This is a genomic window from Dyadobacter sp. HNCC25DJ185, assembly GCF_056895195.1.
This window is the reverse complement of sequence record NZ_JBXHAR010000011.1, coordinates 1-115,343: the sequence shown is the minus strand read 5'-3', so window position 1 is coordinate 115,343 and position 115,343 is coordinate 1. Positions and strand designations below refer to the sequence as shown.

The window sequence follows — 115,343 nt, the reverse complement described above, 5'->3', positions numbered from 1 at the left end:
CACTTACCTGATCGGGAAAGGGTGCGTAGTAATGGGTCGGGCTCTTCGGATCGTTTCGCCAGACCAATACATACGAAAGGCTCATTTTTTCGGATTTCAGTGTTTTTAACAAAGTTTCGGTCCACCAGGTAGGATTAGGGATGGTTTCAAGGCCAGTTTCAGTGAAGGCCGCCAGTTTATTGGCTTTTTGAGCATAATCCGCGACGATTTTCAGCTTTTTAAGCCCGGATGCCAGATTGTACTTCCCGTCGCGCCCGAAATCCCCGTAGTTATCCATGCCTACCATATCAACCCATTCGTCACCCGGATACCTTTCAAGAAATTCGGTTTCTGAGGCGAACTTGTTGTCCGGAGAAAAAGTGTAGATGAACTGATGAACGTTCAGGCTGTCCCTCAGGTAAGACACCGTGAAGCGCCATACTGCAATAAAATCCTCCCGGGAAGTGTGGCCCTTACCCCACCAGAACCAGTCTCCATCAAATTCATGATAGGGCCTGAACAACATAGGCACCAGCGTCCCATCCTTACCTTTGGCGGAATGGGCAAAATCGGCAACTGTTCTCAGAATCTGCTTATATTTTTCATGATGCGACCCGCCTGGTTTGATCAGCGCCATGGCCGCCACAGATACCGAATCCTTCCAATAAAAACCACCGCCCGAGGCAGGATTGGAGAAGTGCCACGCAACAGTCGTAACGCCTCCCCTGTTATAAGTATCGGTCACATTTTTCCGCAAAGCTTCTTTCGTTTTCTCGATTTCGTGGTCCGGCCTTCCCGACAGTCCGCTGAGATCAATGCCGATCACGGCAGGATGCGAGCCTGTAACAGACTTTACATCCGACCGCTCATCGTCCCCTATCCAGCCATGCCCGTACTCCGTGGCATGCTGATGTCCGAAAAGAATATGTTCTTGTGCAAGCACGCGCAGGTTCTTATACAATGCTGCCGTTTCTTTGGTCGCTTTCTGATCAATCTGCGCGAGACCAATCTGTCCCGAAAAAAGTGCGGACAGGATGAGGTAATAAGCCGGTATTTTCATAGAATCTGCGATTGGATATGGTGTCTGCAAATAAGAAAAAAAATTGATTCAGGACACCTGAGGCTCTACATCGTGTACCAAAATAAAAAATTCAGAAAAAAGCGCACAATGGAGAACTATTAACACGTTTGATCTGTAATTACTGAATTATATGCAGAATAGTGCATGCAAAAATGAACAAAATTCGAATAGGATCTGAAAGTTATGCAGGCGAATGAAATCTTACTGGACAAGATAGACCTCAACATTCTGAGGCTGATGCAGGAGAATGCACGTATTTCAAATGCCGACCTGGCCCGCGAGCTGGAAATGGCCCCTTCCGCTGTTCTTGAACGGGTCAAAAAGCTTGAACAAAAGAATGTAATCATGCAATACACAACCCGCATCAACCCGGTTGCATTGCAGCAGAAGCTACTGGCTTTTATTTCAATCAGGTCTTCGGAGGGAATTGGCAGTAATGTCACCACCAAAGAGCTGGCAAAAATTCCCGAAGTTCAAGAAGTCCATCACATTGCCGGGGACGATTGTTACCTCGTAAAGGTCAGGACGGCCGATTCAGCTTCGCTGATGGACTTAATGCGGAACTCATTCAGTAAAATACCCAATATCCTTTCCACCCGTACGACTATCGTTCTGGAAACGGTGAAAGAAGAACAACAATTAGTAATACCAGAAAAATAATCAGTCATGGCAACCGAAAATAAAACTCCGTCTACCCTGTTGGTGGTGCTTGCTTTCGCCACCGTTTATATTGTCTGGGGTTCTACTTATTTCTTTATACAAAAAGCATTGAGTGGCCTGCCTCCTTTCTTTTTAGGGGCTTTTCGCTTCATTGTGGCAGGCCTGCTGATGCTGGGCTGGAGCCTTGCTCAGGGACAGGAAGTCTTCTCGTTCAAAATCGCAAAACCGGCGATCGTGACGGGCTTGCTGCTTTTGTTTGTAGGGAATGGCATCATTATCTGGGTAGAACAATTCCTGCCCAGCGCCATGGTCGCTATCATGGTATCCTCTTCACCACTTTGGTTTGTTATTTTGGACCGGCCAAAATGGTCGGAAAACCTGAGTAACAAATCGGCGATCCTGGGACTTATGATTGGATTTGCGGGTGTAATCCTGTTATTCAGCGAAAAAATCATGGCAACAATGGCATCCCTGAACAGCGGCCGCGATTTGTTTGCGATGGCATTGGTAATTTTGGGTTCTGTGGCCTGGGCGGGCGGATCGCTGTATTCTAAATACAACTCTGGCTCCGATTCGGCGACAGTCAACTCAACATGGCAAATGTTTGCCGCAGGTATCGCATTCATTCCGGGCATCTTCATTTCAGGCGAATCCAATACGCTGGATCTCAAGGCGGTACCGACCGACACCTGGCTTGCCACAGCTTACCTGGTCGTATTTGGCTCAATTGTCGGTTTTAGCGCATATGTCTGGCTTTTGAAAGTGCAACCTGCCACCAAAGTCAGTACTTATGCCTATGTCAACCCCGTCGTTGCGGTCATCTTGGGAATATTCTTCGCCAATGAATCCATCACCCTCATGCAGATTTCAGGACTGGTTGTGATCCTGGTGAGTGTCCTTTTGGTCAACCTGCATCGCTACAAAAAGCCAAAAGCACTGGTAACCAGCGCTGTTTGACCAAAAGACTCGGGTGAATGTGTTTTGTCCCTATTTCAGTAACATAAGGTCGGGTCCGAAACCCTTTCTACTTCAGAAATGTCGCCGTTTCGTCTGATCAAGACGATAATCTGCTCGAAATCTATGATTTGAGAGACTTCGAAGGCAATGATACCCACGAAGGTTTTGCCTCTGTTGATGAAATTCAAATGTTTGATCCGTGCTCCTTTGACGGATTCGACGATCGAGGTGATTTTGTGAAGGCTGATCGCGTTGCGATAAATAATTTTTAAAAGAAAAGTATCTTTCATTGGTTTGCTGATTAAATGGCGAACTGAAATTTCTTGTTTTGAAGGATCGGACCGGACTGGTACAAACCGACCAGTGCATCGAGCATCGCGTCCACTTCGTCGAAGGTGTTGAATTTGCTGAAAGAAAAACGGACATTCTCTTTATCCTCCTGACAGGGTAATGCGCTGATCACATGAGAACCGCCACTGCCAAGATTAGAGCAGGCACTCCCTCCCGAAACCGCAATACCCACAGCATCGAGCCTTTTAACGACGCTGCTTGTGCTCAGACAGGGCAATGAAACATTCAGGATATTAGGGATGCTATTGTCGATTGATTTGCAGTCGCCGTTATAGCAGACATCGGGGATCCCGCTGATAGCAAGTTTAGAGATGAAGTATTGCTTTAACCGGCAAATCTTGCTTTGGTTCGCTTCCAGGTCACGGTATGCCACTTCCAGCGCTTTGGAAAGTCCCACAATCCCGGTTACATTTTCAGTCCCTCCTCTTTGCCCGTGCTCCTGGCCTCCGCCCAGCATTTGTGCTTTGATCCGGTGCTTCTTGTTGATATAAATAAATCCGACACCCTTAGGGCCATGGAATTTATGGGCCGATCCAACCAGGAAGTCAATACCCGCCTGGCCTAGATCAAAGCGAAGTTTTCCGATCGTCTGAGTGGTATCGGTGTGGAAAATGGCATCGTAGCGTTCGGCCAGAATGCCGATTGCATGAATATCGGTGATGTTGCCGATCTCATTATTTGCATGCATCAGAGAGATAAGTGTCCTGGGATTGGCGCGGAGCAGGTTTTCCAGATGATAGAGGTCTACGTGTCCCCTTTCGTCCAGTTTCACAAAGCTGATCTCGATGTCCCCTTCTTTTTCATGCCGGGCAAGCGTTTGCAGGACCGCCTTATGCTCAATTTTGCTGGTGATCACATGGCTGACCTCGTAGGCTTGGATGGCGCCGGTCAATGCAAGGTTATTTGCTTCCGTCGCTCCAGACGTGAAAAAGATTTCACGCGGCGATGCCCCCAATGTTTCGGCAACCGTTTTACGGGCACGGTCTATGGCCTCTTTCACTCTCCTCCCTGCCCAATGGGTAGACGACGGGTTTCCGTAATTTCTTGTCAGAAAAGGCAGGATCGCCTCAACTACCTCAGCATCCAACGCGGTGGTGGCGGCATTGTCACAATAAATTTCCATATCCCTTACATTAAGTTATTGGGTCTATCCCTGTTGATTATCAATATCTTAACCCGAATACATTCCGATTCGCTGTAAAAAAATGCATACAACTGGTCAATCCCTCCGAAAAAGGAAAAGTCAGCTTCGATACAGTTTCAATCCGGTGGTTGGATATTCAGATTTATCGTTAGAATTAGGTTGGGGCACCTTAAAAGTCCCAGGTTGCCAGAAGATCGTAGAGCCTAACCTCTCCCTTCATTCTTTATAAATCTACTAATTCGATAGACAAAGATGAAATAAAGTTTTTAAGTATCAAAAGAGTTTAGCATTTTTTATTTCGCGTCGGTGGAATTCAGGGATTACGAAATCAATCCGTAAGCCCGGTAAATAATTTGGGGAGTCCGATAATTCATTCGTAAATGTTGATCAGAAGAATACTGGCTATCTTATAGAGAATGTCCTGTGTAACCGCAATGCCACGGATAAACAACGAAACGATATGAGATACCTTAGAGGATTTTTTTGCCCGATATCTATTGTAAAATTGACGTTCCTTATTAAGTCGCTTGTTATCTCCCAAGGTGCCGTTGCGCAGAAACAACAAACGCATCAGGATTTTGACTTATACTTTCGAGAAGTTAGAACTGCCACAAAAAATATCGCAAAAACCTGGGGCAGGGACTTGTATGGACCGATCATGCTTGTTGATCCAATTACAAGAGAAATTTTCGCCAACGTATCCGATTCTTCACAAATTCTCAGACGAGAAGGAAAAATCTATATAGGTGCGCTTCCTGAGAATATAAATATTGCCAATACGGCGATAAAATGGAGTGGAAGAGATTAGGCGATGGTTATGCTGCCGCTTCCAAATAGCCGCGAGGAAATGATTACGCTGCTGACTCACGAGCTATTTCATCGGTCACAGGCTAGCCTCGGATTCAAGGTCCATAATGCAGATAACAATCATTTAGATGAAAAAATGGGAAGAATATATCTGCGCTTGGAACTCGAAGCCCTTAAAGCGGCGCTAATGTCTGTCGATAAAAAAAGAGCTAAGAACCATCTGAGAAATGCATTTATATTTAGGAAATATAGAAATTCTATTTACCCGGGATCCGATAGCACTGAAAATATACTTGAATTAAATGAGGGGCTGGCAGAATATACAGGGGTCCTGTCAAGTAACAGAAACTACAAAAAAAAGCGCGGGCACTTCCTACAAGCGCTTAACAGCTTCTCGGGCAATCAAACATATGTCCGCTCCTTCGCATACCAAACAATCCCTATTTATGGCCTCCTTCTGTATTCGACTCAAAAAAATTGGAATGAAGGAATTACCTCTAATAGTAACCTAACCGACATTTTAATAAACGGCTTTAAAATTTTACTACCCGCTGATTTAAAAAAATTTGCCGATTCAGTGAGCGAGGGATATGACCTTAGAACAATTCTCCCGGAAGAGGAGAAGCGCGACTCAACAATTAAAGCATTAAGATCAAATTACATGGAGAATTTTGTGAAAAAACCACACCTTGATGTTGTATTTGAGCATATGAGTGTGTCCTTTGATCCCCGCAATATTATGCCGCTTGATACCCTAGGGACGATTTATCCTACCATGCGGATTACCGACAATTGGGGTATACTTACCGTAACCAAGGGCGGCCTAATGAGTCCTGGCTGGGATCGCCTCACATTGACAAGTCCGATAGCATTTCAAAGCTCTGAAGTAACTGGAGATGGCTGGACCATCCAGTTGGCGGAAAATTATTCAGTACTAATGGACGAAAAAACCGGAAATTACGTGTTGTTGAAACGGTAAAAACTCTTCCGATCTGTACGCGGTAAATTCGTTTCTAGAGATCTTATTCCCAACACTACCAAAACCTCTTGGATCAAAGAACCCGCTAACGGGACCTAGGCCTCGATTCAGGAAAATCTCTAGTAAATTATTGAGTTTGGGTTTACTGTAATTGCATCTATCCGCACTATTTCACCTCCGTCTTGAGCCGGTTATAGCGCTGTTTCATGGCATAAAGCGTCGCACTATAAGCTCTATTCAAAGCCAGGTTCGTCGTTTCATGAGGATCCTTGCGTGTGTCATAAAGTTCTTCGTAGCCGTGTTCTATATACCGCATGTATTTGAATTCGGTACCCACTACCCCTTCCACTTTGGGCAGACCAGGACTGCCCATAAAGGTATGTTCGTAAAAAAAGTCTTTACGGGCCGGGTATTTTTTCTTAAAAGTGCCAAGCAGGTCGCGGCCTTGCATGCGGGAGGGAACGGCCACGCCGGCCAAAGACAGTATCGTAGGCGCAATGTCTATATTTAATGCGATTTGCTCTGTCTTTATCCCAGCCAAACCAGATGGCAGAGCCTTTCCTGAGATGATCAACGGCACTCTGATCGACTCTTCGAAACCAAACCATTTACCTTCCAAACCATGCTCTCCAAGCAAAAACCCGTTGTCGCCCATAAAGATGATAATGGTATTTTCATCCACATGAAGGCCCCTTAATTGCTTCACCAAATTCCCCACAACCTCATCCACTCCTGTGATAAGCCGGTAATAATTGCGCGTGGTTTCCTGCCGGAGTTCCGCCGTTGATAAAAGTGGCTTCCACCGTTTTCGGCCGATGTTTGCGTCGGTGCGGAAAAAGTCGGGAAAACTGTTCCAATATTTTGGATCTGCCGTTTCGGGATCAGGAATTGCTACGTTTTTGTATAAATCTCTATAACGTTCCTGTACAGGGTAGGTAGGCGGATTTCCGTCCAGTTCGTGCGGTGCCTTGAAGCTTACTGACAGGCAAAACGGCTGTTCTCCGGCAAAACGGTCCAAAAACTGCGTGATGTCTTTTGACACGCTGTCTGTGTGGTGGATGATCTTCCCGCTTTTATTCACCAACTCGTACAAAGGCTGGCCTTCCTTTGCACTGGCCCAGTAATCGAAAAGGGAATCGGGTTGATTCTCCATGTCAATTCCGAATTTACCGATAAAACCCAGCTTGTACCCTGCTTTTTTGAGCAAGGCAGGATATGTTTCTGAGAGCGCTTTAACGGTGAAGTCAGTACTGAAATCATTGATCTGATGCCTCGACATATACTGACCGCTCAGCAGGCTTGCCCGGCTCACGCAGCAAATCGCGGTAGTGACATAGGCTTTTTTAAAAAGTATCCCCCTGGTGGCCAAAGCATCCAGGTTCGGGGTATGGATTATTTTGTTTCCCATTGCACCCAAGGCGTCCCAACGGTGATCGTCTGTCAGCAGAAAAATGATATTCGGGCGCTTTCCAGGTTGCGCCGACTGAGAATAAGCCGACAAATTTTGGAAAACCACCAGGACAGGATATAAGAAAAACCGGAGGAATTGGGAATAGGTCATATGCATTGAAAAACGTCACCTCGAAGTTTTCGAGGTGACGTTTTTGGTTAAGGTTGCTACTGATAATTTTGTGGCTAAGAAACCAGCTCTGCTTTCAAGGTGATCTCCGCATTAAGCAATTGTGAAATCGGGCATTCTTTTTTAGCCTTATCAGCGATCTCAGCAAATTGCTCCGATGAAATTTCCGGGACTTTCGCTGTCAAATCGATGGCACTTTTAACCACCTGGCCTTTGGCTGGGTCCATTGAAACAGTTGCGGTGGCATTCAATTCGTCAGCGGTAAACCCTGCGGCGTTCAATTCAAAACTCAGTTTCATAGCAAAACACCCGGCGTGCGCAGCTGCGATGAGCTCTTCCGGGTTTGTTCCTTTGCCGTCTGCAAAACGGGTGTTGAAAGAATACTGGGTATTTTCAAGGACAGTACTCTGTGTACTGATCGTTCCCGTACCCTCTTTTCCCGTACCTTTCCAGACTGCTGTTGCTTTACGATTAATCATATCGGCTTCTTTTTTAAAATTTAATTTATTTATTGAGAATACACTTGTTCCGATGAAAAGTAACATGTATCGGCCATCTACGCAAATTATTATATCATTAAACAAGACAATAAAAGGCTACCCGTCTGTGTTCCAGACTATGCCGCTGCCATTCCCGCGAAAGGCCCGATTTAGTTAATGAAGGTTAACAGCCGATCGGGAATTAAACTTTATAATTGCATTACAATCTAAAACCAAATTTCAATCCAGTTTCCCATTTTAATTAGCGCAATCATGAACAAAAAACTCATCCCCCTGCTCATTCTTCTTGTCGCCCTTTTCCAGGGATGCCGCGGACCGGAAGGACCTCCGGGGCCAGAAGGCGGAAGCATAGATGTCACAGGCACGACTTTTGATCTTGTCAACGTGGACTTCACCAGTGCCAATAATTTTCAGTACTCTTTGTCCTATGCCGATGCAAAAGTGACGGTGCTGGAGTCGGACGCGGTGTTGGTTTATATACATTGGGAAAATGTTACCTCCGGTGGACAGACAGTAGCTGCTTACCGATTACTGCCCCAAACGGCCTTTTTTACCAATGGCGGAATATTAACTTATAATTACGATCAAACCAAGAACGACTTCTCGATATTCCTGGATGGAAACGTTACGTTAAGCACGCTGGCAGATGATTGGACTAAAAAACAAAATTTTAGAATTGTGGTCGTACCTGCTGACTTCGCTGCCCGTACCAACGGTTCGGTTGATTTCAAGGACTACAATGCTGTGGTTAAACATTTTAACATTGATGAATCGAAAATCCGGAAGGTATCAGCCCAATAGCGGTATGACTTTTGAGATTATTTAAAAAATCCGGTAACTTGTTTACCGGATTCCTTTTTTGACATATGAAGAACATTGTAAACACACTGCTTTTATTGATTATCCCGGTCTCCTTTTTATGCGCACAAAATTTCAGCGCTGAAACAGAGGCTTTTCGGGAAAAGTATAAAGAGGAATTCCTGCATTCGACCAATTCCCCGCTCAAAGAAGCGGACCTGCGCTTCCTCCAATTTTTTGAACCCGACTCCTCCTACCGCGTGATTGCCAGGTTCGAGAAAAGCAAGAGCCAGTCGTTCGAAATGCCCACCTACAGTGGGGTAAAAAAAACCTACGTAAAATACGGCACCTTGAAATTCAGGATCAACGGCAGAAGGCAGTCACTCAATGTATACCGGAGTCTGAGCCTGCAAACTGTCGCGAAATACAAGGACTACCTTTTTATCCCTTTCAAAGACAAAACCAATGGGATGGTGTCTTACGGCGGCGGACGCTACATTGACCTCAAAACGACCGATCTGAAAGACAACACCTATGTGCTGGATTTCAACAAAGCATACAATCCTTATTGTGCTTATAGCGACGGATATAATTGTCCGATCCCTCCGATGGCCAATCACCTGGCTGTGGAGATCAATGCCGGGGAGAAAAAGTTTGCCAAACACCACGAGGAGGCCAGCTTAAAATAGGCCTACCGGCGGTAGCTCAAATAAAATGAAATTGCCCTGACTTGAAGGTCCTTTATACTTGGCAAGCCAGCCGTGTTTAAGATAAAACTTCACGGCCCTCTTGTTTTTCGCGAGACATTTTAACGTTAATGTCCCCCCAACTTCCGACCATGCAGCGCGAATCAGCATCTGACCAATCCCCTTCCCTTGAAATTGGCTGCTGACATATAAATGATGGATAAAGCGATCTGGCTCCCAAAGTGAAATAAAACCCACAATTTCGTCGTCTTTCTTTGCTACCAAAATCTTCTCCCCCTGCGTATCCGCCTCAAGTGAACCTGTTTCGAGTTGCTCTTTGGCGAGCCAGGTAAATGTCTGCGCCCTTACTTCGTCGTAAAGAAGTTGTAATACGGTCATATCCCCAACCGCCACGGGCCATATTTCGATTTCTTTCTTTTCCAACATAGCGGCATCAGCTTTATAAAAGGGCACAAAAAAGCCCGATTTGCATTTACAAATCAGGCAATATTATTCTACGTCGATTTTTAACTTTTCAAGAGTTCTTTCTGCTTCATGATACGTTCGAAAACCTTGATATCGTGTTCAGAAGTAAAAATTGTGAACGGCAGGTGAAGAAATTGTCCCTTTGATATCACCAGAACATAAGCATCTTTGTCTTTATACCCCTCCTGGATTTGTTCCCATTTCATCACACTTCCTTCTTTCTGGTTCAACTTCATGAGAATCTGACGATTATCTATTTCATACTGGAATTTCTCAAACATCGGTTTGTACTGCGCCAATTGGGTAATGCCAGTGAACTGTACCAGCCAAAAAAGAACATATAAGATTGCCCCTACAAAAACGGTGATATAAATCCAGAGATTAGGATAAACGCCAGTCAGGTTCAATACCGCGTTAATCAGGATTAATGCAAGCGGAATAAGGCCCCATTTCATCTGCGTTTTAAAAAAATAACGCATGGCCAGCGTGATGTACTTCTTGGTTGGTAAAGCGTATTTTTTGGTACGGACCGCAGCCGGGTTCGTAGGCATTTGATAGACGGGTTGGTGTTTGTTTACCGAAACTTTGGCCATAACTTCATTTAAATTAGCTATTCTGATTTCCCGGATGCAAGCGGCGATTTAAACCTTCCGAAAATGAAGTGCAAAGTTAGAAAAAAGCGGGTGACAATGAGAAAGGCCGGGAAATAAAAAGTAGTTATGAGAATTTAGCGTAATTTGTCTTTGGTAACTGCGTTGAACCTTTGGATGAGCAATCCTCAGTCTGGATCGCCGATGTTCCCTGAAACACGATAATATCAAAAACTAAATGAGTTTTCTTTTTCCGTCTTTTTTGTGGGGTTTGCTGGCCGTATCTGTTCCCATTGCCATCCATATTTTTAATTTCCGACGCACCAAGAAAGTTTATTTTACCAACGTCGCTTTCCTCAGAGCCGTTGAAACAAAAACGCGGTCGATCCGCCAAATCAAGCATTGGCTGGTACTAGCGGCCCGGACGCTCGCGATAGCCTGCCTGGCACTTGCATTTGCCCAGCCATTCATTCCCGCCGAAAACAAGCTGGCCGTCAACAAAAAAGGGATCACCAGCCTGTATCTGGACAATTCAATGAGTATGGAGACAGAGCTGAACAACAAGCGATACCTGGATATCGCAACCAGCCGGCTCAGTGATCTGCTCGGAGTTTTCAGGAATGCAACTTCACTTCAACTGATTACCAACGATTTTTCGGCGCAGGAACAAGGGTTATATCGGGCTGAAAAGATCCGGGACCGCCTCACTACCATTGGACTATCCAACTCGCCTAGGACTTTGGAGGAGATCTATCAGCGGCAGCAAAACCTGATCGAAAGGCATCAAAGCAGTGGCAAAAATCAGCTATTCTGGTTTTCCGACTTTCAGAAAAGTACTGCCGGTAATCTTTCAGCTTTAAAAATCGACACGGCCAGTCAACTTTTTTTGGTGCCGATACAGGCGGCAGCTGAGAAAAACGTATTCGTGGATTCCGCCTGGCTGAACACCCCGTTTATTCGTGAGTTGCAAAACAATATCCTCTTTGTAAAAGTGAGTAACTCAGGTACTCAGGAAGCCAGGAATGTGGTTTTGAAGCTTAGTCTCGACAATACACAGGCCTCTACGGCCTCTGTTAATATACCTTCAAATGGTAGCGCCACTGCAAAATTCAATTTCAACCTGAAAGGCAAAGGTTTCAAGAAAGGCCAGATCACTTTCGACGATTTTCCGGTAACTTTTGACAATGCCTACTATTTTGTCTTGAATTCCTCCCCGCTGATCAATGTCCTCCATATTTATGGCGAAAAGTTCGGCGGTAATTATATCGAAAACGTGTATGACAATGACAGCTTGTTTTCATTGCAAAGCTTTAATGCGCAAAACGTTGACCCCGGCCTGATACGTAATGCAGACCTGGTCATTTTGGAAGGCGTGACCCAGTTATCCGGCACTTTACCACAGGATTTACTGGATTTTGTAAAAAAAGGCGGCAGCCTTGCCATTGTCCCTCCTGCATCGCCGAATCCGGACAGCTATACGCGTTTTTTGGGCGGTTACGGTATTAGTGGATTTCATTTCGCTGGTAACTCCGCTCCTCCTCCAGTGGAATTAGCGGCACCCGACCGGAATAACCCGTTTTTCAGCGATGTTTTTGAAGAATCGGTGCGTCAGGAAGCCAATCTCAGTCTCCCGCTTGCATCACCTGTCTGGAGCTGGGCCAATGCGGGCCAGTTATTATTGTCTTTGCGAAACGGCCAAACTTACCTTAACCAAGTATCTTCTGGCGAGGGCAGGGTCTACCTGTTTGCAGCTCCATTTAACCCGCAGTTTGGAACAATGGCCCAGCATGCGATTTTCGTCCCAATCATGTACAAAATTGCCGCTTCCAGTGTCCGTGCCGAAAGAACATCCTACACTTTCGATGAAAATCCAATCAATCTAACCATAGAAAATGCCGGACCGAACCCGGTTTACAAATTGAGACGTGACAAGGTTGAGATTATACCGGTACAACACGTGACCGGGAATCAGCTCTTGCTGGAAATTCCGGAAGGGGGTCAATTGGGAGAAGGCCTTGACGCAGGCTACTATGAACTGATAAAGGACAATAAGGTTGAGCAAATTATTGCCTTGAATCATGATAATGCCGAATCCAGGCTGCAATACTATGCACCGGCCGAATTAAGAACGCTTTTTTCAGGGCAAAAAAATATTCAGGTTTTCGACAGGATCGACGACGATGCATTCTCTACCGCTTTTGAACAACAAAATGGAGGCACGACACTCTGGAAATATTTCCTGTATGCTGCCTTGTTTTTCCTGCTCACCGAAATCGCCCTGATCAGGCTTATGAAATGATGCGACAGCTTTTGTCGAAATTCTTTACATTTTAGCCAAAACATGCGGATTCAAGTTTTATGTTAGCGGTTTTTAAACCAATTTTGCATATCATTATTTAATTCGTAAATGCTTTCATCCCGAATTGGAATACTTGGCGGCGGGCAACTTGGGTTAATGCTTTTGCAAGCCGCCGTCGACTGGAACCTTGATATCCACGTCCTTGATCCGGATGCCGACGCACCTTGCAGAAAAATCGCCCCCCATTTTCACCAGGGCTCTTTACAAGACTACCAAACCGTTTATGATTTTGGAAAAGACCTTGATGTCATTACCATCGAAATAGAAAAGGTCAATGTCGAGGCACTGGAAGCTCTTGAAAAAGAAGGCAAACAGGTTTATCCTCAACCCGCCGTGATCCGTCAGATCCAGGACAAAAGGATCCAAAAACAATTTTATCTTGATCACAATCTGCCTACCGCGGAATTTATACTAACAGAAAATCAGCAGGATGTAGGCAATTATCTTTCTTTTTTACCTGCGTTCCATAAATTGGGTAAAGACGGCTACGACGGTCGTGGCGTACAACGTCTCACCTCCCAGGCTGATTTGGAAAAGGCGTTCGATAAGCCCGGCTTATTGGAAAAAGCGGTACCGTTTGAAAAGGAATTGGCGGTAATCGTCGCGAGAAATGCGGATGGAGAAGTTGAAACATTCCCAACCGTCGAAATGGTCTTCCATCCGGAGCATAATCTCGTTGAGTACCTTTTCGCCCCTGCGGAAATTGAAGAAACGGTCAATCTGAAAGCGCAAGAAATTGCAAAAAAAACTGCCGAGGCTTTTCAAATTGTTGGTTTGCTGGCTGTTGAGCTCTTCTTGACGGCCGACGGTGAAATATTGATCAACGAAGTGGCGCCACGTCCGCATAACAGTGGGCACCATACCATCCGCGCTAACGCCACCTCCCAATATGAGCAGCACTGGCGCGCGATACTCAATTTACCTTTGGGCAGCACCATTGCTTATGGTCCGTCAGCGATGGTCAATCTATTGGGCGAAAGCGGTTCCGAGGGACCTGCTGTTTATGAAGGAATGGAAAAGCTTCTGGCCACCGAGCAGGTCTTTCCGTTTCTATACTGGAAGGCGATGACAAAACCTTTCCGAAAAATGGGTCATATTACCATTATGGATTCCAATATGACTGCTTTAAGAGAAAAAGTTGATTTTGTAAAAAGGAATATCCGGGTAATTAGTACAAAATCTTAACACTGATTAGATGGTTGGAATTATTATGGGAAGCCTTTCAGACAAAAAGGTCATGCAGCAAGCCGCTGATGCGCTTTCCGAATTGGGTATTGCATTTGAGATGGAGATCGTTTCGGCCCATCGCACCCCTGAGCGGATGTTGGAATATGCATCCTCCGCCCGAAACCGTGGGTTAAAGGTAATCATTGCCGGCGCGGGCGGTGCAGCCCACTTGCCCGGTATGGTGGCATCGCTTACTTCCCTGCCGGTGATTGGTGTACCGGTTTTGTCCAGTAATTCTATTGATGGCTGGGATTCGGTCCTCTCCATTCTGCAGATGCCGTCGGGGGTTCCTGTCGCAACGGTCGCTTTAGACGGGGCGAGGAATGCCGGAATCCTGGCTGCACAGATCATCGGAGCAAGCGATTTGGAGGTTGGAAAACGCCTTGATTTGTTCAAAGAAAGCCTAAAGCAAAAAGTCGCCATGATGAATGACGAATTGAGAAATCAACTTGTAAAGTAATGTGTCTTTAGTATTTTCGTATAAAATTAACTCCACTAAAAAATTGAATCCCGACTAGTTATGGAAGACGAGTTCCCTAAAAAAAGAAATGTCCGTCCTACTGAAAAGTCAAATTTACCCATTGTCACACTATTGGTTTTAGTTGTTTTGGTATTGGCGATGCTTTATGTGGGGTATGAATATATTTCCGACAGTTCGTCCAATTCAGAAGAACTTACTTCGGTTGTGGTGGATTCAACGCTCGAAGAAACAGTAGGAGAACCCATCACCGATGAGCCGGCGCCCGTGGAGAAGGTCAGCGAAGATGAAAAAGAGAAACCCAAAGAGTCTGCAAAAGAGGAAGTTAAAACACCTGCAAAAGAAGAAAAACCAAGCATATCCGCGGCGTCCATTGGAGGAGAGCAGATCACGCACACCGTTCAGAGCGGTGAGACTTTTTCGAGTATTGCGTCCAGATACAATTTAAAAACTGAAACCCTGCAAGGCTTAAATCCTTCTGTTTCCGATGTGAAAGCAGGTGTAACAAAACTAAAAATCCAAGTTAAAGCAGTTCACACAGTTGGCCCCGGCGATGTTTTGAGAGTGGTGGCGGGCAAATATGGCGTTAGCAAGGAAGCAATCATGAAAGCAAACGGCAAAACCCGCGATTTTTCCGAAAGAGGTGAGAAACTGATCATCCCTTTTCCCGATAGAAAATAAAAAGAAGCTATTCTTCAAACAAAGAATCCCGAGGCAATTCTGCTCCGGGATTTTCTTTGCACTTGATATGAGGATTTAGGAATAATCAGTTGCCGCCTGGGCCCGGTCCTCTGCCCCCGCCAAATCCACCAGGACGAAAACCGCCCCCATCTCCTTCGAAATCTCTTCTACGGTTATTGTCATTGGTGGGCATCTTACCAAAATTTTTCAGCGTGTAAGTGAATGTAAGCATCGCGTATTGTGTCAAAACGCGGTTGGTAACATCCTGAACATAAGTTTCCGTCACATTGCGGCTAATGCTGTTGTTTTGTTTCAGTATATCGAAAACCGTCAGCTTCAGTTCCCCCGCATTGTTTTTCAGGAACTTCTTGCCAACACTGGCATTCCATAGCGTAAAGTTCTGATTGTAACCAGCGCCGAGTCCGCGGTAAGATTGGTTATTGATATCCGATTGTATCACAAAACCCTTTCCAAAAATCCAGTTTACCCTACCGGATATTCCCTGTGTGTAATAATTGTTATTGATATTCGGCTGAATGGTGTTGCGCACAATGTTATAGTTACCAGAATAAGAAACCGTAAAATCGAGTTTCTCGCTGATGTTGCTGCTAATCACGAGCCCTTGCGAAACAGCATAGGTATTGGAAAAATTGGCAATGTTGTTGATCATCCCAGGCGATCTTACGTAGTTGAAACCGGTGGTTAAGTTTACATTCAACTTTAACGGCGCGACCGGCTTTCCATAAGCGAGGAATGTTCTTGCATTCCAGCTACCATCGACGTTAACCGGCGTGGTAAGTTTAGAGCCGCGTTCCAATACAATTCCATTTGGCAACGTAGTTGGTTCCTGGGCAATAAATGTGGAATTAACGATTGCGTTATTGGTTTGCGTTACAAACACCATCGCATTCAGACTGTATGGTCGTTTCGCCCCGGTCAGGGAATACCGGACATTAATGTTGTTACGATACTCCTGCTTCAGATTAGGGTTGCCCGCAGTCAATGACAACGGATTGCTGTTGTCGATCACATTCTGCAACTGTGAAATCGAAGGCTGGTTGGTCGAGCTGCGGAAAAACGCCCTGAACTGGGCACCTTCCCGTGAACGATAGTTCACCATAAAATTGGGCAGGAAATTAGTGAATGACTGGTCCACTTTATTATTGGTAGGTGCAAGCTGCTGGCTATACAAGCCAGTGTTCTGAAAATCGAGGCCAAAATTCGCAGACCAGCTGTTTTTACGGTACCGGTAGCCCAGTCCTGCGCGGTTTGTCACATACCGGTTATCAAAGTTATTAGTCAACAAAGTGTCGAGGTCCGAATAGGTGTTAGCATCAAAACTCATGTTGTACGTTTCCCGGCTGGAATTACTGTTACTGAGCGTCAGGCCATAATTGAACTGCAATTGGCCCGTATTGCTGATGGGCTCTGTGTAAATCAGGTTCCCTCCCCACGTGTTACCGCTGGACTTGGTATAACTTACCTGGTCGGTTGTGTCACCTTGTATCGCTGCGATTAACGAGTCCGGTGTAATCAGGTTATTGTAGTAGAGGTTTCTGGAATAAAGATATCTTGTCCCAGTCCTGTTGTTCAGCTGCGTATTGAGGTTTAAACTGATTGTGCGGCCTTTTTTCTCAAAGCTATGGCGGTATAAAACATCGTTCGTGAAGTTATATCCGTTGTTGAGATTGTGCTGTGTATTGTCGACGCCGTTTAGCTTGCTACCGCTCGCCAGCGTTGTCAACCCTGTTTTAGCGCTGTTTGATGTATTGTCCTGAAAACTAAGCCTTGGCGTAACAATCAGAGAATTATTGGGATTGATATTGTATTCAACGCGGAAATTCAGCCGGTGATTGGAGTTGACACTGGAGGTGCGGCTGCTCTCATTGTAAAACTGGTTACCCTGCCCGCCAGATATAAAATATTCCTGTTCGGTGGTCTGCGCATTGGTATTGCCGGTGCGGTTAAAAAAGTAACTTCCCGACACGTCCACCTTTTTGCCAAGCTTATTCGAGTAATTAAGACCGAAAGAATTGGTACCAGTGATCCCACTCTGGTTGCCCACCAGGAAGTTGTTGGCCGCTCCGCCGCCACCCGCATTACCCCTGCCCCCGCCGCCGGTGCTACCCGTTACTCCCAGCAAATCCTGGCTGGAGAAGTTCTGCATATTGATATTATTGCTCAGCCCGATCACCGAAATACGTTGATTACCTTTGAAAAAACTGATATTTCCGCCGGCCTGATAACGGTTATCCAACCCGTATCCCGCAAAAACTTTTCCGAACTGCCCCAATTTACGGTCCGCCTTTGTCACAATATTGATCGTCTTTTGCGCACTGCCATCGTCAAATCCGGTAAACTGGGCCTGATCACTGAGCTTGTCAAAAACTTCAATTTTATCGACGATTTCTGCTGGGAGGGATTTCAACGTAAGTGCGGCATCATCCCCAAAAAAAGGCTTTCCATCCACCAGAACCCGGTTCACAGTTTCTCCGTGCGCTGTCACCGTTCCGTTTGTCACCGTAATTCCGGGCATTTTCTGGATCAGGTCCTCTGTCGTTGCATCGGGGTTGGTTTTAAATGCGGCTGCATTGAATTGGGTGGTATCCCCTTTCTGTTCCATGGCAGTAACCTGCCCTATCACCTTCACCTCTTTCAGGTTGGCGACGGCCTCAGTCAGTTGTATCGTCCCCAGATCCAGGATGTCATTGCTGAGAGTAACTGTTCGGGAAAAGTCTTTGTAGCTGAGATAGGACACTTTTACCAGATAGGAAACCTGTTTGGTAAGGCCAGTAAAGGCAAATTTACCATTTACATCGGTCGTCACATATTCTGGTTTAGCATCCGGCGCATTGCGGCTTACCGCCACATAGGCGCCCACCACAGCGGAGTGATTGACGCTATCCAGAACCGTGCCGGTGATCTGCGCGTTTTGTGCTTCGGCAAAATTGGACAAGGTCAAGCCGACTAGCATCAGGGCGAACGATGTAATTCTGTTCATGATTTCTGTAAAGGTTTGTGCAGTTTAGAGGAGCACGCTTCGGAAAAGTTTAATCAAACTTTACAAGTTACCTTCACAATCGACGGAACAGTATCAGATCATAGATTAAATGATCCTTTTAACCGACGAAAAAAGTCGCATCAAGAATTGGTTGATCATCATTTAAGCCAGTCCTTTAAAAGTTCTTCATAATGCTCCAAAAATTCTGCATAAGCTTCTTTCAATTGAGGGAGGGCTTCGGATAAGGTGCTTGTATCGTTTGACTTAAGGCGCCACTCCGCATCCCTCGCAATCTCAGCAACCCGCGAAACGCCCACGGTCCCACCGCTGCCTTTCAATGTATGCAGGTTACTCTTCACAGTTGGTATATCATTGTGCTCATAAGCCTCCAAGGCACCCGCTACCAGGTCATTGGATTCGCTTACAAAATCTTCAAAAACGGACCACACCAGGTCCGCCCCGCCAATACTATTCAATTGATCGATGATTACTTTATCTAGGATAGGCAATGCAGGTTCTTGAACCGCTTCCCGAACCTTTTGATCGACGCCGCTGCCTAATTTTTGGCCCATTATCTCTTTTACTTTGTGTATCAGCGTCTGTGCCCGGATTGGTTTGGCTATATAGTCGTCCAATCCTTGGTTGATGAAGCGGTCTCGGTCTTCTTTCATGGAATATGCGGTCATGGCAACAATCGGGGGGAGCAGGTTAGGATATCTTTGTTTAAGCTCCTGCGAGGTTTGCACGCCGTCCATGTCCGGCATCTGAATATCCATAAAAATGATGTCATAGCTTTTCGCGCCCGACTGTTGCTGCGCCCCAACGATTTCGATCGCTTTAAATCCACTGTCGGCCAGATCCACCTGGCATCCGGATTTTTTCAGGATTTCATTCGCCACTTTCCTGTTTACCGCATTGTCGTCTACCAGGAGTATTTTAGGGTGGTATTCTGCAAATACATTCTCAATTTGCGTATCCTCAAACTGGGTGATCGTGCTGACTTGCGCAATCGTTGTTTCATGGGTCTCAAAGGTAAACCAGAAAGTACTCCCTTCCCCTACTGTCGACTCCACGCCAATATCACCATGCATCAGTGCCGTGAGCTGCTTGGAAATCACGAGGCCCAGCCCGGTCCCTCCAAACGACTTGCGTGAAGAATTATCCAATTGGGTGAAAGAAGTGAACAAAATCTGCTTATCCATCGCACTGATCCCTATTCCGGAATCCTTCACCTCTACTTTGATCTTATGTACAGGTCCGTTCCTTTCGATCAGCGTCAGGATCACTTTTACCGATCCGTTCTCGGTAAATTTCAATGCATTAGAAGTCAGGTTCGACAAGATCTGAAGGAGCCTGGTCTGATCAGCAATGATGAATTTCGGAATGTCATCGGCGATGTCATAGGTCAGCGTATTGTTTTTGCTTTTGGCTGTTTGCCCAAAAAGCGATACCAGCTTCAATAGCAGCTCTTCTGTTGCGATCGGCGCTTCATGCAGCTCCATTTTCCCGGCCTCAATTTTCGACAGATCCAGGATATCATTTAAAATGTTCAGCAAGGTCTCGGAAGAACGCTTGATGGTCAGCACATAATCCTTTTGCTCCACATTCAGCGGTGTTTCACCTAGCAGGTCAATCATGCCGATCACACCGTTCATTGGTGTTCGGATTTCATGGCTCATATTGGCCAAAAAGCCTTCCTTCACCTTCAGCGAACGCTCTGCATGCTCTTTGGCCTTTAATAACTCAAGTTCATTACGTTTCAATTCCGTAATGTCGCGCGCCAATACCGCCACCTCGGTTGGCTTTCCCTTGTCATTGGTGAACATGAGCATATTGATCATGAACTGGCGCTCCGTTCCATCCTTGCGGAACATGGTGATTTCAAAATTCCGCAGGCTCTTGGTTTTTCTTAGCCGGATCAGTGCTGAGTGTATCTTCTTTCTGTCCTGGAAAAACTCGGTCACTTTGTGTCCGATAACTTCCGCAGGAAGGTAACCAAGCCTTTTCAGCACCGATTGGCTGATCATGGTGATTTCGCCCTCCCGGTTGATCCTGCAATAAATATCCTGCAGGTTTTCAAAAATCCCTCTGAAAAGCTCCTCACTGTGTCTGAGTGAAAGTTCCGCCTCTTTTCTTCTTGTAATATCCCTCGCAATCCCCGAAACCTCCTCAATCATTCCATCCGCATAATGGATTGGATTGAGATAAAATTCGAGCCACATTTCCCCTCCGTCTTTCCGGTCGATCCTGAATTCAAAGTATTGTGGCTCACCCCGCAGCGCCTGACGGTACTTGGTTTCGAGCGTTCTGCGGTTGTTGTTCCCGACCATCCGCCAGCCGAATTTCTCAGCACTGGATTGTAGTGAGGGCCTTACCCCCAGCTGGTTCTGGATCAGATCGGCATAGTTCCTGTTGAAGGATGTTAACTGCAATGATTTGTTTACCGACCAGATCAAATGAGAGCTGCTGTCAAAAATCGCATTAAGCCTAGCGACATATTTGCTTAGTTCCTCTTCACTTTGCTTCCTGGCGATTGCCATGGCTACCTGGCCGGAGATAAATTCAAGCAGTTCCAGATCACGGGTATCGAACATATTAGGATCGTCGTAGGATTTGACTCCGATGATCCCCGTAACCCGGTCTCCGATCCGCAACGGCACACAGAGCAATAGCTTCGGCGTCACCCCATACAGATACAGGCTATTGGTCTTGGCAAGCTGCTCAATGTTTTCATCCGAAAGAAACAGCGGCTTGTTGGATGCAATGGCATATTCTGTAAGTCCATTGCCCAGCTTACGCTTGGTGAAACGTACATTTCCCTGAAAATACTGGTCGACGTAATATGGAAAATAGATGTAACTTTTACTTGGATCGTAAAGTGCAATAAAGAAGTTTTTGACATCGATGATCTTCCCGAGCTCTTCGTGTATACTTTGGTAAAAATCATCCAGGTTCTGCGTGTTAACTGTCCAGTTCGCAATGCTGTAATAAAGATTTTGCGCCTTTTCAGCTCTTATTTTTTCTGTGAAATCATTTAATATACATCTGAACGCTGTGGGTTTTCCGTTGTCGTAGCGGCAATTGACACTTCCAGAGACAAAAACCTTCCGACCCTCCCGGCTCAAAAAGACTGCCTCAAAATTTGGGTTTGCATTTCCCAGCTCGATTAGCCTGAGCTGTTCCAGTGCTCCCTCCTTATACTGAGGATGAAGGATATCCTCCATGCGCATGGAAGCAATCTCGTCGAGCCCGTATCCCAGCACTTCCCGCCAGGCTTTATTCACAAATATGAACTTGCCGTCGATCGCTACCAGCTGGATCAGATCACTGGTATTATCAACAAGGTCCTGCAATTGTGAATTGGATTTGGCAATAGACGACTCCATTCTCCGGCGCCGGGTGATATCATCTCCCACCAATGTTACGCACTCAACGTCGCCCTGCTCCTGATGCATCAGCACCGAGTTGATCGAAAATGTCCGCAATGTCCCTTTTTGAGCAAGAAACGGAATTTCTCTCTGTTCCAATTTACGTTTTCCCTGTATACCTTCTTCCAGCATCTGCCGCACTTCATATTCTTCTTCCTTTGGAATAAGCTTTTCGAATATACTGTGACCAACCAGGTCGGACTCCTGCCACCCTGTTTTCATTAAAGCGTGCGCGCTAATGTTACGGATCGTAAAGTCGGGCGAAAAGGTGATCCCAATCAGGTTTAAATGCTGAAGTGTTGCGTGTATAGTTTGCCAGTCAGCGTGGGATAAAATCATTTCCATGGTATCAGGATAATCTCAAATTTACTTTTGCTCCGATTCTTTATTCGATAAATCTACGAATTAAGCCTTAATTTTGATCCGTGAAAATGAATTATAAAAACAGGGACGAGTCCAGGGTTAGGGCAAAAAAACACCTTGGACAACACTTTTTAAAAGACCTGAATGTTGCTCAACGAATCGTAGACGGGCTAACCGGCCATGGTGGTTACGACCGCGTGCTCGAGATAGGGCCGGGAATGGGAGTCTTAACCCAGTTTCTTCTTGGCAGGGCCGATTTTGCTACATATGTAATCGAAATTGATACCGAGTCGGTGGCCTATCTGCAAAAGAATTATGCGGAGCTTTCACCGCGTATCATCGAAGGCGATTTTCTCAAATTCAATCCCGAGGATTCGTTTCCAGGCATCTTCGCGATCATTGGCAATTTTCCATATAATATCTCTTCGCAGATTTTCTTCCGGGCATTGCAGATCAGGGACAGGATCCCGGAAATTGTGTGTATGTTACAAAAAGAAGTAGCGCAAAGAATCGCTTCGCCGCCGGGCAACAAGGATTATGGGATTCTGAGTGTATTACTCCAAGCTTTTTATGACATTGATTACCTTATCACTGTCCCTCCTGGAGCGTTTGACCCACCACCCAAAGTCCAGTCGGGCGTGATAAGGCTGAGGCGTAACGGAGTGGCGGCATTGGATTGCGACGAGAAATTGTTTTTCAGGGTTGTTAAAACAGCATTTAACCAAAGGAGAAAAACACTAAGGAACGCCTTGAAACCAATAGGCGAATTTCCCGACCATCCATTGCTGACCAAGCGTGCGGAACAGTTAAGTGTCAGCGACTTCGTTTTCCTGACGAAGATTGCGGAAAGTCTGGTCGGATAAGTGCCACATTCCCAAATTTGAAAAGCTGCAAGCCAAACCGCTTAAAACCAACGACTGTAAGCCAGTCGAAAATTGCTAAAAAGCTGTCGAATCATGACTTTTGAATTAACTCAGCTATACGTAGACCACATCGAGGAACTGATTGAGAAACAGGATTCTGAGTCCATCCGATCAGAAATGGAGAACCTTTTCCCCGCTGATATTACCAGTTTGTTATATGAACTTGAAACCGGTAGCGCCAAATTCCTGATCAGTCAGCTGAACGTTGAAACCGGGGCTGCGATCCTGGCGGATATGGACCCCAGTGAGCGGCGTGAATTCCTGAAAGCCTTCACTTCTGAGGAAATATCACATTTCGTGAATCTTTTCGATTCGGATGATGCCGTGGATTTGCTTAATGAACAGCCCATCCGTGTCAGGGAAGAAGTGATCGCTTTGCTGGAAGACCGGGAACAGGCACGGTTTATCCTGGATCTTTTGCATTATGACGAAGATGTCGCGGGTGGTTTGATGCAGAAAGAGCTGGTGAAGGCCAACGTAAACTGGAATGTGAATCAATGCATTGAGGAGCTGCGCAAACAGGCCGAGGATGTCGGGAAAGTTTACGCGGTTTATGTAGTGGACGATTTCGGAAAATTGCATGGCATCCTTTCGCTCAAGAAAATTGTACTCGCGCATAAGAACACTAAAATCGAAAGTCTTTATGATAAGGACGTCATTTTCGTGGAAACCTACCGGCCAGCCGAAGAGGTGGCCGAACTGATGCAGCGGTATGACCTTGATGCACTGCCCGTCGTGAATGTACAGGGCAAGTTGTTGGGAAGGATTACCATTGATGACGTGATTGACGTGATCACCGACCAGGCGAGTTCGGATACCTTGGCGATGGCGGGTATCACTGGTGATGTGGAAGAAGATGACACGATCTGGCAGCAAACGAAAGCACGCCTTCCGTGGCTGCTGGTAGGTATTATGGGAGGTATCCTGGCCGCTAAATTCATCAGTTTTTTTGAAGGTGACCTTAAGATTATTCCGGCTATGGCCGCCTTTATCCCTATTATCGGTTCAACAGGCGGGAACGTGGGAATCCAGACCTCCTCGATTATTCTGCAGAGCCTTGCGGATAAAACAGGATTGGATACTACCGTAGGTCAGAGATTAATCAGGATGTTCGCGGTCGCATCTATCAACGGCATCATTATCAGCTGTGTTGTTTTTGGATTTAACTTACTGATAGGAAATGATTTACAGCTAGCCTTGGTGGTATCTACCGCACTGATGTCCGTCGTTTTCCTGGCTTCGTTCATGGGTACGATCACGCCGATCTTCCTTGAAAAAATCGGTATCAACCCCGCCGTCGCCTCGGGTCCATTCATCACAACGGCCAATGACCTGATCGGTTACGGGGTTTACTTCGGGCTCGCCCATGTGTTGCTGAAACTCTAAACAACTGGCATCAACACTCACTAAGGCTGATGGGGATATTGACTGCGAGGCCCCCTTCGGAAGTTTCCTTGTAACGGTGGTTCATATCCAATGCCGTTTGCCACATCGTCTGCACCACATTGTCCAGAGAAACTTTCGCATCCTGCGGGTTGCTTTGCAAGGCAAGTTGCGACGCCGTTATGGCCTTGATCGCGCCCATTGTATTTCTCTCGATACATGGGATCTGGACCAGTCCGGCTACGGGGTCACAGGTCAGGCCCAGGTGATGCTCCATAGCGATTTCTGCAGCCATCAGGCATTGTTCCACCGTCCCGCCCGAGACTTGGGTAAGTCCGGCAGCGGCCATGGCAGACGAAACCCCGATCTCTGCCTGGCAACCACCCATTGCTGCCGATATCGTGGCGCCTTTTTTGAATATGCTGCCTATTTCACCGGCGGTGAGCAAAAATCTGAAAATATCCTCACTGGTTCCGCCACAAAAAGTTAAGTGAAATTGCAGAACGGCGGGAATCACCCCGGCAGCCCCGTTCGTTGGGGCGGTGACAACCCTGCTGTACGATGCATTTTCCTCATTAACTGCCAATGCGAAGCAGCTAACCCAGTCCAATGTGTAATTGAACCCCGCGCCCCCTTTCCGAATTGATTCAACCCATTCGTCGCATCCAACGCACATCACGCCTCTCAGCAACTTTTGATTTAAGGCAGCAGCGCGGCGCTGAACGTGCAGCCCGCCCGGAAGTATACCCTTATTCTGGCAACCATGGAAGATACTTTCCTGCATCACATGCCAGATATTCATCAGCTCTTTTCGTACGGTTTGCTCGTCCCGCCATACTTTTTCGTTTTCCAAAACCAGTTCCCAAATCTCCTTTCCGGATATCCGGTGCCATTGGAGAAGATCCGAGGCATAGTCAACGGGATAAGGTAAGGTTATCGGTTTGGTAATCGCATCGTCGCTTTCACCTTCCTGGATTACAAAGCCGCCGCCGATGGAGTAATAGGTTTCCTGAAAATTGCCACATGGGCCGCAATCCGCAACAAATGTGAGACCATTAGGATGAAAGGGCAGAGATTCCGATTTGTGAAAAATCACGTCTTGCTTGGGAGAAAAGCCAATTTTCATTTTCCCGTGAAGAAGGGTACTTTCAGTGGCCGCAATATCAGAAAGGATCTTATCAATGGCGCCCGTCTCGACAGTTACCGGATCATAGCCGCTCAGGCCCAGAATAACCGCTATGTCGGTACCGTGCCCCTTTCCTGTTTTTGCCAAAGATCCATACAGGTGCACCTGAACCGAATGCACTTTGGGCAGCCCTACCGAAAGGGCTAGCTTTTGTAAAAAGAGCTGTGCAGCCCGCCAAGGCCCAAGCGTATGAGAACTGGAAGGCCCAATCCCAATTTTAAAGATATCAAAAACGGATATGCGTTCTTCTTTCATGATGCTGTTGTAACCGGTGCCAGGCAAACAATTACCTTCCGACATTCTCGCTATTCATCGCTACAATGTACAACCCTTCCTTTAACCTTGCCACATTTATTTTCTGCTCCTGCTTTTCACAATTTCAAGAGCAGTTGTTTGGCCATGACTTAGGATTTGTATCCCACTTTTGATCTTTAGCATGCATAAGTTTCGTAGCTTATCAATCCTTTTTTAGCCCGCGAGACGTTGCAAATGGCCAAATAGAGTTATTTTGGCATTCAGGTTATATTTTGTCACAAGCTATTTTCTATGATTGCAGTAATTCAGCGGGTTAGCAGCGCATCAGTAACTATTGAAGAAAAAATTCATGGAACGATTGAAAATGGCTTTCTGATCCTACTGGGAATAACCCATCTGGATAATACGGACGATATTGAGTGGTTAGGCAAGAAAATTGTCGGACTGCGCGTATTTGGGGACAGCGAGGGGAAAATGAATCTCGATTTAAAGATGACAAATGGAAACATCCTTTTGATAAGCCAGTTTACACTTCATGCGAGTACAAAAAAAGGAAACCGCCCATCTTTTATTGAAGCTGCGAGGCCGGAAGTCGCCCTACCTTTATATGAAAAAATGATCCGGTTTTTGGAACAAGAACTCGGAAAACCTATCCAATGCGGCCGATTCGGGGCTGATATGAAGGTTGCTTTGCTCAATGATGGCCCTGTCACGATCATCATCGATTCAAAAAACCGAATTTAACTTCTGCTCATATATTAAATTACTCAGTAACTAAATCTCAGTCAAAATGTCATTAGATGAAGCCCAGAAACAGGTCGATAGTTGGATTAAAACCTATGGGGTCCGCTACTTTTCGGAATTGACCAACATGGCTATCCTCACGGAAGAAGTCGGAGAATTGGCGAGGATCATGGCGCGAACATATGGCGACCAATCATTTAAGAAATCTGATCTCGGTAAGGACCTGGGAGACGAAATGGCCGATGTGCTATGGGTGTTGATATGTCTCGCCAATCAAACAGGCATCAACCTGACTGAGGCATTTGAAAAGAATCTTGAGAAAAAAACCGCCCGGGACAAAGACAGGCACAAGGAAAATCCCAGATTGGGCTAGGCAAAAAAAACAGGGCCCGATTTCTCTGGCCCTGTTTTAGACGTATTTCCTTATCAGGATTACATATCAAGTAACAACCGCATGGGATCCTCCAAAAGCTGCTTAACCCTAACCAGGAAGCTAACCGAATCTTTTCCGTCTATCGTGCGGTGATCATAGGAAAGCGCCACGTACATAATCGGACGAATTACGATCTGACCTTCCACAACTACGGGGCGTTCCACAATGTTATGCATACCCAGAATGGCCGATTGAGGCGCATTGATGATCGGGGTCGACATCATGGAACCGAAAGTTCCGCCATTGGTGATGGTGAAAGTTCCGCCGGTCATTTCATCAAGTCCCAGCTTTCCGTCACGTGCGCGCACCGCCAGGCGAACGATTTCTTTCTCTATTGCTGCAAATGACAATGTCTCCGCATTACGAATCACAGGAACAACCAATCCGCGCGGTGTCGATACTGCCACTGAAATATCGCTGAAATCATTGTAAACCAATTCATCTCCATCAATGCTGGCGTTCACAACCGGGAAATCCTTCAGCGCAACGGTAACCGCTTTTACAAAGAAAGACATAAAGCCCAGACCCACTTCATGTTTCTCTTTGAATTTGTCCTTGAATTTAGAGCGCAGATCCATGACAGGCTTCATATCCACTTCATTAAAAGTGGTGAGCATTGCCGTTTCGTTCTTCACAGCCACCAATCGGCGGGCGATCGTTTTACGAAGTGAAGACATCTTTTCGCGACGCTGATTTCTGGAACCGGGTACCACAGGTGCCAGGGCCGTCTTAGCAGGTGCGCTGGCAGTTTGAGGAGCAGCCGCCGGAGCAGCTGGTTTACTTCCCGCTTTCAGAGCATCGTCCTTCATGATTTTGCCACCCGAACCGGACCCGTTTACATCTTTCGGGTCTATTCCTTTTTCTGCCAGGATTTTAGCGGCAACTGGTGATGCATGTTTCTCTGTAAAACTCTTATCTGTCGAAGCTGGCGCCGAAGTGGGTGCCGCCGCAGCAGCAGGTTGAGATGTAGCGCCTTGGACTACCGCCCCCTGCTCGATCGTGCAGATTACGGCACCGATCGCCAGTGTTTCTCCTTCCTTACCAATGATTTTCAAAGTACCGGCTGCCTCAGCGGGTAATTCGAATGTCGCTTTATCCGACTCTAGCTCGCAAAGAATTTCGTCCACTTCTACGTGGTCACCATCTTTTTTGCTCCATGAAGCAATGGTAACCTCGGTAATAGACTCTCCTACCGCCGGAACTTTCATTTCATATTTTTTGCCAGAAGTTGTAACCGGGGCTACCGATACAGGCTCAGCAGCCTTATCCTCGATCTTTTCTGCGGCAGGTTCAACTGGTTCTGTTTCTTCTGGAGTGGCCGTTTCCTGTTTGGGAGTGCTGGGCTGAGAAACGCCGTTTGATGATTCAATGGTTGCAATCATATCGCCAATGTTCAGTGTGTCGCCTTCCTGAGCCTTGATATGCAAAATACCTTCTGCTTCCGCGGTCAACTCAAATGTTGCTTTATCTGAATCAAGCCCGCAAATGACCTCATCCATTTTTACAAAATCGCCATCATTTTTGAACCAGTTTCCAATGGTAACTTCGGTAATTGACTCGCCAACAGGCGGTACTTTTATTTCAATTTCAGCCATTTTATGTGCAATCTTGTTTTCGAATTTGTCTAAAATTTATAGGAAAATCATTCAAAAGCTCTGTTAATAATCTCAGCCTGTTCCTTAGCGTGGATTTTGGAAAATCCGGTTGACGGTGACGCGCTGGACTGCCTGGCAATCACTTCCAATGGTTTCGTTCCTTTGTACATTCTGAGCATAAATGTCCAGCCACCCATATTGAATGGCTCTTCCTGTACCCAATACACTTTTGCGTTCGGGTACTTGCTGAGATGTGCATCAACCTGGCTCTGCGGGAAGGGATGCATTTGTTCAAGACGAATAATCGCGACATCGTCCCTTTTATCTGTCTGCTGTTTTTCGAAAAGTTCGTAATAAAGCTTGCCGGTGCACAACAACACCTTTTTAACCTTTTCAGGATTTGCGAACGTATCCCCTATTGTTTCTTGGAATGAGCCATGTACCAGACTTTCCATCGGCGAAACACATAACGGATGTCTCAGCATTGATTTCGGCGACATCACGATCAGCGGTTTCCTGAACGGGAATTTCAACTGCCTGCGGAGCAGGTGGAAGAAGTTAGCCGGGGTAGTGACGTTAGCCACGATAATGTTATAATTGGCCGAAAGCTGCAGATAACGCTCCGGGCGGGCATTGGAGTGTTCCGGCCCCTGACCTTCGTATCCGTGCGGTAGTAACATGACCAGGCCAGTCCAGCGATCCCATTTGGTTTCGCTTGAAGTGACAAACTGATCGATGATTACCTGCGTGCCATTCGCGAAGTCACCAAACTGCGCCTCCCAGATTACCAACGCGTTAGGGTTAGCCATGGAATACCCAAATTCAAACCCCAGGACACCATATTCGGAAAGTAACGAGTTATAGATCATGAAAGGCCCCTGTCCTTCCTGAATGTGCTGAAGATTACTGTAAGGAGCGTTGGTCTCCACGTCCCGAAGCACTGCGTGGCGGTGTGAAAAAGTACCACGCTGTACATCCTGGCCGCTCAACCTTACGATGTTCCCTTCAACGAGGATTGAACCGTAAGCCAGTAACTCGGCGGTAGCCCAGTTTACCTCCTTTTTATCAAAAATCATCTGCTCACGATCTTTGAGCAGCTTGTCAATTTGTTTCAACCTGTTGAAATTCTCAGGAGTTGAAATCAATGCCTTACCTATTTTTTCAAGCGTTTCGAGGGGTACGCCTGTCTCGGGGGACTTCTCAAAATCCTCAGGCTTTGATTTGCGCAGGCTATGCCATTCCTGTTCTAGTTTGGGAAGCGTATAGGGCAGCGCTTTTTGCTTCACCATGTCCAAACGTTCTTGCAGGAGTTGCTTGAACTCCTTATCCATGTTAGCCGCCAGTTGGGCGTCCACATCACCGCGTTCTGCCAAAGTCTTTTGATAGATTTCGCGGGGATTTTGATGATTTTCAATGGATTTATATAAAACCGGCTGTGTGAATTTGGGTTCGTCCGCCTCATTATGACCGTGACGACGGTAGCAAACCATATCAATGAAGATATCCTTATTGAATTTCTGACGGTATTCTACAGCCAGACGCATACAAAACACAACAGCCTCCGGATCATCACCGTTCACATGCAAAACCGGCGCGTCAACAATCTTAGCAATATCGGTACAGTAGATGCTCGATCTCGCATCGATAAAATCCGTAGTGAAACCAACCTGGTTGTTAATTACAAAGTGGATGGTACCACCGGTATAATAACCATTCAATGCAGACATTTGTGTAACCTCGTACACAATCCCCTGGCCTGCAACGGCGGCGTCACCGTGTATCAGCACTGGCAGAACGCGGTCGTAGTCACTATCGTACATGCCGTCGGCCCTTGCCCGGATATATCCCTCTACAACAGGGTTAACGGCCTCCAAGTGTGATGGGTTAGGAGCCAGTTTAAGATGTACTTTGTTCCCTTCTTTGGTGGTGATCTGGCTGGCAAAGCCCATGTGGTATTTCACATCACCGTCGCCCCAAACCTGGTCAGGTAAGTTGCCTTCGAATTCGTTAAAGATCTGCCCGTAGGTTTTTTGCATGACATTCGCGAGAACGTTCAGACGTCCGCGGTGTGCCATCCCGATCATCACTTCCACCACACCCATTTCTGCAGCTTTGTTGATCATCGCATCCAGGGCAGGAATGGTCGTTTCCCCCCCTTCCAGCGAGAAGCGTTTCTGACCAAGGTATTTGGTATGAAGAAAGTTTTCAAAAACAACCGCCTCATTGAGTTTAGAAAGAATATGCTTTTTCTCATCGATGGAGAATGTCATATTCAAAGCTTCCTTCTCAATTTTCTTGCGAAGCCAGCTTTTCTGTTCACGGTCCCGGATATACAGATATTCGAACCCGATGTTTCTGGTATAGATCGTTTTGAGTGAATCGACGATCTCGCGTAGTGTTGCGGGACGTCCAAAAACTTCAACCCCAGCCTCGAAAACTGTTTCCAGATCCTCCTGACCTAAGTTAAAATCTGCGATATCCAATTGCGGCTGGCGGTCTTTTCGCTTTTGTATCGGATTCGTCGTGGCCATTAAGTGACCCCTGGAACGGTATCCACGAATCAGGTGCACGACTTCCATTTCCTTGCGGATACGGGAAGGATCTACTTTTGAAATTGTGGCTGCTTCTTTGCCATTTGCAGCACCGTTTGTATGGCCGTTACCGTTAACGGGGTACTTTTGAAAAAAGTCGTAACCTTCAAAAAATTTCTGCCAGCCTTCATCAACTGAAGCTGGATCTTGCTTATAGGAATTATATAATTCGTCAATATAAGCGGCGTCGGAATTTGCTATATAAGTGTATTTATCCATCACAAAAGTGAATATTTCATTTACCGCACAAAGGTACGAGAGTTATGTAAACATTACGAATAAAATCGTCTTTTAACTTAGGTCAAAACGCGATTTACGGCGGTTTGATTCGCCTAGTATTTCTGGAATCCTTTCGGGTTGGGGATAAATTTCAGCATCAGTTCATGAATACCTTTTGGCCCTGAATAAGACGTATTAATCTGTTCCACTTGCCTCGTACTATAAAAATATCCCAGCCTGACATTCTTTCCCACCTGGACTTCGGCCGTTAACTGCAGGTAGTTCACTTTCGCCGAAAAAGCGTTGTAGCCACCTCCGACCCGGTAGGAAGCCCCTATCCCCACTCTTTCGTTAAACCAGAAACGCGAACCAAAATCGACACGCAGTTTGTGGTCCTTTTCCTGAATAACCAGTATATGCGGAAGCATCATTACGTCTTCGCTGAGATCGTGGCTTCCACCCGCCATGATATATAAAGGTCGTCGGTAGAAATTGTTGATGGCTTGGTTGCCAAACGATTGTGAAAGAAGTTCTGGTTTTGAGATACCCAGATAAAGCTGGTCCGAACGCAGCCAGGCGCCCAGCCCGAAGCTACCCAACGCGCGGTTTGTACTATTATACGACAGGTCCGAAACGGGCAAAACATTAATCCCTCCTTGCGCGCCTAAGCCCAATTTCCAGTCATCAGAAATCCCCAGGTGAAAAGCAAAGCTCGCCGAAAGGCCCGTGGTGGTGAAATAGCTGGTCTGGTCATTCAGCGCCTGAAAGCCAACACCGTATCTGCCAGAGCCGAAAGTTCCGTCTGCCGCGAATGTCTGGCTGGACGGAGAATTGGGGATATTAAACCACTTTCTGCGAAACATGGCAGTCATATTGAAATCTTCCCTCGCCCCTGTGAATCCAGGATTAATGGCCATCGGGTTTTGGACATACTGCTCATAGAGGACTTCCCGTTGCGCAAACGCGGTTAACCCCGAAATCCCCATCATCACGACCAACCATAACCTGATCAATATGCAATGTGTGTTCATCATACATGATTTTTGAAAACTGTAAAAACTAAAAATGGCAGGAGAATGATCCCTTGCCATCTTAAGAACTCGCACATTAAGTATTTATACTCCCTATTTGGATCAAAAATCGTAACCCAATGTGACGTAAGGAATTGGTTTATTCGTAAAACCATTATCGACACCCCAGGCGTAATCGAACTTGGCATAGAACCCAAACAATGTGGTCCTGACACCCGCTCCATAACCCATCAGGTAAGGATTTTTAAAGTTTGTAACCGTTGCCCGAAAGGGATCATCTTCACTACCAATGATCTGGGTGTTAAGGCTGTTGTTTTCGCTAAACGGCCCCTTTCCCGTCCAAGCAGTACCAATATCGCCAAACCCAACGATCTGAAAATTACGCAGGAAGCTGGAAGTAATTGCGCCGCGGTAAAGGTATTTAACCAAAGGAATACGCAACTCCGCATTCAGCAGCATATAACTTGTACCAGATAGACGATTCAGATTGAATCCGCGGAGGTTCGTTGCAAAATCGGCAAAGAAAATGTCCCTGTTGTCCTTCTGAAAATTGAGCGGGTTATCACCGGTACGGGTCTCTTTTTTATTGCCTAACCAGTTTTCCATCCCTCCCAGGATATTTTGTTTCGGCGCTCTTCCTCCCGAATGGCTTGCGGAGGCGCGAACCGCAAGGATCAGGTCGCGGTGTATCTTTTGATAGTGACGAAAATCGAGACTGATGCGGTTAAAGCTCTCATTCCCATTGGTTAACCCCTGATACAGATCGTAACGGATTTTGAAACGGGTCCCTTCCATCATATTCATGCCGTTCACACGTGTATTGTCAAATACATACTCACTTCGCAAACCTCCGTAGCTTGAGGCCAGATCAGGATTTGGCAGGATATAAACATCGATCATGCGGGTCGATGTGAACATAGGCGATACGGAAAAACGGCTTGTCGTCGAGAACGGATAGGAAGCTGTAAACATCAATTGATTGAAGCGGTATTTCTGCGGCGCTCCCTCTGTTTCCACGTATAAAGCCCTGCGGTCAATCCTCATACCAAAATCAATTCGATAGGTGTTGTTCGAATATTCGGCAAATAAGTCGCTATTCCGAAAATTAGACGAAATAAAAAGGCCCGCCTTGATGATATGGTTTTCCAGAAGATCGTTCATCGAAATGGACTGAGCGTAACCAAATCCACGTATCGGATCAATGCGCCAGTCTGAGTTCGCATCATTTGTAATAAATAGCCCTTTGTACGCATATGGGCCTTTAATTGAGATATTTTCCCTGGTGGTTTTTACGCGGGAAAGTGCACTTGGCGTAGTTGGAAAAGAACCCCGATTTCTTTTGGATTCAAAGCTTTTAAGGATGTCCTCGTCAAACTGGTAATTTTCAGTATCAACCTCGCCGTCCTTCAAAACGAGTTTGGGTGCCTCCGCCGGTTTCGTAACATTAACCGAATCCGTTTTCAATACCGCGCCCTTACCATCACCCGAAGTACTAGAAGCAATTGCACTCAGCGAAGGCGTATTCACTGTCGTGTTGATATCGAAACCATTTTTGAAAGCTGCCGTGTAATAGCCGTCATTCAGATAAGTGTACGCCAGCCCCCCACCCGACTTAGTTGTCAAATCTGCATTCCTGATATTCTGGATGTAGTTGGTGATTTGTGAATTGGTGGAAGTAGCACGGTTGTACCTGAAAAGATTATTAACCCCTTTGCTATTGGAAAGATAAACCAGATCATTCCCATCAGCATACACCGGCAATATTTTGGTTTTGCCATCGGCTTGTACAAGCTTCACTATATTTTCGGATCGGGGCGCTCCATCGTGTTCAAAAATAGTGAACGGAGAAGTAATGGATTTGTAACTGCCTTTATCGCCGGTCCCCAGAGAATCCAATGGCCTGTTGGACGAAAACACCAACCTGCGTGACGATCCCTGAACGAACCTCGGTGATAAATCATCATAAAGGTCATTAGTCAATGGTATGGCAGAAGCCCTTGCCACGCTAATCAGGAACAAATCGTTCTGCCCCCCCTTGTCAGCGCTCACTGCCAGCATGGTACCGTCATTGGATACATCCATATCCACAATTTGATCCAGCCCGCGGATGTTACGTTTTAGCTTGATTCTGACCTTTTTAGTGCCCAGATTTTCATACATGTAAAAATTCTTGCGATCATTTTCAGATGCCAGGATAGATAGTGTATTGTTCCTCGACCAGCCCAAAAGTGGCGGCTGTGTTTTTGCACGTCCACCAATAAAATCAAGCTTACCCTGGCGGATTACTTTTTTCGAACCGCTTTCGCTGTCGAACAAATACACTTTGTACCTGCCGTTTTTTATTTCGCTTACGGCTGTAAACTTCTTGTCAGGCGACACTTTAATCACGGCGCTTGCATCGGAAACGCTGAACTCGTTCAGCTTATATTTCCAGGTTGGATTGGGATCGGTGTAAAATTGCTCCGCGTTTTTATTCTGGTTCAGATAATAAGCCCTCCAGTCGCGAAGGAAACGGTTGTAGGATTGGACACCCAAAGTACTCGTGATACTGGTCTGCTCCGTCCTGATGATACGGGTGAGATTGAGAATATCAGAAATTTTATCTTTTCCGTAGCGTTCAGCAATGTAATTCCAGATCGAATGACCAATCAGGGTTGCGTCATTTCCAGTCATCAATGTGGGTTTCCTGACGTTTCTGTTTTTGAAAAAATCACGCATGTAATCATTCAACTCAGGCGACCAGCCTTCCGAAATGTAAGCCGCTGTCCCTGACATGAACCACTCCGGAAGCGTAAGCAGCAATGAGCTCTGCAAAGCTTCTTTCATATTTCCCCCATAAAGCATATCGTAGACAAAAAGGAGGCTGATATCTTTCACCAGTTTCTTCCGGAAGCCGATCTGGTCACCAGTATAGGCGACTTCGACGCGAGATTGGGACAGGTCCAGTTTCTGCTCGTTCAGGTTGTCGAGCGTAGACAACCCCATATTGCTTTGTTCCAATTCGGCAGGGGAATTGTAGAGGAATATCTTTACCCGGCTATATGGCGTCCAACCAAGTATATCCGTGATCTTATCAAATTCACTCTCAGCATATTGAGCAGTTAGTTTCGCTAACGCGGTACCGCCTTGGTAATGATAGATTTCAAAATTGGTGGTTTTGAAAATCTTCCAGCTGAAAGTTTTGTATTGTACCCGGTTTTTTCCAAATGTTTCCTGGGAAGGATAGCGTTGTGCTATTGATTCGGTACATAATCCCAAAACCGCTAAAAGACTGACCGATAAGGTCAACTTGATTATAAATCTATTGCTCATATTACTAAGGCTGACTTCAACGGAAATATAACGAAAAATACCTCTTAATATTAACTAGCGAATCCAATTCTTTGCCCGTTTCCAGATGCTCTGCCAGCTGCTTTGCAAAGAAAGGGGCCAAAGTGACGCCCTTCGTGCCTAAGCCATTAAAGATACCAACGTTATCATATTCAGGGTGCATACCGATCAGCGGCCGCCGGTCTTTCACCGAGGGCCTGATCCCTGCTATTGCCGATCTGACAGAATAAGGCACTTTGATCAATGCTTCCAGCTTGCCGACAAGCTCAGTAGTTGCCTCCTGAGTTGGCTCCCAATCCAAAGGGTCCCAGGAATAAGTTGCCCCCACTTTCATGACATTTGCAGAAAGTGGCAGCATAAAGATCCCCTGGTTAATAATATACGGCTTTACGGGCCTCTCTGTGGCAATTTCCACAATTTGCCCCTTCACAGGGGCAAAAGGAAGCCAGCTGAAAAAGTGGTTTTCCAATGCCATAAAACCCTGGCAGAAAATCACTTTCCGAAATCTGCGCCCGTTCCAAACAATCTGCCCATTTTCCGATTGCAGTTGGCTACTGTCAAACTTTTCGTCTGCAAACTGCTTCTTCTGAGCAAAATATTCTTTACTTTTTTCCAATAAAGCCGGGAGGTCAACCCATCCGGAACGGATAACTTCCAATCCGCCATATGATGCCCTGATGTAAGCCGAAACATCGACTCCGCTTGTCTTATCCGAAACATAGTGTACAACTCCAGGGTCGGCCGTCTGGGCTAGATACGTATTTTGTTCCTCTATGGACCTAAACGGGCGATAAACAGGCAATTCATGAAAAAATTCGGCCTGCAGCCTTTCTTCAAGGCCCTCATAAAATTTTTTCGCATAGGGGAAAAGATCGTCGGCAAGCCAGGTTTTGACCAGCTTTTTACCCGTTAAAGGATTGAAGATGCCCGCCGCTACTTTCGAAGAAGATGGTGCAGAAGAGTCACCTACGATAAAAACCTGCTTGCCTAGATCTTGCAGATGAAAAGCAAGAGAAGTACCTGCAATGCCTTGACCTACAATGAGATAATCAAAATCTATTTCAGTCATAGCTACCTATTGTGAATTTCACCCAGCATATTCATTCCATTCGATCTTTGTTGACTGGATTTCCGATTTCGGGAACAAATAAAGTCAAGCCAGCCTGACAAACAAATGTTCATCCAATATTACACCGTTTTTAACAATCGCTTTTCGGTGAATTGCTTCGAGGTGGTAACCCGATTTTTCGAGCACACGCATGGACGCCGGGTTTGTTTCGAATACGCCTGCATACAAGCGCCTGATGTTCGTATTTTCAAAAATCCAGGATGTCATTTGGGATACTGCCCGCGTCATAATATTGTTTCCCCAGTAAGGTTCGCCCAGCCAATATCCGATTTCGGCATTATAACGATGGATATCTTCCTGTCTTAAAACGCCAATGCCGCCCACAAACGCACCATTCCAGAAAATCGCCCGATGAAAATGATCGAGACCCTGGTTTTTCTTGCAAAAATCTATCCAGTAATGTGCGTCCGATATGGTGTAGGGATATGGGAAATTATCCCTGACTTGCGCTACGATGTGAATATTATTAGCGAGCTCAGCAAGCCTGGCCGCCACTTCCCGCTCGAAAGGCCTTAATGTAACTATCTCATGCATAGTCAAATTCAAACTCCTTCATTCTCAACAAGAAATATCACCATGCTCCGGGCACCGTGCGCTCCGATCACCAGCGATTGTTCAATGTCCGCCGTTTTAGACGGCCCGGCAATGAAACATCCCCAGCCGGTGGTATCCAAAAGGTGGTCATAAGCTTCGTGCATATTGTTAACAATTGCCTTCCTGGGAATCGCGAAGGCGAGATTTTGGGTTATAAACGGCAGCACACGATGCGGAAGGTACGAATCTGAAATCCAGACAGCGCCATTTTCTGCCACCCCAAACTCCGCCTGCAGAATAGCAATTTCAATGGTTTCCAATTCGTGGGGATCAAAAACGTTAAGACTGAAATCGGCCCAGTTGCCCAATGCAGGGATGGTGGTTGCCCTGTTAACGACTTTACCATACAATTCTTCGGCCTTCATTGCCAGTTCGGCAAGGTCTCTGACCACGATTACCTCCGTGTAAATCGCATTCAGAGTCTCGACAAATTTATTTTCCGTATCCTCAAAATGGCTTTTGAAGTGCGTCACGGGGGGTAATGCCGTCTCGGCAGGCTTGTTTTGCCTGATTTTCTGGAGTATGTTATCTCGGGAGCTCATCGTTATTCTTTTCTGTTACGGACATACCAATCTCTGAAACTTTCTTTCGGCGGGTCAGGCATATCCCTTTGCTTATACCAGGGATTCAAGTTGTTATTCACCACAAAAGGCATGGTCCTCATCACCGCCCTTCCAAGTCTGCCCGACCATTGGTAAAACCGGGGTTGGGACAATACAACAGACATCGCCTTTACACCTATTCCTTTGGCCTGTGGCACGTGTCCGCCTTTGGCCAGCACCTGTCTCCATTTATAGAGTTGTTCGTGAATGTCGATTTTAACCGGGCAAACATTGGAACAGCTTCCGCACAACGTACTGGCAAAAGGCAGGTCGGCATATTTGGTCATATCCAGGTTTGGCGCAAGAATTGAACCGATCGGACCTGCCACGGCATTATGGTAACTATGCCCGCCGCTCCTCCGATACACCGGGCAGGTGTTCATGCAGGCACCGCAGCGGATACATTTCAGTGAATTTCTGAAATCTGCCCTTCCCAACTGAGTTGTTCGGCCATTATCTACAATGATAATGTGCATCTCCTGCCCCTCTCTTGGCTTTTTGAAGTGGCTGCTGTAAGTAGTCACTGGCTGTCCGGTAGCGCTTCTCGCAAGCAATCTCAGGAAAACGCCCAGATGCTCCTGTTTAGGGATGATTTTTTCAAAACCCATACAAGCGATATGGATATCAGCCAAATGCGCTCCCATATCCGCATTTCCCTCATTGGTCGCAACTACAAATCCGCCCGTCTCGGCAATCGCAAAATTGACTCCCGTCAAAGCCGCCCGTCTGGTCAGAAACTTATCTCTCAAATGCTGACGGGCTGCCTCTGTAAGATATTGCGGGTCAGTGGCCCCTGCTTCGGTACCTAAATGTTCATGAAAAAGATCGCCGATATCCTTCTTCTTTAAATGGATGGCCGGAAGTACAATGTGGCTGGGCGGCTCGTTTCTCAACTGCACAATCCTTTCGCCCAGATCGGTATCTATTACATCAATGCCGTTCCGTATCAGGAATTCGTTCATGTGACATTCCTCGGTGAGCATAGACTTGCTTTTCACCATTTTGTCAATATGATGCTGCCTGAGCAGTCCCAATACAATTTCGTTGTGTTCGGCAGCATCGGCTGCCCAATGTACATGCACACCATTCTCCCTCGCCTTTTGTTCAAAACTGATCAACAGTTCGTCCAAATGAGATAAAACATACTCCTTTATTCCGGAAGCAGCTTCCCTGAGCTGCTCCCACTCCGGCAGCAGCTTGGACGATTTGTCACGTTTCTGGCGCACAAACCACAACGTCTCGTCATGCCAGTTCACATAAGGCTCGTCTTTGTTGAAAACCTCGGATGCCGCGGCGTGCTCTATTATTGCTTTAGACATAGTTATCTTAACAATTTAGTAATAGTATTTTTTAAAGAATAAGAATTGTACATTTCACATTCATTGTACTATTCCATGTTTGCAATTTGTTTAATAAACAACTTTTTAAAATCCTTTAAAAAGCTATTTTATTGTATTGCAATATGTTATACTTTTGAATCACAAAGTTTTTCGATCGGTGTATCGGAGTCTGGATTAAGTTTATTTTAACTTTTTTTAGACAACATTAAATTAAAACTCCTATGAAAACCAAAAACACGCTTATTATCACTGCCTTAACTGGCTTGTTTCTGTCAGCTGCAGCATTCACATCCAATGCTCAGGCCAACATCGCTACCGCAGATAAAACCGAATCAGCTTCCACTAAACTGAGCGTTCTGCAGGTTAAACCCATGCAATTCCGCGTTTCATATCATAACTCAGCATCCAAAAATGTAATCGTTCGTATTCTGGATACCGACAAGAATGTCCTTTTTTCAGAGAACAAACGTGTTGATACAAACTATTTGAAATATTTCGATTTGTCGACCCTGGTAGATGGTACTTATACCTTTGAAATCACGGATGGCAAAGAGAAAGCTTCACAATCGTTTGATATCTTGACTACAACCAGCCGCGTTGTTTCTTCAATTAACTAAACGACAGGCTCTTCTCAGATTCTGAACCGTAAACTTTGTAAAATGCCGGTGCTCAATGAATGGGTACCGGTATTTGTTTTTTTACGGCACTGTTCAAAATCTCCGCAATATGTTTGACCTGCACCTGGGAGTTGCCTCGTTTCAAAATACCTCCCAAATGCATCAGACAGCTCATATCGGATCCCGTAATGTATTCGGCATGGTGTCTGATGTGATCGGAAACGCGGTCTTTGCCCATTTTAACAGAAACAGCCTCTTCGCTCACACAAAAAGTACCGCCAAACCCGCAGCATTCATCTGTCCGGTCCAGATCTACCAGTTCCAATCCTTTTACTTTTTTCAATAAAGTGAGCGGCTTTGAAAATGGCGCAGCATTAAGCTCCGACATTTGTGCGAGATGGAGCCCACGCTGTCCGTGACAACCCTGATGTAATCCGACACGGTACGGAAATTCGGCTTCAATAGAATCGATTTTCAAAACATCTGTGATAAACTCCACGAGTTCATACACCTTCTTTCGCAGGACTTTGGATTCGTCCGCACGGTTTTCAGCTTTTAAATGATCCTTGATATGCAGCACACAGCTTCCCGATGGAGATACCACGTAATCGCAATCCACAAAAAGATCGAAGAAGAGGTTGTCGCAGGAAGTAGTTAAGTGTTCGAATCCCGAGTTAGCCATGGGTTGTCCGCAGCAGGTCTGGCTGATTGGGAACGTGACCGTACACCCCAGCTTTTCCAGCAATTCCAATGTAGCGATACCTACCTGGGGATAAAACTGGTCCACATAACAGGGGATAAACAATCCGATTTTCAAGTTGGAGTAATTCATTTTACCAAAATTCAATGGTGGCAAGTATAGGATAGTGGTCCGAAACGTGAGGGTAACTCCTGACTACCTTGTAGTTTTTGATACGCACTTTATTGTTGAGTAAAGCAAATATGTAATCCAGCCTGTCGCCCGGCAGTCCTTCGTTCCAGGTCTGTAATTGGGACCCTTGCGCTGCATCTTCCCAGTTCTTCCTAAAAGAAAAATAAGGTTGCTCGTTTGGCCTGGCTCCCATATCCATGCCCAGTAACACAGGCTGGATACTGTTTACAAGCATTTGATTGATGTATGCGGCCTGTAAAGCGCGGTCCATTACCGACGCGTACTCAAGTCTTGAATTACAAAATCTGAACGTCGGCCCCTTTCCTGCTTTTACCAATCCGCATAGCAGCACTTTGGGGTCGGAGCCAGCAGTTCTCGGCAAATCGATCAACTGTGTTTTTTCAAACGGCCACGTGGATAAGATCCCCACACCCTGGGTACCATTTTCAGACCGATCCGCAACCCCGTATACATAGTACATTCCCGTTTGCGCTGCAATTTGCCTCAACTGAAACTGCACCTTACCGTTATCTACCAGGCTATCAACAGCCTGCAATGCAATCAGGTCCGGCTTGTTTTCGCTGATGATCCTTAATATGTCCCGCAGGTTTGGCTCATCAGAAGTATCAAGCCCGTGACGGACGTTAAAGCTCATTACTTTCACTTCCACGGCGCGCCTTGGCTGTGATGCCATCAAGGTGAACGAGATAAAAAAAATGAGTAATAGATAAATTGCTCTGACCAAATCCTTCCAACGCTAATTAAGAATCTTCTTTATTCTTTAAGGGCAAATATCCTGTTCATGAGTACCCATTTTTCTCCTGGTTTTGCGGAGGGTAACGCTTTCTGGTATTTCCACATCAACTGCTCCCATTCCTGCACTTTTGGATTGGAAGCATCCATTTCTGCTTTTGTAGTAAAACTAAAATCGTCCTCTGTCTCCATGATCATGAAGAGACGATCTCCGAGCCGGTATATCTCCATTTGAATGATACCGGCTTCCTTAATACTTTTTTCAATTTCGGGCCTGATCTGTTTGTGATATCCTTCGTATTCCTCAATCATTTGGGGATCGTCCACCAGGTCCACGGCAAGGCAGTATTTTTTCATAACTCAGGAACTATATATCCAGATTGTAAAAGTTGGCTGCATTCCTGCCCATCACATTCTGCATTTCAGAATCTGAAAACATGCTCAGGTAATCGGTTACAATGCCTTTTACGCCTTCATATTGGGCAGCCACCAAACATACAGGCCAGTCCGAACCAAACATCAGGCGATCTGTTCCAAATACTTCGAAAACAACATCCAGATAGGGCCTGAAATCCGCTCTTTCCCAATCCTGCCAGTCAGCCTCAGTTACCATTCCTGACACCTTGCACTGGACATTGGGTAGTTCGGCCAGTAATCGCATATCGTTGGTCCAGGTAACTATCTCGCTCTTTTTAATAAGTGGTTTTGCAATGTGATCCAGTACAAAATGAACATTGGGGAGCCTCACGGCAAAATTGAACGCTTCTTTGAGCTGATTGGGGTAGATGAGGATATCATAAGTAAAACCGAATGCGACCAACTGCCCTACCCCTTTCATAAAGTCCGGCTGCAATAAAAAGCCCTCGGGTTGACCCTGTGCTACGTGCCGAAAGCCTTTCAGTTTCTCAAACTGGGAATATCGCTCAAGCTTTGCATATAAATCCGGCGAACGGAGGTCTACCCAGCCAACAACGCCCTTTATAAAATCATTTGCCTCAGCCAGTTGCAGCAAAAATTCAGTTTCCGAGTCAGATTGGTCGGCCTGTACGGCAACGCAACCGTCGATACCATTGGATTTCAACACCGGTTTTAAATCTTCCGGCAGAAAATTTTTCCTGATCGCCGACATTTCCGGCGTTATCCACGAATCGCGCTCCTCGTCGAATATCCAAAAGTGTTGATGGCTGTCGATCGTCATAGTGGTTTCCAGGCTATAGCTTCTTGTTTTTGCGAACCTAATTTCTCAATCCCCAATTCGACCACATCACCTGGCTTCAGGTAAACAGGCGGCTTCATCCCAAGCCCCACACCGGCGGGTGTACCGGTAGTGATCACGTCCCCCGGAAGCAAAGTCATAAACTGGCTCAGGTAACTTACCAGAAAGGGCACCTGGAAAATCATATCGGACGTATTGCTATCCTGTATTTTTGCCCCATTCAGTATGAGCCACAAGTTGAGGTTATTAGCATTGCCAACTTCATCGGGTGTTACCAGATAAGGCCCCAGCGGAGCAAACGTATCATTGCTTTTGCCCTTGACCCATTGCCCGCCCCGCTCCATTTGATAGGCTCGCTCCGAGTAATCATTATGTACTGCATATCCCGCCACGTAATCCAATGCATCCGCTTCTTCCACGTAGCTTGTTTTCTTACCAATGATCACCGCCAGCTCCACTTCCCAATCTGTCTTCTCGGAGCCTCTTGGGATAATGACCTGATCAAACGGCCCGCACAAAGCCGAAGTCGACTTGAAGAAAATAATAGGCTCCTTCGGTAATTCGGTAGCACCCGATTCATATGCGTGCTTTGCATAGTTCATACCAATGCATACGATCTTGGAAGGACGGGCAATGCAGGATCCATATCGGAACCCTTCCGTCACCTGGGGACAAGAAGCAGAATTTGAATCGAGCCATTCGCTCAAACGGGTTAAACCGTCGGTTACGAAGAACTTTTCATTAAAATCTTCACCAAAAGCAGACACATCCAGTTTTGTACCGTCGGGAAGTTCAACACCAGGTTTTTCCTGTTCAAATGCACCAAATCGAAAAAGTTTCATAGGGTAATAGCTGTAAGCTTTTAGCGGTTAGCTTTTTGTATATATAAATTGTTTCAATTGTTCAGTTTCTCAAATCCACCGTCAATCAGGTAATCGCAGCCTGTAATGAAGCCTGCTTCGTCAGAGCACAAGTAAAGTGCCAATGCACCAATTTCTTCCGGTTTCGCCATTCTTCCGATGGGTTGGGTTTTAGAAAGCTTTTCAAACATTTCTTCTTCCCTGCCCGGATAGGTTTTTGAAATAAAACCATCCACAAATGGCGTATGTACCCTTGCCGGAGAAATGCTGTTACAGCGGATACCTTCAGCCAGGTAATCCCTTGCTACCGAAAGGGTCATCGCGTAAACTGCCCCTTTTGTAGTTGAATAAGCGAAGCGGTCAGGTATTCCTACTGTCGCGGCAATAGATGCCATATTTAAAATAACACCGCCGCCATTGGTTTTGAGGTGCGGGATAGTCGCCATCAGGCAATTGTAAACACCCTTCACATTAATGTTGATCACGCGGTCGAAATCAATTTCTGCGGTGGTATCTGCCTTTCCAATATGTGCCACGCCTGCGTTGTTGACCAAAATGTTGATCGGATGGGCAGTTGCGATTGCGTTTACAATATTTACGACGTCTGCCTGCTTGGATATATCCAGCGCGTGCGCCTCGGCCTGACCGCCCTCGGCCACAATTTCGCCAACAACCTGATTGGCAAGATCAATATTCAGTTCGAGAATATGTACGTATGCTCCCTGCTTTGCAAAGGTTTTGGAAATGGCCAACCCAATTCCACTTGCTCCGCCTGTTACAAGCGCGGTTTTACCAGTTAAATCAAACATCTACTATATCAATATGATTGTCTAAAATCTTTCAGTTCTGAAGTCCGGGGCAAATGATCGCAGCGCCTCCGGCCTACAAGGAAACTCCTCTTTTCCAGGGGATGAAATCATCTTGTCCCAGTTGCTGCGCCTTGGTAAGTTCGCCGCTGGCCACTCTGATTACATATTCGAGCAGTGCCTCCGCATTTTGTTCTATACTTTGCGTCCCGTCCACAACCGGCCCGCAATCGAAATCGATTACATCAGGCATTCTTTTGGCAAGTGTTGTATTGGTCGCCACTTTTGCGACCGGGCAAATCGGGTTTCCCGTTGGCGTTCCCAAACCAGTAGTAAAAAGGATCACATTTGCTCCTGCGGCTGTCTGTCCGGTAGTTGCCTCCACATCGTTGCCGGGCGTGCACACCAATTGCAAACCAGAATCCGTCGCTCTTTCAGTATAGTTCAAAACGTCGGAAATGTAGGCATTACCTCCCTTTTTGGCAGCTCCGGCCGATTTTATTGCGTCTGTGATAAGACCATCTTTGATATTTCCCGGAGAAGGATTGAATGCAAATGCAGAACCCACTGCCTCTGCCTTACCGGCATAATCCCGCATCAGTTTTTCGAATTTTGCGGCTTTTTCTTCGGTCACACAACGGTTCAGCAGCTCTTGCTCAACACCATTCAGCTCCGGAAATTCGGCAAGCAGTGTCTGCCCGCCTAAGCCTACGACCAGATCAGACAAATGCCCCAAAACAGGATTGGCAGAAATCCCCGAAAATCCATCCGAGCCACCGCATTTCAAGCCTACCGACAATTTGGATAATGGCGCATCCGACCTTTCAAATTCATTGATCTTAGTCAGACCCATAAATGTTTCTTTGATTGCCCCGGACATCAGCGAGTACTCAGTTCCTTTTTGATGCTCAAAAGCAAAAAAGGGCTTATTAAAATGCGGGTCTCTTTTTTTGATTTCGTCCTCTAGTGTTTTCAACTCTGAATTCTGGCAACCAAGACTCAGGACAGTGATCCCAGCTACATTCGGATGGACCGCGTAAGCTGCAAAAAGCGCGCACAATGTATTGGCGTCATTTCGGGTACCGCCACATCCGCCCTCATGCGTCAAAAACTTGATTCCGTCCACATTAGCAAACGGACGTTTAGGCTTCCTGACCTCTACCGGCGATTCAGTAAACGGTTCCAGGCTTTTGATCCTACGCATATCGCCCGCCTGGTATAAATGCAAAAACTCTCTGACCTGCTCGCGGTACATATCCGTCTGCGCGTAGCCCAGTTCCCGCTCAAAAGCGTCCTTCATGATCAGCACATTGCGGTTTTCACAAAAGACAAGCGGAAGTACCAGCCAGTAATTGTAAGTTCCTACCCGACCATCTTCACGATGATATCCTTTAAATGTCCTGTTTGCCCATTTTGTGACATCCGGCTGGACATAGGTATACGGCTGACGATTTGCTGTACTGTATTCGTGCGCGTCGTGTTTAAGATTGAAAGTAGTAATGGGCTCTCCTTTTTTGATCGGCTGCGTAGCCCGGCCCACCAAGACACCATACATAATGATCGCGCCGCCGGTTTCAATATCTTCGGTAACAAACTTATGCTTTGCTGAAACCCCATATTGCAGGCCGTAGTGAGCCCCATCCAGGGAAGCTTCCGCTCCGGCCGGTATATCCCGGAGGGCAACAATCACATTGTCAGAAGGGTGTACTTTTAAAAGCTGTGAAGCCATAATTTAACGCAATTAATACAGTGCTATCGTGGTGAATCGGATTGTAACTTATTAACAAAACAACATAAATATTTCAATACCTCGGATCATTATTGTAGCAAATTTTTCAACTATATTGGCATATATTTCCGTTTAATAGTTCAAAAGTGTAATTATTTGTGAAACCCCAACTCCTCAAAGTCCCTAAAGGCTTACAAAAATCTTTCAGCATCCGGCGGGACGTGGTACTTTATTTTTACAATCGCTGGCATTATCACCCTGAGTTAGAGCTCATTCATATCGAGCAGGGCTCAGGGACACAGTTTGTCGGGGACAATATCCAGAACTTTCAAAGCGGCGACCTCCTTCTGATAGGGCCAAACCTTCCCCACTACTGGCGTTGCGACGAAAAATACTTTCACAGGGAAAGTAATCTGTATGCCCAGGCTACTGTTGTTCATTTTTCGGAAGATTTGCTTGGGAAAACATTTCTGGACCTCCCCGAGAACAAGGCGATCAGCGAACTGCTTCTTAAAGCGAGACTGGGTATGAAAATCTCGGGTAAAGGAACTGAAGACGTTAAAACACTTCTGAAAGATTTATTGAATCAGACCAGTGGCAACAAGATCATTTCTTTATTGCAGATACTGGAATCACTGGCGCATTGTACGGATATCAAACTGCTATCTAATACGCATTACCTGCACGAATTTGACCAGTTTGACACCGACCGGCTAAACCATATTTACCAATATTCGGTCAGCCACTTTCAAAAGAAGATATCCATTGAGGAAATTTCGGAAGTAGCAAACATCAGTCCGCATTCCTTTTGCCGGTATTTCAAAAGCCGCAGCCGCAAGACTTATTCCCAGTTTCTGCTGGAACTCCGCATTGGGCATGCCTGCAAATTGTTGTCGGAAAGCCACTTACCTGTAGCCCAGGTTTGTTATGAAAGTGGTTTCAATAATTTTGCCAATTTCAATAAATATTTCAAAATACATACCGGAAAAAGTCCGCTACAGTACCAAAAAGAGTTCCGTAAAATACCCATAACCAACCACTTGTCTACAATTCAATCTGCAATATGAGAGCTAACATCGTCGATGTTTTTAATAAGACCATCCGGGAAGCAGCGCTTCATATTTCGGGAAAAATAATCAGTCAGGTGGAGGACTTCGGACCTGAAAACCCCACTCTGTCTTATATCCTGCCGGGATTTGTCGACGCGCATGTTCATATTGAAAGTTCAATGCTGACGCCATCCCAGTTTGCCCGGATCGCGGTGGCGCATGGAACAGTGGCGACGGTCTCCGATCCACATGAGATTGCAAACGTGTTAGGAGTTGACGGGGTCAGATTCATGATCGAAGACGGCAAGCGGGTGCCCTTTAAATTTTGCTTCGGCGCTCCTTCCTGTGTGCCGGCCACTGTTTTCGAAACAGCCGGTGCCGTTATTGATGCCGAACAGGTGGGTCGCCTGCTCGCAATGGAGGATGTTGGCTACCTTGCCGAGGTGATGAATTTTCCGGGCGTATTGCAAGGCGATCCTGATATGATGGCCAAGATCGATTGGGCAAAGCACTATAATAAGGTTATTGACGGCCACGCACCCGGTCTTCGTGGGGAGGCTGCCAAACAATATGCAGGGAACGGGATTTCGACAGACCACGAGTGTTTCACATACGACGAAGCCAGGGAAAAAATAGGATATGGTGTCAAAATTCTGATCCGCGAGGGAAGCGCAGCACGCAACTTCGATGCTTTAATTCCTTTGATCTCCGAATTTCCGGGACAAATCATGTTTTGCTCGGACGACAAACACCCCGACAGCTTGATTAAAGGGCATATAAATGTTTTGGCAAAACGTGCATTGACGCTGGGATACGATATCTGGAACATTTTGCTGGCTGCCTGTATCAATCCGGTGCTCCATTACAAACTGCCGGTGGGGTTGCTTCGGGAAAATGACGCCGCCGATTTTATTTGTGTCGATAACCTATTGGAGCTTAACATCCTGCAAACCTGGCTTAATGGAGAATTGGTTTCAGAAAATGGCATTTCAAGGCTCCCCGATTTGCATAGCCCCCATCCCAATCAGTTTGATTGTAAAGCAAAAACAGCCGCTGACTTTGAATGCGCCGGCAAAAAAGATTCGACTGAAATAAGGGTGATCGAAGCTTTGGAAGGTCAATTAGTCACCCGGCAACTGAGCTGGAAGGCAAAGAAAGAAGGACAGGTACTGGTTTCCGATGTTGACAATGATATCCTCAAGATTGTCGTCCTCAGTCGCTACGCGGACACCGCCCCATCCATTGCATTCATAAAAAACTTTGGCTTAAAAGAGGGTGCCATCGCTTCGTCGGTTGCACATGACTCTCACAATATAATATGCGTTGGCTGTGACGATGCAAGTATAGCGAAGGCTGTCAATTTGATTATCGGTGCGAAAGGCGGAGTTTCTGCCGTGGGCCCGGTTGAAAGCCATTTGTTACCACTTCCCATTGCGGGATTAATGAGCGATTTGGACGGATATCAGGTAGCTGATCGGTATACAACCATCGACAGATTTGTGAAAGATCAATTAAAATCCACGTTGCAGTCACCATTTATGACTTTGTCGTTCATGGCATTACTGGTGATACCATCCTTAAAACTGAGCGACAAGGGCCTTTTTGATGGAGAAAAGTTTCAATTTATCCCATTAAGTATTTAATTAGTTACATAATTTTACGAATAGCATCATTAAACTTTGAAATATAATTTTCTAATGAAAATATTTTTTTAATATGTTTTTTTATAAATATATTTACAAGTGTTATAATGACCCTTATTAATATCAATTTCCTAACCCCAATCAAAATCCTTTCCAAACAATGGCTCACCTACGCTACAAGCAAGAAGAAGAACTCTGTTTTTGGGATCAGTTCAGAAAAGGCGATGAAAATGCCTATGCATGCCTTTACCGCTCTTACGTTCACATTCTTTACCAGTACTGTTCGCAATTCACGATTGACAAACCATTGATTAAGGACTGCATCCACGACTTATTTGTGGAACTCTGGAGAAACCGAATGACGCTGGGTGACACCACTTCCGTTCGGTTTTATCTTATGGCCTCAATCAAGAGAAAACTGGTTCGCCATTTGAATGCGCAGCAAAAGCACACTAGTAATGAAGATATACCGGTCGAATACTGGCACATCAACACCCCTTCCCACGAAAATCACCTGATTTCGGAAGAAGAATTCGAATCAACTAACCAGCATCTGAACGTAGCGATCAACGGACTTCCGCGCCGTCAGCGCGAAGCCATTTTCTTGAAATTTTACATGAACCTGAACAATCATGAAATCGCTGATCTCATGAAAATCAACATTCAGTCGGTTTACAACCTTGTTTTTGGCGCATTAGGTAACCTGAAAAAGCAAATGACCCTGGACAGACTTACTTTCTGAAAATCTGTCTGTTTTAAAATACGAGTGCAAGCGTGGCGAACTATGCCGCGCTTTTTTTGTGTTAAAAAAATAATCACAACAAACTAAATGGAATGACACTGATAACAACTCCCCTGGCTGAACGTCTTCGTCCCAAAACACTAGACGATTTTGTAGGTCAGGAAAAGTTATTGGGGCCTAAAGGCCCGCTTCGCAGAGCCATCCTGCAAAATACAATTCCCTCCATGATCTTATGGGGGCCGCCGGGCGTTGGAAAAACCACCCTCGCTTTATTGATCGCCGAAACTACTAAGAGGCAATTCTACAACCTGAGCGCCATAAGCTCCGGCGTGAAAGACTTGCGCGAAGTGCTGTCCCGGCCTTCCGGATTATTTCCGGCAATATTGTTCATTGATGAAATTCACCGGTATAACAAAAGTCAGCAGGATTCTCTTCTGGGTGCTGTGGAAAAAGGCCAGGTAACGCTCATTGGCGCGACTACGGAAAACCCTTCCTTTGAAGTCAATTCGGCCCTTTTGTCGCGCTGCCAGGTCTATATTCTGGAAGCTTTTGGTGAAAAGGAGCTCAAAGACCTGATTGCCCGTGCCGTTGAAAAAGACCAGTGGCTAAAAGAAAAGAACATCAAATTCAAATCCTATGATGCGCTGATGCGGCTCTCGGGTGGCGATGGCCGCAAGCTGCTTAACCTTCTGGAATTGGCAGTTTTGGGGAAAGGAGAAGCAAAAAAGATCGAGATTACTGATGAATGGGTTACCGAAGTTGCGCAGCAAAATATTGCACGGTATGATAAGTCTGGAGAGCAGCACTACGACATTATCTCGGCTTTCATCAAATCGTTAAGAGGAAGCGACCCCAATGCTGCAGTGTATTGGATGGCACGTATGATTGTAGCCGGAGAAGATCCGGCTTTCATTGCCCGTCGCATGCTGATTATGGCTTCAGAAGATATCGGCAATGCTAATCCAACTGCCATGATCATGGCCAATGCCTGTATGCAGGCTGTCAACGTAATCGGCTATCCCGAATGCAGGATCATTCTGTCACAAGTAGCCATTTACCTGGCCACTTCGCCTAAAAGCAACGCAAGCTATATGGCAATCAGTAATGCCATGGAAGCCGCCAAAAATACTGCTCACCTTCCGGTGCCGCTGCACCTGCGGAACGCGCCCACAAAGCTGATGAAGCAGATCGGATACGGCAAAGACTATAAATATTCACACGATTTTGAAGGAAATTTCGCTAAGCAGAATTTTATGCCGGACGAAATCAGGGGAAGCAGGTTTTTCGAACCGGGGCTGAATGCCAGAGAGGAAGAAATCCGAAAAAAACTACAGTCCTGGTGGGGCGACTGGTATGGCTATTGATCGCCCTGCTCCTTTAGCTTCTTCTGGAACTGCGCATACGAAAGATCTGGCTTACCCGACTTCTTCCTTGGTTGCTTCTGCCACTCAGCAGACAGCCTCCCAGCCAGTTTTTCGATATTTTTCGCCGTTTCCTTCTCCCCTATCATTTGGGAAAGTGCTTTCTCACGGGCATCCTGGTCTTCAGGCAAGGATGCATCCTGCCCCTGCTCTTTCCCTTTTTCATTTTTGATGGCTCCTTTCATAACTTATCTAAGGCAATAATAAAGGATTTTTTGAGTCTGTTATCTTTGCAAAGATGCATCCAAAAGCTTAATTTTTCCCGGTATTGACCATTGAAATATTGGCGAAGACCGGAATCACGACTACAAATATAGACCGTTTATAACATTCGAAAGTAAACCGTTTATAACATTCGAAAGTAAAAAGATGATCCCTGAAAGTATCCCGCTGCTTGAAAGGCAATTGCTTATCAACCAATGCAAAATCCTGGCTTTACTAAGTGACGAAAAAGAAAAAGAACTTAACGAAAAAAGAATAGAAATTCTCGAAAAGGGCTACACGGGCCTTTACCCCAAAGTATTCAATACGCTGTATGAAGAAGTACCGATCAGCGTTTATAATGAGATTTCGGATATTATGAAGATGTACAGCCGCATCAACGACTCGGTCAGGCTGTTGACGGATGGTGATAAAGAATTGTTGGACCTAGCCTCTCTGGAATTTGAAGGGTTTGACCAAGGCAGCGGCATGCACTACTATATGATGTCTTATCTGGTCGATCGGATGGATGAGCATGGCGAATATAAAGGACGCCAGTTAAAAGCGCATAACAACTTGTGTCTGGTCAAATACAACCGCATGTTAGCAGTATTCAATGACTATGAGACCCAGAAAAAAACACAATACACCACGGCGGATATTCAAAAATTTATCGACGCCGTTGGCCCAGTCCATAAGACTGTCTTGTGATCAGGTATATACCGGAAATCCACTGTAAACTATTGAATTTCAATGAGCGCTAAAAATATAATTTCTCGACAAAAAGCAATGTTTTAAATGAAGAAATTATTAAATTTGTCTTTGGAAGCCGAGTAACGGTTTTCAATAACGTTGAGTAAAATCGAACATCCCGGGTGCGTTGCAACCGGGATGTTTTTTTTATACTATACAGAGATACAGACTGATTCAGTGAAGTTGCAGATTCCGTACTTTGGCGGCGCTACGCTTTATATATAATCGATCGCTCACGGAGAAACGACTGTTGTCGTTTGATTTTCTCAATTGAAGGATAAGCCAGACACCCGTGCTTGCAGCAACAATCAGGAGCGCAAAAAACAGATAAGGCGCGACGGCATAAATGCTTTGAATGAGCTGTGACATATCAGATTTTGTTCAGTCAGGTTTTCAATTGTTTTTCCTGATAAACAAAAAAATTGTTCCAGCTAATTCGCTGTTTTACAAGGCGAGAGTGTGGAATTATCACCTCATATGACTCACTGAAATCTGGCATTTACAACCTTGGTATCACATCCCACGGCTGCCCCACTCACATAGCCTACACTGATGCCCGAGATCTTAGCGGATTTGCCGGGGGAAATCGACGTCTTCACAGTGATAATCTTAGATGTAAGCACCGCCTGCGTATCCGACAAATATTTGAATTCCACCTCAATGCTGGATATCGGTTTATCTGCATCATTTTCGACTGTCATGCTATGGATCGCAATCCCACCGACCGGGTGCCACTCATTTTCAAGTATCTTTATTTTTTGCAGTAACTTTTCTTTATCTGCCATGGAAACAAAATCGGTGGAATCCTTTTGATTCACGACTTCCGTTTTTGAAACAATCACCGGCTCGGGCTTAAGGAAATCGAATTGCTTGTAGTAATAAAGGATATAAATAAGTGCGCAGACGGGGACAATAGCGCTAATCCATTTTAATAACAGAATGAAAACTTTTTTATACTTGGCCTTTTTGCCTCTTCTTCCTGCCATAGGTACCTGACGAACGTTGGTAAATTGAAATTTTGAGCTTCTGACGGCAAATATACCGATCAGAATTCTAAATATACTCCTTATACGTCAACCAAATGATTTAACAGAGGATATAAAAAACAAACCGTCGGGATATCCCCCAACGGCCTGGCTGTGTATCGTGTAGAACAGGACTATTGCTTGGCAAACTTGTACGTATTCGTCATTCCATTCCTCCGGAAAATTTTTACGAAATAGAGGCCGGATGGAAAACTTCGCGTACTGATTTTCCCGCCCATTTCTCCCGAATTCTCAAAAACCGTTTTGCCGTTCACATCCACTATTTTTAAACTGACCACGTTGGTCCAATCGGAAATGTTAACGATCAGGAACTCCGACTGCCCAACCGGGTTGGGAAAAACGGAAGCCTCAGTGTTGTGCCCGTAGTTGAGCGACTCAATCCGGCTGTAAGCGAATGTTCCATCGAGATCGATCATTTTCAACCGGTAATAGTTCTGCCCGTCCAATGGCCTGCCGTCAATGACCGAATATTTTTTGGTCGCACGACTCTCACCCATGGCTGCCTGGCTCGCAATCACTGACCATGATTTGCCGTTATCACTCCTTTCTACGTCAAAGCGCTCACTGTTAACTTCCTCGGTAGTTACCCAATTGAGTAAGGTGGTACTGCCTTCTTTTTTGGCCAAAAAACTCACCAACTTCACAGGCAGCGCATTGTTAACGTTGATTTGATAAACCTTCTGACCAATCAATGTTCCGCCTTCATCCCTCACCTGCACCAGGAATGTATATATACCCACCGGCCCCGTAGGTGTCCCTGAAATCACACCCGCAGTTTCGTCCATGGACAAGCCTGGCGGTAACCTATCAAAGCTGCTTCCGGCGACAACCGAATATTTCTCATTTACACCGGTATAATCCGCAACATCCGACGGAGGGGTGCCATCATTGTAAGGGCTGTTCACGTAGGCATCGTAGGGGATCGGCTTGAAGGTCAGGACAGGGGTCGCACACCCCCCGCCTCCGCTGCCATCTGCGGACGGAGTAACGAATGCACCATAAACTTCGATCGCATTCAATGCCCCAGCCACGCCGGCCACGGTGAGCCTTACTTCATCGAAAGGCATAGTCGGCTTGAAGTTGACGTTATAAATGTCTGTTTCCGTACCGTTGCCGATGAGTGGTAGCAACAATTGCAATTGAAGCAGGGTGTTTCCACTGGCAGACTCACCTGTTTGTATGCCATTCAGGTAGGTGGTCAGGGTGAGCGACTGCAGCAACTGGAGTTGCACGATGCTTTGAAGGTCCCTGATCGTAAAGCCAACGACTGAATTAGCAGGATAATCTACCACACCGTTTTTCACGGATATTGATGCCGTGCCTGCCGCTCCCGCCGGTATGCTGATTGTGGCAAAATCCGACGTACTTGAACTGATCACATTTGCCGGATTGGCTACTTCGCACAGGGCACATATACCAGTCAGGCCTGTGCGCGAATTCTCGATAACAACGGGCTGCTCAGGAGTGGTCAGGAATTTGGTTGTTCCACAAATAATTGGATTGTTGTTGCAGAGTGACTGAATAACTGCATTATATATCCTTAATGTACTCAGATCTACATCAACTGTATTGGTGAACTCAATCCTAACTTCGTCAAAAATATCCTCTGCAACCACACCGACGATCTGCCGACCGGAAGAACTGAGCAAAGCAGCGCCGACAAGCAACCTAGTGCCGCTATATCCCGGGCTGACAGAATGAGCTGTTTCAACCCCTTCCAGATAGGTACGAATCCGGATCGCTGCCAGTGCCTGTACGTTCAGTAGAGACACGGAGGATATATCAAATCCCGCATAAGTATTTGCAGGATAATTAGTAATAGCGTTCTTTACCGCGAAACCAGCCACATTTCCAACAGTGACACCCACATTAATGGTGGCAAAGTCGTCCGTAGACGATCCGTCAACAACATTCTGGGTATTTGTAATGCTACAGTTTACGCAAACTGCGGTGTTAATCACTGTATTTGCCGAGTTTACAAATACAGAGTAATTGGGATTTACCAGGTTTACCGGGGTATTACAGGTAAGCGCTCCGTCATTGCAAAAGCGGGTGACCACAGGACCATAAACAGCGGTTGTCTGAGTCACGCCAACCGTTTGAGTAACCGTTATTTTAATTTCGTCAAAATCCGCCGTGGTTAAAAAGCCCAGAATTTGACGTGACCCTGTTACCAGGCCTACATTGGCAAGCCCTGCGCTCCCTTGCTTAGACTCCTGTTGAACTCCTTCCAGATAAGTAGTGATGGTGATACTGCTAATCAAATCCAAGCCAACCAATTGTGCATTACCCACTGAAAACCCGGCAAATGTGCCGCCCGCATAAGGCACTCCTTCTTTCTTGACAGAAATGGAGCCCTGTGCACCTACGGCAGCCAAAACATTGATTGTCCCGGGCGTATCGAGGTCGCCATCAATCACATTATCCTGATTTGACACCGAGCAGCTAACGCAGGCTGCGCCACTGATGCCTGTATTGTTCAGGCTTACAGTTAACGGATAAGTTGGGGATGAAAGTTGTGTGGGAACATTACATATCAAAGCTGGCCCCTCGGTAAAACGCTCGAAAACCGCGTTGTAAATCCGCGTTTCCCCCGCGAGGAGACCAACAGCATTAAAGACGATCTCTACTTCATTGAAAGGTCCGGACGAAGTGAAACCAATTGTGTTTCTTGTACCCACGGTCAGCGCTGCGCCCGATACCAGAAGGCCAGCACCAGTTGCAAAATCAACATTTGTACCGTTCAACTTTGTCCGGATTGTTATTTCACTTAAAACGTTTAGCTGGAGTGCACTGGCAGAACTGATCTCAAATCCGGCAAATGTGCCGCTTGGATATGTTGTGACATTGTCGTGCACCCTGAAAAATTTCGTCCCCAGGTTTGTCAGTACTTGCACCAATCTCGCATAGTCCTGAGTATCCCGGCTAATGGCATTTTCGTCATTAATAACCCCGCCAACAGTCAGAATCGAGACTATATTACCTCCGCTGCTCTCAGTGGTTACGTTAAAGTCAGGAACGCTGGCATTCGTTCTGACGTTCGGCGGGAAACCCGGAGTGGTGCAGTACTTTACCTGAAACGCATGATAGATGTCAACACTTTCCGTATTGGTACCGCAAACTAGGGGGGCGTTCCTCGTCAAAGTGATCTGAATTCCGTCGAATGTTGTTGCGCTTCCCGACGATGTGATAAAGCCAACTTCAAACAAGCCTCCTCCAATTGGCGTAATAATAGGAGATGTTGTAAACGACACTTCCGAAGAACCCGACATAGCGGAAATCCGCCTTGAGTTAAAGTCTGCCAGATTGTTACTGGTTATAAATCCGATATAATTACCAATGTCATAGGTCCCTCCACTGATCCTGATTGTCCCTGTCGCGTCCTGGACAGCGGTACATATTCCACCCGATCTGGTGGCGTTGAGTGTTAGAGTAGCTGCCCCGGAAGGGGAATCGTCGATCAGACTACCTGAACCTGACAAGGTTGTACCCGGGGTCAGCGTTGGCGTAACTGTAAGACCGCTGATCGCTGGCAAAGAAAAACTTGTTTCATCGTTGCAGGCAAGGTTCGCCTGCTGAGCGGAGACCTTTATGCTGAGCGCCGCCAGGCTCAAAAATAAAATGACCGAAAAACAGGCTAAAACGGATTTATAATGGGAATCCGCGCCACAAAAATCGTTCACCGGCCTCTGATGTTTCCGGCCGATTTGATAGGTAGTTTGAAGAAATGTTGCCATAAAAAAAGGATAAGTTGGACTATTAAATAAAGGGACGTCGGTATCGTGAGGGCAAAGTTTCTCCATTACTGACGTTGCTATACGTTAGTATGGGGGCAATCAGAAAATTGTGGTGGGAGACGGATTAGGGCGCTGTTAAAAAGCGGAGGAAATATTGTTTCATACGGTTTAAAATTTTGTGATGAGAAAATTTACTATCCCCGATAATCAAATAACTTCTATCCAGCTAACTAGGTTAGAGCCACGATAGCATCAGTTAATTGCAAATTTATCTATAAATAAGTCAAAAAAAACCCACATATTATTACTATTGGGCTACCCGATATTTGTGGGGTATATAGAATTAATTTTAGCTACACGCCTCTAATGCTTCTCTACAAGAATGATCCGTAGAATCCCAAAATTTGCCGTTAAATAAGTTTCAGACTTCAAAAGCCGAAGAAGGTGCGTATTAATTTGAATAATTGAAGTATAATGTTGCACTATGGCAACTTACCTGCGTAATAAGAGCTAGTATTTTCTGCTCATACGGTACCAGAAGTTGTTCTGTCATACACCATACACAGCTAAATTGAAAATAACCCAATAAATTCTATGAATGTAGTTTTAATAGATGAAAGCCTGCTTCTGGCAGATGCACTGAAAAATCTGCTGCTTGTTACACCTGAAATATCACAAGTTGACATATATACAGAAATAAAGGAACTTGTTCAGGCCAGCATCCCCGTAGACTTGCTCGTGATAGATATGGCCCTTCCCGGCTTAAACGGCATGGAGGCGTTGGAAACCTGTCGTGCTTTGCTTCCTGCTGAACTTAAAATCTTGGTTTTTTCTCTGGTGACTGATGTACTGACCATCAAACACACCATCAAAAGAGGGGCTAACGGAATTATATCAAAATCGGCTACTTATGAAGAATTTCAGGAGGCCGTCCTTCAGGTTGGCGCGGGCAAGCAGTATATCTGGGAAGGAGTTACGGGAAAATCTGATTAACAGCGTCTTTACGGACGATCAAATCGCGCTCCACCTGTCTCCAAGGGAAAAAGAGGTTTTACAAAAGGTATGTAGTGGAAGAACGATCAAAGAAATTGCCTATGACCTGAAACTAAGCGCACATACAGTACAATATTACCATCGCAGCGTTATGGAAAAACTGAAAGTGAAGCGTACCACCGACCTAATTGTCTATGCAATACAGCACAAACTTTACATACCCGAGGGGAAGTAATTCGTTTACAATCCGGCTCGGTAAAAATCGGGGCGGGGATTTAATGCAGGATTTTTCCACTGGTGCCAATAAGGGTAAATAGGAGCCTTTTCACTGGCTTCATCCAGTTTTTTGATGTGATCTAAGGAAAGGTTCCAGCCAATCGCTCCCAAATTCTGCCTCAACTGCTCTTCATTTCGCGCACCTATGACTATATTGCTAACTGTTGGTCTCTGCAATAGCCAGTTCAAGGCAACCTGGGCCACCGTTTTTTCAACTTCGGCTGCCACTTCATCCAGGGTATCAATTAAGTGAAAGAAAAAGTCCTCGGGGATTGCCGGTCCTTCGCCCCCGCCCTGTGCAATGCGGCTGTCAGCCGGCAAAGGATGGTTTCTTCTGTACTTTCCACTAAGCCTACCGGCAGACAAAGGGCTCCATACTATAGTACCCACTTTCTGGTCAAGTCCAAGGGGCATGAGTTCCCATTCGAATTCCCTGCTCAATAAGGAATAGTGGGCCTGGTGTGCGATATATTTAGCCCAACCATACCTTTCCGACACAGAAAGCGATTTCATCAAATGCCAACCCGAAAAATTGGAACAGGCTATATAGCGCACTTTCCCAGCTCTGATCAGGTCATCCAGGGCACTTAAGGTCTCCTCTACCGGGGTAGTCCCATCAAAACCATGCATATGATAAATATCGATGTAGCTTGTTTTAAGCCGCTTCAAACTGTCCTCGCAAGACTTGATCAGATGAAACCTGGACGAGCCAAAGTCATTCGGATTATTCCCCATTCTGAATGTTGCCTTGGTGGACAAAATGATTTTATCCCGCAGTCCGATAATCGCTTTACCCAGAATCTCCTCAGACATCCCCTGGGAATACACATTAGCCGTATCAAAGAAATTGAGCCCGGCATCCATACAAAGGTTTATTAAAGTGGCGGCCTCGTCTGCCTGGGTATTACCCCATGCTCTGAAAAAATCACCGCCGCCACCAAAAGTACCCGTCCCGAAACTGAAGACCGGAACTTTCAAACCGGAACCTCCCAATTGCCTGTATTCCATGATCAGATCATCGATAAAGTGAAAGAGTGCTCATAATCATTTTCAAACAAATACTACAACCTAATAATAAATTTCTCAACCGTTAATCATTTACTTCTAACCATTCCTTCATTCTTTTTGGCGAATATCCATGGTTAAGCTTCCTTGAACTGTTTCAAATAAATCAAAAATAATGCAGACTTTCACACTTTGGAGCTTTTTTGTTTTGATGCTTGCGTTAGCAATTTTTAGTACGATATCGATCCTGAAATGGTTTAGCAGGCAACACTTCAGACGTCTGATACACCGGCACGGTGTTGAATCACCGGCAACCCTGCTCAGCATAAAAAAACTGGGAGACTCCGAAGGCCCGACGTATAGGCTTGTACGAATCAGACTGCTGGTTAACCGAGGGAAAGGCGAAAATTATGTGACAGAGCTGGACCAGAAGCTCAGCATAGTCCAGCTTCAGGCGATTAAGATTGGAACAGAGGTCAAAGTAAAATACCACCCCAGTAGACCTAAACAAGTAATGCTGCTCACCGGGGCAGATTCCGCCGTTAAGTAAAACTGAGGATCGTGGAAATCAGGGCAAAAAAAATAACTTCTCTGAAATTCAGAGAAGTTATTTGCATTATTTACTCAACGTTCCTCTATTACTTAACCTTTAAACTCGCTCGCCAGATAAGCACCTGGCGTTCCGCCTAGCCTTGGTTCAGAATATTAATCAAATATGCTCCTTCCAATCCGTTAATGGGAAATTCGATTATCAACCGGTGACATTCGCTTAACATTCGGAGAAATGGGCTATTAAAAAGTAATTTTCAAACTTTTGCATCTTATTAATTGATTGCATTGCGAATCCAAGATCCGTATTATATTTAGAGAATAATTTTAACCGACATTAAAACCTTAACCAATGAACCGTAGAGAAGCTGTTCAAAAAATAACCCTGCTTTTGGGAGGCAGCCTTTCAGCTCCCCTGATGGCAGGCATTATGGGCGAAAAACTGAACTTCGGCCCGTCACTTGAAATTTCCGCCGGGCAGGAAGCCCTGCTGGCGGATGTTGCGGATGTAATCATACCCACAACCAGCACGCCCGGAGCAAAAGCAGCGGGTGCAGAGAAATTCATTACCCGCGTTCTGAGAGACTGCTATCCGATCGACGAGCAGAAGAAATTTTATGAAGGTCTTGACAAAATTGACGCCCTCAGTAAAGAAACCTATTCGAAACCTTTTTCCGCTCTGGATTCGCCCCAAAAGACAGATATCATCAGGAAAACTACCGTTTCGGATAAACCATTCTTTTTGCAAATGAAAGGTTTTGCGGTAACAGGCTATTTCACCTCGGAGATTGGGGCAACGCAGGCCCTCGATTATCTGCCGATCCCCGGCAGATTCGAAGGAAGCTGGCCCATGCCGAAAGGACAAAAGAGCTGGGCCCTGTAATTTTAACCCTGACCAATTAAAACTATCAATAATGGCGAATTTAAATATTGATGCATTAAAAGAAGTGACTTATGATGCCATCGTGATCGGCTCCGGCGTGTCGGGCGGATGGGCCGCAAAGGAACTGACCGAAAAAGGACTTAAGGTTTTGATGCTCGAAAAAGGCAAAAACCTCGAACACGTTACCGGCTACGAAAACGCCCTCAAAGCGCCGTGGGAAACGCAGTATAACGGCCGGCTGACAGTAAAACAAAAAGAAACCCACCCCTTTTTATCCCGTGACTACCCGTACAATGAAATGACGGAGAAGTATTGGATGAACGATATGGATGCCCCTTACGAAGAAAAGAAGCGATTTGACTGGTTCAGGCCTAACATAGTCGGTGGCAAATCCATCATGTGGGGACGCCAGTCATACCGGTTAAGCGATATAGATTTTGAGGCGAATCTCAAAGACGGCATCGCGGTCGACTGGCCAATACGCTATAAAGACATTGCACCCTGGTATTCCTATGTGGAAAAACACGTAGGTATTTCGGGGGAGAAACTTGGCCTGCCACAATTGCCCGACAGCGATTTTATCCCCCCGATGGAAATGTATTTCGTTGAAAAAGAAGTCCGGAAAAGACTAGAAAAGGAATTTCCAGGACGTAACATGACCATTGGAAGGGTTGCTAACTTGTCCCAGCCTACTAAAATACAACTGGAAGGAGGCCGCTCCCCATGCCAGTATCGCAACCGTTGCTCCTATGGTTGTCCGTATGGCGCTTATTTCAGCACGCAGTCGAGTACTTTGCCACCGGCTGTCAAAACGGGCTTGCTCACATTACGCCCTGATTCCGCAGTGCGCGAGATCATTTATGACGGAAAAAAATCAGGCGGACGTGCAACCGGCGTACGGGTTGTGGATACCACTACACTGCAGGAAAAGGAATATTTTGCCAATATCATTTTTGTTTGTGCAAGCGCGCTCGCGTCTACGGCGTTGCTGCTGAATTCTACCTCGGACCGTTTTCCAAATGGCATGGGTAATGATTCGGGCGAGCTTGGGCACAACCTGATGGACCACCATTTCCGTACCGGTGCCAGCGGTGTTTGGGAAGGTGATCTGGACAAATACTACTTTGGCCGCCGCGCGAACGGGATTTATGTCCCGAGGTACAGAAATATTGGTTCCGACAAACGTGATTACCTGCGCGGCTTTGGCTACCAGGGTGGCGGCGGTCGCCAGGGATGGCAGCGCAATGTAGCAGAGCTTGCTTTTGGCGCCGATTTCAAAGACGAGCTGACTACTCCTGGGAACTGGACCATGGGTTTTGGAGGCTTTGGCGAAACACTGCCTTATCACGAAAACTACATGTATCTCAGCAAAGAGAAAAAAGATAAGTTTGGCATTCCGACCGTTGTTTTTGACGCAGACCTTCGCGAAAACGAGAAGAAAATGCGTGTGGATATGATGAATGATGCGGCTGAAATGCTTGAAAAATCAGGGGTGAAGAATGTAAAAACGTACGACAACGGTTCTTACCTTGGCATGGCTATCCATGAGATGGGTACCGCCAGAATGGGTCGAGACCCAAAAACATCCGTTCTGAACGGGAACAACCAGATTCATGCGGTTAAAAATGTGTTCGTTACAGATGGGGCCGCAATGACTTCCGCTTCTTGTGTGAACCCGTCACTGACCTACATGGCGCTTACGGCCCGCGCGGTAGACTTCGCAGTTAAAGAATCGAAGAAGAAGAATATTTAATTTGTAGTTAAGACTTGCCAGGTTTCAGAAATCTGGTAAGTCTTAACTACAAAATTTTTACCCCCGCTTCCCGAAACGCCCTCAGTTTCTGATCCGAGGCATCCACTTCCGTAATGATATAATCAAGACTCCCTATCGGGCAAACGCGGTAGCTTTCATACGTTTCAAGTTTATCGAAGGTGCTCAATGCCACTGCAATTCCGGAATTCTCCAACATGGCCCGCTTCAGTTCTGCCTCCTCCATATAATTTGCAGTCACACCTTTTTGCGTGTCCAGCGCGCAGACACCCATCAAATAAACGTCGGCCTGGAAACTTGCGACCATTTTAACAGCCGTTAATCCGACGATCGTTTCCGATTCCTTAAAATACAATCCGCCAAGCAAGATCAGCTTAACCCCCTGATATGCAGAAAGCGCGGGAATAATGGCTGTATTGTTTGTAATAACCGTAAGTTTGATATCCGTCGGCAGAAGCGAAACCAGGGTATAAACGGAAGTTCCCCCATCAAGAAAAATGGTCTGGCCGCTTTTAATTAAAGGCTGTGCTTTGAGCGCGATGATTTCCTTGTCATCTTTCAGGTACCCGATCCTTTCTTTGAACGTCAAGGGATTGTGCGCACGTGGTATCGCCCCTCCCCGGACTTTCATCAGTAAGCCATTGTTGGATAAAGCGTCTATATCCCGCCTGATCGTATCTTCCGAGACATTCAGGTCGTTGCTTAATTTCGTAAAACTAACCTCCTGGTGGTCTTGCAATTTGGCAAGAATGTGTGCAAAGCGTTTCTCCCTGATCATTGCCTCATTTTTTCTTGCAAATTAATGCAAATTTGCAGTATTTCGCAAACACAAATATGTCACGGCGTTATGCATCACAAAGCGAAGATCAAAAGGGCAAGAAGGGCAGTGCTGCTCATTTTTCTGGTTTGCGGAATTGGCCTGTCCAGCTGGGCGCCCATGGTACCGTTTGCAAAACTAAAGCTAGGCCTTAACGAAGCAGATCTTGGTATCGTTCTGCTCTCGCTTGGCGCCGGGGCAATACTCACCATGCCATTTACCGGCTTGCTGATCAACAAATATGGCAGCCGAAACATGGCGCTGATCTCAGCCCTCATCATTGCCGTGTTGCTTCCGCTGTTACTGCAGGCAACGTCCCCGCTGCTTCTCGCCGTCGCCCTTTTTGTTTTTGGTGCCGGCATTGGCTCCATTGATGTCGCTATGAATGCCCAGGCCGTGCTGGTGCAGGAGAAGCATGGTAGTCACATCATGTCGTCTTTTCATGGTATGTTCAGCCTCGGTGGCTTAATGGGATCTATTGGACTAGGCTTTTTGATTAAAGCAGGTCTGTCCCCTACTGTCGCTGCTGTCAGCATTTCCCTTCTTCTGATCCTGATCACGCTGAGCCAGTTCAGATACTTGCTGCCACATTCGGAAGAGGCCCAAATGGACACCACAAGCCTCGTCTTGCCCAGAGGCCCGGTTTTGTTTTTGGGTATCATGTGCTTTATTGTTTTTTTAGCCGAGGGCTCTCTGCTGGATTGGAGTGCCGTGTTTCTTCAATTTTCAAGAGGCTTTGACCCCTCCCTTTCGGGGGTTGGTTATGCGTCCTTTTCCGTGGCAATGGCAGTTATGCGGCTCACCGGTGATGGCATCATCCACAGGATCGGACCTGCGAAGGTGGTCTTATATGGGACGCTGCTAGCTGGCTCCGGATTTCTGATCGCCGTATTGCTCCCATCGGCCGCCGCCGCATTGATCGGGTTTGTACTGGTCGGTCTCGGTGCCGCCAATGTGGTACCTGTTTTTTTTACAGCCGCCGGGCGAATCCCAAATATCCCTCCATCCCTCGCTTTGTCCGGCGTAACGCTTCTTGGCTACTCAGGCCAGCTGGCTGGACCAGCATTGATTGGGGTTATTGCTGAAATGACTTCACTATCTGTAGCCCTTGGCATTGTGGGCGGACTACTGTTCCTGGTAGCTTTCACTTACCGGCACCGGGAATAGCAGTTAAAATGCCTCGCCCGTAAACAAATAAAAACCCGGCCCGTCTTTTGTGAAGCCCACATCGAGCCTCAGGAAAATATCTTTTTTGGGAAACAGCAGATATCTTAGCCCCACCCCGCCGGAGGGTCGCGTGTAAGCAGTTGAGAACGAAGCTATTTTCGGGCTTACTATAGCAGCACCGGCAAACGCAACGGCGCCAATCCGTTTACTAAAGCCAAAGGGTAGCCAGCGGTGCTCCACCTGGGCTGCGACCATGTTTTTATCACGATAGCGGCCATAGTAATATCCTCTCATGATCATTTCGCCGCCCATTAACGCAAGCTGGTTAAATGGAACGTTCCCGGAAGTGAAAGTCCCGTTGACCTGCCAGGCCAGCACGTTTCTCACACTGGTCGGGTGAGATGACCTCACATCAACATTGACCGCCTGGAAATCAAAATCACTTCCCAGTGCTCTATTGTATTTCAAAAAAGAGACTTCGCCAAAGAATCCTTTCCGCACATTCAATACATTGTGGCGGTTATCATAAACCAACGCAGCTCCAAACCCGATGTTACGTGTGCCATCATTACCTAATGGTTTGTCATAAACATGATTGTCGGGCTGATTGAAATGCGTGTTATATAATTGCTGGTAATCAATCTCAGGGCCTATAAAAAGGTTAGGCCTTATTTTTCGTAAAACCCTTTGCTTTAATAAGATATAATTGGCATCGATCAGGGCCGGATCTTTTTCCGGTGTTTCAGGACCAATCCCATAATAAAGTAATGGAAACCGCTGGAATCTCGTGCGGCCCAGAAAAAACCATTTGTCTTTATCCCCGTAAATCGCGTTATCGAGCCAGATTCCATATTGCGCTTCCAAGGTTACAAAAGTGAATGCCTGAATTTCACTAAGCCTGTTTAATGTATCCTTTTTGGCCTGAAACAGAAACAAGGAGGATAAGCCGAATTCGAAGCTGGTTTCGGGAGAATAACCCAATGTTGGATAAATTCTGAAACTGGATTCCCCAGGGGCCGTCGTATCTGAAACTGTTTTTTGGACAAACCGCTTAAACCATCCGTCCTGGGCATTTGCAAAATGACTCGCGACTATACCATTAAGAAGCAGTACAAAAACTCTTATAGTACGCAAATCCTGTGTATTTTGGGTGAGATCTTATTTAGAATATTCATCCAGTAAAAAAATTAAGCCAAGCTCATGATAATACGCCTGTTCCTGGTTTATATCGCTTTATATGCCTTTTCTGCCCTTGCTCAAAGCATCCCGGAAAAAGGCTTATGGTGGAAAAGAAATAACCTCAGGGTTATCCAAATGAATTTACCTTCCTATGAGGCGGCGACCATCAACGCCGATTCAATTGTAGCCGACCTGGTAGCGTTTTCCGCTAATACATTGCTGATCAATGCGGGAGGGATCATGGCTTTTTATCCCACGAAGCTGGATTTTCATTATACCAATCCCTACATGAAAAGCGATGTCCTGGCCGACATTATCCGGAAATGCCATGCAAATGATATCAAAGTCATCGTCCGGTTTGATTTCAGCCGGGTGCACGAAAGCATTTTCCAAGCGCACCCCGAATGGTGCTATATTTCTCCAAAAGGTGAGCGGATCATTAATACGGACATGTATGTGGTTTCCATCAATGCGCCTTATGTCCAGGAAAAAGCATTCAAGATTATCGAAGAAGTGATTGACATGTTTCCCATCGACGGCATCTTCCTGAATATGCCTGGTTATCAAGTCAGCAACCCCTATGAAAGCAAATACCATGGGATCGACCAGAATGATTTTGACAAAAAGAAGTTTGCGGAATTCTCTGGAGGGAAAACTTTACCTACCGAAGAAAATAAAGCTGACCCGCTATTTCAGCAATACCTGGAATTCAAAAAACAAACGGTAGAAGATTGGTCGGAACGGCTGCACAAGCTCGTTAAATCAAAAAACGAGCAGATCGCGATATGCACTTATTCCGACAAATTTGTTGACATCATCCGGCACGAGTCGCAAAGCATGACCACCTTACCTTATTGGCCGTATACCGCTTCTGACAATGTCGGCAATGCCGTTAACTCATTCCCCCATCACATCATCAGCAATGCGAGCATTCAGCAGATTTCCTTTCAGTCGCGCTACAATGCGGTTGAGCCACAGGAAGTGCAGATCCGGCTTTATGAGAACATTGCCAATGGTTCGGGCCTGGATATGAGTATGATGGGCGACATGAGGGGTTATGAAGACGAGCGAAATTATGATGTTCTGAAAAAGGTCTATTCCTTCCATAAAAAACATGAACCCTACTTCGGCCGCTATAAATCCTTAGCCAAAATTGCGGTTATTGCTCCCGGTGCCTGGCCCAACGGCGATCCGATGCAGGAATACCGGGGCATTCAGCTGATGCTGAGGGAAGCCCACATTCCATTTGACATTATTGAAGACGGACAGATCGGGAATCTCGCCGATCAAGTGAAAAGTTACAAACTTCTGATCCTTCCGGAAATAACCTATCTCAAACCGGAAGCGCTGCGGATTTTGAATGACGCCAGCAAGCAAGGCACCAGTCTGATCGCTACTAACCGTAGCCTGTTCGACAGTCCAGAAACCTTATTGGGCCTGTTCGGAGCCAAAATAGCAAAAAAAGACAATGATGGCACCGGCAATTACCTGGTACCCGACGACCGTTCGATCTTGAAGAGCTTCAAAGGCCAGACCATGTTGTTCTGGAAATTCAATCTGGGGTTGTATGACCTTTCGGGTGCCGACCGACGGCTGCTCCCCGTTTTAGCTAAAGGTCGGCCCGGACCGCCCGAAATCATTGGCGGTCACGATCCTACCGGGTACTACGCGATGGGGATCAAAAATCACGAAAAGAGCAAGGCGGTCATTTTCCCCATGAACCTTGGAAAAATCTACTATATGCATGGTTATCAGGAGCATAAACAGATCTTACTGGATGCGGTCAGCTATCTTTTGCCAGAAGCCTTGGAAACTATTCAAACGAACGCCCCCGCCCGAGTCGAAACCATTTTAAAGGAATTTTCGAAGAATACCGTCAGTAATCAGGAAACCCAAAGCAGTAACGGCCTGATCCTGCACCTGGTAAATCTTACAGGGTTCAGCGGCAATACTTATTTCGAACCCATACCGTTGCCTGATTTAAAATTTAAGATTCAATCAGACAGAAAGCCAAAGAAAGTGTTTACCCTCAGCAATAACGGGCCGGTCAGATTTTCCTGGAAAAATGGTTTTATTGATCTGGAAATCAGCAAACTGGAAGGTTTCGAAGGGGTTGTAATGGAATGGAATTAAAACATCATTTAAAAATCGATTCATGAGCGACATACAAAAGACAATTCCCACATTATACGAATGGGCCGGCGGAATGCCTGCTTTTGAAAAACTGACCGACCTGTTTTATAAAAAGGTACTCAACGACCCATTGCTCGAGCCGGTTTTTAAGCATATGTCCCTGGAACATCAAAAACATGTTGCCCACTTTATCGCCGAAGTCTTCGGCGGGCCGAAAATGTACAGCCAGGAAGACGGCAGCCACTTCAAGATGATCCAGAAACATTTTTCCAAACATCTGACAGAAAAACATCGGCAGTGCTGGGTTGCCTTGCTATTGGAGACTGCGGATGAAATCAGCCTGCCCGACGATCCCGCATTCCGCTCTGCATTTGTAGCTTATATCGAATGGGGCACCCGCATTGCGGTGCTGAACTCCAATTTGGAAAGTCTTGAAATGGACCACGAGGAGCCCATGCCCAAATGGGGTTGGGGCGTCCCTGGTGGGCCTTATCTGGGATAACCTACAATTTCGGTGCGTCGGGTTTATTCGGGACGTCCCAGTTATTTGCCCCTTTCGTCTTCAACTTGCGGCGGTAGACCTTATCATTGGCCGTGACATACAACACGTCAAAATCTTTCCCGCCAAACGCCACATTGGAAGCGGCTCCATTGGGTGTCGGCAAAATCGCATTGACCCTGCCGGTTTGATCCAAAATCTGCACACCCGACCTCGTCGCTACGTAGATGCGTCCTTCACGGTCACAGGTAAGCCCATCGGCCCAGGCATTCTCTTCGCTGTCGCGGACATGGAGCCAGCCAAATTTTTGCTTATATTTTAATGTTCCGTCGGGCTGGATTTGGTACGACCAAACCCAGTGTGTGGCCGATTCTGTAACATAGAGCAAGGTTTGATCCGGTGATAACGCAGCGCCGTTGGCAAATAGAATCCCCTTGTCGACTTCCACTTTTTCACCGTTCGGTTTAATCAGATAGAGCGTGCTGGGCTTTTCCCGACCGTCCGGCACAGTAACGTATACATTTCCATTGTTCGCAACCGTCAGATCATTGCCCTCAATTCCTTTTGCTATTTCCTGCTTATTGCCCTGTGCATCATAAGAGATAATGGACAGCGTTTTCGGAGCAACCTCATACCGTTTGCCATCTTTGCCAAACTCGGTGCCGCTTGCCCTTTGCGAATCCTCATTGATTACGGTGGCCTTTCCGTCCAGCCCCACCCTATAAGTTTTGGAATTGGGTATATCCTGGTAAAAAACCTCCCCCGACTGGCTGGCCGTTGGCCCCTCTGTAAACCTGTATCCATCTCCCACCAACTCCCAATCCTGACCCGGAACAAGTATACTGGCCAAAACCTGATTCTGACTGAAACCTTTTTTTACCGGTTCCGGCCAGCCTTTCCACAAGTACCGCATCGCTTCGGGGAAAAGCGCAGTTCCTTGTTTCCCATTATGCCCGCCTTCGCCCCATTGGTGCGTTACCTCGTAACCTGCGAAAGTCAGCGCACGCAGCATTGTCTGGTTGGCCATCCACCAGTCACCGGCATAAATGTTCAGGTCCTGGCTTCCATCCTGCATATAGATGCGCAGTGGTTTGGGTTCGAATTTTCTCACGAGCGTAGGGTAGCGGTCCGCGCCACGCAGTCCTACATACGTTCCTATCGCGCTGTAAACCCGTGTAAAGGCATCGGGCCTCTCCCAGGCAGCGGTGAAAGCACAAACTGCCCCGCTGCTCGATCCGCCAATCGCCCTGTCGTTACCATTCCTTGATAACTTAATGGGCCTTCCATCACTTGTTTTTTGTTTTTCGACCTCAGGCAGAATTTCGTTTAAAATAAATTTCACATAGGCATCACCCAATCCATCGAATTCAAAGCTTCTGTTGAAACGGTCATTGGCTTCACTGGGGTTAGCCGCCCTGACCCGCCCGTGCATGACAAAAACACCAATGGTGACGGGCATTTCCTTTTTGTAAATGAGGTTATCGAAAACTGTGGGGGCTTTCCATTGGATGCCATCCTGATTGACGTAAACGCAAGCGGGCTGGTCGGGCTTATATTGCGCAGGAACATACACCCAATACTCTCGCCAGGTACCGGGAAATATTTTGGATTGATCAAAAGTAAATTTCAGTACCTCCCCTTTGGGAACGCCCGCCTGCTCTTCGGAAGCAGGGTCGACGGGATAATTTTCGACCGGCGCCTGTGCATGGGCCGTCAGTATACTTGTAACCAAAAAAAAGATTGTAAAAAAAGGTTTCATAGTTAAGTACCGGTAAAATTAGCCACAGACTTTGTAAGGAAACTTTATAAATAGCTCAGCCACCATTTCTTGCTTCTGGCGCGGTATTCCCCGAACCATTTGCAGGGGAAGTAAAGAGACGCCACGATGAGGACCCATATCACATATACTATTCCCAGGTCATAGCCAAAGTCAAACGGCCTGAATTTGAAGAATAACTTGTCATCCGTAGCCTGCTGCCAGGTGTACCCGGAAGAAAGTACCGCAATCATGCAAACAATATGGATCAGGTAAAAATGGATCATAAAGAAGAAAAAAGGCACTCTGCCATAAACAGTAACAATCCTGGCAATGCTGTTGGCCGAGCTTTCCGTCAAAGAGAGTGCGATCAGGAGCGGGCCTTGCGTCATGAGCGTAAACAATAACGATGGCGGGTATTTGGTGACATTGAAAAAAGAAAGAAGTGTTTTCAAACCGGTCTTCTGCATTTCCCAGTGGGAGGGATCGCCATACAGATTGATGAATCTCAAAATAAAAAACAGGATCGTAAGTACGATCCCAGTTATCATCAGCGTCCTTTGCCGTTCAGTTTGCGGAATCCCTTTTTTATAAAGCATCCCTAACCCATAACCTGCCATCATGATACCGGCCCAGGGAAAAATCACATACAGGAAAGCAATGGAGCCCCCGTCGCCCCTGGGCAGAAATGTACCCCTTCCGGTGAAAAATATTCTTAAAAGAATATCCGGCGCCGAGTTCTCCGCAACTTTGACGTAATCCAACAAATTATGCCCAAAAATGAGCACGCAACCTACGATAAGGATTGCTTTGGGAGATACGAAACGTACCAGGATACCCAATAGCACCATACTACAGCCTAATGCCCAAAGCACGGCCATGAACAAGGTCCTGTAAGTAACATCAAATGAAAAACCGAAAGTCATAAAAATGATCTCGACCAGGATCAGCCAGAAACCGCGTTTGATCAGGAAAGAAGAAGTATCCGTGTCGGATTTGTTTTGCCCGGACAGATAGGCCGAAATCCCTGAAAGCAACATAAACGAAGGCGCACAAAAATGGGTGATCCATCTTGTGAAAAACAAAATCCCCGTGGTAGTTTGAACGTCGGTAGGATCAGCAGTAAACGCGGACTCATGAAAAAAGTCGCGGACATGATCCAGCGCCATGATGACCATGATGGCACCCCGAACCGTATCAATGGATTTAATGCGCTGCAGTGTGCCTGCTGTCGTCATATCAAATGGTGAGTATTACATTTTCATTCTTCTAAAAAGTGACACAATACCTTGATTTACTGTATGCTGTGTTGGGCCACTTAAGCAAAAAAGGGATGGTTTTTAGCCATCCCTTTTTCAAAACTGGTGATCGTCAGCAATTATTAAGGCTGACCGAACTCCCCGTCTGCGATAATGGTAACTTCTTCGCTAAGCATTGGCGCGGGAAACTTCGGGCCGATTCCGAAATCGGCTCTTTTTACAGTTCCAATAGCGCGAAAACCAGCAACCGGCTTTTTGTTCATCGGATTGGCAATGGTCCCGCGGTAAGTCAGGTCCAACGTTACCGGTTTGGTAATGCCATGCATGGTCAGGTCGCCTGTCAGGGTATACTTATCCTTGCCAGCACTTTTTAGTCCGGTGCTTTTGAAAGTAAGCTCGGGGTTTGTTGCAACATCGAAGAAATCGGCCGATTTCAAATGTTCATTTCGGCGATCAACACCGGTGTTGATAGAGGCCGTTTTTGCGGTAAGTACGAATGTGGCATCACTAAAATCCGGTTTGGATGAAGTAATGGTCGCATCGAAGTCGGTAAAGGCTCCGGAAATAGTTGATACGCCCAAGTGGGTAATATCAAATTTCAGTTGTGAATGTGCTTTGTCGTTTTTCCAGGTGGATTGGGCAAAGGAGGTCAGGGATAATGCAATAAAGGCCAGTGACAGAAATGATTTCTTCATAAGGATTGCTTGTTTATGTTTATGGTCAAATGGATTGGGTAATTCAGGAGAGCGGCTTTCGCGGCGTTCATTATTGGTTTTATTTCCAGATACTTATAACAGTGCGGCCCCGAAAACACCGGCACTATCTCCCAACTTAGGCTTCACGATGGGCGTGGTAACAACCCCTTTATTAAAAATATATTTCCGGATCCGCTCGTAACCGGCAGTATAAAGCAGGTCAACATTGCCGACACCGCCTCCAATCACAATCAGGCCCGGATCGATCACATTGATCAGGGTTGATATAGCCCTTCCATAAAATTCCAGGAGTCGCTCGATCGTTGCGTTGGCATACTCATCGGTACCCGCATGAAACCTTTCTAGAATGGTTTTCAGTGTAGCTTTTTCACCACTCTCACGCTCATAGAAGCGCTCCAGCGCAGGTCCGGAAATGACTTGTTCTACACACCCTGCTTTTCCGCAGTAGCAAGGTTCTCCGTTTTCCTCCAGGATATTGTGGCCCCACTCGCCACCAATTCCGTGATGTCCGGCAATGATCTTATTATTAACAACCAAACCACCGCCAACGCCGGTCCCCATGATCACTCCGAAAACAACTTCGGCAGTATGATGTTCTTTCCCGGCACCCATCAGCGCTTCGGCCAGTGCAAAGCAATTCGCGTCGTTAGCGAGCTGCACGGGCACGCCGAGTATTTCCTGTAAGTCTGCTTTGAGCGGCATACCATTCAGACAGGTCGTATTGGAATTCTTCATCAGCTGCGAGTCGGGCTCCAGAACGCCGGGAGTGGCAAATCCTATTTTTGTGGGCCTCTCCCCCACTTGTTCCGAAACCATGTCAATTAATCTCTTGATCTGGGCCAGGATATGCTCATATCCTTTCGCAGATTCAGTCGGCAGGCGCATTCTTGCCACCACTTCCAGGTTCCTGGTCGAATCCAGGACCGCGCATTCTATTTTAGTACCACCCAGGTCAATACCCCAAAGATTCATTTTTCTAAAAACTTAAATTTGAAAAAACGCACAGCGCTATGCTTTTAGCTGTTGGCTTTAAGCGGCAAGCTCGTATTCACTGTACTTTATAGTATTTGTAACCATACAAAAAAATCACCGTATAGCAGATAATCGGAAGGTAGTAGGCGTGCGCCACGTTCGATTCGGCTACCGCACCCATGGCGAACGGGAAAAATGCGCCGCCCACTACGCCCATTGAAATAAATGAAGACGCTTGTTTGGTATGCGCGCCCAAATTTTTCAAACCGAGACTGAAAATGGTCGGAAACATGATACTGAAAAAGAAATTCAGCATCAATAAGGCAATGAACGACGGCCAGCCCAGGCTTTGTGCGATGATCAGGCACATGACGATGTTGCAGGCAGCGAAAATGGCAAGCAATGAATGCGGGGCAATATAGCGCATCAGGAAAGTGCCTATAAAGCGGCCAGCAAGCATCAGTACGAAAAAGAGGATCATGTAGTTACCTGCAACGACGTCGGTAAAGCCCATTTTTTCGTGACCGAAGTTGATGAAAAATGCCCATGTCCCGGCCTGTGCCGCTACATTGAAAAACTGCGCCAATACTGCCCACTTGAAATGCCGGTGCTGGAAAAGCCCTTTTTCAGGGTGGATATCCACATTGGCTGCGTCGGGATTTGCGACGGTAACGTGCGGATCGATCAGCTCAGGGACTTTTACAAAGGAGAACAGCACGGCAATCGTAGCGATCACACTTCCGATTACGATGTACAATGTTTTCACCGAAGTCAGGTCGGTGCCGCCCTCGACGTTATTCCTCAAAAGAAAATAGGTACCTACAGCAGGCCCGATAATCGTTCCCAATGCATTGAATGCCTGGGCGAAGTTGATGCGCATGTCGCTGGTCCGCTGATCACCCAGTGAAGCTACAAAAGGGTGCGCAACGGTTTCGAGGGTAGAAATCCCGCAACCGAGGATGAAAAGCGCAATCCCAAAAAACGGAAACGACGCTGCCGCCGCCGCAGGAACAAATAGAAATGCCCCGGTAGCAAAAAGCCCGAGTCCGAAAAGCACGCCGTTTTTATAGCCAAAACGTTTCATAAACAAGCCGGCCGGAATACCCATCACCCCGTAAGCTCCGAAAATCGCAAACTGGACAAATGCTGATTGTGTTTTGGTAAGACTCAACACATGCTGAAAATGCTTGTTCAAAACATCGCCCATGGTAATCGCAATTCCCCAGAACATAAAAAGGGAAGTCACGAAGATAAGGGTTACCACATATTTATGATCTGTAAACTTTGGAGCGCCCGATTGGACAGACGAGGAAGAGTTGCTCATTTAGCTGAATAGTAAAATTAAATATTAGGTCAGGTCTATTTTTCGAAATGTAAATTAGAGAAAATTAAAAACTGTATCCAATCAAAGTTGGTAACATCGTGACCGCCTGGGCGAATATGGAAGCCGATCTGACCATAAACTGGCTGATTAAGAGCTGGAAATGTAGTTCCCGGAAAACCTTTGGTACCCAAAAATTTATAGATGCCGTCTGATGCTTTGGCTGTTTCAAATTCTCCTTCGGGGTCGGCGTTCCGGTCATCTTCCGCAGTAGCCAGATACACGGGGCGCGGGGCGATCAGCGCTGTCACAAAATGCTGGTCAAAAGGCAATTCGGTATCCTTATCCATGTATTTCCGGAAGCTCTTGGCATACCAATGCGGGAAAACTGTGCAAAGCCGCCGGATATTCTCGCCAATCCCCCTCCTGAACTGCTTGCCCCCTCCTGCGCCGGATTCATTGCTGAGTACCACCGCAAACCGCTGATCGGTCGCACCTGCCCAAAGTGCCGCTTTACCCAGTCTTGAAAATCCAAAAACGGCTACCTTCTTTGGATCAATGGCTTTATCTGTTTCGAGGTAGTCCATGCCCCTGCTAAGCGCCCATGCCCAGGCGGCCATGGTACTGAAATTATCTTCCCGGTTCTGAAGTTCCGGATAAAGCACGTGCACGCCGGTTGTAAACATTTCTTCCTTCCGGTCCGACGCAATTTCCTCCCTGTACATGGTTACAAACGCATAACCCTGGTCCAGCATGTCGTTTATGGCCCACTGGCCGGCATTCACGCCACGGCACTGATCGGTTGCCCGGCCCTCCGGTGAGCATGGAAACATGCTGCCGTTCTCCACCCAGGAAGTCGTTAATTTCACGTTAGGATCGGCAATCACCGCCTGATTTCCTATAAAATTGATTCCCATAATGGCGGGCACAGGATGTTTTGCTTTGTTCGGAATGTAGATCAGCAAATCAAAACTGGCCTCCTTATCTTTTTCTCTGATATGGATGGTTACCTGCTTTCTGGTTGCTTTTCCCGCCAACGCATTTTTGTCTGTATCAAAAATCTCAAAGCGCATATCCTTTGGCCTCCCCGGAGACGTGCCGTACATTTGGGAAGTCATGATTTGCAGGATTTCCTTTCTGCGCAATGGCCACTGGTTGACAGACTTTACCCTTTCTCCATTGGTAAATAAAAGCGGATCGGGCAGGGAGGCACTTGAAGCAGTTGCATGCAAACCCAGGGAAGGCCCCGCAATTTTCAGCCAGAACCGGGCCATCAGTTCATGCCCGGCCGGCATGGGATGGATACCATCCCAGATCCAATATTCCGCCGGAGCCTTTGACAACGCCTCGTTGAAAGCAGATTGAAACGGGATATGAATGGCATTGAATTCGGTCGACAGCCTTTTGACGATCGCCTGCCTTACAGAAAGCTCGTGCTGATAGGTTTGCAGATTGTCCTTCACCCTGCCGACTGGCAAGATAAACGGTTCGCAAAGGACCAGTTTCACATCAGGAAGTTTTTCTTTGGTCAATTTGAGCAATGCGCGGTAATCATTTTCGAACTGCCCGGGCGTGCAGGCCGTGTTACCTTTCAGTGCCGCCTCCGTATCATTAATCCCAATCAGGATATTTAGAAAGTCCGGCTTCAGTTCGGTCGTATCTGCCTGCCAGCGCTCCGCCAGATGGGTAATGCGGTTGCCGCTGATACCCCTGTTAAGAAAATGGAACCCTTTTTCGGGATAATCGTACCAAAGCCTGCTAGCGATCAGATAGGCAAAGCCGTGCCCCATCACGTGGTTCCAATCCGTATTTCTGGTCCTGTTGCCGTCGGTAATCGAGTCTCCCTGAAAAAGTACCGTGATGCCCCCCGCCGGGTTTAAATCCGAAACGCGCGCCGGGCGGGATGAGGCAGATTGTGGAAATAACGTGGAAATCGAAGTACCTGCCAAGGCACTTATCAGAAAGTCCCGTCGGTTTTTCATGAGGGATCAGTAAGTGGGACGGTTATTTTTTTGAAAAGAAATTACGCATGAAAAGCATCTGGTACTGCACCGCGTTGGTCCAATAAGGCCAGTTGTGCGCGCCGGGCCTGGTTATGTAGTCATGCGGGATATTTCTGTAGAGCAATTGTTCATGCAGCTTTTCATTCACTTCGAAAAAGAAATCGTCTGTTCCGCAGTCGATGATAATCGCCAGCGCATTGGGAGTCAGCAGATGCAGCATGTTGATCACCGTATTTTGCTCCCAGCGTTCGGGCTGCTCTGCGTATTTGCCAAGTTTTTGGGCCATATCCCAATTGTTGGGAAACGGACGGATGTCTACACCGCCGCTCATGCTACCGGCCGCCCCGAAAACGTCCTGATGACGCAAGGCAAGGTACAACGCGCCATGTCCGCCCATACTCAACCCCGTTATTGCACGGCCCTTCGGGGATTTGATCGTCTTGTATTTGCCATCGACAAATGCGACCAGCTCTTTGGAGACATAGGTTTCGTACTGCGATTGCGGGTCCACAGGACTGTCCCAATACCAGCTTCCGAAGCCGCCGTCCGGGCACACAATAAGAATGTTATGTAAGTCCGCAGCCTTTTGAAAACCAGCGGCTTTTTTAATCCAGTCGGCATAATTCCCGCTGTAGCCGTGCAGGAGATATACGGTCGGCAGCTCGGCAAGGGAAGCGTACTGATCCGGTTTGATAATCACAGTCTTCAATGTTCTTTTCATGACGGCGCTGTAAGTTTCCACCGTGTCCACGACCGCCGCCCGGGAGCCCGAAACGAACATCGCTAAAAGAAAGAGAGTTGGTAAAATGGCTTTTTTCATTCGTAAAATTACTTTGTGACTATTTTCTACAACTTAACGGGGCATTTTTTTTGGATTACGCAAATATTGTAGAATCCGGGGAATATTGACGCGCAATGAGGGTTTAAAACTGCTGGCATTCAAATTGATATAATCCAGGCAAATCTAAAATATCTCTAACTCAAATTTTAAGACAATGGGAAATCTTCTTTATACAATAGCTGTCATTCTTGTAATCATTTGGTTGATAGGCTATTTCGGCTTTGCAAGCTTCGGAATGGGTAACATTATTCATATTTTACTCGTGATTGCAGTCGTCGCAATAATTCTTCGTGTAATTCGTGGCGACAGGGTTGTGTAGAGAATCGGGATAACAAGATATTTCAAAAGGCCTGGAATTGCTGTTTTGCAGCATCCAGGCCTTTATCTTTTTGCAGATAATATCTTAACTTTCTGTTGAAATGCTCACCGCCGTATTGTGTTACAGGCTTCCTCTATGATAATGATTTTACCTAAAGCTGCTTTGCGCGCGCAAAAAGGGATAGCTGCGCTTTTATGGCTGGTCTGCTGCATCAATGCCTCCGCCCAGACCTATTTTGGGAACGTCGAATTCACAAATCAGGCGACACTGAACAGCTGGGGCCAAAACTGGAAATCGATTTCTGGAAATGTGTATATAACGAGCCTCGTATCTGATCCAATTACGGACCTCGGACCGCTGAAAAACCTGGTTTCCGTTCAGGGCGTTGTTACGGTCAGTGAAAACCGGGCTCTGGCATCGCTCAATGGACTGCAGAATCTTCGGACAACTGAGGGAATTGAAATTTCGTTTAACAATTCCCTGACAACTCTCGATGGGCTGAACGGCCTTAGATCGATTGAAGGCTCTGCTGTAATCCTTGGTAACCCATTGCTCACCCATCTGGGTGCTTTGAACAATCCAATTGATATCACAGGTGATCTTACCATCAAGAATAACGCGCGACTCTCCTTATGCAGTGTCCGGGCTGTGTGTGATTACCTGCAAGTTCACCAAGCATTCACTTATCTGAATGTTTCGGGCAATACTGGTGACTGCCTTAATGAAGCCGCCCTGGCACGTGCCTGCGAAAATGTAATACCCGTGGTCCCGACCGTTTTCCATATCGTGAAGGATGGAAATTCAGCGTGGCAGCATTGGTCCAATACCATGGAAAAACAAGGCGCATTCGATGAAGGTACCATTCCACATATTTTTCCCAACCCGGCAGTCGACCGGCTTTTCCTTCCGGAACTGACGCGCACGTCTACCACCCTGCTGGAAATTTTCGACGCCCAAGGTACACGGATGCCAATCTCTACGGAGAATATATCACAAGGAATTTCAGTAAACACCTGGGCAAAAGGGCTCTATCACATTCGTGTTTACGAAAACGGCGGCTATTCTAAAAACTTCAGGGTTTTAAAAAATTAGATATGGCGCCTGAAAACAAACCCCCAATTGGCATAATTCTTTGAAAAAGGTGAGTCAGGCAATCAAAACTTAATGTCGAGGACCATGGAAAATACTTTTGAATACGATTATCCTTCGTTGGTGAACGCCGTATTTGCAAACAGCATTGATGCGCAACAGGCTTATGATGAACTGATTGATCGGGGTTACCGGCCTGAGGAAATCCATGTGGTGGCATCGGATGCCAGCCATCCGCTACATCACAGCCCGTTGGGTTTTCAGGAGCATGCGGAGTATTTTCAGTCGGTTGTGAAAGAAAATGGGTTTGTGATCTCATTTACTCCTAAAACCATTGAAGACCGGCTCGAAATCGTTACTGCCTGGAACAATTACGGCGCAAAGCCGCTTCACGGCAACGAAAATTACACAGCCTGATCAGAGTAGTCCCTTTATTTCCTTCCAGACGTTTTCGGCCACGATTTTATGACCTTCCGCGGTAGGATGGATGCCGTCGGGCAGGTTGAGCCTGGCTTCCCCGCCAACGCCTTCCAATAAGAAAGGGATCAAAGTAATGTGGTTCTTGTCCGCAAGATCAGCATAAACAGCCCTGAATTCCGAAGCATATTTCTGGCCCAGGTTTGGCGGGATCTGCATACCGGCGAGCACTATTTTTACTTCCGGATATTTGGTATGTACTTTATCAATGATCATCTGGAGGTTCTTTTTCGTATCCGAAACAGGAATCCCCCTTAAACCGTCGTTACCACCCAGTTCGAGGATGAATATATCCAATGGCTGTTTCAAAAGCCAGTCGATCCGGCCATTCCCCCCGGCGGTCGTTTCGCCGCTCACTCCCGCGTTAATCACCTTATAATTAAGCTTCAGAGAGTCGATCCGCTTCTGGATAAGGCCGGCAAATCCCTGCGAGGGATCGTCGAGGCCGTATGCGGCGGTAAGGCTGTTGCCAAAGAACACAATTGTTTTCTTCTTCGCGGCCGGCTGTTTTGCCGAGGCTTGGGCAGTATCTGCCGTTTGCGCGGGTTCTTCCTTTTTTTCACGATTACAGGAAAACAAGAAAGCACTCAGGAACAAGATTTTGAAAACAATTGAAAAGCGGTTTGTCATAATAGATGAGATAAAAGAAACCCAAAGGCCACTCATTGAGTTTTAAACGCCGTTTAAACTATATTTATATGCAACAGAAAACGAAAAGAACCAAATTAGAATAAAACCAGTTGCCCAAGCTTAGCACCACGCAAACATAACATTAAAAACAATCGATGAATACTGTACTCGATCTGAAGGAGGTAAGTAAAATATATAAAAGCGGGGATCGTTCCCTCACAGTTTTAGACAATATCAATTTTTCGGTCGAAGCCGGCTCCACGATGTCGATTGTTGGCCCATCCGGAAGCGGCAAAACAACTTTATTAGGCCTTTGCGCCGGCCTCGACCGCTCTACTTCGGGCGTCGTCGAGCTCCATGGCACCAAGCTGAATGGTCTCAACGAGGACCAGCTTGCTGCGGTCAGGAACCAGTATGTAGGGTTCATTTTCCAAAATTTTCAGTTATTGCCCACTTTAACAGCACTCGAAAATGTGATGGTACCGCTTGAACTGCGCGGTGAAAGAAATGTCAAGTCAAGGGCTTTGGATCTATTGGACAAAGTGGGTCTTGCCCAGCGAAGCGACCATTATCCTACCCAATTGAGCGGCGGTGAGCAACAACGCGTATCCCTCGCCCGGGCCTTTTCCAATCAGCCCCGCATACTGTTTGCGGATGAGCCAACCGGCAATCTCGACGCGGAAACAAGCGAAAAGGTCGTTAAGCTGCTTTTCGACTTGAACAGAGAAGCCGGTACTACCTTGGTGGTCGTCACACACGATCTGGAGCTGGCTGCAAAAACGCAACGCATTATCCGTATCAAAGGCGGCAAACTGGCAGAATAACATGCGAAATACGATTAATTTCTCCTGGTTGCTGAAAATGGCATGGCGTGACAGCCGGAAAAACCGTTCCCGGCTGGTACTTTTTATCTCCTCCATTATTCTGGGTATTGCCGCGTTGGTGGCGATCTACTCCCTGGGAGATAACCTTAAAGATAACATCGACAACCAGGCAGCAACACTGATTGGGGCCGACCTGGCCTTATATGGAAACCGGCCTGTGGAAGGAAAAGCAAAAGAGCTGGTCGATTCATTGGGTAAAAACCGGTCGGAAGAGCGCAGCTTTGCTTCCATGGTTTATTTTACCAAAAACGGCGGTAACCGCCTTGCGCAGGTCAAAGCCATTTCGGGCGCATATCCATATTATGGAAAATTTGAAACCATACCGGTCGCTGCAGAGCAAACATTTCGGGGAGGAAAACAGGCGTTGGTAGACCAGACCCTGATGCTTCAATATCAGGCCAAAGTAGGCGATTCGATCAAGATCGGCCAGGTGACATTTTTGATTGCCGGTATCCTGGAAAAGGCACCGGGATCGACGGGTATCACGAGTTCTGTCGCGCCGACTGTTTATATTCCAATGCGATACCTCGCCCAAACCGGCTTAATGCAAAAAGGAAGCCGCGTCGCCTACCGGTATTATTTCAAGTATCCTGCGAAAACAGATGTGGAAGCACTGGCTAAAAAGTTAGAGCCACGTTTCGAAGCCTATGACCTGGACTACAACACCGTCCAGCAACAAAAGGAAGATACCGGGAGATCGTTTGCCGACCTGACCCGCTTTCTCGCATTGGTAGGCTTTGTGGCTTTACTACTGGGTTGCATTGGGGTGGCTAGCGCTATTCACATCTACATCCGTGAAAAACTCAACTCTATTGCGATTCTGAGATGTCTTGGGGTGAAAGGAAGCCAGGCATTTCTCATTTATCTCATCCAGATCCTGGGCATTGGCATCATTGGCTCTGTACTGGGGGCTTCATTGGGAACAGCTATTCAACAATTTTTACCGATCGTCATCAAAGACCTGCTGCCATTTGAGCTGACCACGAGCATATCCTGGCTGGCAATCGGGCAAGGCCTGGCGATTGGTGTGCTGATATCCGTATTATTTGCTTTGCCGCCGCTGCTTTCGATCCGTAGCGTCTCTCCTTTGAATGTACTCAGGGTTTCACTGGAACCTGTTAAGCTCGATCGCGACCCGCTGACCTGGCTTTTGTACCTGCTCATCATTGTGTTCATCTTCGGGTTTGCATTTTTACAAATGCGCACCTGGGTTGAAGCACTGGTATTCACCATCTGCATTTTAGGCGCCTTTCTGGTACTCTACGGCATTGCAATACTTCTTACCTGGCTGGTACGCCGCTTTTTCCCGGTATCGTGGAGCTATTTGTGGCGCCAGGGCCTCGCCAACCTTTACCGCCCCAATAACCAGACTTCCATTCTGATCGTCTCCATTGGTTTGGGCACCTCGTTGATCTGCACCCTGTTTTTTGTCCAGAGTATCTTACTGGAGCGTGTGAGGCTGTCGACCAGCGGCAACCAGCCCAATATTGTTCTTTTTGATATCCAGGGTAGTCAGAAACAAGGCGTTCTTGCCATCGCCAAAGCGCAGGGAGTACCTGTTAACCAGAGCGTTGCGATTGTGAATATGAGATTGGAAGAAGTAAATGGCAAAACGGCAGCCGATTTCGAAGGAGATACCACCGCGGATCAGTCGAGGCGGATTTTCGGGCGGGAATACAGGGTAACGTTCAGGGACTCGACCACTTCCTCAGAAAAAATCACAAAAGGCAAATGGCAGGGCGTTTATGATAAATCATCCGGCCTGATCCCGATCTCCATGGAAGAAGGCTTCGCCGACAGGAGCCGGATCAAGCTCGGCGACACGCTGGTGTTCAATGTCCAGGGAACGCTTATGACCACTACTGTAACCAGTTTCAGGCAAGTAAACTGGGGCGAAGTACAAACCAACTTCCTTGTCGTTTTCCCCACCGGGGTATTGGAGGATGCACCGCAATTCCATGCCATGCTCACCCATGTGCCCAATCCGCAGGTATCCGCCGCATTCCAGCAGGCGCTCGTCAGAAAATATCCCAATATCGCCATTATAGACTTGGCACTTGTACTTCGGCTGCTGGACGATATTTTCAATAAAATCGGGTTTGTAATCCGCTTTATGGCGGGTTTCAGTATACTTACCGGACTGATCGTACTCATCTCCTCTGTCCTGATCAGCAAATACCAGCGGTTACAGGAAAGCGTGTTACTCCGAACACTGGGCGCGAGCAGAAAGCAAATATTCGTGATCACCGCTTTGGAATATTTCTTCCTCGGATCGCTGGCTGCTTTTACCGGTATTCTGATTGCCGCCGCCGGAAGCTGGTCCCTGGCCAAATTCAGTTTCGAAGCAGAATTTAAGCCTGAAATCTTGCCTGTAGTAGGCATCTTCCTGTTTGTGTCGCTCCTGACTGTATTCATTGGCCTGGTCAACAGCCGCGGTATTTTGTCACGGCCACCTTTGGAGGTGCTGAGACAGGACGTTTAGGAGATCGCCCGATTTAACAATTCCTTAAATTGCCAAATGCCCTTTTCTAATCAGAAAAGGTGACTTTTGCCGCCCAATCAGAAACAATGTCGCGATTTTGACTACCCTTTCTATCCAATTTATTCTTAATTTTTTTTCAAACGTTTGCATAAAATTTCAAACGTTTGCATTTGCTATTGCCTAGTTTCTATAATTTACTTTAAAAATACAATTTGTATTCTTGTAGAATAACCTCCAGTTACCCATAAAATTCATCTCAATTTTCCTAATGACAATCACAATCCACTTACTATGATCAAAACTTTGACTCTACCAGTCAGATCAGGAATTATCATGAGCTGCATGCTACAGGCTACTTTTTTCGGCCCGATTGCCGCCGCAGCCATTGCAGATCCTGCTCTGAGAAATCCGGCTTCTCATGTTGAAATGAACATCAGAAGTTTGAAAGAAATAACGCTGACCGGGAAAGTGCTGACCGACGGCACTACCGAAGGCTTACCCGGCGTCACCGTTGTCATCACCGACGTAAACGGGGGTGGCAAACAAGGAGCCACCACCAATGAAGCAGGCGTATTCTCCTTTGCCAATTTGCAGACCGACACAAGGTATAACCTGGAATTCAGCTACATCGGATTTGAGAAACAATCCATAAAGGACTTCCTGCTGACCGATGCCAACGCCAATTCGATCGAGGTAAGATTAAAAGAATCGGCTTCCAACCTGGGGGAAGTGGTGGTTGTAGGTTATGGCAGTACTGTAAAGAAAGATATTACAGGATCTGTCAAATCTTTGAAAAGCACTGAGTTTAACTCGGGTATCATCAACTCCCCAGAGCAATTGCTTCAGGGAAAAGTGTCGGGCGTGAACGTCACGTCAGCGACTGGCGAACCGGGCGGGAAAACCAGCATCACAGTTCGCGGCCCCGGTGGCGTACGCACGGGCAGCACACCGCTTTTCGTAGTGGATGGTATGGCGCTCGACAACAGCGGAACAGGCGGCGATACCAACCCGTTAAACTTTCTGAACCCACAGGACATCGAGTCGATGGACGTGTTGAAAGATGCCTCGGCAACTGCCATTTACGGGGCAAGAGGGGCTAACGGGGTTATTCTGATCACAACCAAAAAAGGCAAATCGGGCCAGGCAAGCGTCACCTATTCAGGAACGCTGGGTATTTCCACTATGGCGCGTCCGCTGGATGTTTTGTCGGGACCCGAATTTCTCTCGGAGGCCTCGAAATTGGGAGCTACGGTGATCGACGGAAAAGCAAATACCGACTGGCAGAAAGAGATCTCAAGAACTGCCACTACCCACAACCACAACATTTCAATTGGCGGCGGTACCGATAAAATGACCTACTACGGTTCTTTCGGTGTGCAAAAACAGCAGGGTGTGCTGAAAGGCAGCCAGCAGGACCGCTACACCGGCCGTGTGAACCTTTCGCAAAAACTGTTGAATGACCGGGTTACGCTAGACATTAACCTGAACGCGACCAACACAAAAAACAAGCGTCCAAACATCCAGAGCATGATCGGGAGCGCCCTGACGATCAACCCTACTTACGCGCCATACGACGCGAACGGTGCGCTTGTTCAGTATCAGGACTTTACCAATCCGCTGTTCGTGTTACAGCAATACAAGGAACTGTTGACGACCAACCGCGTGCTCGCCAGCATTTCGCCTTCCGTAAAAATCATCGACGGATTGGTTTACAAACTGAATTTCGGCATCGATAACTCGACTTCGACGCAGGATAAACAGACTTTGCCAAGCACGGTTCCCCTGGAAGTCGGCCGCCTGGAAAACTATGGCATGCGCAATACCAACAAGCTGATCGAGAACTATCTGACTTATACGCTGAATAACAAAACCCACAGTTTCAGTGCATTGCTCGGTCATTCCTACCAGCACATTTTTATTCAGAGCAAGAATTTCAGCATTAATAAATTCCCTATCTCCGACATCGAGCCGATCTACAACCCCGGCCTCGGACAGGATCTGACATTGGTATTGAACCAACCCGGTGGCTACGCGACGATCAACGAGCTGCAATCGTTCTTCGGACGTGTTAACTACGGTTTCAAAGACAAGTACCTGATGACCGCAACATTGAGGATCGACGGTTCATCTAAATTCGGTGCGAATAATAAATATGGTTCGTTCCCTTCATTCTCGCTGGGATGGCGGATTTCGGAAGAGGCGTTCATGAAGTCTTCGCCATTCTCGGATCTGAAACTGCGCGCTGGCTGGGGTTCTACGGGTAACCAGGAAATCCCTTCGAAGATCACCCAGGCACGTTTTACCTCTACAGTATCAGGAACCACGAGCTATCCTTTGGGAACCGGCGCTTATCCTGCCGGAACAACCTACACCCGTCTGGCCAACCCGAACATTCAGTGGGAAGTATCGCAGCAAACCGACTTAGGTCTTGATTTTAGTTTGTTCAAAGGCGCATTGAGCGGTGAGATCGATTATTTTACCAAAACTTCGAAAAAGATCCTGCTCGAAGTGATCCCTGCCGACCCCGTCCAGCCAGCCGGCACATTCTGGACTAATGTACCTGATATGCAGATTGTTAACCAGGGTCTGGAACTGGATCTGAATTTCAGGAAGTCGCTGGATAATGGCCTGAGATATGGCGTGGGCGGTAACATTACCTTTATCAAAAACAATGTTAAAAACTCTCCCTACTCGGTAATTCCCTCGGGCGCGGCCCAGGGCTCGGGTCTGACTTCGGCGACGATCAACGGATACATTAACAATGAGCCGATCGGAACATTCTTCCTGAAAGAGTTTATCGGTTTTGACGAAAACGGTATCAGCAAATTCAGGGACGTGGACGGCGATGGCATTATCACCGACAAAGACCGTGTTGCGTCGGGCACTGCACTGCCAACCCGGATGTACAACTTCAACGGTAACATTGCCTTCAAGGGTTTTGATCTGACCGCCAACTTCAATGGTGTAGCCGGAAACAAAGTGTATGACAACACTTCCAACTCCAATTTTTACAAACTGAAATTATCGAAGGGCGTGAATGTGACGCCGGAAGCGCTTAAAGATCAGGCAGAATCGATCAATAACTCTGCCCCGGTTTCGACCCGCTACCTGAAAAACGGCTCCTATCTGAGGCTGAACAATTTGGTTCTGGGTTATAACCTGAATACAGGTAAGCTTGGCATCAATAAATGGGTGCAGACTGTACGCCTGTCGGTTACCGCTCAAAACCTGTTTGTCTGGACCAAATACAATGGCTACGATCCGGAAGTAAACAACGACCGCTCGATCAATGGCATTACTTCGTACGGAATCGATTATCTCAGTTATCCAAAGGCTAAAACAGTTCTGTTTGGCCTGAACATTGGCTTCTAATTTTTACCAGATGAAAAAGAAACTATCATACATATTTGCGGTTGCCGGTTTGCTTTTTGTAACCAACGGCTGTACCGACCTGAAAGAACAAGTACTTGACGAAACGCTGAGCGCTAAACTGTCTGACGCAGACGCGGCAAATGGTCTTCTGGCCCCCGTTTATGCATTGCTGCCTAACCTGTTCCAGCATACGACCTACTTCGCACTGAACGAGATCTCGACCGACGAGGCGATCCTGCCGTATCGCGGCGGCACCGACTGGGGCGACAACGGGATTTACCTGGCATTGCACGCCCACAACACCACCAGCACCGACCCGAATGTGAACAACACCTGGAATTACCTGGTGCAGTCCATCTCAAGATGTATCACGGCGATGACGGGCCTGAAAGATTCCAAAGACGCAAATGCAGCGTTATACACGGCGGAAGCGCGGGGGATGCGCGCCTACTATAACATGGTGCTGCTTGATATGTTCGGGATCGCCTTTGTGAAAGAAGATCCGGGAACAACTTCGGTGATAGTCCGTGGCGATGAGGCGGTTAAGTACATTGAAAGCGAGTTGCTGGCAGTGGAGCCGATTGTACAGCCAAAATCAGCAGTAGGTCCTGGCAGATTGAACCAGGCTGCGGTATGGGGTTTATTGTCAAGACTTTATCTGAATGCTGCGGTGTACCGTAACATTTACTCGCCAACATTCGATTTCAAGGCTGAGGATATGGATAAAGTGGTCACCTATACGGACAAGATCATTGCTTCCGGTCAGGCGAAATTATCCGCAGACTATTTCTCGATCTTCGGCAACGCGAACCATACCAATGAAGAACTGATCTTCGCGGTAGACCAGCGCGCGGATCTGAACGGACACAACCGTATGGCCTATTTCTCGATCTCTGGCGACCAGTTCCCGCTAGCTGCTTACCCAGCCGCAAATGGTACTGATGGTCCCGCAATAACCTCGGATTTTTACCAGTCATGGGTGCAGGCTTATGGCGCGGTAGATCCCAGCCGCGATCCGCGTTTTTACAAACAAAATATGTCCATCTATACCAATGCAGCAGATACCTGCCTGAATGATGCCGATTACAAGATTAACCGTGGTATCCTGAGAGGTCAGCAATATGGCGCGCTGCGTGTGAATGGTGCATTTGTGAGATGCGCCGATGGAAAATTGAAAGTTGGAAAACTGACTTATGTAACCCGCAACCGGTCTGACCTCGCGGTGAATTTCACCGAGCTGATCGACTTTACGACTGCGGGCAGCAACTACAACACAGGTTACCGGGTAGAGAAATATGAATTTGGCAGCGAATCAAACACAGGACGTAACAAAGGTGATGCGGATATCGTAATCCTGCGTCTGGCTGACATTTATATGATGCGCGCCGAAGCCAAACTGCGCAAGAGCAATGATGCCGCCAGCGCACTGGCCGATGTGAACATTGTAAGAGCTTCGCGTACAGCAACATTGGCGCCGCCAGCATTGACCAGCATGACACTGGATCTGCTTCTCCGCGAAAGAGGATTTGAGTTTTACTGGGAAATGCTGCGCAGAAGCGATCTGATCCGTTTTGGGAAATACGAAGGCAAATGGACGGAGAAAACCAATGCCGACGTGAAGAAAAGGATCTTCCCGATCCCGCAGACTGCCATTGACGGAGCCTCCAATCTCCCCGGCTATCTGAAACAGAATGACGGATATTGATTTGTGAGATTAAAAAATAAAAGGCGGCCTGGATTTCCTGGTCGCCTTTATTTTTGGTCAGACGTCCAGTTCCTCTACTTTTTCGGTGTCCGGGCCAGGCGTCAGAACAGGGTTGTGCCTGTAGCCTTTCACAAACGTCCGCTTTACCCTGACCGATCTATTCATATAGGGTATCCAGATGGCAGCAAAGAAAACCTGCCTGAAAATCTCTTTCAGATTTCCATCGAAAGCCTGGCCGGAAGCATCAGCAAAAACGGTGTAAACAATAGATGCATTCACGATGACATAAGCGAGGTTAACACCGAGGTAAGTGCAGTAAAGTGTAGGAAAAGAATCCCGTTTCTTAAAAAACAGGACCGAGAGGAATACTGAGAAACACCATAGGGAGATATTGAAAACGGTTTGAAAAACCAGCAAAGTCCGAAAGCCCCATTGATGCAGGTCCGAAGTCCGGGCCATGCTGTTCCAGCCAGATTTGGTCAAAAATCCTCCCCCTTCGACCGAGACATAATAAATCGGGGCAGATACAGCAGCCAGTACAATCCCGATACCGACCAGGATCAGCCAGCTACGAATTTTCTGTGGTTCTGTGCGTCCTTCTCCTCCCGGGGAAAATTGATAAAGCCGGTAAAATGCGGCAGTGCAAACCAGGACTACTAATAAGCCCAGAGATACCATCCATCCGTTCAGGTTGTCATAGCTGAGCATGAGGTCTGCACCGGGTGCGTTGAGTTGGTATTCCAGATTTTCTGCCAGCCTGTCCATGTCAGCCCGGAACTGCTTCACATCGCCAGCCGGCACATGGTCCTGCAAGGTCTCATAATCATAGGAAAGCTCCCAGACATTTTGGTCCGCTATTAGCCGGGACTTGAATGCTACTTTATAAGCCGCGCGCTCGATTTTCCAGGAGTCGTCCGGGACGTTCCAGGGCCCGGGCATGTGGACCCGGATCGTATACGTGTTATGGTAAGGATATTTAAGAGATACCGGATCTTTGCGCGGCCGGTTTGGCAGTATCACCAGCTGATCATAAAGTTGTTTTCCAAGAATATTGATATGCCGTTTCTCATTGGTGCTGTCGTATTGCCAGGCGTTTTTCATCGCATATCTTTCAACCAGCGAGAAATTATTGGCCTCGCGTTGATCATAAAATTCCAGCGTGTCGGATATTTCAAATTCGGCATGCTTATAGGTATCCCGGTAATAGTTGAGGTAAGATTGCTCTGTCTCGGAAATAACCGCATCCTGGAAAAATGACCTTGAATCGTCTGCCTCGCCTTCAAAATAAACCGTCTTCACCTCCAGCAACCCGGCAAGTGAAGTATCCGCCATGTCTGGCAGATAAATCTCCTCTGTAATGGTAAGATAACCAGGATTTTGTATCGGAATGGCGAGCGGGCTGACCTGACCGTCTTTCAGGAGTAATCCTTGCCCGTACGGCGGGAAATTAATCTTGGAAATAACGCCGCCCTGCAATGGAATGGTGGCGTCGATAAATACAAATGCGTTTGTTTCTTCCGGGCGCTGCCCTTTATCCCGGGTCCTGATGCGGACCACAACATGATTGAAATCCGTTGGCGAAGGCAGGTAGTCGGACAGGTGCGATCTTTTGTAGGTATCTACCAGTAATGGATCACATTCGATGTTGTTTGCTTTCAGGATTGCACACAAAAGAAAAGCCTTATCCTTACAGTCGCCGTACCGCTGCCGGAAAACCTCATCGGGCTGGTGAGGCCGGTGCGAATTTTCTCCCGTCTCAATACCCAGGTACCTAATTTCATCCTGTACAAACCTGACGGCGCTCTCCATGTATTGGAAAGTGCTTTGGCTGGACTTCTTCCACTCTTCCACCTTCGCTTTTAGCGCGCCGGAAACCACGGGGGTCTGATAAAAATTCAGGCCCCAGTCCACTACTTCTTTCCAGCTTTTGTATTCCGACACCTGTACAAAAGGGTGCTTGGTGTACCATCCGGGCGTGTTGTCCTCGTACGCTACATTCTTTACATTTTTGAGGTCCCATTCATACACTATATTCTCACTGCCAGCTCGCACCGTCTTCAAAGGAGGTTTGTTAAAATCCTTGAAAAAAATCTCCCTACCTTTTTTTGCTATGATGGCGTAGTGAATGTGGGAGACGTAGTCGTAGGTATAAAAACTCAGGATATTGGAATATTTATTTTGAAAAACAGGGTTCCAGCCGGTGCGTGTGTACGATACATCGACCCTATCCCCTTTCCTGATGTCTTTCAGGATAAGTGAGGCCGCATAGTATCCATTGTAAATAAATCGCTGACGGTCCGTTTCAAGCGGCAATACCTTAAATTCCGACAGCTCCAGCTGGGAAATTCGCTCGCCGTTACGCCAGATCGAAATCTCGTGAAAATCAATGTGTTCGTACAGCGGGTCAAAAGTAATGCTGATCTCAGAGCCGTTCTGGATACCGCTCTCCGTCACAATTTGCCGGATGAACCGCTGGTAAGTCGCCCTCTTCTCTAGATGGATCTGCATTTCCGAAAACGAGGTATAATAACCTTCCGAGAAATCTTTGGCGGAGGCTGGATTTCCTCCAGGAACGACCGGCGACAACCAGGCAGGAGCAGGCTTAACGCCAATGGAAGGGGTCGCAAGTGACTGAAATCCAATAAAAACAAGAAATAAACAAGCAAACAGTCTGGTGTTGGCGCGGAAGGAGGCGATGATCAATTTGTTAACCACAATAGAGATGAAGGATTTACTAAAATAAAAATATTCCGGTAAACCTCAAATGGCTGATTACTTTTCGGGGTCAAAACTGTGACAGTATGTTCATCTTTTCGCCGAGGCCACTTTCTCCAATTTCATGGCGTGCTTTTAAAGTCAAAATATGCGCGCATCATTTCAACGCTCTATCGACTTCTTGTTTGGGTGTTTTGTCTGTTTCCTTTTGAAAACCAGTCAGTAAAATTACCAGTCGGTTTGGGTCAAAAAAACAAAATACCCGCCAGATATTCGATCCGAGCCTGATCTTCGCTTGTTAAAGTCTGTTGGTTTCCCGAATGAATTTCAAGTAACTGGTTACTTTTTCTCAACTACTTTTCCGCAAAAAAGCCCGGTTCACGGCGATGGTACCATGAACCGAGCCGAAAGTAACTTTTCAAAAGCTGAATTACCTACACATTCACAAACTGCATTTGCTGCGCATCGTAGCGTGTACCTGCTGTTGTTCCGATGGGAATAATTGATTCCAGTTTTGCCTTTTCTTCGGTAGTGAGGGTAATGTCGGCTGCGGCGGCGTTTTCTTCAATGTATTTAATCCGCTTTGTGCCCGGAATGGCTACCACCTCATTGGAAAGTACCCAGGCCAATGCCAGCTGAGAAGCTGTGATGCCCTTTTCGGCAGCGATCACCTGGATCTGTTTGAGTAAATCGAGGTTTTTGTAAAAATTCTCTCCTTGAAAACGCGGGATTTGCCTGCGGAAATCGTCGGCCGCGAAATCATCCGGGCTTTTTAATTCTCCGGTGATAAAACCTCGTCCGAGCGGAGAATAAGCGACGAAGCCAATTCCCAGTTCTTTCAAAACATCCAGTACACCATTGGCCTCCGGGTCGCGTTCAAAAAGAGAATACTCGGTTTGGATCGCTGATATGGGGTGCACCTGGTGCGCTTTCCTGATCGTATCAGAAGAAACTTCCGACAAGCCAATGTATTTGACCTTCCCTGATCGGACAAGCTCGCCCATCGCACCAACCGTATCCTCAATAGGTGTCTGTGGGTCAAGACGGTGGAGGTAATAAAGGTCAATGTAGTCTGTTCCCAGATTTCTCAGTGATCGGTCAATCGCCTTTTTAACATATTCCGGCTTTCCATTGAAACCCCAGGTAAGTTGCTCATTGTCATCTACCTCATATCCAAACTTGGTAGCAATGATATACTTGTCCCTGCTGCCTTTGATTGCTTTTGCCACCAGTCGCTCGTTCAGCAGAGGACCATACAGATCGGCCGTATCCAGAAAATCGATACCCAGTTCCAATGCGCGGTGGATTGTCGCAATTGATTCCTGCTCATTTGCTTTACCATATATGTCGCCGCCGGCAAGGGTCGTCATGCCCATGCACCCCAATCCCTCCACAGAAACTTCCAATCCCTGACTTCCTAATTTTGTCCTTTTCATTTTGCTTTATCTGTTGTTTACAAAGGCAAAATTAGTGTGACAATGCTTCGTGGGGGTTAAACCTTTCAAAGCAATAATTATAGTTTTCAAAGCATTCTGCGAAAAGCCAGCGGTGTTTGTGAGGTATGTTTTTTGAAAAAATGGTTGAAGTAGGAAGCATATTCGAAACCCAGCGTGAATGCAATATCGGCTACGCTCCAATCGGTGTAAGCGAGCAATGATTTGGCCTCGGCAAGAATCCGTTCATTGATGTGCGTGGTGGTGGACTTGCCAGTTACCTCCTGCACGGCTGCATTCAGATGGTTGACATGTACGGACAACTGACTCGCATAGTCCCCCGCTTTTCTGAAAGCAATTGCATTGCTGGGCGAGTCGACAGGAAACTGCCTTTCAAGTAATTGAAGAAACAATTTAGCGATCCTTGCAGCGGCATTGGGAGGGTTGAAATAGGCTACGGAAGGCTGCATTTTGATTGCTTCATGAATAATCAGGTTGAGCTGATTTCGGATAACATCGTATTTATAAAGGTAATCCGTATCCACTTCGCGGCGCATTCTTACAAAAATACCTTCCAGATACTGGGTCTGATCTTCGTCCAGAAAATAGACCGGATCGCCGCCTACTTTAAACAGGTTGGACTCCTGAAGACTTTCCATTCTGCCGCCGCCATAAAGAAATTCGCTGGCAAAAAGACAAAAATAACCGCCCGCAGGACCGCTGATCCCCTCCCATGAATAAGGAACCAAAGGCGTAGTAAAAACCAATGCAGGCTTGCGGATTTCAATGCCGCGGTTCGCGTAAAGCAGTTCACTCTCGCCTTTCAGAATGAGACTTATTTTGTAATAATCCCGCCGATTGTAAGAGGCCAGACTACAATTATCCTCCCCAATCCCCGAAACCCTGAACTGCGCCGCCCCTTCCGGCAGCCCAACAAACCGGTCGGGCTCTCTACCTAAAACTTCTGATTGCTGCATGCACGAAATTACGGAATTCAAAGGGAAGGCAGGCAACAATATGCCTACCAATGAATTAATTTGGATGGCAAAGACTCACAAATCAGCAATTCTTCTTCGGATTCAATAAATACAATCGTGTATTTATTGAAAGAAATGCATTTGTAACCGAGAAGTGCGCGGCCCGGGTCGCGACATGTATTGTAAATCCTGACTGGTCAAGCCAGTTTGCCAAGGAAGTCATCTGAAAACTTTTCCGCAGCTTGTATTAGGCCTTTTGACTTAATCAACCAGGCGATATCAGCAATAATGTCTGCCAAAGATGGCGAATAACTACTCTCCTTTCGCCCATTCATGGATACGCTTTTTGCCATACTCACGAGCTTCCGACACCGAGAACATTTTTTCAGGCTTCGATTTTAGTGCCGCTTTCCTCCGCAACTCCCGAAAATTCTCTTCCGGATTGAGCACCTATTTTTTATCGTCTATTAGCAGCTCCGTCATTCCGAAGCTATTTGAATAACAAAAACAATTTTCTCCTAAAAATCTCCGTAGGTGGCAGCCAATCAACTTAAATACGCAGCGAAGATTCCCTAATCACCAGTTCCGAGGGAAGTACAATACTCTCGTGCAGGAAATCCCCGGAACCATTGATCTGGTTCATGAAAAGACGGGACGCTTCCATACCAATTTTACGGCCAGGCCTGCTGACTGTCGTAAGGGAAGGAAAAGTATAGGCCGAAATCGGGGAATTGTCGAAACCAACCAGGCCGACATCCTGTGGAATTTTGAGATTTTTATCTTTGACTACCCGCATCGCACCAATCGCAACCTGGTCATTTACACCAAAAATAGCGTCGGGAGGAGAGGCCATTTCCAACAACCTTTTGGTAGGCACAATTGCACTTTCAACTTTGAAGTTGGTGTTGATGATCAGCTCCTCACGGACTGGCATGTCATATTTTTTCAAACAATCCACATAACCTTTGAAACGCTGCTCCGAAACCGTCAGCCCGTTCGGGCCTTTCAAATGAGCGATTTGCTTATAGCCGATATTGATCAAATGCTCCACAGCCGCAAATGCGCCATGGTAATCGTCCACGGTAGCACGGCTTGTTTCGAAATCCTCGTACTCACGGTCGATGAAAATCAGGGGTGTTTTCCGTTGGATTACGCTTTCCAAATGCTCGTAATAGCCTGAATCATAAGTCTCCTGGGATACCGACAGAAATATACCCTCAGTCCTGTTGGACAATAACTTTGACAGATATTCCTTTTCGAGCAGGTAATTTTCATTGGTCACGCAGATATTCAAGGTGTAGCCCAACGGCTGCAATGCGGTGTGAAGGCCCTCAATGACGGCGGTTTCATAATAATTGCTGATGGTCGGCACAACCACTCCCAGGGATGCCGTTTTTTTATTTAAGAGACTTAAAGACACTTCATTGCGCTGGTAACCTACTTCTCTCGCATATTCCTGGATATTTTTCCGGGTATCCTCATTGATGGCGGGATGGTCGTTCAGCGCCCTGGATACAGTAGAAGGCGAACAGCGGAAACGGCGTGCAATGTCTTTAATCGTAACGGGTCGGGAGGAATTCATGAGTGGATTTGTAGCGAATATTTCTTGTGAATTTTTTCAAACGTTTGCATTCAATATAAACATATTTACATTTTGTGTTTAATTTATACAACGCTATCATTGTGCAAATGTATTTGATTTTACCCTAATGAGTAACCTGCTGATCAAACCCCAAGCTGATAAGACTTACCATTCGCTCTCTGCCGCGCAGGCCGGATGGACGTATCTGAACTTCGAGGCTAAAATACTGGATGTTAATGAACAAATTTCGGGCAACACCCTGGAATACGAATATTGCATTGTTTTGCTCGGTGGCAATTTTAAAATCGAGGCGGCCGGGCAGACCTGGGAAACCAAAAACGGGCGTAAAGATGTGTTCAGCGGAATCGGCCACGCGATGTATCTTTCGCGTCGCACACCGTTTGTACTGACCGCACAATCGCCCGATACGGACATCGCGATCTGCAAGGTACTCTCTGACGAAGACCATCCTCCCCGGATGAAACGCCCGGAAGAAGCAGCCATCGAGTTCCGCGGTGGGGATAATGCTAACCGACAGATCAACAGCTTATTGGAACCGGGGTTTGATTGCCATAAAATTGTTTGCGTCGAGGTATATACGCCATCCGGGAACTGGAGTTCGTTCCCGGCCCACAAACATGACGACCGGAAAGTAGCCGAGGACGGCACTCTGATCGAAGCGAACCTCGAGGAAATCTATTTTTATAAAATCGATAAGCCGCAGGGCTATGCGATCCAGCAGGTTTATACCGAAGACCGCTCACTGGACGAGATTGTCAGGGTCAGGAACAACGAGGCAGTACTTGTCCCGAAAGGCTACCATCCCGTTGTCGCAGGCCATGGCTACAATGTATATTATCTCAACTTCCTGGCAGGAAGCGATCAGTCTCTGGCCAATACTTCCGATCCCGATCATGACTGGATCTACGGGACCTGGAAAGGTTCGGATCCGAGGCTACCCATTGTGACAGCAGACATGAACGGCGACTAGCTTTCGACTTGTCATTTCCAGTGGTCAAAAATACAATTCACGACAAATTTAAAGCTAAACGCGAACGCCTAAAAGCTAACGGCTAAGGCTGAAAGCTGACAGACAGTTGCCATCCCCAATGAAAAAATACGACCTGCTTACTCTCGGCCGCTCTTCCATTGATCTGTATTCCGCTAATGTGGGAAGCCCTTTTGAAAAAATCGAAGCGTTTAATGCATTTGTGGGCGGCTGTCCGCTTAACATCGCTACGGGAAGCCGTAGGCTAGGACTGGAAACAGCGATTCTGACTGGAATTGGAAATGACCAGGTTGGCAATTTTATCAAACATTTCCTGGACCAGGAGGGAATTATCACCGATTGGGTGCCCACCATTGAAGGTACCAGAAGCTCGGCGGTGATCCTGGGTATCGAGCCCCCCGACCGCTTTCCATTGGTTTTTTATCGTGAGAATTGCGCGGATATTAACCTGAATATAGATCATGTAGCAGCTGTTCCTTTCCAGGATTTCAGGGCTGCAGCTTTTTCGGGGACCGCATTCAGCAAAGACCCTAGCCGTACCGCCATGTTTTTCGCACTGGAGCTAGCCAGGAAGAACAATGTGACCAGATTACTCGACATCGATTTTCGCGCCGACCAGTGGTTCGACCCCCGCGCTTTTGGCATAACAATCCGGGCAGCACTGGGCAGCTTTAACATTGTGGTCGGGACCGAGGAAGAGATACTTGCCACTTTCTTAACCGATAAAGAACAGTTGCTGATCAAGCACCAGCAAATATCGGCGCCTGAAATCCGCGGAAATATCGAAAATGCGATCCAGGAAATCCTGGCCTCAGGTGTGGAGACCCTGGTCGTAAAAAGAGGAAAAGACGGTGCCTCGATTTTCCAGCCAGGAAAAGAAGAAGTAAAAGTGCCCGGGTTTCCGGTTGAGGTTTTGAATGTCCTGGGTGCGGGCGACGCCTTTTGCGCAGGATTCTCCTATGGGCTACTCAATGGCTGGGAGCTTTATAAAAGTGTTCGCATGGGAAATGCCTGTGGCGCGATCATTGTGACCCGTGAAGGCTGCGCGAATTTTATGCCGACCTACAGCGAAGTAATGAAGTTTGTTGAAAGTTACGGAGGCCTCTGATCCGGCAGAAGAAAGTATATGCAGTAGGAAACTGCATTCAACCAAAAAAACAATCAATAACCGGGCCTTTCAAGGACGGGATAAAAAAGCAAATGGAAAAATTAAAAAATTATATCAATGGTCAGTGGGTCGACAGTCATTCCGACCACTTTGAAAATGTATTGAATCCAGCCAGTCAGGAAGTGCTCGCGCTGGTACCTTACGGCAATAAGCAGGACGTGTCCGATGCCGCCGCCGCCGCCGCACAGGGATTTCAGGAGTGGAGAAGCACGCCGGTTTCCAAACGGGTGCAGTACCTTTTTAAGCTAAAAACATTGCTGGAAGACCACCTCGACGACATTGCAAAAACCATCGTTCTGGAATCCGGCAAAACTTTCGTGGAGGCAAAAGCCGAGATGGTCAGAGCGATAGAAAACGTGGAAAACGCTTGCGGAATGCCGGCTTTGATGCAGGGGGAATTTTCAGAGGATATTGCCAAAGGTATCGATGAATATATGATCCGCCAGCCGCTGGGAGTTTGCGCATGTATTGCTCCATTCAATTTTCCGGGTATGATCACCTTCTGGTTTTTGCCCTATGCATTGGCTTGCGGAAATAGTTACATCATCAAACCTTCGGAAAAAGTACCGCTTACGATGACCAAGATCGTGGGGTTGATGGAACAACTTGACCTTCCGAAAGGAGTGCTGAACCTGGTTCAGGGAGCACGAGAAGTAGTAGATTCTTTATTGGAACATCCTGTTATCAAAGGGATCAGCTTCGTAGGATCATCGAATGTCGCCAGATATGTATATTCCAAAGGAGCTGCAAACGGCAAACGCGTACAGGCCCAGGGTGGCGCGAAAAACCCGGTTATCGTATTGCCCGACGCGGATATTGAAATGACATCCCAAATTGTCATCGACAGCGTTTACGGCTGCGCGGGCCAGCGTTGTCTCGCCGCTTCAACCATTATTACGGTTGGTGAGCACAAGGATATCACCGAAAGCCTGGTTGAGTCCGCGAAAAACCGGAAAACAGGTTTTGGCCTCGACGGCGACGTGTTAATGGGCCCGGTGATTACCGCAGAGAGCAAAAATCGTGTTCAAGAGCTGATTGAGAAAGGCATCGGCGAAGGCGGCCGTTTACTGGTCGATGGCAGAAATGCGAAAATAAGCGGTTTCGAAAACGGGAATTTCATCCAGCCTACGATTATTGAAGACATTCCGCTCGACGGCGAGCTCGCGGCAACGGAGATCTTTGGCCCGGTACTTAGCCTGGTGCATATCAATACCATCGACGAGGCGATCCGCTTCATCAATTCGGGCCGTTATGGGAATATGGCGTGTATCTTCACAAGCAGCGGTCTCAACGCACGCAAATTCCGCCACGAAGCAGAGGCCGGAAACATCGGGATCAACATCGGCGTAGCTGCGCCGGTAGCACAATTCCCCTTCTCCGGCTGGAAAGAAAGCTTTTACGGCGACTTACACGGACAAGGCAAACATGCCGTCGAGTTTTTCACACAGACTAAAGTGGTAATTGAGCGATGGTTGAAAGAATGGCACAGAAAGTTCTGAGGTGATCATTGGGTTAGCTATCAGCACCTTTTTATCGGCCGAGATCGGGAATGACTATTACTAGATTAAAAAAATCCAAAGGCAAACAGCTAAAAAGCATTTAAACCATCCCCAACCAAATGACAAAGAAATTGAGAACCGGTGTGATCGGCCTGGGCAGGATTGGACAGATCCATCTGAGCAATCTGGTGCATCATATGCCTGATGCCGAAGTGATTATCGCTTCGGATTTATCGCCTGCCGCCCATGCTTTTGCGCATAACCTCGGCGTGGCAAACGTATCGACCGATGCATACGATGTGATCAACCATCCCGAAGTGGAGGCGGTGATCATCTGCTCCCCTACCCCGTACCACGTACCCTACACGGTTGCCGCGGCCAATCAGAAGAAGCATGTCTTTTGTGAAAAGCCACTGGACGTTACCTTGGAGGCGATTCAGGAGGCCGAAAAAGCAGTAAATGAAAACCAGGTCAAGCTGATGCTGGGGTTCAACCGTCGGTTTGACACCAACTTTAAAAATATCAGGTCTATCGTCGAAGCCGGTAAAATCGGCGATCCCCATATCCTGCGTGTTACCAGCCGCGATCCGGCGCCCCCGCCGGTTGAATACCTCAAAGTTTCAGGCGGCATCTTTCTGGATATGTCGATTCACGACTTCGACATGGCGCGCTATATTGTGGGCAGCGAAGTGAAGGAGGTTTTTGTCAAAGGCGACGCGCTGATCCATCCGGAGATCAAGGAATTCGGCGATATAGATACCGCTGTGATCGTGCTGACATTTGAAAACGGCGCAATCGGCGTGATCGACAATAGTCGCAAAGCGGTGTACGGCTATGACCAGCGACTTGAAATATTTGGGTCAAAAGGAATGGCGAAAGCTGAAAATAACACCGGCGATACGATTATCCACTACGGCAACGACGGCGGACACAGCTCATTACCGCTGCATTTCTTTTTGGAAAGATATGAAACCGCATATCGTGTTTGCTTAAAGTCGTTTATTGATTGCGTTCAAAATGACTCGCCATCACCAGTCAACGCCCACGACGGGCTCATGGCCACCGCAATAGGAATAGCCGCAATGAAGTCTTTGACAGAAGGCAGAAGTGTAAAAATGGAAGAGATTTTGCAGCTTGCAACAGTTTAACCTTTGACCTTTCATTACTAACCCTTCATTCGAATGTCCAATACCGGTTTGCAATCGCTGGATTACGTCGTTTTCTTTATTTACCTGATAGGCGTATCCGCTTATGGATACTGGATTTACAAAAGGAAGAGTTCAAAGGAAGTAAGTTCAACGGACTATTTCCTTGCAGAAGGCTCGCTGACTTTCTGGGCAATTGGCGCTTCTATTATCGCTTCTAACATTTCCGCAGAACATTTTATCGGTATGTCCGGCTCCGGTTTCGCGATCGGGCTGGCCATATCATCGTACGAATGGATGGCGGCCGCGTCACTGATCGTCGTTGCATTGTTTATCCTGCCGGTTTATCTCAAAAACAGGATTTACACCATGCCCCAATTTCTGAGGGAGCGTTATAGTCCCACTGTAGCGACGATCATGGCTGTTTTCTGGCTTTTGTTGTATGTTTTTGTCAACCTCACATCCATTCTTTACTTGGGGGCACTGGCATTGGAAGTCACGGCGGGGATCAATTTTAATTATGCGATCATTGGTCTCGGCATTTTTGCCGTGATCATTACAATCGGCGGGATGAAGGTGATCGGATATACCGACGTCGTGCAAGTGATCGTACTCGTGGCTGGCGGCCTGGTGACCACTTACCTTGCGCTGGACCTGGTATCAACACATTTCAACAAACCCGGTATTTTCAATGCATTAGGATTGCTTCGCGAACAAGCCGATTCGCATTTTCACATGATCCTGCCCAAAGAAAGCCCTTTTTATAAGGACCTGCCCGGCTTATCGGTCATTATTGGTGCCATGTGGATTAATAACCTGGCCTATTTCGGGTGCAACCAATACATTATACAGCGCAGTCTGGGCGCCGACTTGCCCACTGCCCGGAAAGGGATCTTGTTTGCCGCACTGCTCAAATTGCTCATTCCGATCATCGTGGTTATTCCGGGAATTGCGGCTTTTGTTTTGTACCAAAATGGCATGTTTCAGGCAGAAATGCTGGATGCGGCGGGTGCTGTCAAACCGGATCACGCCTACCCTGTATTGCTGAACTTATTGCCGGCTGGCTTAAAAGGAATGGCTTTTGCCGCGCTTACCGCGGCGATCGTTGCTTCATTGGCAGGAAAAGCGAACAGTATCTCCACGATTTTCACACTCGATATTTATAAACAATACATTGCGCCAAAAGCCAGTGAAAAGCAACTGGTCAGGATAGGTAGGGTGACCATATATGTAGCGATGGGAATTGGTATAATCATTGCCCCGCAACTCCGGGTATTGGATCAGGCTTACCAGTTTATCCAGGAATACAGCAGCTTTATCACCCCAGGTGTCTTTGCGATATTTATTTTGGGCATGTTCTGGAAACGGACCACGTCTGCGGCTGCACTTACGGCCGCCATACTGACCATACCCTTATCAACTGCAGGAAAATTCCTGGCACCGGAAATTCCTTTCCTGGACCGGATGGGCATTATTTTCCTGGTACTTTGCGGGGTGATTGTGGTCATGACCCTGGCAGATCCCAAAAGCAAAGACAATCCGAAAGGCCTGGCGATAGACGCTTCCATGTTCCGCCCAGGCAAAAGTTTTGTTGTAGGGTCAATCCTGATTTGCGGCGTAATCGCTGCGCTTTACACCGTCTTTTGGTAGCATATGAAGCTTCTCACAACCAAACAACTCTTCCGTCAATGCTACGGCCGCTACGCGATCCCTGCCGTGAATGTATTTTTCATGGAAGAAATTCATGGTCTTTTCGCAGCAGCCCAAGAGGCCGATGCACCTTTTATTGTGCAGACAACCCCTTTTGCAAGAGACTATGCACATCCTGATATGTTGCTGTCCATGATTCGCGCTGCTTCAAGGATTTATCCGGATGTGACCTTTGCCATCCACATGGACCATGGGTACGAGGAACATATTTTTGATGCAATAGAAAAGGGCGGGTACACCTCTGTCATGATCGATGCTTCACACGATCCTTTTGACCAAAATGTTGCAAGGACAAAAGAAGTAGTAAGGCGGGCACACGAAAAAAACATCAGTGTGGAAGCTGAACTGGGTGTTCTGGCCGGTGTCGAAGATGACCTGACGGTCGACGCTGCACACTCATTCTATACCAATCCGCAACAGGTTGAAGATTTCGTGAAAGCCACGGATTGCGACAGTCTGGCGATTGCGGTGGGCACCAGCCATGGTGCCTATAAATTTTCGGGCGGGCAGGGTTTGCAGTTTCACATTCTGGAAGAAATCCAGAAGCGATTGCCAGGGTTTCCATTGGTTTTACATGGCGGTTCCAATGTGGTGCCTGAGGTTGTGGAGCGGATCAATGCTGCCGGAGGAAAATTGAAAACAGATGCGAAAGGCGTTCAGGAAGAAGAAATCCGGAAGGCAATCCCTTTGGGTATTTGCAAAATCAACATCGCCACCGATACCCGCTTGCTTTGGACGATGGTCAACCGCGAGTTTTTCAGGGATAAGCCCGAGGAATTTGCACCAACCAGTCCCGGAAAAATCTTTATGGAAGAATACAAGCGATTTATGATGAAGAAATTCGAACTATTCGGCTGCTCCGGCAAAGCCCATGAATTCAACGAAAGTCTAAAACTGTCCTAAGCAGTAAAAATTCAACGATTATGACCCGACGACTTACTGTAGCCCAGGCTACCATCACTTTTCTCAAAAACCAGTATATAGAACGGGACGGAACAGAGCAACCCTATTTTGGAGGCTGTTTCGGCATATTTGGTCACGGCAACGTGGCCGGCTTGGGCCAGGCCTTGCAGGAAAATCCGGATTTCAGGTATTACCAATGCAGGAATGAACAATCCATGGTGCATACGGCGGTAGCCTATGCCAAGGTCAGGAACAGGCTTGGCGCATTCGTTTGCACAACTTCCATTGGTCCGGGTGCAACCAATATGATCACCGGCGCTGCCCTGGCCACCATCAACCGGCTTCCTGTGCTTCTTTTACCGGGCGATATCTTTGCTACCCGCGAGCCGAACCCGGTTTTACAGCAATTGGAAAGTGCCTCAACACAGGATATTTCCGTCAACGATTGTTTCAAACCTGTCTCCAAATACTGGGACCGCATCAACCGGCCGGAACAACTGATTTATTCATTACCGGAAGTGATGCGCGTGCTGACCTCCCAGGCAGAAATGGGTACCGTGACCCTCTCGATGCCTCAGGATGTGCAAACACATGCCTACGATTTCCCCGAGGAATTATTCCGGAAAAGAGTGTGGCATATCGGCAGGCCGAGGCCCGATCTGAGCAGCTTGAAAACGGCAGCAGAGTGGATAAAAAATTCAAAAAAACCGGTGATCGTAGCTGGCGGCGGCACCATTTATAGTGACGCCTGTGGGTTGCTGCATGAGTTTGCGGCAAAAACCGGCATCCCTGTCGGGGAGACATTTGCCGGAAAAGGTGCGGTCAGGTATGATGCGCCTTACAGCGTCGGCGGGCTTGGCGCAACCGGTACGAAATATGCCATCGACATTGCCAATGAAGCTGATTTAGTGATTGGTATTGGGACCAGGTATAGTGATTTTACAACTGCGTCCAAGTCGATTTTCCAGAATCCGGACGTAAGATTCATCAATATCAACATCAATGAGTTTGATGCTTTCAAACATGCCGCTTTGCCGCTTACCGGCGATGCAAAAGCCATTTTGGAGGAATTATCAATCCTCTTGGGCGATTTTGAAGTTCAATCCGCCTACCGTCAGCGCATCGCGGAAATGAACAAAGCCTGGGACGACGAGGTGACTCAGATCTACGCCGAAGGCAACGCCACCGTTCCCCCGATAGACCAGGCCATTGTAATTGGGGCGCTCAACAGCTTTATGGATGATCGGGATGTGATGATCAACGCCTCCGGAAGCGCGCCGGGTGACCTGCATAAACTTTGGAGAGCCACAGACCCCAAGAATTTCCACCTGGAATACGGGTTCTCATGTATGGGTTACGAAATCGCAGCCGGGCTGGGCGCCAAAATGGCCGACCCGAGCCGGGAGATATATGTGATCTGTGGCGATGGCGGTTACCTGATGAACAATCATGAGATCGTCACTGCCATCCAGGAGGGAGTCAAATTCACGATTCTACTATTGAATAATAACGGTTACGCAAGCATTGGCGGCCTTTCAGAGAGCATCGGCAGTGAAAGGTTTGGGACGATGTACAAATACCGCGACGAAAACTCCGGCCATCTTTCGGGTAGTTTTCTGCCTGTTGATCTGGCCAAAAATGCAGAAAGTCTGGGTGCACATGTAATCAGGGCAACCGATCGCCAATCATTGGAAGAGGCCCTGGCCCAATCCAAAAGCGCAGACCGGGTAACCGTCATTTATATTGAAACAAGCCTTTACCGGACCGTTAAGGGTTATCATGCCTGGTGGGAAGTGCCGGTTGCAGAAGTGTCGACCATAGCCGGTGTGCAAAAAGCCTTTGAAATCTATACCGAAAACAAGAAAACACAACGGATATTCTTATAATATGAACTTCGACAATATTCGACTCGGAGTTGCTCCGATCAACTGGACCAATGATGATATGCCCGAACTGGGCGGAGAGAATACATTTGAGCAATGCATCAGCGAAATGGCCCTGGCTGGCTTTACCGGATGCGAGGTAGGCAACAAATTTCCCAGAGATACCAATGTCCTGAAAAAGGCACTGGATATGAGAGGCTTACAGATTTGTAACCAATGGAACAGTTATGAACTGACGACCAAAACATTCGCCGAAAACCGCAAGACTTTTACCGAATTGCTGGATTTCCTCGAAATCATGGGAGCGAAGGTCATCGGGGGAGGAGAAACCGGAAATAGCTGCCAAGGGCAGATGGATGTGCCTGTTTTTGAAGGAAAAGGCATGCTGCATACCAAAGATGAATGGGACAGCTTTACATTCGGATTAAACGAACTGGGCAAAATCGCGCGGGACCGCGGGATGAAGCTGGCTTTTCATCACCACATGGGTACTTGCATTCAGAGTATGGAGGAAACAGACCGGCTGCTTAATGAGACCGAGCCAGACCATGTATTCCTGAACTACGATTGCGGGCATTTCCACTTTGCCGGAGAAGACCCGGTTACAGCGTTAAAGAAATACATTGGAAGAACGGCCCATATTCATCTCAAGGATGTAAGGCCGAACATACTTCAACGAGTTCATGACGAAAGGCTTAGCTTTTTGACTGCGGTCAAGAAGGGCGTATTTACCGTTCCGGGAGATCCTGAGGGCTGCATTGATTTCCCCTCACTTTTTGCTACGATCAAAGAGAGCGACTACCACGGCTGGATTGTCCTGGAAGCCGAACAGGATCCCGCCAAGGCCAATCCATTGGAATACGCGATCATGGCAAGAAATTTTTTCAGGAAGCTGACTGGAATCTGAAAAATTCGGATAGCAAATTTTGATAACGTCAATAGAGCATGGAATCCATGCTCTATTTTTTTGTGCCAAGCAGCACATACCCGGTTTGTTACCAATATTAAAATTTCATTAAGACCCGCCACATAAAGTCCCCCTCATACGTAATACCAATATCATTCGTTCAACAACATTTAAATCACAAAGCCCCTTTTATGACGCAGCCGTTTACGTAAATTCTAATAGACCGACTAATATGTTACACTTTAAAAAGTTGAATTTTCTTTTTGTCCTGCTGTCTGCGGCGTTGGTATTGGGTTGTAAGGATAAACAAGTTGACCCAGTCGTAGAAACCACCGATTCCACCGCTGCTTCTAACTATAAAGCTGTTAACGGCTGGTTGTATGAGATTATGAATGATGCGTATTTCTGGTATAAAGATATGCCTGCTGAGGCAAGTCTCGACGCAACGATTAGTCCTTTCGACTATTTTGAAAAGCTGATTTACAAACGGGAAACCGTCGACAGGTTTTCAGCCGTGACCGATGATATTGATGCGCTAGAGGACGAATTCAATGGGATCAGTAAAATTTTCGGGATCAGTTACTCCCTGTCGTATATTGACAACGGCATGTCCAACATAGGTATCTTCCTGAACTATGTCGTAAAAGGCAGCCCAGCCGAAACCGCCGGCCTGAAAAGGGGAGATATCCTGCTAAAAGTAAATGGCACACAGCTCACCGCCAACAACTACAAAACATTGCTGGGCAGCAGCGAGACAGCGACATTTACACTTGGCGAACTGGTCGGAACTGCCATTTCGGCTACTTCAAATACGGTTACAATTACCAAAGCCGAGGTAAGTGAAGATCCGGTCGCTTTTTCAAGTGTGATTTCCAAGTCCGCTTACGGAAAGACTATCGGTTACCTGGTTTACACTCAGTTTGTGCCCGGTACCACTGCCGACGAGTCAAAATATGATAATGAGTTACGCCAGGTATTTGCCGATTTCAAAAGCAAAGGCGTAAATGAGCTGGTACTGGATCTGCGTTTCAATCCGGGTGGCTATATCAGTTCTGCGGAAACGCTGGCATCGCTGATCGGGAAGAATGTATCCGCTTCCAAAACCTTCTATACCGAGCAATGGAACGATAAATACACCGCATACTGGCAAAAAACACAAGGCCCGAACGCCCTGACCTATACTTTCCTGAATGAGGCAAATAACATCGGGAGCAACCTGAGTCGCGTATTTGTTTTGACCTCTAACGGAACGGCTTCCGCCAGCGAACTGGTTATCAATGGATTGAGACCTTATATGGATGTCGTCCTGGTTGGTGAAAATACGGCAGGCAAGAATCTGTTCGGTTCTCTGATCAGCGACGACATGGAACGCTGGAAATGGGGTGCCTACGTCATGCTTGGTCAAACTGCCAATGCCAACGGAGAGTCGAACTACGGAACCGTAGACGGCATGACGCCTGATTATATCGTCGAAGATTCGTCTGTTCCCTACAAGCCGTTTGGGGATGAAAACGAGACTTTATTCAGAAAAGTACTGGACGTGATGGGTATCCCTGCACCAGAGGGCCAGCGTGTAGCTGCTTCAAAAACAGTAGACTCTTTCAAAAAACTGCTGCGCGACGATCTTAAAATCCGTAAAGACCTGATGATCAAAACACGATCATTAAAGCCGATCAGCCAATAAACCCTTTATCCCGTTTGTCTGAGAGAGGCCCGCCGCACGGGTCTCTTTCTTTATGCATACAAAATCAAAAAAAGAGAGACCCCGCATCTATTCTGGCGTATTTGCCGTAATTTTATCACCCGTTTCTCTACTCACGTTTGGACTGGCTGTGGCTGATTTATGAAATCAAAAGTTTTACTCACACTTGCGCTGCTTACACAATTTTTGCCCGTCTCATTTAGCCAGACGATCAAACATACCTATCGTTTTTACAAAAATTTCAATGTAGCCCAACCAGAGTGCGGTCTCAATGTAGAGCAAGTCAAGGCACTGGGCACCTGCGATGCCGGCACAGAACCCGGAAGTTTTGTTGAAGATGTTTTGCCATGCGGCGTAGAACGCACCGTTTACCACAATAATGTAAACTGGGGCCTGATGTACCCAAATACCGAAGGTGCAATCACAGATACCTATACCATTCAGATGTACATCAAGGTAACTGATTGGGGGAAAACCTGGGCCAGGATCATTGACTTTTCCAACGGAACTTCTGACCAGGGTATTTATTTCAAAGATAAAAACGGCTCGTCCGATCGTTGCATCGACTTTTATCCCTACGGTATTGCCGGGGCCTGTCCATTTTTTAATAAATCCACTTATTACCTGCTCACTTTCACCCGCAACGGGCAGACGGGGATCATGGATGTTTATGTCGACAATACGCTTTTTGCCTCTTACAATGACGCCGATGGCAGATATGTGGGCACTGCCGGTGCTCCTATCTACATTTTCAGGGACGATTCGTCTGTCTCCTGCGAGTCTGGCGCGGCTAATTTCGCGTATCTGGCGTTCAATAATAAATATCTCTCAAAAGCAGATGTAGATCAGTCCTTTAAAGATATTTGCTTCACGGCCAATATCAATTCTTACGCCGACTTCTCGATATCGCCAAATCCGAGCTGCGGGTTTCCGAAGAACATTACAATCCAGTATACAGGCATTATCCCTACTCCCGGAACAGGGTACACATTTACCTGGGAATGGGATGGTGCAAGGGTTATATCCGGCTCGGGAATGGGTCCGTATGTGGTTAGCTGGGATACAGGTGGGAGCAAAAATGTATCGCTGACCGTTACCAACAACGTATGTGGCAATCCACTGTATAACCGAAAGCAGGCGGTGATCAACAATCTGGACCTTACCGCGACCGTTGTTTCGGGCAGCTGCGAAAGTGGGAATGACGGAACACTCACCTTAACAGGCTCCTTGGGTCTCCCGCCCTACCAGTATTCGCTGGATTCAGTGAATTATCAGACGGACAATGTTTTCAAAGTACCTGTTGCCACTTACCGAGTTTATGTGAAAGATGGCGATAATTGTACGCTTGCGAAAAATGTAGAGGTCCAGTTTACCAGCGATATAGAAGTGAATATCAGGCCCGACACCACAATTTGCTACGGTGAGCCTATCACGTTGTTCACCAGTAGCAATGCAGAAAAGTTTGACTGGTTACCACAAATCGGGCTAGACAATCCCGCCGTCAAAGACCCGATCGCTACGCCGCCGGGCACAACGCAATATGTTGTAACGGCCCGCAGAGGTTATTGCACACAGACCGATACGGTCGTCATCAATGTTGCCCCACCAATCCACGTCAATGTGACGCCTGATTCAGAAGTAGAATACAACGTCCCGTTTCAGCTGATCGCCTCTTCGCCCCAGGTGACCAACCTTACGGAAGCTACTTTTGCATGGACACCGCCGACAGGCCTTAATAACCCCGCCAGCCCCAGTCCGATTGCAGTTTTGCGCGAGGATCAGTCTTACAATGTTGAAATTACTTCAGGAATGGGCTGCAAAGGTACGGGCAAGGTGAACCTGACAATTAAAAGACATGATAATATCAGTTTGCCAACTGCCTTCACACCGAACGGTGACGGCACAAACGAAGTATTGGTCCCGATTACATATGGTATTGAATCTATCCGCTATTTCAGGATTTACAACAGATGGGGGGAAGTCGTTTTTTTTACAGACCAGCTCAACAACGGCTGGAATGGACAATTTAAAGGCGGTGTGCCGATTACAGGCACCTATGTCTGGGAAATTGAGGGAATATCGGTCAAGGGCCAGACTATTCACAAAAAGGGTTCTGTGCAGCTCATCAAATAAAAACGTCCGCCATCACAGCGGACGTTCCAAAATTTTCCTCTTATCAATTAGCTGATCCAGCTGAATTCATAATGCAAATCCGGAATTTTAGTCCGTTCGGCAATCCTTCTGAGCCTGGCAGGCAGTGCCATCAGATAGTCACGTGCTTTCTCCGCCTTCTCATTAATGTCCCTCACTGACCCTATCTCCCATTCCAATAATAGCGCGTCCAGAATTTCGATATAATCCTGAGTGGTATAAACCCCAAGCCTCTGGGCAGCGTCCGAGAAGTGCGAAAAAGTCTCGCCCATTTTAACCCCCGATTCGCGCATAAAATGGGCTGGCATCACAATCTTTTTCCTCATCATGTCTTCCAGCGCCAAAAGCAATTCCGACGGGTCTACTTCCAGGATCCGGCTCACGAATGCTTTATATGCTTTAGCGTGGCGCATTTCATCCGACGCGATCACCCCGCAGATCTTGGACAAATGAGGATTACCGAATTTCTTTGCCAGGGTAGCAGTGCGGCGATGCGAAACATTGGTGGCGAGCTCCTGGAAAGAAGTATAGATAAAATTGCGGTATGGGTCCCTGTCAGTGCCGATATCAAAACCATCGGCGATCAGGTATTGGGTTGAAACCTCCATGGCCCGCATATTCACACGGCCCGACAGATATAAATATTTGTTTAAAAGGTCGCCATGGCGATTTTCCTCGGCTGTCCAGGCGCGCACCCATTTCACCCACCCAGATTCTGGCTCATCTACCTGATTGACCCCAATGACATCCACCAGCCAGGACTCATAAGTCGGGAGCGCTTCTTCCGTAATGGTATCCCCAATCAATACGGCGATATAATCGTAAGGCAAATCCCGGCAACTTTCCTGCAGCAATTTGACTTCACCCGCAAAATTCTCATTCCTGAAATCCGGCAGGAAATCAGCCGGCTGCCAGTTCTCATCTATGGGTTTCAGGTATTCAGCCATCAAACCATCCAGGTCTTTCCCTATGTGCTGCATGACTTCAAGCCGTTCTGCTGAAAGTGCGGGTTCCATTGTTACTTTGTTTAAAAAACTCCAAATACTATTTTACAAATAACGGTAATTATAAGTAAGTTTTACATGATAATTATCATTTCGAATCTCGCAAAGAAGAATAAAACAAATGAGTTTTAAACTATTTTTGCAGAAAAAATAAGAATGAAAAAAGTACTCGATTACCTTTTAAGTTGCATTTATCTGATTCATTTTGGCTTCACCCTTTTAGTATTTCATGTGGCCCAGGTCATCGCGTTCAACGTTTTTGGAAGGAAAGCGCATAGATCCGTGGTGAATGCCCTCAATTTTTCGCTGGCTTACGGACTTTATTTTACAGGTGCCCATATCATCCTTCGCAATCAATCCAATATACCCGGCAACCGTACGATCATCTTCGTTGCCAATCACCAGAGCACATTCGATATATCCCCGGTTTACTGGTTTCTCAGGAGGTACAATCCCAGGTTTGTCTCCAAAATCGAACTGGCAAAAGGCGTTCCGAGCATATCCTATAACCTTAGAAAAAGTGGTGCCGCCATTATCGACCGCAAGGACGGAAAGCAAGCTATCTCGGAAATAGCCAGGCTTGGGAAGCTGATCCACGACGAAAAATCTTCTGCTGTGATTTTCCCCGAAGGAACCCGTACAGCAAGCGGGATTATGAAACCATTCGTCGCAGGCGGCGTCGCAACTTTACTGAAGCGGGCGCCAGAAGCCCTGATTGTTCCCGTAGCTATCGACGGTACCGGAGCAATGAACCCCAAAGGTATATTCCCGCTCAAATCATTCTCCAGACTTACCTTTACTGTGCTGCCGGGTATCGAACCCGCAGGACGTAAAGTGGATGAAGTCCTCGCAGAGGCGCAGGAAGCCATCAGAAAAGTGATTTCTATTCCGGCCTAGTTTTTAGTTCATTTTTACACAAAACATAGTTAATAATCTGATCATCAAGCAGATCCAAATCATCGATTTGATCTGCTTTTTTTATGTCCATGGTCTTAACAATCGTTAACAACCGCCATTTAAACCAACATCCCTGATCACTCTCTAACCCATGAACTTCAGAATTTAGAACCTTAAAATTTATTAGTCATGAAAAAGATACTTTTCGCCGCAGCGATTCTTGCACTGGGATTCACATCAGCATCAGCCCAATACGGCCCAAGGAATGATGACCGTAGCCACAAACGTTACCATGATGGATACCGGCGCGAGCCCATGACTGACATCAACTTCCTTCAGAGGGAAGCCCGCCAGCAAATCGCAAACGGAATACAACGCGGTACGCTCAGCTCACGCGAAGCCAATGCGTTGATGGAGCAATATGAGCGCATCGAAGCCCGGGAAATGAGGTACAGCCACCATGGTCGTGTATCGCCGCGGGAAGCACGGATCCTGCGCGAAGACCTTGAAAGGCTGATGGCGGAAACGCGCCAGCTGAGCAGCCGAAGGGGTGACCATTGGGCACGTGATCGCAGAAACAGATATTAAATGGCAGTTGAAGGTTTAGGGTAGTACAGAAAACACCGGGTCGTTGACCTGGTGTTTTTTATTGGTCGCTTTCAAAATACCGCACCAGCTTTACATGCGATTTTTCGAACCCTTCCCGCTGATAAAAACGGTGAGCCTGCTCCCGGTAGTCGCGTGATGTTACCTCGATCTGAATGGCCCCCTGCTGTTTCGCAAACGCTACGGCTCTCGACATCAAGGCACTGCCAATTTGACGCGACCGAAACTCCGGCTCTACATACATTTCCTGGATCTCCGAAACCAATGCCGCGTGGTGCAGTAGAGGCTGAACGTGGCAACTTACCATGCCTACCGGCTTTTCGTCATAGAAAGCAATGAAATACCTGATGTGGGTACTGACTATATTTTTCCGGAAGGCGGAATCAAAGCCTTGATGGTCAAGGACGATGTTCTCCAGACCGCAGATCATCTTGTAGATCAAATCCCTGTCACTGTCTGTGGCCTCGCGAATGGATAATTGCTCATGGTTTGTCATGAGCTAAAAATAGTATTATTTCTCGGGCCAAAGGACAATTCTATTCCCGGATGTTCCCCAGATATCCTCCTGATATTGTTTCATTTCGGCTTGCGTCAAAGTACTCATATCGAAACGCCCGCCGTCGCACCGATAGCCGATGCAGCCAATGCAGGACATGTAAAGCATATTATAATTGATAATCGTTTCGCCCCTGACCTTCACAGCGACAATATTCATCATTGGTTCTTCTTTCCTTTTTTTGGCTTCGTTGACCATATTGCTCAACCAGCCGAGGTTCCGAACCGGGTCCTTCACACCGCAAATATCATTTGCAGCGTAGGGCGTTTTTTCTTTGCAGGAAAATAAGAGCATTAAAATAAGGAAAATGGGTAGCGAAGTTTTCATGGGCTGAGCTCAGGAACGTGATATTTCGAACAGACAGAATTGTTGGGTCAAGCGTTGGAAAGTTGGAGCGGAATTGCGACAGTTAAGCGGACAAAAGGCTGAGCTGCCATTTTCTGTTGATTTAAAATTTCTTCAAATTCTGTTCGTGAGACATATCCCGGAGCCGAATGCCGCCTTTTTCGATTTGCTTCATTCTGATAATTCGGGTATGTGGAAATATCGAAACACCAAGTCACGCGATCTGCTTACCGAATAATAAGTCAATTGATATCTTCACGTCAAATTTTTCTCCATACCCCCGAAATTGGGTACTATTGTCAATGTAGCGACCAGTTACATTTCAGGAGTTACCAAGTCAGCTGACGGCCGCAGCTGATCACACACCAGCCATGACAATCCAATTTTAAAATCTGTACAGCGCATACGAAAATTCGGCTGCCCAGAAATCTTGTGTCAGTTTTTTTTGCCCGATTTTACTCAAACCCTTTTTTAGCTCATGGCCAATTTAGCATTCAATTTTCAAGCCTATTGGAAACCGGGAACAAGCGATCCCGACCTTGCACACCAAAACCCACCGCTTGAAGATACAAGCGAGGACAGGTTTAAATTGTGGGTAGCAGATACAGCTGGCACCAATGACATCACCGGCATCTCGCTAAGTTACGCGATAGGTGAAGGGGTCTATTGGAATGGAACTGCCTGGATCAAGGCAACAGCAGAGCAAATTGCCCCTTCTCTGGAATCCAGGATTTTCGTTGTCCCGGCGGATTTCGATTGGTCTGCGGATTTATCGTCTTACGCTAATACGGAGATGATGATTTCCAACGTACATCAAGTATTGGATAACATTAATCTGCCAGCAGGTATCAAACTGAAGTTTAGTGCAGGAGGAGAATTCATCCAGGTGCCAACTCCCAAATTACCTCCGCCACTTGATTTCACGGCCAGCCAGTGGACAGTAAGCGGCGATGCATCTAAGGAAGATTCAAATAGTTTCAAAACGACCTCGAACGGCAGAATTCAAAGATCCAACATACTTACGCCAGGCAAGATCTACCGGATCAGGATTAAAGGAACTACGACAGCTAATTCTATTTACATTTTGGACGTAGGTAGTGCAGTGATCTTTGCGCGCAAGATGAGTACGGGACCTTTTGACCTTACAGGATATGCAGTTTATACAGGAACCTCAACGGCTTTGTCAATTAGAACAATCGGCGCAGGTCAGACTGATATTGACCTATTTGAAGTAAGTCAATATTCTGCTATTAATTCTCCTGCCATGTACGGCAGTACCGATAAAAAAACATTTCCGGTTATCAGCACACCGAAAGGAAACGGGGCGATTCCAGGATTCTTCTTGAACGGAATGTTTGTGTCTGATTACAATAAAGTTTTAATGTCTGATTTTTTTCTCGAAACTACCTTTCCTGAATGGTTCTTCAATTCTTTTGTAGAGACCAGCTTTATAGTAGACAAAAATTTGACACAAACAAACCAGGACTACGACGGTGTCAGTGTTCCGATCTCAGATATTAATGTCAAAAACTACAAATCGCTAAGCGAGGGTTGTTCCGTTCATATCCAGACTGGCGTGACTCTAACTAACTTTTTTACTTTAGGAACCGGGGACTTCGCAGTTACAGGCAGCGGAAAAATAGATATGGGGCGTATTAGCATTTTTAATCCATATTCTAGACCTCTCAGATTTGAATTCACTTGCGCAGAAGCAAACGCCTTTAAACTGGATAATGTAGAGCCCCATCCCGCAGTTAATAATTTAGTGGTCACTCCCTATATCAATGGCTGTAAATTCACACAGGTCGACAAGGATGACACGACTATTGTATTTCTGTCGGTAGAAGACGGCAACATTGGCTATGACAGATCAAATGAATTTTATCATCCGAATTATATAACTGGAAGTAAAGGACATCACATGTTCTTTCTAAGTGCTGTGAATAGCAAAATTGAGGGGAACAAAATTGATAATGGTGATAGTGCCGTCATGTTTGCAATGGCATTCGGACCGACAATCGTAAATACTACTTTCCGGGATTGGATCGAAACCACCGGTCGGGCAAGCTGTTTCAAAGGCTGGTACGGGAATTCGATTTGTAACAACAGAATGTCTAACCTGCGGGAGGAGGCAATCGCATTGGATATGACAGACTCCAATTTCCCTACTCTTACGCCTTGCAGAAACAGATATGAAATTACCAATGTGTTAGGCAATGACACGGCCTTGGTGAAGTTTAAGACAGAAGAGCCCCAAAACTGGACGACACTTACCAACACTATTATGACATCAATGACATCTGGCAAAGAGGGCAAGTATTCGCGAATACTATCGATTACCCATAACGATGCAGAAGATACTGTGGATGGGATAGTTGTATACCGGACCTTTACAATAACCGGAACGACAGACTATTTCGTAGGCTCAGGCTCAGGGGATCAGTACTCAGTAACCTATGGCTGTTATGAAAATGTAGTAAACAGAAATGACTTTAGAAACGTGTTTCATCCAGTTGTCTGGTACATGTGTGCCTTCGATAACAAAATACATGATAATACCGGGGATGGGCCTTACACCGGTAAGGCTGCATTGAAAACGAGCAGCACAAGGGCTTTATCTACGGCTTTTAGAAGAAAAAGAAGTTATGTTGCTTTCTGTATCGACAATTCGTACAGGAATAACAACTTCTATGGGAACGGTTTGCACCATATAAATATCAACGGCCCGAATCAGTGGGACGGATGGATTCTTCAAAATTTAGAGCCCGAGGATCCAACAATCACAAAATACAGTAACATAGGTTCCAAGATCGATGGCAATACTTTCAGTGACACAACCTTAAAATTACAGGGACTATATCGCCTCGAACTTGGCCAGAATGTATACAGGAATACGAGAATTGAAATTACAGATTGTCAGGGCTACGACGATTCGAGCATTCAAGTTAATGAACTTGATGTTTTCCATATTGATAGAATTCAAAAGAGCCTTGCATACTCGGGAAGGCTGCTGATCAATGTTTCAGCATCAGGCAACGGCTTAGGATATGGAACCTTTAGAATGAGGACAATCGGAAACATCGATGCATCTGCAAGCGGTAATGCTTTTCTATTTGCAAC

Annotated in this window: 96 protein-coding genes (1 of these 96 running past the window's edge); 48 read left to right on the top strand and 48 right to left on the bottom strand. The window is 46.7% G+C overall.

Translation table 11 applies throughout. The features are described from left to right. Window positions 1-1,039, bottom strand: the 5' portion of a protein-coding gene (locus AC1XUF_RS27120) for a glycoside hydrolase family 26 protein (RefSeq protein WP_483345000.1). 74 nt of this gene lie to the left of the window's left edge; only the first 1,039 of its 1,113 coding nucleotides appear in the window; the start codon lies at window positions 1,037-1,039; its stop codon lies off the left edge, out of view. A 204-nt stretch (window positions 1,040-1,243) separates the two neighbouring features. Between AC1XUF_RS27120 and AC1XUF_RS27115 the strand changes: the two genes are divergently transcribed. Together AC1XUF_RS27115 and AC1XUF_RS27110 are read left to right on the top strand one after the other, a co-directional pair. Further along, on the top strand, window positions 1,244-1,720 hold the full coding sequence (locus AC1XUF_RS27115; protein WP_483344999.1) for an Lrp/AsnC family transcriptional regulator: 477 nt from the start codon (window positions 1,244-1,246) through the stop codon (window positions 1,718-1,720). A 6-nt stretch (window positions 1,721-1,726) separates the two neighbouring features. Beyond that, the gene (locus tag AC1XUF_RS27110; protein WP_483344998.1) at window positions 1,727-2,677 is read left to right on the top strand and encodes an EamA family transporter; all 951 of its coding nucleotides are present in this window, start codon (window positions 1,727-1,729) and stop codon (window positions 2,675-2,677) included. Between the two features lie 35 nt (window positions 2,678-2,712). Here AC1XUF_RS27110 and AC1XUF_RS27105 read toward each other — a convergent pair whose 3' ends face one another. Together AC1XUF_RS27105 and AC1XUF_RS27100 are read right to left on the bottom strand one after the other, a co-directional pair. Continuing rightward, window positions 2,713-2,967, bottom strand: a complete 255-nt coding sequence (locus AC1XUF_RS27105; RefSeq protein WP_483344997.1) for a hypothetical protein — start codon at window positions 2,965-2,967, stop codon at window positions 2,713-2,715. Between the two features lie 11 nt (window positions 2,968-2,978). Continuing rightward, a complete protein-coding gene (locus AC1XUF_RS27100; protein WP_483344996.1) occupies window positions 2,979-4,151 on the bottom strand; it encodes a cysteine desulfurase family protein in 1,173 nt (390 codons plus the stop codon). Between the two features lie 481 nt (window positions 4,152-4,632). Here AC1XUF_RS27100 and AC1XUF_RS27095 point away from each other — a divergent pair, with 481 nt between their 5' ends. Both AC1XUF_RS27095 and AC1XUF_RS27090 read left to right on the top strand, forming a co-directional pair. Then, window positions 4,633-4,980 carry a hypothetical protein gene (locus AC1XUF_RS27095; RefSeq protein ID WP_483344995.1) on the top strand — a complete coding sequence of 116 codons (348 nt, stop codon included), beginning with the start codon at window positions 4,633-4,635 and terminating at the stop codon, window positions 4,978-4,980. Window positions 4,981-5,019: 39 nt separating this feature from the next. Then, window positions 5,020-5,958, top strand: a complete 939-nt coding sequence (locus AC1XUF_RS27090) for a hypothetical protein (RefSeq protein WP_483344994.1) — start codon at window positions 5,020-5,022, stop codon at window positions 5,956-5,958. Between the two features lie 166 nt (window positions 5,959-6,124). Here the strand turns inward: AC1XUF_RS27090 and AC1XUF_RS27085 are convergent, their stop codons facing one another. Then, window positions 6,125-7,519, bottom strand: coding sequence for a sulfatase family protein (locus AC1XUF_RS27085; protein ID WP_483344993.1), 1,395 nt, complete (start codon window positions 7,517-7,519; stop codon window positions 6,125-6,127). Between the two features lie 74 nt (window positions 7,520-7,593). Then, window positions 7,594-8,016, bottom strand: coding sequence for an OsmC family protein (locus tag AC1XUF_RS27080; RefSeq protein ID WP_483344992.1), 423 nt, complete (start codon window positions 8,014-8,016; stop codon window positions 7,594-7,596). 273 nt (window positions 8,017-8,289) lie between these two features. Between AC1XUF_RS27080 and AC1XUF_RS27075 the strand changes: the two genes are divergently transcribed. Both AC1XUF_RS27075 and AC1XUF_RS27070 read left to right on the top strand, forming a co-directional pair. After that, a complete protein-coding gene (locus tag AC1XUF_RS27075; RefSeq protein WP_483344991.1) occupies window positions 8,290-8,838 on the top strand; it encodes a hypothetical protein in 549 nt (182 codons plus the stop codon). A 65-nt stretch (window positions 8,839-8,903) separates the two neighbouring features. Next, the gene (locus AC1XUF_RS27070) at window positions 8,904-9,524 is read left to right on the top strand and encodes a DUF1684 domain-containing protein (RefSeq protein ID WP_483344990.1); all 621 of its coding nucleotides are present in this window, start codon (window positions 8,904-8,906) and stop codon (window positions 9,522-9,524) included. Here AC1XUF_RS27070 and AC1XUF_RS27065 read toward each other — a convergent pair. Continuing rightward, entirely contained in the window at window positions 9,516-9,968 is a 453-nt protein-coding gene (locus AC1XUF_RS27065) for a GNAT family N-acetyltransferase (protein ID WP_483344989.1), read from the bottom strand. The two genes, AC1XUF_RS27070 and AC1XUF_RS27065, sit on opposite strands and share 9 nt — an antisense overlap. A gap of 80 nt (window positions 9,969-10,048) precedes the next feature. Further along, a complete protein-coding gene (locus AC1XUF_RS27060; protein ID WP_483344988.1) occupies window positions 10,049-10,558 on the bottom strand; it encodes a YcxB family protein in 510 nt (169 codons plus the stop codon). 277 nt (window positions 10,559-10,835) lie between these two features. Between AC1XUF_RS27060 and AC1XUF_RS27055 the strand changes: the two genes are divergently transcribed. The 4 genes from AC1XUF_RS27055 (at window position 10,836) to AC1XUF_RS27040 (ending at window position 15,342) form a co-directional block, all read left to right on the top strand. After that, on the top strand, window positions 10,836-12,896 hold the full coding sequence (locus AC1XUF_RS27055; RefSeq protein WP_483344987.1) for a BatA domain-containing protein: 2,061 nt from the start codon (window positions 10,836-10,838) through the stop codon (window positions 12,894-12,896). 108 nt (window positions 12,897-13,004) lie between these two features. Next, complete coding sequence (locus AC1XUF_RS27050; protein WP_483344986.1) at window positions 13,005-14,141, top strand: 5-(carboxyamino)imidazole ribonucleotide synthase; 1,137 nt, start codon at window positions 13,005-13,007, stop codon at window positions 14,139-14,141. A gap of 10 nt (window positions 14,142-14,151) precedes the next feature. Next, window positions 14,152-14,643, top strand: a complete 492-nt coding sequence (gene purE, locus AC1XUF_RS27045) for a 5-(carboxyamino)imidazole ribonucleotide mutase (protein ID WP_483344985.1) — start codon at window positions 14,152-14,154, stop codon at window positions 14,641-14,643. Window positions 14,644-14,703: 60 nt separating this feature from the next. Further along, window positions 14,704-15,342, top strand: coding sequence for a LysM peptidoglycan-binding domain-containing protein (locus AC1XUF_RS27040; protein WP_483344984.1), 639 nt, complete (start codon window positions 14,704-14,706; stop codon window positions 15,340-15,342). Between the two features lie 85 nt (window positions 15,343-15,427). On the opposite strand, the gene AC1XUF_RS27035 is transcribed toward AC1XUF_RS27040, so the two are convergent. Both AC1XUF_RS27035 and AC1XUF_RS27030 read right to left on the bottom strand, forming a co-directional pair. Then, a complete protein-coding gene (locus AC1XUF_RS27035; RefSeq protein WP_483344983.1) occupies window positions 15,428-18,343 on the bottom strand; it encodes a TonB-dependent receptor domain-containing protein in 2,916 nt (971 codons plus the stop codon). A 158-nt stretch (window positions 18,344-18,501) separates the two neighbouring features. Continuing rightward, entirely contained in the window at window positions 18,502-22,116 is a 3,615-nt protein-coding gene (locus AC1XUF_RS27030) for a PAS domain S-box protein (protein WP_483344982.1), read from the bottom strand. Between the two features lie 86 nt (window positions 22,117-22,202). Here AC1XUF_RS27030 and rsmA point away from each other — a divergent pair, with 86 nt between their 5' ends. Then, window positions 22,203-22,997: a 16S rRNA (adenine(1518)-N(6)/adenine(1519)-N(6))-dimethyltransferase RsmA gene (gene rsmA / locus AC1XUF_RS27025; RefSeq protein ID WP_483344981.1), complete on the top strand. Its 795-nt coding sequence runs from the start codon at window positions 22,203-22,205 to the stop codon at window positions 22,995-22,997. Window positions 22,998-23,090: 93 nt separating this feature from the next. Further along, window positions 23,091-24,443: a magnesium transporter gene (mgtE, locus tag AC1XUF_RS27020; protein ID WP_483344980.1), complete on the top strand. Its 1,353-nt coding sequence runs from the start codon at window positions 23,091-23,093 to the stop codon at window positions 24,441-24,443. 10 nt (window positions 24,444-24,453) lie between these two features. On the opposite strand, the gene AC1XUF_RS27015 is transcribed toward mgtE, so the two are convergent. Continuing rightward, entirely contained in the window at window positions 24,454-25,881 is a 1,428-nt protein-coding gene (locus tag AC1XUF_RS27015; RefSeq protein WP_483344979.1) for an L-serine ammonia-lyase, read from the bottom strand. 291 nt (window positions 25,882-26,172) lie between these two features. Between AC1XUF_RS27015 and dtd the strand changes: the two genes are divergently transcribed. Then, window positions 26,173-26,625, top strand: coding sequence for a D-aminoacyl-tRNA deacylase (dtd, locus tag AC1XUF_RS27010; protein WP_483344978.1), 453 nt, complete (start codon window positions 26,173-26,175; stop codon window positions 26,623-26,625). 46 nt (window positions 26,626-26,671) lie between these two features. Further along, the gene (locus AC1XUF_RS27005) at window positions 26,672-26,998 is read left to right on the top strand and encodes a nucleotide pyrophosphohydrolase (RefSeq protein WP_483344977.1); all 327 of its coding nucleotides are present in this window, start codon (window positions 26,672-26,674) and stop codon (window positions 26,996-26,998) included. Window positions 26,999-27,057: 59 nt separating this feature from the next. Here AC1XUF_RS27005 and odhB read toward each other — a convergent pair whose 3' ends face one another. The 8 genes from odhB to AC1XUF_RS26965 form a co-directional block, all read right to left on the bottom strand. Then, window positions 27,058-28,653 (bottom strand): 2-oxoglutarate dehydrogenase complex dihydrolipoyllysine-residue succinyltransferase, encoded by a 1,596-nt coding sequence (odhB, locus tag AC1XUF_RS27000; protein WP_483344976.1) that lies wholly within the window; start codon window positions 28,651-28,653, stop codon window positions 27,058-27,060. Between the two features lie 47 nt (window positions 28,654-28,700). Next, the gene (locus AC1XUF_RS26995; protein ID WP_483344975.1) at window positions 28,701-31,463 is read right to left on the bottom strand and encodes a 2-oxoglutarate dehydrogenase E1 component; all 2,763 of its coding nucleotides are present in this window, start codon (window positions 31,461-31,463) and stop codon (window positions 28,701-28,703) included. Between the two features lie 113 nt (window positions 31,464-31,576). Further along, complete coding sequence (locus tag AC1XUF_RS26990) at window positions 31,577-32,497, bottom strand: PorP/SprF family type IX secretion system membrane protein (RefSeq protein WP_483344974.1); 921 nt, start codon at window positions 32,495-32,497, stop codon at window positions 31,577-31,579. A 99-nt stretch (window positions 32,498-32,596) separates the two neighbouring features. Then, window positions 32,597-35,806 carry a hypothetical protein gene (locus AC1XUF_RS26985; RefSeq protein WP_483344973.1) on the bottom strand — a complete coding sequence of 1,070 codons (3,210 nt, stop codon included), beginning with the start codon at window positions 35,804-35,806 and terminating at the stop codon, window positions 32,597-32,599. Between the two features lie 16 nt (window positions 35,807-35,822). Further along, entirely contained in the window at window positions 35,823-36,893 is a 1,071-nt protein-coding gene (locus AC1XUF_RS26980; protein ID WP_483344972.1) for an NAD(P)/FAD-dependent oxidoreductase, read from the bottom strand. Window positions 36,894-36,977: 84 nt separating this feature from the next. Then, window positions 36,978-37,487: a GNAT family N-acetyltransferase gene (locus tag AC1XUF_RS26975; protein ID WP_483344971.1), complete on the bottom strand. Its 510-nt coding sequence runs from the start codon at window positions 37,485-37,487 to the stop codon at window positions 36,978-36,980. Between the two features lie 8 nt (window positions 37,488-37,495). After that, window positions 37,496-38,089 carry a LutC/YkgG family protein gene (locus tag AC1XUF_RS26970; RefSeq protein ID WP_483344970.1) on the bottom strand — a complete coding sequence of 198 codons (594 nt, stop codon included), beginning with the start codon at window positions 38,087-38,089 and terminating at the stop codon, window positions 37,496-37,498. A gap of 2 nt (window positions 38,090-38,091) precedes the next feature. Next, window positions 38,092-39,468 carry a lactate utilization protein B gene (locus AC1XUF_RS26965; RefSeq protein WP_483344969.1) on the bottom strand — a complete coding sequence of 459 codons (1,377 nt, stop codon included), beginning with the start codon at window positions 39,466-39,468 and terminating at the stop codon, window positions 38,092-38,094. Between the two features lie 242 nt (window positions 39,469-39,710). Here AC1XUF_RS26965 and AC1XUF_RS26960 point away from each other — a divergent pair, with 242 nt between their 5' ends. Beyond that, the gene (locus AC1XUF_RS26960) at window positions 39,711-40,106 is read left to right on the top strand and encodes a hypothetical protein (protein WP_483344968.1); all 396 of its coding nucleotides are present in this window, start codon (window positions 39,711-39,713) and stop codon (window positions 40,104-40,106) included. 52 nt (window positions 40,107-40,158) lie between these two features. Here the strand turns inward: AC1XUF_RS26960 and AC1XUF_RS26955 are convergent, their stop codons facing one another. The 7 genes from AC1XUF_RS26955 to AC1XUF_RS26925 form a co-directional block, all read right to left on the bottom strand. Beyond that, window positions 40,159-40,938, bottom strand: coding sequence for a (Fe-S)-binding protein (locus tag AC1XUF_RS26955; protein WP_483344967.1), 780 nt, complete (start codon window positions 40,936-40,938; stop codon window positions 40,159-40,161). A gap of 1 nt (window position 40,939) precedes the next feature. Beyond that, a complete protein-coding gene (locus AC1XUF_RS26950) occupies window positions 40,940-41,671 on the bottom strand; it encodes an endonuclease/exonuclease/phosphatase family protein (protein ID WP_483344966.1) in 732 nt (243 codons plus the stop codon). Window positions 41,672-41,751: 80 nt separating this feature from the next. Next, entirely contained in the window at window positions 41,752-42,087 is a 336-nt protein-coding gene (locus AC1XUF_RS26945) for an L-rhamnose mutarotase (RefSeq protein WP_483344965.1), read from the bottom strand. 10 nt (window positions 42,088-42,097) lie between these two features. Continuing rightward, on the bottom strand, window positions 42,098-42,928 hold the full coding sequence (locus AC1XUF_RS26940; RefSeq protein ID WP_483344964.1) for an amidohydrolase family protein: 831 nt from the start codon (window positions 42,926-42,928) through the stop codon (window positions 42,098-42,100). Next, window positions 42,925-43,788: a fumarylacetoacetate hydrolase family protein gene (locus tag AC1XUF_RS26935; protein ID WP_483344963.1), complete on the bottom strand. Its 864-nt coding sequence runs from the start codon at window positions 43,786-43,788 to the stop codon at window positions 42,925-42,927. Before AC1XUF_RS26935 ends, AC1XUF_RS26940 begins: the two co-directional genes overlap by 4 nt. A 53-nt stretch (window positions 43,789-43,841) precedes the next feature. Next, window positions 43,842-44,615, bottom strand: coding sequence for an SDR family NAD(P)-dependent oxidoreductase (locus AC1XUF_RS26930; protein WP_483344962.1), 774 nt, complete (start codon window positions 44,613-44,615; stop codon window positions 43,842-43,844). Between the two features lie 73 nt (window positions 44,616-44,688). Further along, window positions 44,689-46,341, bottom strand: a complete 1,653-nt coding sequence (locus AC1XUF_RS26925; protein WP_483344961.1) for a UxaA family hydrolase — start codon at window positions 46,339-46,341, stop codon at window positions 44,689-44,691. A gap of 158 nt (window positions 46,342-46,499) precedes the next feature. Here AC1XUF_RS26925 and AC1XUF_RS26920 point away from each other — a divergent pair, with 158 nt between their 5' ends. The 4 genes from AC1XUF_RS26920 to AC1XUF_RS26905 all read left to right on the top strand — a co-directional run bounded on the left by AC1XUF_RS26920 (window position 46,500) and on the right by AC1XUF_RS26905 (window position 51,139). Beyond that, window positions 46,500-47,408, top strand: a complete 909-nt coding sequence (locus tag AC1XUF_RS26920; protein WP_483344960.1) for an AraC family transcriptional regulator — start codon at window positions 46,500-46,502, stop codon at window positions 47,406-47,408. Then, window positions 47,405-49,033: an adenine deaminase gene (gene ade / locus AC1XUF_RS26915; RefSeq protein WP_483344959.1), complete on the top strand. Its 1,629-nt coding sequence runs from the start codon at window positions 47,405-47,407 to the stop codon at window positions 49,031-49,033. Before AC1XUF_RS26920 ends, ade begins: the two co-directional genes overlap by 4 nt. Before the next feature lie 160 nt (window positions 49,034-49,193). Then, window positions 49,194-49,775: an RNA polymerase sigma factor gene (locus AC1XUF_RS26910; RefSeq protein ID WP_015815162.1), complete on the top strand. Its 582-nt coding sequence runs from the start codon at window positions 49,194-49,196 to the stop codon at window positions 49,773-49,775. Window positions 49,776-49,867: 92 nt separating this feature from the next. Next, window positions 49,868-51,139 carry a replication-associated recombination protein A gene (locus tag AC1XUF_RS26905; protein ID WP_483344958.1) on the top strand — a complete coding sequence of 424 codons (1,272 nt, stop codon included), beginning with the start codon at window positions 49,868-49,870 and terminating at the stop codon, window positions 51,137-51,139. On the opposite strand, the gene AC1XUF_RS26900 is transcribed toward AC1XUF_RS26905, so the two are convergent. Further along, on the bottom strand, window positions 51,133-51,381 hold the full coding sequence (locus AC1XUF_RS26900; RefSeq protein ID WP_483344957.1) for a hypothetical protein: 249 nt from the start codon (window positions 51,379-51,381) through the stop codon (window positions 51,133-51,135). The genes AC1XUF_RS26905 and AC1XUF_RS26900 overlap by 7 nt on opposite strands. Window positions 51,382-51,565: 184 nt before the next feature. Between AC1XUF_RS26900 and AC1XUF_RS26895 the strand changes: the two genes are divergently transcribed. Next, a complete protein-coding gene (locus tag AC1XUF_RS26895) occupies window positions 51,566-52,108 on the top strand; it encodes a YfbU family protein (protein ID WP_483344956.1) in 543 nt (180 codons plus the stop codon). A 216-nt stretch (window positions 52,109-52,324) separates the two neighbouring features. On the opposite strand, the gene AC1XUF_RS26890 is transcribed toward AC1XUF_RS26895, so the two are convergent. The 3 genes from AC1XUF_RS26890 to AC1XUF_RS26880 form a co-directional block, all read right to left on the bottom strand. Beyond that, the gene (locus AC1XUF_RS26890; protein ID WP_483344955.1) at window positions 52,325-52,519 is read right to left on the bottom strand and encodes a hypothetical protein; all 195 of its coding nucleotides are present in this window, start codon (window positions 52,517-52,519) and stop codon (window positions 52,325-52,327) included. A gap of 113 nt (window positions 52,520-52,632) precedes the next feature. Next, window positions 52,633-53,136: a hypothetical protein gene (locus AC1XUF_RS26885; protein WP_483344954.1), complete on the bottom strand. Its 504-nt coding sequence runs from the start codon at window positions 53,134-53,136 to the stop codon at window positions 52,633-52,635. A gap of 173 nt (window positions 53,137-53,309) precedes the next feature. After that, complete coding sequence (locus AC1XUF_RS26880) at window positions 53,310-56,933, bottom strand: T9SS type A sorting domain-containing protein (protein ID WP_483344953.1); 3,624 nt, start codon at window positions 56,931-56,933, stop codon at window positions 53,310-53,312. A 594-nt stretch (window positions 56,934-57,527) separates the two neighbouring features. On the opposite strand from AC1XUF_RS26880, the gene AC1XUF_RS26875 reads away from it, so the two are divergent. Together AC1XUF_RS26875 and AC1XUF_RS26870 are read left to right on the top strand one after the other, a co-directional pair. Then, window positions 57,528-57,926 (top strand): response regulator, encoded by a 399-nt coding sequence (locus tag AC1XUF_RS26875; protein WP_483344952.1) that lies wholly within the window; start codon window positions 57,528-57,530, stop codon window positions 57,924-57,926. Then, a complete protein-coding gene (locus AC1XUF_RS26870; RefSeq protein ID WP_483344951.1) occupies window positions 57,844-58,161 on the top strand; it encodes a response regulator transcription factor in 318 nt (105 codons plus the stop codon). Before AC1XUF_RS26875 ends, AC1XUF_RS26870 begins: the two co-directional genes overlap by 83 nt. Window positions 58,162-58,166: 5 nt before the next feature. On the opposite strand, the gene AC1XUF_RS26865 is transcribed toward AC1XUF_RS26870, so the two are convergent. Beyond that, the gene (locus AC1XUF_RS26865; RefSeq protein ID WP_483344950.1) at window positions 58,167-59,210 is read right to left on the bottom strand and encodes an aldo/keto reductase; all 1,044 of its coding nucleotides are present in this window, start codon (window positions 59,208-59,210) and stop codon (window positions 58,167-58,169) included. 172 nt (window positions 59,211-59,382) lie between these two features. On the opposite strand from AC1XUF_RS26865, the gene AC1XUF_RS26860 reads away from it, so the two are divergent. From AC1XUF_RS26860 to AC1XUF_RS26850, 3 genes are all read left to right on the top strand, one after another. Beyond that, complete coding sequence (locus tag AC1XUF_RS26860; protein ID WP_483344949.1) at window positions 59,383-59,757, top strand: DUF3592 domain-containing protein; 375 nt, start codon at window positions 59,383-59,385, stop codon at window positions 59,755-59,757. A 351-nt stretch (window positions 59,758-60,108) separates the two neighbouring features. Then, complete coding sequence (locus AC1XUF_RS26855; protein ID WP_483344948.1) at window positions 60,109-60,639, top strand: gluconate 2-dehydrogenase subunit 3 family protein; 531 nt, start codon at window positions 60,109-60,111, stop codon at window positions 60,637-60,639. Window positions 60,640-60,670: 31 nt separating this feature from the next. Then, window positions 60,671-62,392: a GMC oxidoreductase gene (locus AC1XUF_RS26850; RefSeq protein ID WP_483344947.1), complete on the top strand. Its 1,722-nt coding sequence runs from the start codon at window positions 60,671-60,673 to the stop codon at window positions 62,390-62,392. 46 nt (window positions 62,393-62,438) lie between these two features. On the opposite strand, the gene AC1XUF_RS26845 is transcribed toward AC1XUF_RS26850, so the two are convergent. Next, complete coding sequence (locus AC1XUF_RS26845; protein ID WP_483344946.1) at window positions 62,439-63,188, bottom strand: DeoR/GlpR family DNA-binding transcription regulator; 750 nt, start codon at window positions 63,186-63,188, stop codon at window positions 62,439-62,441. A 69-nt stretch (window positions 63,189-63,257) separates the two neighbouring features. Here AC1XUF_RS26845 and AC1XUF_RS26840 point away from each other — a divergent pair, with 69 nt between their 5' ends. Then, window positions 63,258-64,394, top strand: coding sequence for an MFS transporter (locus tag AC1XUF_RS26840; RefSeq protein WP_483344945.1), 1,137 nt, complete (start codon window positions 63,258-63,260; stop codon window positions 64,392-64,394). Window positions 64,395-64,397: 3 nt separating this feature from the next. Here the strand turns inward: AC1XUF_RS26840 and AC1XUF_RS26835 are convergent, their stop codons facing one another. Beyond that, a complete protein-coding gene (locus tag AC1XUF_RS26835; RefSeq protein ID WP_483344944.1) occupies window positions 64,398-65,528 on the bottom strand; it encodes a BamA/TamA family outer membrane protein in 1,131 nt (376 codons plus the stop codon). A 66-nt stretch (window positions 65,529-65,594) separates the two neighbouring features. Here AC1XUF_RS26835 and AC1XUF_RS26830 point away from each other — a divergent pair, with 66 nt between their 5' ends. Beyond that, window positions 65,595-67,706: an alpha-amylase family protein gene (locus AC1XUF_RS26830; protein WP_483344943.1), complete on the top strand. Its 2,112-nt coding sequence runs from the start codon at window positions 65,595-65,597 to the stop codon at window positions 67,704-67,706. A gap of 22 nt (window positions 67,707-67,728) precedes the next feature. After that, the gene (locus AC1XUF_RS26825) at window positions 67,729-68,208 is read left to right on the top strand and encodes a group II truncated hemoglobin (protein WP_483344942.1); all 480 of its coding nucleotides are present in this window, start codon (window positions 67,729-67,731) and stop codon (window positions 68,206-68,208) included. A 1-nt stretch (window position 68,209) separates the two neighbouring features. On the opposite strand, the gene AC1XUF_RS26820 is transcribed toward AC1XUF_RS26825, so the two are convergent. The 7 genes from AC1XUF_RS26820 to AC1XUF_RS26790 all read right to left on the bottom strand — a co-directional run bounded on the left by AC1XUF_RS26820 (window position 68,210) and on the right by AC1XUF_RS26790 (window position 77,052). Then, window positions 68,210-69,964, bottom strand: coding sequence for an SMP-30/gluconolactonase/LRE family protein (locus AC1XUF_RS26820; protein ID WP_483344941.1), 1,755 nt, complete (start codon window positions 69,962-69,964; stop codon window positions 68,210-68,212). 44 nt (window positions 69,965-70,008) lie between these two features. Continuing rightward, complete coding sequence (locus AC1XUF_RS26815; protein WP_483344940.1) at window positions 70,009-71,199, bottom strand: acetyltransferase domain-containing protein; 1,191 nt, start codon at window positions 71,197-71,199, stop codon at window positions 70,009-70,011. Between the two features lie 143 nt (window positions 71,200-71,342). Then, window positions 71,343-71,915, bottom strand: a complete 573-nt coding sequence (locus tag AC1XUF_RS26810; protein WP_483344939.1) for a YceI family protein — start codon at window positions 71,913-71,915, stop codon at window positions 71,343-71,345. 93 nt (window positions 71,916-72,008) lie between these two features. After that, on the bottom strand, window positions 72,009-72,908 hold the full coding sequence (locus AC1XUF_RS26805) for an ROK family protein (RefSeq protein WP_483344938.1): 900 nt from the start codon (window positions 72,906-72,908) through the stop codon (window positions 72,009-72,011). 76 nt (window positions 72,909-72,984) lie between these two features. After that, window positions 72,985-74,232, bottom strand: coding sequence for an L-fucose:H+ symporter permease (fucP, locus tag AC1XUF_RS26800; protein WP_483344937.1), 1,248 nt, complete (start codon window positions 74,230-74,232; stop codon window positions 72,985-72,987). Window positions 74,233-74,267: 35 nt separating this feature from the next. After that, the gene (locus AC1XUF_RS26795) at window positions 74,268-76,211 is read right to left on the bottom strand and encodes a glucuronyl esterase domain-containing protein (RefSeq protein ID WP_483344936.1); all 1,944 of its coding nucleotides are present in this window, start codon (window positions 76,209-76,211) and stop codon (window positions 74,268-74,270) included. A 22-nt stretch (window positions 76,212-76,233) separates the two neighbouring features. Continuing rightward, entirely contained in the window at window positions 76,234-77,052 is an 819-nt protein-coding gene (locus tag AC1XUF_RS26790; protein ID WP_483344935.1) for an alpha/beta hydrolase, read from the bottom strand. A gap of 175 nt (window positions 77,053-77,227) precedes the next feature. Here AC1XUF_RS26790 and AC1XUF_RS26785 point away from each other — a divergent pair, with 175 nt between their 5' ends. From AC1XUF_RS26785 to AC1XUF_RS26775, 3 genes are all read left to right on the top strand, one after another. Continuing rightward, complete coding sequence (locus tag AC1XUF_RS26785; protein WP_215235380.1) at window positions 77,228-77,392, top strand: lmo0937 family membrane protein; 165 nt, start codon at window positions 77,228-77,230, stop codon at window positions 77,390-77,392. A 141-nt stretch (window positions 77,393-77,533) separates the two neighbouring features. Beyond that, a complete protein-coding gene (locus AC1XUF_RS26780) occupies window positions 77,534-78,484 on the top strand; it encodes a T9SS type A sorting domain-containing protein (protein WP_483344934.1) in 951 nt (316 codons plus the stop codon). Window positions 78,485-78,568: 84 nt separating this feature from the next. Next, entirely contained in the window at window positions 78,569-78,898 is a 330-nt protein-coding gene (locus AC1XUF_RS26775; RefSeq protein WP_483344933.1) for a hypothetical protein, read from the top strand. Here the strand turns inward: AC1XUF_RS26775 and AC1XUF_RS26770 are convergent, their stop codons facing one another. Next, window positions 78,899-79,588, bottom strand: a complete 690-nt coding sequence (locus tag AC1XUF_RS26770) for an arylesterase (RefSeq protein ID WP_483344932.1) — start codon at window positions 79,586-79,588, stop codon at window positions 78,899-78,901. Between the two features lie 155 nt (window positions 79,589-79,743). On the opposite strand from AC1XUF_RS26770, the gene AC1XUF_RS26765 reads away from it, so the two are divergent. The 4 genes from AC1XUF_RS26765 to AC1XUF_RS26750 all read left to right on the top strand — a co-directional run bounded on the left by AC1XUF_RS26765 (window position 79,744) and on the right by AC1XUF_RS26750 (window position 88,031). Continuing rightward, complete coding sequence (locus AC1XUF_RS26765) at window positions 79,744-80,412, top strand: ABC transporter ATP-binding protein (RefSeq protein ID WP_483344931.1); 669 nt, start codon at window positions 79,744-79,746, stop codon at window positions 80,410-80,412. A gap of 1 nt (window position 80,413) precedes the next feature. Beyond that, the gene (locus AC1XUF_RS26760) at window positions 80,414-82,954 is read left to right on the top strand and encodes an ABC transporter permease (RefSeq protein ID WP_483344930.1); all 2,541 of its coding nucleotides are present in this window, start codon (window positions 80,414-80,416) and stop codon (window positions 82,952-82,954) included. 426 nt (window positions 82,955-83,380) lie between these two features. Further along, a complete protein-coding gene (locus tag AC1XUF_RS26755; RefSeq protein WP_483345121.1) occupies window positions 83,381-86,326 on the top strand; it encodes a SusC/RagA family TonB-linked outer membrane protein in 2,946 nt (981 codons plus the stop codon). A gap of 10 nt (window positions 86,327-86,336) precedes the next feature. Continuing rightward, window positions 86,337-88,031: a RagB/SusD family nutrient uptake outer membrane protein gene (locus AC1XUF_RS26750; protein WP_483344929.1), complete on the top strand. Its 1,695-nt coding sequence runs from the start codon at window positions 86,337-86,339 to the stop codon at window positions 88,029-88,031. 57 nt (window positions 88,032-88,088) lie between these two features. Here AC1XUF_RS26750 and AC1XUF_RS26745 read toward each other — a convergent pair whose 3' ends face one another. From AC1XUF_RS26745 to AC1XUF_RS26725, 5 genes are all read right to left on the bottom strand, one after another. Then, complete coding sequence (locus tag AC1XUF_RS26745; protein WP_483344928.1) at window positions 88,089-90,746, bottom strand: DUF3857 domain-containing protein; 2,658 nt, start codon at window positions 90,744-90,746, stop codon at window positions 88,089-88,091. A gap of 157 nt (window positions 90,747-90,903) precedes the next feature. Continuing rightward, window positions 90,904-91,035: a type II toxin-antitoxin system RelE/ParE family toxin gene (locus AC1XUF_RS26740; RefSeq protein ID WP_483345120.1), complete on the bottom strand. Its 132-nt coding sequence runs from the start codon at window positions 91,033-91,035 to the stop codon at window positions 90,904-90,906. Window positions 91,036-91,180: 145 nt separating this feature from the next. After that, window positions 91,181-92,182 carry an aldo/keto reductase gene (locus tag AC1XUF_RS26735; RefSeq protein WP_483344927.1) on the bottom strand — a complete coding sequence of 334 codons (1,002 nt, stop codon included), beginning with the start codon at window positions 92,180-92,182 and terminating at the stop codon, window positions 91,181-91,183. Between the two features lie 86 nt (window positions 92,183-92,268). After that, window positions 92,269-93,156 (bottom strand): helix-turn-helix domain-containing protein, encoded by an 888-nt coding sequence (locus tag AC1XUF_RS26730; RefSeq protein WP_483344926.1) that lies wholly within the window; start codon window positions 93,154-93,156, stop codon window positions 92,269-92,271. Between the two features lie 550 nt (window positions 93,157-93,706). Then, a complete protein-coding gene (locus AC1XUF_RS26725) occupies window positions 93,707-94,738 on the bottom strand; it encodes a LacI family DNA-binding transcriptional regulator (protein ID WP_483344925.1) in 1,032 nt (343 codons plus the stop codon). A gap of 127 nt (window positions 94,739-94,865) precedes the next feature. Here AC1XUF_RS26725 and iolB point away from each other — a divergent pair, with 127 nt between their 5' ends. From iolB to AC1XUF_RS26675, 10 genes are all read left to right on the top strand, one after another. Further along, window positions 94,866-95,729, top strand: coding sequence for a 5-deoxy-glucuronate isomerase (iolB, locus tag AC1XUF_RS26720; protein ID WP_483344924.1), 864 nt, complete (start codon window positions 94,866-94,868; stop codon window positions 95,727-95,729). A 118-nt stretch (window positions 95,730-95,847) separates the two neighbouring features. Continuing rightward, complete coding sequence (gene iolC / locus AC1XUF_RS26715) at window positions 95,848-96,855, top strand: 5-dehydro-2-deoxygluconokinase (RefSeq protein ID WP_483344923.1); 1,008 nt, start codon at window positions 95,848-95,850, stop codon at window positions 96,853-96,855. A 92-nt stretch (window positions 96,856-96,947) separates the two neighbouring features. Then, the gene (locus tag AC1XUF_RS26710) at window positions 96,948-98,414 is read left to right on the top strand and encodes a CoA-acylating methylmalonate-semialdehyde dehydrogenase (RefSeq protein ID WP_483344922.1); all 1,467 of its coding nucleotides are present in this window, start codon (window positions 96,948-96,950) and stop codon (window positions 98,412-98,414) included. Between the two features lie 119 nt (window positions 98,415-98,533). After that, the gene (iolG, locus tag AC1XUF_RS26705; RefSeq protein ID WP_483344921.1) at window positions 98,534-99,562 is read left to right on the top strand and encodes an inositol 2-dehydrogenase; all 1,029 of its coding nucleotides are present in this window, start codon (window positions 98,534-98,536) and stop codon (window positions 99,560-99,562) included. Between the two features lie 33 nt (window positions 99,563-99,595). Further along, window positions 99,596-101,209 (top strand): sodium/sugar symporter, encoded by a 1,614-nt coding sequence (locus AC1XUF_RS26700; protein WP_483344920.1) that lies wholly within the window; start codon window positions 99,596-99,598, stop codon window positions 101,207-101,209. Between the two features lie 3 nt (window positions 101,210-101,212). Beyond that, window positions 101,213-102,172: a class II fructose-bisphosphate aldolase gene (locus AC1XUF_RS26695; RefSeq protein ID WP_483344919.1), complete on the top strand. Its 960-nt coding sequence runs from the start codon at window positions 101,213-101,215 to the stop codon at window positions 102,170-102,172. Window positions 102,173-102,192: 20 nt separating this feature from the next. After that, window positions 102,193-104,058, top strand: a complete 1,866-nt coding sequence (gene iolD / locus AC1XUF_RS26690) for a 3D-(3,5/4)-trihydroxycyclohexane-1,2-dione acylhydrolase (decyclizing) (RefSeq protein ID WP_483344918.1) — start codon at window positions 102,193-102,195, stop codon at window positions 104,056-104,058. 1 nt (window position 104,059) lies between these two features. Continuing rightward, window positions 104,060-104,962, top strand: coding sequence for a myo-inosose-2 dehydratase (gene iolE / locus AC1XUF_RS26685; protein WP_483344917.1), 903 nt, complete (start codon window positions 104,060-104,062; stop codon window positions 104,960-104,962). Between the two features lie 232 nt (window positions 104,963-105,194). After that, window positions 105,195-106,646 carry a S41 family peptidase gene (locus tag AC1XUF_RS26680; protein WP_483344916.1) on the top strand — a complete coding sequence of 484 codons (1,452 nt, stop codon included), beginning with the start codon at window positions 105,195-105,197 and terminating at the stop codon, window positions 106,644-106,646. 159 nt (window positions 106,647-106,805) lie between these two features. Continuing rightward, window positions 106,806-108,797 (top strand): T9SS type B sorting domain-containing protein, encoded by a 1,992-nt coding sequence (locus tag AC1XUF_RS26675; protein WP_483344915.1) that lies wholly within the window; start codon window positions 106,806-106,808, stop codon window positions 108,795-108,797. 47 nt (window positions 108,798-108,844) lie between these two features. On the opposite strand, the gene AC1XUF_RS26670 is transcribed toward AC1XUF_RS26675, so the two are convergent. After that, on the bottom strand, window positions 108,845-109,831 hold the full coding sequence (locus tag AC1XUF_RS26670) for an acyl-ACP desaturase (RefSeq protein ID WP_483344914.1): 987 nt from the start codon (window positions 109,829-109,831) through the stop codon (window positions 108,845-108,847). A gap of 144 nt (window positions 109,832-109,975) precedes the next feature. Here AC1XUF_RS26670 and AC1XUF_RS26665 point away from each other — a divergent pair, with 144 nt between their 5' ends. Continuing rightward, complete coding sequence (locus AC1XUF_RS26665) at window positions 109,976-110,716, top strand: lysophospholipid acyltransferase family protein (protein WP_483344913.1); 741 nt, start codon at window positions 109,976-109,978, stop codon at window positions 110,714-110,716. 189 nt (window positions 110,717-110,905) lie between these two features. Then, on the top strand, window positions 110,906-111,304 hold the full coding sequence (locus tag AC1XUF_RS26660) for a hypothetical protein (protein WP_483344912.1): 399 nt from the start codon (window positions 110,906-110,908) through the stop codon (window positions 111,302-111,304). A gap of 58 nt (window positions 111,305-111,362) precedes the next feature. Here the strand turns inward: AC1XUF_RS26660 and AC1XUF_RS26655 are convergent, their stop codons facing one another. Next, complete coding sequence (locus AC1XUF_RS26655; RefSeq protein WP_483344911.1) at window positions 111,363-111,818, bottom strand: GNAT family N-acetyltransferase; 456 nt, start codon at window positions 111,816-111,818, stop codon at window positions 111,363-111,365. A 15-nt stretch (window positions 111,819-111,833) separates the two neighbouring features. After that, on the bottom strand, window positions 111,834-112,205 hold the full coding sequence (locus AC1XUF_RS26650) for a hypothetical protein (protein ID WP_483344910.1): 372 nt from the start codon (window positions 112,203-112,205) through the stop codon (window positions 111,834-111,836). A 496-nt stretch (window positions 112,206-112,701) separates the two neighbouring features. Here AC1XUF_RS26650 and AC1XUF_RS26645 point away from each other — a divergent pair. Further along, window positions 112,702-115,343, top strand: a 2,642-nt coding sequence (locus AC1XUF_RS26645) for a hypothetical protein (RefSeq protein WP_483344909.1), incomplete at its 3' end; no start/stop codon positions are given.

Excerpts from the sequence above, each read along its gene's own strand:
- AC1XUF_RS26845 (WP_483344946.1), bottom strand. The coding sequence starts at position 63,188 with ATGATCAGGGAGAAACGCTTTGCACACATTCTTGCCAAATTGCAAGAC.
- AC1XUF_RS26855 (WP_483344948.1), top strand. The coding sequence starts at position 60,109 with ATGAACCGTAGAGAAGCTGTTCAAAAAATAACCCTGCTTTTGGGAGGC.
- AC1XUF_RS26785 (WP_215235380.1), top strand. The coding sequence starts at position 77,228 with ATGGGAAATCTTCTTTATACAATAGCTGTCATTCTTGTAATCATTTGG.
- AC1XUF_RS26985 (WP_483344973.1), bottom strand. The coding sequence starts at position 35,806 with ATGAGCAATAGATTTATAATCAAGTTGACCTTATCGGTCAGTCTTTTA.
- AC1XUF_RS26700 (WP_483344920.1), top strand. The coding sequence starts at position 99,596 with ATGTCCAATACCGGTTTGCAATCGCTGGATTACGTCGTTTTCTTTATT.
- AC1XUF_RS26825 (WP_483344942.1), top strand. The coding sequence starts at position 67,729 with ATGAGCGACATACAAAAGACAATTCCCACATTATACGAATGGGCCGGC.
- AC1XUF_RS26820 (WP_483344941.1), bottom strand. The coding sequence starts at position 69,964 with ATGAAACCTTTTTTTACAATCTTTTTTTTGGTTACAAGTATACTGACG.
- AC1XUF_RS26850 (WP_483344947.1), top strand. The coding sequence starts at position 60,671 with ATGGCGAATTTAAATATTGATGCATTAAAAGAAGTGACTTATGATGCC.
- iolC (WP_483344923.1), top strand. The coding sequence starts at position 95,848 with ATGAAAAAATACGACCTGCTTACTCTCGGCCGCTCTTCCATTGATCTG.
- AC1XUF_RS26935 (WP_483344963.1), bottom strand. The coding sequence starts at position 43,788 with ATGAAACTTTTTCGATTTGGTGCATTTGAACAGGAAAAACCTGGTGTT.
- AC1XUF_RS26955 (WP_483344967.1), bottom strand. The coding sequence starts at position 40,938 with ATGAATTACTCCAACTTGAAAATCGGATTGTTTATCCCCTGTTATGTG.
- AC1XUF_RS26790 (WP_483344935.1), bottom strand. The coding sequence starts at position 77,052 with ATGAAAAAAGCCATTTTACCAACTCTCTTTCTTTTAGCGATGTTCGTT.
- AC1XUF_RS27015 (WP_483344979.1), bottom strand. The coding sequence starts at position 25,881 with ATGAAAGAAGAACGCATATCCGTTTTTGATATCTTTAAAATTGGGATT.
- AC1XUF_RS26765 (WP_483344931.1), top strand. The coding sequence starts at position 79,744 with ATGAATACTGTACTCGATCTGAAGGAGGTAAGTAAAATATATAAAAGC.
- iolD (WP_483344918.1), top strand. The coding sequence starts at position 102,193 with ATGACCCGACGACTTACTGTAGCCCAGGCTACCATCACTTTTCTCAAA.
- AC1XUF_RS27060 (WP_483344988.1), bottom strand. The coding sequence starts at position 10,558 with ATGCCTACGAACCCGGCTGCGGTCCGTACCAAAAAATACGCTTTACCA.
- AC1XUF_RS26895 (WP_483344956.1), top strand. The coding sequence starts at position 51,566 with ATGATCCCTGAAAGTATCCCGCTGCTTGAAAGGCAATTGCTTATCAAC.
- AC1XUF_RS26960 (WP_483344968.1), top strand. The coding sequence starts at position 39,711 with ATGAAAACCAAAAACACGCTTATTATCACTGCCTTAACTGGCTTGTTT.
- AC1XUF_RS26890 (WP_483344955.1), bottom strand. The coding sequence starts at position 52,519 with ATGTCACAGCTCATTCAAAGCATTTATGCCGTCGCGCCTTATCTGTTT.
- AC1XUF_RS26680 (WP_483344916.1), top strand. The coding sequence starts at position 105,195 with ATGTTACACTTTAAAAAGTTGAATTTTCTTTTTGTCCTGCTGTCTGCG.
- AC1XUF_RS26730 (WP_483344926.1), bottom strand. The coding sequence starts at position 93,156 with ATGCAGCAATCAGAAGTTTTAGGTAGAGAGCCCGACCGGTTTGTTGGG.
- AC1XUF_RS26870 (WP_483344951.1), top strand. The coding sequence starts at position 57,844 with ATGAAGAATTTCAGGAGGCCGTCCTTCAGGTTGGCGCGGGCAAGCAGT.
- AC1XUF_RS27030 (WP_483344982.1), bottom strand. The coding sequence starts at position 22,116 with ATGGAAATGATTTTATCCCACGCTGACTGGCAAACTATACACGCAACA.
- AC1XUF_RS27110 (WP_483344998.1), top strand. The coding sequence starts at position 1,727 with ATGGCAACCGAAAATAAAACTCCGTCTACCCTGTTGGTGGTGCTTGCT.
- AC1XUF_RS26660 (WP_483344912.1), top strand. The coding sequence starts at position 110,906 with ATGAAAAAGATACTTTTCGCCGCAGCGATTCTTGCACTGGGATTCACA.
- AC1XUF_RS26795 (WP_483344936.1), bottom strand. The coding sequence starts at position 76,211 with ATGAAAAACCGACGGGACTTTCTGATAAGTGCCTTGGCAGGTACTTCG.
- AC1XUF_RS26780 (WP_483344934.1), top strand. The coding sequence starts at position 77,534 with ATGATTTTACCTAAAGCTGCTTTGCGCGCGCAAAAAGGGATAGCTGCG.
- AC1XUF_RS26710 (WP_483344922.1), top strand. The coding sequence starts at position 96,948 with ATGGAAAAATTAAAAAATTATATCAATGGTCAGTGGGTCGACAGTCAT.
- AC1XUF_RS26945 (WP_483344965.1), bottom strand. The coding sequence starts at position 42,087 with ATGAAAAAATACTGCCTTGCCGTGGACCTGGTGGACGATCCCCAAATG.
- AC1XUF_RS26875 (WP_483344952.1), top strand. The coding sequence starts at position 57,528 with ATGAATGTAGTTTTAATAGATGAAAGCCTGCTTCTGGCAGATGCACTG.
- AC1XUF_RS26865 (WP_483344950.1), bottom strand. The coding sequence starts at position 59,210 with ATGGAATACAGGCAATTGGGAGGTTCCGGTTTGAAAGTTCCGGTCTTC.
- AC1XUF_RS26655 (WP_483344911.1), bottom strand. The coding sequence starts at position 111,818 with ATGACAAACCATGAGCAATTATCCATTCGCGAGGCCACAGACAGTGAC.
- AC1XUF_RS26750 (WP_483344929.1), top strand. The coding sequence starts at position 86,337 with ATGAAAAAGAAACTATCATACATATTTGCGGTTGCCGGTTTGCTTTTT.
- AC1XUF_RS26815 (WP_483344940.1), bottom strand. The coding sequence starts at position 71,199 with ATGACGACAGCAGGCACACTGCAGCGCATTAAATCCATTGATACGGTT.
- AC1XUF_RS26990 (WP_483344974.1), bottom strand. The coding sequence starts at position 32,497 with ATGATGAACACACATTGCATATTGATCAGGTTATGGTTGGTCGTGATG.
- AC1XUF_RS26810 (WP_483344939.1), bottom strand. The coding sequence starts at position 71,915 with ATGAAGAAATCATTTCTGTCACTGGCCTTTATTGCATTATCCCTGACC.
- AC1XUF_RS26905 (WP_483344958.1), top strand. The coding sequence starts at position 49,868 with ATGACACTGATAACAACTCCCCTGGCTGAACGTCTTCGTCCCAAAACA.
- AC1XUF_RS26930 (WP_483344962.1), bottom strand. The coding sequence starts at position 44,615 with ATGTTTGATTTAACTGGTAAAACCGCGCTTGTAACAGGCGGAGCAAGT.
- AC1XUF_RS26925 (WP_483344961.1), bottom strand. The coding sequence starts at position 46,341 with ATGGCTTCACAGCTTTTAAAAGTACACCCTTCTGACAATGTGATTGTT.
- dtd (WP_483344978.1), top strand. The coding sequence starts at position 26,173 with ATGATTGCAGTAATTCAGCGGGTTAGCAGCGCATCAGTAACTATTGAA.
- AC1XUF_RS27070 (WP_483344990.1), top strand. The coding sequence starts at position 8,904 with ATGAAGAACATTGTAAACACACTGCTTTTATTGATTATCCCGGTCTCC.
- AC1XUF_RS27095 (WP_483344995.1), top strand. The coding sequence starts at position 4,633 with ATGAGATACCTTAGAGGATTTTTTTGCCCGATATCTATTGTAAAATTG.
- AC1XUF_RS26910 (WP_015815162.1), top strand. The coding sequence starts at position 49,194 with ATGGCTCACCTACGCTACAAGCAAGAAGAAGAACTCTGTTTTTGGGAT.
- AC1XUF_RS26975 (WP_483344971.1), bottom strand. The coding sequence starts at position 37,487 with ATGCATGAGATAGTTACATTAAGGCCTTTCGAGCGGGAAGTGGCGGCC.
- AC1XUF_RS26755 (WP_483345121.1), top strand. The coding sequence starts at position 83,381 with ATGAACATCAGAAGTTTGAAAGAAATAACGCTGACCGGGAAAGTGCTG.
- AC1XUF_RS26675 (WP_483344915.1), top strand. The coding sequence starts at position 106,806 with ATGAAATCAAAAGTTTTACTCACACTTGCGCTGCTTACACAATTTTTG.
- AC1XUF_RS26830 (WP_483344943.1), top strand. The coding sequence starts at position 65,595 with ATGATAATACGCCTGTTCCTGGTTTATATCGCTTTATATGCCTTTTCT.
- AC1XUF_RS27100 (WP_483344996.1), bottom strand. The coding sequence starts at position 4,151 with ATGGAAATTTATTGTGACAATGCCGCCACCACCGCGTTGGATGCTGAG.
- ade (WP_483344959.1), top strand. The coding sequence starts at position 47,405 with ATGAGAGCTAACATCGTCGATGTTTTTAATAAGACCATCCGGGAAGCA.
- mgtE (WP_483344980.1), top strand. The coding sequence starts at position 23,091 with ATGACTTTTGAATTAACTCAGCTATACGTAGACCACATCGAGGAACTG.
- AC1XUF_RS26725 (WP_483344925.1), bottom strand. The coding sequence starts at position 94,738 with ATGAATTCCTCCCGACCCGTTACGATTAAAGACATTGCACGCCGTTTC.
- iolE (WP_483344917.1), top strand. The coding sequence starts at position 104,060 with ATGAACTTCGACAATATTCGACTCGGAGTTGCTCCGATCAACTGGACC.
- AC1XUF_RS26970 (WP_483344970.1), bottom strand. The coding sequence starts at position 38,089 with ATGAGCTCCCGAGATAACATACTCCAGAAAATCAGGCAAAACAAGCCT.
- AC1XUF_RS27065 (WP_483344989.1), bottom strand. The coding sequence starts at position 9,968 with ATGTTGGAAAAGAAAGAAATCGAAATATGGCCCGTGGCGGTTGGGGAT.
- AC1XUF_RS27075 (WP_483344991.1), top strand. The coding sequence starts at position 8,290 with ATGAACAAAAAACTCATCCCCCTGCTCATTCTTCTTGTCGCCCTTTTC.
- AC1XUF_RS26775 (WP_483344933.1), top strand. The coding sequence starts at position 78,569 with ATGGAAAATACTTTTGAATACGATTATCCTTCGTTGGTGAACGCCGTA.
- AC1XUF_RS27105 (WP_483344997.1), bottom strand. The coding sequence starts at position 2,967 with ATGAAAGATACTTTTCTTTTAAAAATTATTTATCGCAACGCGATCAGC.
- AC1XUF_RS26885 (WP_483344954.1), bottom strand. The coding sequence starts at position 53,136 with ATGGCAGGAAGAAGAGGCAAAAAGGCCAAGTATAAAAAAGTTTTCATT.
- AC1XUF_RS26665 (WP_483344913.1), top strand. The coding sequence starts at position 109,976 with ATGAAAAAAGTACTCGATTACCTTTTAAGTTGCATTTATCTGATTCAT.
- AC1XUF_RS26980 (WP_483344972.1), bottom strand. The coding sequence starts at position 36,893 with ATGACTGAAATAGATTTTGATTATCTCATTGTAGGTCAAGGCATTGCA.
- AC1XUF_RS27080 (WP_483344992.1), bottom strand. The coding sequence starts at position 8,016 with ATGATTAATCGTAAAGCAACAGCAGTCTGGAAAGGTACGGGAAAAGAG.
- rsmA (WP_483344981.1), top strand. The coding sequence starts at position 22,203 with ATGAATTATAAAAACAGGGACGAGTCCAGGGTTAGGGCAAAAAAACAC.
- AC1XUF_RS27055 (WP_483344987.1), top strand. The coding sequence starts at position 10,836 with ATGAGTTTTCTTTTTCCGTCTTTTTTGTGGGGTTTGCTGGCCGTATCT.
- AC1XUF_RS26695 (WP_483344919.1), top strand. The coding sequence starts at position 101,213 with ATGAAGCTTCTCACAACCAAACAACTCTTCCGTCAATGCTACGGCCGC.
- AC1XUF_RS26805 (WP_483344938.1), bottom strand. The coding sequence starts at position 72,908 with ATGAATCTTTGGGGTATTGACCTGGGTGGTACTAAAATAGAATGCGCG.
- AC1XUF_RS26995 (WP_483344975.1), bottom strand. The coding sequence starts at position 31,463 with ATGGATAAATACACTTATATAGCAAATTCCGACGCCGCTTATATTGAC.
- AC1XUF_RS26670 (WP_483344914.1), bottom strand. The coding sequence starts at position 109,831 with ATGGAACCCGCACTTTCAGCAGAACGGCTTGAAGTCATGCAGCACATA.
- AC1XUF_RS26860 (WP_483344949.1), top strand. The coding sequence starts at position 59,383 with ATGCAGACTTTCACACTTTGGAGCTTTTTTGTTTTGATGCTTGCGTTA.
- AC1XUF_RS26770 (WP_483344932.1), bottom strand. The coding sequence starts at position 79,588 with ATGACAAACCGCTTTTCAATTGTTTTCAAAATCTTGTTCCTGAGTGCT.
- AC1XUF_RS26880 (WP_483344953.1), bottom strand. The coding sequence starts at position 56,933 with ATGGCAACATTTCTTCAAACTACCTATCAAATCGGCCGGAAACATCAG.
- AC1XUF_RS26900 (WP_483344957.1), bottom strand. The coding sequence starts at position 51,381 with ATGAAAGGAGCCATCAAAAATGAAAAAGGGAAAGAGCAGGGGCAGGAT.
- AC1XUF_RS26760 (WP_483344930.1), top strand. The coding sequence starts at position 80,414 with ATGCGAAATACGATTAATTTCTCCTGGTTGCTGAAAATGGCATGGCGT.
- purE (WP_483344985.1), top strand. The coding sequence starts at position 14,152 with ATGGTTGGAATTATTATGGGAAGCCTTTCAGACAAAAAGGTCATGCAG.
- AC1XUF_RS27035 (WP_483344983.1), bottom strand. The coding sequence starts at position 18,343 with ATGAACAGAATTACATCGTTCGCCCTGATGCTAGTCGGCTTGACCTTG.
- AC1XUF_RS26950 (WP_483344966.1), bottom strand. The coding sequence starts at position 41,671 with ATGGCATCACAGCCAAGGCGCGCCGTGGAAGTGAAAGTAATGAGCTTT.
- AC1XUF_RS27085 (WP_483344993.1), bottom strand. The coding sequence starts at position 7,519 with ATGACCTATTCCCAATTCCTCCGGTTTTTCTTATATCCTGTCCTGGTG.
- AC1XUF_RS27115 (WP_483344999.1), top strand. The coding sequence starts at position 1,244 with ATGCAGGCGAATGAAATCTTACTGGACAAGATAGACCTCAACATTCTG.
- iolG (WP_483344921.1), top strand. The coding sequence starts at position 98,534 with ATGACAAAGAAATTGAGAACCGGTGTGATCGGCCTGGGCAGGATTGGA.
- AC1XUF_RS27005 (WP_483344977.1), top strand. The coding sequence starts at position 26,672 with ATGTCATTAGATGAAGCCCAGAAACAGGTCGATAGTTGGATTAAAACC.
- AC1XUF_RS26650 (WP_483344910.1), bottom strand. The coding sequence starts at position 112,205 with ATGAAAACTTCGCTACCCATTTTCCTTATTTTAATGCTCTTATTTTCC.
- AC1XUF_RS27050 (WP_483344986.1), top strand. The coding sequence starts at position 13,005 with ATGCTTTCATCCCGAATTGGAATACTTGGCGGCGGGCAACTTGGGTTA.
- fucP (WP_483344937.1), bottom strand. The coding sequence starts at position 74,232 with ATGAGCAACTCTTCCTCGTCTGTCCAATCGGGCGCTCCAAAGTTTACA.
- AC1XUF_RS27090 (WP_483344994.1), top strand. The coding sequence starts at position 5,020 with ATGATTACGCTGCTGACTCACGAGCTATTTCATCGGTCACAGGCTAGC.
- odhB (WP_483344976.1), bottom strand. The coding sequence starts at position 28,653 with ATGGCTGAAATTGAAATAAAAGTACCGCCTGTTGGCGAGTCAATTACC.
- AC1XUF_RS26940 (WP_483344964.1), bottom strand. The coding sequence starts at position 42,928 with ATGACGATCGACAGCCATCAACACTTTTGGATATTCGACGAGGAGCGC.
- iolB (WP_483344924.1), top strand. The coding sequence starts at position 94,866 with ATGAGTAACCTGCTGATCAAACCCCAAGCTGATAAGACTTACCATTCG.
- AC1XUF_RS26840 (WP_483344945.1), top strand. The coding sequence starts at position 63,258 with ATGCATCACAAAGCGAAGATCAAAAGGGCAAGAAGGGCAGTGCTGCTC.
- AC1XUF_RS26965 (WP_483344969.1), bottom strand. The coding sequence starts at position 39,468 with ATGTCTAAAGCAATAATAGAGCACGCCGCGGCATCCGAGGTTTTCAAC.
- AC1XUF_RS27040 (WP_483344984.1), top strand. The coding sequence starts at position 14,704 with ATGGAAGACGAGTTCCCTAAAAAAAGAAATGTCCGTCCTACTGAAAAG.
- AC1XUF_RS26735 (WP_483344927.1), bottom strand. The coding sequence starts at position 92,182 with ATGAAAAGGACAAAATTAGGAAGTCAGGGATTGGAAGTTTCTGTGGAG.